The 110,125-nt window shown below is 70.7% G+C and carries 114 protein-coding genes (2 of these 114 only partly in view); 50 read left to right on the top strand and 64 right to left on the bottom strand.

The window, feature by feature from the left end:
- Window positions 1-1,605, bottom strand: partial view of an MFS transporter gene (locus tag MUY22_RS07480; RefSeq protein WP_247058456.1) — the 5' portion only. The gene continues 447 nt to the left of window position 1, outside the view; only the first 1,605 of its 2,052 coding nucleotides appear in the window; the start codon lies at window positions 1,603-1,605; its stop codon lies off the left edge, out of view.
- A gap of 38 nt (window positions 1,606-1,643) precedes the next feature.
- On the bottom strand, window positions 1,644-2,414 hold the full coding sequence (locus tag MUY22_RS07475; RefSeq protein ID WP_247058454.1) for a glutaminyl-peptide cyclotransferase: 771 nt from the start codon (window positions 2,412-2,414) through the stop codon (window positions 1,644-1,646).
- Between the two features lie 51 nt (window positions 2,415-2,465).
- Here MUY22_RS07475 and MUY22_RS49720 point away from each other — a divergent pair, with 51 nt between their 5' ends.
- Together MUY22_RS49720 and MUY22_RS07460 are read left to right on the top strand one after the other, a co-directional pair.
- Window positions 2,466-5,129 carry a DUF3027 domain-containing protein gene (locus MUY22_RS49720; RefSeq protein WP_371827590.1) on the top strand — a complete coding sequence of 888 codons (2,664 nt, stop codon included), beginning with the start codon at window positions 2,466-2,468 and terminating at the stop codon, window positions 5,127-5,129.
- Window positions 5,126-7,945 carry a sacsin N-terminal ATP-binding-like domain-containing protein gene (locus tag MUY22_RS07460; RefSeq protein WP_371827589.1) on the top strand — a complete coding sequence of 940 codons (2,820 nt, stop codon included), beginning with the start codon at window positions 5,126-5,128 and terminating at the stop codon, window positions 7,943-7,945. The genes MUY22_RS49720 and MUY22_RS07460 overlap by 4 nt, the downstream gene beginning before the upstream one ends.
- A gap of 12 nt (window positions 7,946-7,957) precedes the next feature.
- Here MUY22_RS07460 and MUY22_RS07455 read toward each other — a convergent pair whose 3' ends face one another.
- The gene (locus MUY22_RS07455; protein ID WP_247063724.1) at window positions 7,958-8,185 is read right to left on the bottom strand and encodes a DUF2530 domain-containing protein; all 228 of its coding nucleotides are present in this window, start codon (window positions 8,183-8,185) and stop codon (window positions 7,958-7,960) included.
- Between the two features lie 82 nt (window positions 8,186-8,267).
- On the opposite strand from MUY22_RS07455, the gene MUY22_RS07450 reads away from it, so the two are divergent.
- On the top strand, window positions 8,268-9,761 hold the full coding sequence (locus tag MUY22_RS07450) for an NCS2 family permease (protein WP_247063722.1): 1,494 nt from the start codon (window positions 8,268-8,270) through the stop codon (window positions 9,759-9,761).
- Here the strand turns inward: MUY22_RS07450 and MUY22_RS07445 are convergent.
- Window positions 9,754-10,287 carry a hypothetical protein gene (locus MUY22_RS07445; protein WP_247058448.1) on the bottom strand — a complete coding sequence of 178 codons (534 nt, stop codon included), beginning with the start codon at window positions 10,285-10,287 and terminating at the stop codon, window positions 9,754-9,756. The genes MUY22_RS07450 and MUY22_RS07445 overlap by 8 nt on opposite strands.
- Window positions 10,288-10,393: 106 nt before the next feature.
- Here MUY22_RS07445 and MUY22_RS07440 point away from each other — a divergent pair, with 106 nt between their 5' ends.
- Window positions 10,394-10,825: a MarR family winged helix-turn-helix transcriptional regulator gene (locus MUY22_RS07440; RefSeq protein ID WP_247058446.1), complete on the top strand. Its 432-nt coding sequence runs from the start codon at window positions 10,394-10,396 to the stop codon at window positions 10,823-10,825.
- Window positions 10,826-10,947: 122 nt separating this feature from the next.
- Window positions 10,948-12,204, top strand: a complete 1,257-nt coding sequence (locus MUY22_RS07435; protein WP_247063719.1) for an MFS transporter — start codon at window positions 10,948-10,950, stop codon at window positions 12,202-12,204.
- A gap of 169 nt (window positions 12,205-12,373) precedes the next feature.
- Here MUY22_RS07435 and MUY22_RS07430 read toward each other — a convergent pair whose 3' ends face one another.
- From MUY22_RS07430 to MUY22_RS07405, 6 genes are all read right to left on the bottom strand, one after another.
- Window positions 12,374-12,898, bottom strand: a complete 525-nt coding sequence (locus MUY22_RS07430; protein WP_247058444.1) for a hypothetical protein — start codon at window positions 12,896-12,898, stop codon at window positions 12,374-12,376.
- 295 nt (window positions 12,899-13,193) lie between these two features.
- Complete coding sequence (locus tag MUY22_RS07425; RefSeq protein WP_247058442.1) at window positions 13,194-13,997, bottom strand: arylamine N-acetyltransferase; 804 nt, start codon at window positions 13,995-13,997, stop codon at window positions 13,194-13,196.
- A gap of 103 nt (window positions 13,998-14,100) precedes the next feature.
- Window positions 14,101-14,724 (bottom strand): superoxide dismutase, encoded by a 624-nt coding sequence (locus MUY22_RS07420; protein WP_247058440.1) that lies wholly within the window; start codon window positions 14,722-14,724, stop codon window positions 14,101-14,103.
- 194 nt (window positions 14,725-14,918) lie between these two features.
- Entirely contained in the window at window positions 14,919-15,587 is a 669-nt protein-coding gene (locus MUY22_RS07415; RefSeq protein WP_247058438.1) for a heme oxygenase (biliverdin-producing), read from the bottom strand.
- Between the two features lie 72 nt (window positions 15,588-15,659).
- Window positions 15,660-16,259 (bottom strand): TetR/AcrR family transcriptional regulator, encoded by a 600-nt coding sequence (locus MUY22_RS07410; RefSeq protein ID WP_247058436.1) that lies wholly within the window; start codon window positions 16,257-16,259, stop codon window positions 15,660-15,662.
- A gap of 9 nt (window positions 16,260-16,268) precedes the next feature.
- On the bottom strand, window positions 16,269-17,768 hold the full coding sequence (locus MUY22_RS07405; RefSeq protein WP_247058435.1) for a glutamate-cysteine ligase family protein: 1,500 nt from the start codon (window positions 17,766-17,768) through the stop codon (window positions 16,269-16,271).
- A gap of 212 nt (window positions 17,769-17,980) precedes the next feature.
- Here MUY22_RS07405 and MUY22_RS07400 point away from each other — a divergent pair, with 212 nt between their 5' ends.
- Genes MUY22_RS07400 through MUY22_RS07390 form a run of 3 tightly spaced genes read left to right on the top strand, consistent with a single transcriptional unit; the run spans window position 17,981 to window position 19,832 of the window.
- The gene (locus MUY22_RS07400) at window positions 17,981-18,787 is read left to right on the top strand and encodes an RNA methyltransferase (RefSeq protein WP_247058433.1); all 807 of its coding nucleotides are present in this window, start codon (window positions 17,981-17,983) and stop codon (window positions 18,785-18,787) included.
- Between the two features lie 51 nt (window positions 18,788-18,838).
- Window positions 18,839-19,459: a DUF2537 domain-containing protein gene (locus MUY22_RS07395; RefSeq protein WP_247058431.1), complete on the top strand. Its 621-nt coding sequence runs from the start codon at window positions 18,839-18,841 to the stop codon at window positions 19,457-19,459.
- A gap of 19 nt (window positions 19,460-19,478) precedes the next feature.
- Window positions 19,479-19,832, top strand: coding sequence for an MmcQ/YjbR family DNA-binding protein (locus tag MUY22_RS07390; RefSeq protein WP_247058429.1), 354 nt, complete (start codon window positions 19,479-19,481; stop codon window positions 19,830-19,832).
- Between the two features lie 3 nt (window positions 19,833-19,835).
- Here the strand turns inward: MUY22_RS07390 and sepH are convergent, their stop codons facing one another.
- The 3 genes from sepH to MUY22_RS07375 form a co-directional block, all read right to left on the bottom strand.
- Window positions 19,836-20,687, bottom strand: a complete 852-nt coding sequence (gene sepH, locus MUY22_RS07385) for a septation protein SepH (protein ID WP_247058426.1) — start codon at window positions 20,685-20,687, stop codon at window positions 19,836-19,838.
- A 301-nt stretch (window positions 20,688-20,988) separates the two neighbouring features.
- Window positions 20,989-22,140, bottom strand: a complete 1,152-nt coding sequence (locus MUY22_RS07380) for a HAMP domain-containing sensor histidine kinase (protein WP_247058424.1) — start codon at window positions 22,138-22,140, stop codon at window positions 20,989-20,991.
- Complete coding sequence (locus MUY22_RS07375; RefSeq protein ID WP_247058422.1) at window positions 22,137-22,799, bottom strand: response regulator transcription factor; 663 nt, start codon at window positions 22,797-22,799, stop codon at window positions 22,137-22,139. Before MUY22_RS07375 ends, MUY22_RS07380 begins: the two co-directional genes overlap by 4 nt.
- A 112-nt stretch (window positions 22,800-22,911) precedes the next feature.
- On the opposite strand from MUY22_RS07375, the gene MUY22_RS07370 reads away from it, so the two are divergent.
- From MUY22_RS07370 to MUY22_RS07345, 6 genes are all read left to right on the top strand, one after another.
- Window positions 22,912-23,454 carry a hypothetical protein gene (locus tag MUY22_RS07370; protein ID WP_247058420.1) on the top strand — a complete coding sequence of 181 codons (543 nt, stop codon included), beginning with the start codon at window positions 22,912-22,914 and terminating at the stop codon, window positions 23,452-23,454.
- Between the two features lie 5 nt (window positions 23,455-23,459).
- The gene (locus tag MUY22_RS07365; protein ID WP_371827588.1) at window positions 23,460-24,545 is read left to right on the top strand and encodes a peptidoglycan-binding protein; all 1,086 of its coding nucleotides are present in this window, start codon (window positions 23,460-23,462) and stop codon (window positions 24,543-24,545) included.
- Window positions 24,542-25,228 carry an ABC transporter ATP-binding protein gene (locus MUY22_RS07360; protein ID WP_247058415.1) on the top strand — a complete coding sequence of 229 codons (687 nt, stop codon included), beginning with the start codon at window positions 24,542-24,544 and terminating at the stop codon, window positions 25,226-25,228. Before MUY22_RS07365 ends, MUY22_RS07360 begins: the two co-directional genes overlap by 4 nt.
- Before the next feature lie 77 nt (window positions 25,229-25,305).
- Complete coding sequence (locus MUY22_RS07355; protein ID WP_247063717.1) at window positions 25,306-26,439, top strand: ABC transporter permease; 1,134 nt, start codon at window positions 25,306-25,308, stop codon at window positions 26,437-26,439.
- Between the two features lie 172 nt (window positions 26,440-26,611).
- Window positions 26,612-28,138, top strand: a complete 1,527-nt coding sequence (locus MUY22_RS07350; protein WP_247058413.1) for an amidohydrolase family protein — start codon at window positions 26,612-26,614, stop codon at window positions 28,136-28,138.
- Between the two features lie 46 nt (window positions 28,139-28,184).
- Window positions 28,185-29,429, top strand: a complete 1,245-nt coding sequence (locus tag MUY22_RS07345; protein ID WP_247058412.1) for a glycosyltransferase 87 family protein — start codon at window positions 28,185-28,187, stop codon at window positions 29,427-29,429.
- A 1-nt stretch (window position 29,430) separates the two neighbouring features.
- Here the strand turns inward: MUY22_RS07345 and serC are convergent, their stop codons facing one another.
- Window positions 29,431-30,558, bottom strand: a complete 1,128-nt coding sequence (gene serC / locus MUY22_RS07340; RefSeq protein WP_247058410.1) for a phosphoserine transaminase — start codon at window positions 30,556-30,558, stop codon at window positions 29,431-29,433.
- A gap of 153 nt (window positions 30,559-30,711) precedes the next feature.
- Here serC and MUY22_RS07335 point away from each other — a divergent pair, with 153 nt between their 5' ends.
- Window positions 30,712-31,029, top strand: coding sequence for a hypothetical protein (locus tag MUY22_RS07335; protein WP_247058408.1), 318 nt, complete (start codon window positions 30,712-30,714; stop codon window positions 31,027-31,029).
- 42 nt (window positions 31,030-31,071) lie between these two features.
- Here MUY22_RS07335 and MUY22_RS07330 read toward each other — a convergent pair whose 3' ends face one another.
- The 5 genes from MUY22_RS07330 to MUY22_RS07310 are packed head-to-tail and all read right to left on the bottom strand — an operon-like array spanning window position 31,072 to window position 35,858.
- Entirely contained in the window at window positions 31,072-32,409 is a 1,338-nt protein-coding gene (locus MUY22_RS07330) for a serine hydrolase (RefSeq protein WP_247058406.1), read from the bottom strand.
- Between the two features lie 23 nt (window positions 32,410-32,432).
- Window positions 32,433-33,053 carry a response regulator transcription factor gene (locus MUY22_RS07325; protein ID WP_247058404.1) on the bottom strand — a complete coding sequence of 207 codons (621 nt, stop codon included), beginning with the start codon at window positions 33,051-33,053 and terminating at the stop codon, window positions 32,433-32,435.
- A complete protein-coding gene (locus MUY22_RS07320; protein ID WP_247058401.1) occupies window positions 33,050-34,207 on the bottom strand; it encodes a sensor histidine kinase in 1,158 nt (385 codons plus the stop codon). The genes MUY22_RS07325 and MUY22_RS07320 overlap by 4 nt, the downstream gene beginning before the upstream one ends.
- Window positions 34,204-35,022, bottom strand: coding sequence for an ABC transporter permease (locus tag MUY22_RS07315; protein WP_247058399.1), 819 nt, complete (start codon window positions 35,020-35,022; stop codon window positions 34,204-34,206). The genes MUY22_RS07320 and MUY22_RS07315 overlap by 4 nt, the downstream gene beginning before the upstream one ends.
- Window positions 35,019-35,858: an ABC transporter ATP-binding protein gene (locus MUY22_RS07310; protein ID WP_247058397.1), complete on the bottom strand. Its 840-nt coding sequence runs from the start codon at window positions 35,856-35,858 to the stop codon at window positions 35,019-35,021. Before MUY22_RS07310 ends, MUY22_RS07315 begins: the two co-directional genes overlap by 4 nt.
- A 1,121-nt stretch (window positions 35,859-36,979) precedes the next feature.
- Between MUY22_RS07310 and MUY22_RS07305 the strand changes: the two genes are divergently transcribed.
- The gene (locus MUY22_RS07305) at window positions 36,980-38,686 is read left to right on the top strand and encodes an SDR family oxidoreductase (RefSeq protein ID WP_247063715.1); all 1,707 of its coding nucleotides are present in this window, start codon (window positions 36,980-36,982) and stop codon (window positions 38,684-38,686) included.
- Window positions 38,687-38,706: 20 nt separating this feature from the next.
- Window positions 38,707-39,291 (top strand): TetR/AcrR family transcriptional regulator, encoded by a 585-nt coding sequence (locus MUY22_RS07300; RefSeq protein WP_247063713.1) that lies wholly within the window; start codon window positions 38,707-38,709, stop codon window positions 39,289-39,291.
- Between the two features lie 83 nt (window positions 39,292-39,374).
- Here MUY22_RS07300 and MUY22_RS07295 read toward each other — a convergent pair whose 3' ends face one another.
- Window positions 39,375-40,523 carry a citrate synthase 2 gene (locus MUY22_RS07295; protein WP_247058395.1) on the bottom strand — a complete coding sequence of 383 codons (1,149 nt, stop codon included), beginning with the start codon at window positions 40,521-40,523 and terminating at the stop codon, window positions 39,375-39,377.
- Window positions 40,524-40,802: 279 nt separating this feature from the next.
- Here MUY22_RS07295 and MUY22_RS07290 point away from each other — a divergent pair, with 279 nt between their 5' ends.
- The 7 genes from MUY22_RS07290 to MUY22_RS07260 all read left to right on the top strand — a co-directional run bounded on the left by MUY22_RS07290 (window position 40,803) and on the right by MUY22_RS07260 (window position 46,685).
- Window positions 40,803-41,105, top strand: coding sequence for an urease subunit gamma (locus MUY22_RS07290; RefSeq protein ID WP_247058393.1), 303 nt, complete (start codon window positions 40,803-40,805; stop codon window positions 41,103-41,105).
- A gap of 11 nt (window positions 41,106-41,116) precedes the next feature.
- Window positions 41,117-41,422, top strand: a complete 306-nt coding sequence (locus tag MUY22_RS07285) for an urease subunit beta (RefSeq protein WP_247058391.1) — start codon at window positions 41,117-41,119, stop codon at window positions 41,420-41,422.
- Entirely contained in the window at window positions 41,422-43,137 is a 1,716-nt protein-coding gene (locus MUY22_RS07280; RefSeq protein ID WP_247058389.1) for an urease subunit alpha, read from the top strand. Before MUY22_RS07285 ends, MUY22_RS07280 begins: the two co-directional genes overlap by 1 nt.
- Window positions 43,137-43,817: an urease accessory protein UreF gene (locus MUY22_RS07275; RefSeq protein WP_247058387.1), complete on the top strand. Its 681-nt coding sequence runs from the start codon at window positions 43,137-43,139 to the stop codon at window positions 43,815-43,817. The genes MUY22_RS07280 and MUY22_RS07275 overlap by 1 nt, the downstream gene beginning before the upstream one ends.
- Window positions 43,807-44,511, top strand: coding sequence for an urease accessory protein UreG (gene ureG, locus MUY22_RS07270; protein ID WP_247058385.1), 705 nt, complete (start codon window positions 43,807-43,809; stop codon window positions 44,509-44,511). The genes MUY22_RS07275 and ureG overlap by 11 nt, the downstream gene beginning before the upstream one ends.
- Window positions 44,508-45,203, top strand: coding sequence for an urease accessory protein UreD (locus MUY22_RS07265; RefSeq protein WP_247058383.1), 696 nt, complete (start codon window positions 44,508-44,510; stop codon window positions 45,201-45,203). Before ureG ends, MUY22_RS07265 begins: the two co-directional genes overlap by 4 nt.
- Window positions 45,204-45,974: 771 nt before the next feature.
- Window positions 45,975-46,685 (top strand): TetR/AcrR family transcriptional regulator, encoded by a 711-nt coding sequence (locus MUY22_RS07260; RefSeq protein WP_247058381.1) that lies wholly within the window; start codon window positions 45,975-45,977, stop codon window positions 46,683-46,685.
- Window positions 46,686-46,731: 46 nt separating this feature from the next.
- Here the strand turns inward: MUY22_RS07260 and MUY22_RS07255 are convergent, their stop codons facing one another.
- Complete coding sequence (locus MUY22_RS07255; protein ID WP_247058379.1) at window positions 46,732-48,405, bottom strand: cytosine permease; 1,674 nt, start codon at window positions 48,403-48,405, stop codon at window positions 46,732-46,734.
- A gap of 228 nt (window positions 48,406-48,633) precedes the next feature.
- Between MUY22_RS07255 and pdxH the strand changes: the two genes are divergently transcribed.
- From pdxH to MUY22_RS07240, 3 genes are all read left to right on the top strand, one after another.
- A complete protein-coding gene (pdxH, locus tag MUY22_RS07250) occupies window positions 48,634-49,311 on the top strand; it encodes a pyridoxamine 5'-phosphate oxidase (RefSeq protein WP_247058377.1) in 678 nt (225 codons plus the stop codon).
- A gap of 291 nt (window positions 49,312-49,602) precedes the next feature.
- On the top strand, window positions 49,603-50,868 hold the full coding sequence (locus MUY22_RS07245) for an MFS transporter (RefSeq protein WP_371827660.1): 1,266 nt from the start codon (window positions 49,603-49,605) through the stop codon (window positions 50,866-50,868).
- A gap of 25 nt (window positions 50,869-50,893) precedes the next feature.
- Window positions 50,894-51,436, top strand: a complete 543-nt coding sequence (locus tag MUY22_RS07240; protein ID WP_247058372.1) for a DUF3558 family protein — start codon at window positions 50,894-50,896, stop codon at window positions 51,434-51,436.
- An 8-nt stretch (window positions 51,437-51,444) separates the two neighbouring features.
- Here MUY22_RS07240 and MUY22_RS07235 read toward each other — a convergent pair whose 3' ends face one another.
- From MUY22_RS07235 to MUY22_RS07220, 4 genes are all read right to left on the bottom strand, one after another.
- Window positions 51,445-52,398 (bottom strand): hypothetical protein, encoded by a 954-nt coding sequence (locus MUY22_RS07235; protein WP_247058370.1) that lies wholly within the window; start codon window positions 52,396-52,398, stop codon window positions 51,445-51,447.
- Window positions 52,399-52,486: 88 nt separating this feature from the next.
- Window positions 52,487-53,317, bottom strand: a complete 831-nt coding sequence (locus tag MUY22_RS07230; RefSeq protein ID WP_247058369.1) for an MBL fold metallo-hydrolase — start codon at window positions 53,315-53,317, stop codon at window positions 52,487-52,489.
- Window positions 53,314-54,150, bottom strand: a complete 837-nt coding sequence (locus MUY22_RS07225) for an MBL fold metallo-hydrolase (RefSeq protein ID WP_247058367.1) — start codon at window positions 54,148-54,150, stop codon at window positions 53,314-53,316. Before MUY22_RS07225 ends, MUY22_RS07230 begins: the two co-directional genes overlap by 4 nt.
- Window positions 54,150-54,728, bottom strand: coding sequence for a TetR/AcrR family transcriptional regulator (locus tag MUY22_RS07220; RefSeq protein ID WP_247058364.1), 579 nt, complete (start codon window positions 54,726-54,728; stop codon window positions 54,150-54,152). Before MUY22_RS07220 ends, MUY22_RS07225 begins: the two co-directional genes overlap by 1 nt.
- Window positions 54,729-54,849: 121 nt before the next feature.
- Here MUY22_RS07220 and MUY22_RS07215 point away from each other — a divergent pair, with 121 nt between their 5' ends.
- From MUY22_RS07215 to MUY22_RS07200, 4 genes are all read left to right on the top strand, one after another.
- On the top strand, window positions 54,850-55,404 hold the full coding sequence (locus MUY22_RS07215; protein ID WP_247058362.1) for a hypothetical protein: 555 nt from the start codon (window positions 54,850-54,852) through the stop codon (window positions 55,402-55,404).
- Window positions 55,405-55,414: 10 nt separating this feature from the next.
- The gene (locus tag MUY22_RS07210) at window positions 55,415-56,320 is read left to right on the top strand and encodes an aldose 1-epimerase family protein (protein ID WP_247058361.1); all 906 of its coding nucleotides are present in this window, start codon (window positions 55,415-55,417) and stop codon (window positions 56,318-56,320) included.
- Window positions 56,287-56,775: a GNAT family N-acetyltransferase gene (locus MUY22_RS07205; RefSeq protein ID WP_247058359.1), complete on the top strand. Its 489-nt coding sequence runs from the start codon at window positions 56,287-56,289 to the stop codon at window positions 56,773-56,775. The genes MUY22_RS07210 and MUY22_RS07205 overlap by 34 nt, the downstream gene beginning before the upstream one ends.
- A gap of 155 nt (window positions 56,776-56,930) precedes the next feature.
- A complete protein-coding gene (locus MUY22_RS07200) occupies window positions 56,931-58,148 on the top strand; it encodes an amidohydrolase (protein ID WP_247058357.1) in 1,218 nt (405 codons plus the stop codon).
- 69 nt (window positions 58,149-58,217) lie between these two features.
- Here MUY22_RS07200 and MUY22_RS07195 read toward each other — a convergent pair whose 3' ends face one another.
- The 3 genes from MUY22_RS07195 to MUY22_RS07185 all read right to left on the bottom strand — a co-directional run bounded on the left by MUY22_RS07195 (window position 58,218) and on the right by MUY22_RS07185 (window position 60,827).
- Window positions 58,218-58,823 (bottom strand): Uma2 family endonuclease, encoded by a 606-nt coding sequence (locus MUY22_RS07195; RefSeq protein ID WP_247058355.1) that lies wholly within the window; start codon window positions 58,821-58,823, stop codon window positions 58,218-58,220.
- A 104-nt stretch (window positions 58,824-58,927) separates the two neighbouring features.
- The gene (locus MUY22_RS07190; RefSeq protein WP_247058353.1) at window positions 58,928-59,467 is read right to left on the bottom strand and encodes a Uma2 family endonuclease; all 540 of its coding nucleotides are present in this window, start codon (window positions 59,465-59,467) and stop codon (window positions 58,928-58,930) included.
- Window positions 59,468-59,690: 223 nt separating this feature from the next.
- Window positions 59,691-60,827 (bottom strand): acyl-CoA dehydrogenase family protein, encoded by a 1,137-nt coding sequence (locus MUY22_RS07185; RefSeq protein WP_247058351.1) that lies wholly within the window; start codon window positions 60,825-60,827, stop codon window positions 59,691-59,693.
- 104 nt (window positions 60,828-60,931) lie between these two features.
- On the opposite strand from MUY22_RS07185, the gene MUY22_RS07180 reads away from it, so the two are divergent.
- From MUY22_RS07180 to MUY22_RS07165, 4 genes are all read left to right on the top strand, one after another.
- Window positions 60,932-61,507 (top strand): TetR/AcrR family transcriptional regulator, encoded by a 576-nt coding sequence (locus MUY22_RS07180; RefSeq protein ID WP_247058349.1) that lies wholly within the window; start codon window positions 60,932-60,934, stop codon window positions 61,505-61,507.
- Between the two features lie 41 nt (window positions 61,508-61,548).
- Window positions 61,549-62,490 (top strand): carbohydrate kinase, encoded by a 942-nt coding sequence (locus MUY22_RS07175; protein WP_247058347.1) that lies wholly within the window; start codon window positions 61,549-61,551, stop codon window positions 62,488-62,490.
- 197 nt (window positions 62,491-62,687) lie between these two features.
- Window positions 62,688-64,004: a citrate synthase gene (locus MUY22_RS07170; RefSeq protein WP_247058345.1), complete on the top strand. Its 1,317-nt coding sequence runs from the start codon at window positions 62,688-62,690 to the stop codon at window positions 64,002-64,004.
- A gap of 65 nt (window positions 64,005-64,069) precedes the next feature.
- A complete protein-coding gene (locus MUY22_RS07165; protein WP_247058344.1) occupies window positions 64,070-65,416 on the top strand; it encodes a deoxyribodipyrimidine photo-lyase in 1,347 nt (448 codons plus the stop codon).
- A gap of 4 nt (window positions 65,417-65,420) precedes the next feature.
- Here MUY22_RS07165 and MUY22_RS07160 read toward each other — a convergent pair whose 3' ends face one another.
- From MUY22_RS07160 to MUY22_RS07135, 6 genes are all read right to left on the bottom strand, one after another.
- On the bottom strand, window positions 65,421-66,611 hold the full coding sequence (locus MUY22_RS07160; RefSeq protein ID WP_247058341.1) for an ABC transporter permease: 1,191 nt from the start codon (window positions 66,609-66,611) through the stop codon (window positions 65,421-65,423).
- Window positions 66,608-67,537 (bottom strand): ABC transporter ATP-binding protein, encoded by a 930-nt coding sequence (locus MUY22_RS07155; RefSeq protein ID WP_247058339.1) that lies wholly within the window; start codon window positions 67,535-67,537, stop codon window positions 66,608-66,610. The genes MUY22_RS07160 and MUY22_RS07155 overlap by 4 nt, the downstream gene beginning before the upstream one ends.
- Window positions 67,530-68,084 (bottom strand): hypothetical protein, encoded by a 555-nt coding sequence (locus MUY22_RS07150; RefSeq protein ID WP_371827587.1) that lies wholly within the window; start codon window positions 68,082-68,084, stop codon window positions 67,530-67,532. The genes MUY22_RS07155 and MUY22_RS07150 overlap by 8 nt, the downstream gene beginning before the upstream one ends.
- The gene (locus MUY22_RS07145; protein ID WP_247058337.1) at window positions 68,081-68,350 is read right to left on the bottom strand and encodes a helix-turn-helix transcriptional regulator; all 270 of its coding nucleotides are present in this window, start codon (window positions 68,348-68,350) and stop codon (window positions 68,081-68,083) included. The genes MUY22_RS07150 and MUY22_RS07145 overlap by 4 nt, the downstream gene beginning before the upstream one ends.
- A 176-nt stretch (window positions 68,351-68,526) precedes the next feature.
- Window positions 68,527-70,068 carry a glycerol-3-phosphate dehydrogenase/oxidase gene (locus tag MUY22_RS07140; RefSeq protein ID WP_247058334.1) on the bottom strand — a complete coding sequence of 514 codons (1,542 nt, stop codon included), beginning with the start codon at window positions 70,066-70,068 and terminating at the stop codon, window positions 68,527-68,529.
- Entirely contained in the window at window positions 70,065-70,628 is a 564-nt protein-coding gene (locus MUY22_RS07135) for a TetR/AcrR family transcriptional regulator (protein ID WP_247063704.1), read from the bottom strand. The genes MUY22_RS07140 and MUY22_RS07135 overlap by 4 nt, the downstream gene beginning before the upstream one ends.
- Window positions 70,629-70,725: 97 nt before the next feature.
- Here MUY22_RS07135 and MUY22_RS07130 point away from each other — a divergent pair, with 97 nt between their 5' ends.
- The gene (locus MUY22_RS07130; RefSeq protein ID WP_247058332.1) at window positions 70,726-72,345 is read left to right on the top strand and encodes an FAD-binding oxidoreductase; all 1,620 of its coding nucleotides are present in this window, start codon (window positions 70,726-70,728) and stop codon (window positions 72,343-72,345) included.
- Here MUY22_RS07130 and MUY22_RS07125 read toward each other — a convergent pair.
- From MUY22_RS07125 to MUY22_RS07115, 3 genes are all read right to left on the bottom strand, one after another.
- On the bottom strand, window positions 72,342-72,905 hold the full coding sequence (locus MUY22_RS07125; RefSeq protein ID WP_247058330.1) for a gamma-glutamylcyclotransferase family protein: 564 nt from the start codon (window positions 72,903-72,905) through the stop codon (window positions 72,342-72,344). The two genes, MUY22_RS07130 and MUY22_RS07125, sit on opposite strands and share 4 nt — an antisense overlap.
- A gap of 65 nt (window positions 72,906-72,970) precedes the next feature.
- Entirely contained in the window at window positions 72,971-74,068 is a 1,098-nt protein-coding gene (locus MUY22_RS07120; protein WP_247058328.1) for an S-(hydroxymethyl)mycothiol dehydrogenase, read from the bottom strand.
- Between the two features lie 113 nt (window positions 74,069-74,181).
- Window positions 74,182-74,655, bottom strand: a complete 474-nt coding sequence (locus MUY22_RS07115) for an HAD domain-containing protein (RefSeq protein WP_247058327.1) — start codon at window positions 74,653-74,655, stop codon at window positions 74,182-74,184.
- 60 nt (window positions 74,656-74,715) lie between these two features.
- Here MUY22_RS07115 and fdxA point away from each other — a divergent pair, with 60 nt between their 5' ends.
- Entirely contained in the window at window positions 74,716-75,135 is a 420-nt protein-coding gene (gene fdxA, locus MUY22_RS07110; protein WP_305879359.1) for a ferredoxin, read from the top strand.
- Between the two features lie 76 nt (window positions 75,136-75,211).
- On the opposite strand, the gene MUY22_RS07105 is transcribed toward fdxA, so the two are convergent.
- From MUY22_RS07105 to MUY22_RS07070, 8 genes are all read right to left on the bottom strand, one after another.
- Window positions 75,212-76,474 (bottom strand): peptidase C39 family protein, encoded by a 1,263-nt coding sequence (locus MUY22_RS07105; RefSeq protein WP_247058324.1) that lies wholly within the window; start codon window positions 76,472-76,474, stop codon window positions 75,212-75,214.
- Between the two features lie 71 nt (window positions 76,475-76,545).
- Window positions 76,546-76,947 carry a PaaI family thioesterase gene (locus MUY22_RS07100; RefSeq protein ID WP_247058322.1) on the bottom strand — a complete coding sequence of 134 codons (402 nt, stop codon included), beginning with the start codon at window positions 76,945-76,947 and terminating at the stop codon, window positions 76,546-76,548.
- 56 nt (window positions 76,948-77,003) lie between these two features.
- Complete coding sequence (locus MUY22_RS07095; RefSeq protein ID WP_247058321.1) at window positions 77,004-78,728, bottom strand: TIGR03767 family metallophosphoesterase; 1,725 nt, start codon at window positions 78,726-78,728, stop codon at window positions 77,004-77,006.
- Window positions 78,729-78,897: 169 nt separating this feature from the next.
- Entirely contained in the window at window positions 78,898-79,395 is a 498-nt protein-coding gene (locus tag MUY22_RS07090) for a DUF4190 domain-containing protein (protein WP_247058320.1), read from the bottom strand.
- 55 nt (window positions 79,396-79,450) lie between these two features.
- Window positions 79,451-80,266 (bottom strand): carbohydrate ABC transporter permease, encoded by an 816-nt coding sequence (locus MUY22_RS07085; protein WP_247058318.1) that lies wholly within the window; start codon window positions 80,264-80,266, stop codon window positions 79,451-79,453.
- Complete coding sequence (locus MUY22_RS07080) at window positions 80,263-81,159, bottom strand: carbohydrate ABC transporter permease (RefSeq protein WP_247058316.1); 897 nt, start codon at window positions 81,157-81,159, stop codon at window positions 80,263-80,265. Before MUY22_RS07080 ends, MUY22_RS07085 begins: the two co-directional genes overlap by 4 nt.
- Window positions 81,156-82,442, bottom strand: a complete 1,287-nt coding sequence (locus MUY22_RS07075; RefSeq protein ID WP_247058314.1) for an ABC transporter substrate-binding protein — start codon at window positions 82,440-82,442, stop codon at window positions 81,156-81,158. The genes MUY22_RS07080 and MUY22_RS07075 overlap by 4 nt, the downstream gene beginning before the upstream one ends.
- A 102-nt stretch (window positions 82,443-82,544) precedes the next feature.
- Window positions 82,545-84,173 (bottom strand): long-chain fatty acid--CoA ligase, encoded by a 1,629-nt coding sequence (locus tag MUY22_RS07070; RefSeq protein ID WP_247058312.1) that lies wholly within the window; start codon window positions 84,171-84,173, stop codon window positions 82,545-82,547.
- 445 nt (window positions 84,174-84,618) lie between these two features.
- Between MUY22_RS07070 and mihF the strand changes: the two genes are divergently transcribed.
- Window positions 84,619-84,930, top strand: coding sequence for an integration host factor, actinobacterial type (gene mihF / locus MUY22_RS07065; RefSeq protein ID WP_026468624.1), 312 nt, complete (start codon window positions 84,619-84,621; stop codon window positions 84,928-84,930).
- 80 nt (window positions 84,931-85,010) lie between these two features.
- On the top strand, window positions 85,011-86,156 hold the full coding sequence (locus tag MUY22_RS07060; protein WP_247058310.1) for an isochorismate synthase: 1,146 nt from the start codon (window positions 85,011-85,013) through the stop codon (window positions 86,154-86,156).
- Here MUY22_RS07060 and MUY22_RS07055 read toward each other — a convergent pair.
- From MUY22_RS07055 to MUY22_RS07045, 3 genes are read right to left on the bottom strand one after another with little or no spacing between them, the layout of a single operon-like run.
- On the bottom strand, window positions 86,149-86,406 hold the full coding sequence (locus MUY22_RS07055; RefSeq protein ID WP_247058308.1) for a hypothetical protein: 258 nt from the start codon (window positions 86,404-86,406) through the stop codon (window positions 86,149-86,151). The two genes, MUY22_RS07060 and MUY22_RS07055, sit on opposite strands and share 8 nt — an antisense overlap.
- Window positions 86,406-86,729 (bottom strand): DUF6247 family protein, encoded by a 324-nt coding sequence (locus MUY22_RS07050; protein ID WP_247058306.1) that lies wholly within the window; start codon window positions 86,727-86,729, stop codon window positions 86,406-86,408. The genes MUY22_RS07055 and MUY22_RS07050 overlap by 1 nt, the downstream gene beginning before the upstream one ends.
- A 41-nt stretch (window positions 86,730-86,770) precedes the next feature.
- Window positions 86,771-87,457, bottom strand: a complete 687-nt coding sequence (locus tag MUY22_RS07045) for a 4'-phosphopantetheinyl transferase superfamily protein (RefSeq protein WP_247058304.1) — start codon at window positions 87,455-87,457, stop codon at window positions 86,771-86,773.
- 130 nt (window positions 87,458-87,587) lie between these two features.
- On the opposite strand from MUY22_RS07045, the gene MUY22_RS07040 reads away from it, so the two are divergent.
- A complete protein-coding gene (locus MUY22_RS07040) occupies window positions 87,588-88,757 on the top strand; it encodes an acyl-CoA dehydrogenase family protein (protein ID WP_247058302.1) in 1,170 nt (389 codons plus the stop codon).
- A gap of 67 nt (window positions 88,758-88,824) precedes the next feature.
- Here the strand turns inward: MUY22_RS07040 and MUY22_RS07035 are convergent, their stop codons facing one another.
- From MUY22_RS07035 to MUY22_RS07020, 4 genes are read right to left on the bottom strand one after another with little or no spacing between them, the layout of a single operon-like run.
- Window positions 88,825-89,145 (bottom strand): hypothetical protein, encoded by a 321-nt coding sequence (locus tag MUY22_RS07035; protein WP_247058300.1) that lies wholly within the window; start codon window positions 89,143-89,145, stop codon window positions 88,825-88,827.
- A gap of 58 nt (window positions 89,146-89,203) precedes the next feature.
- Entirely contained in the window at window positions 89,204-89,839 is a 636-nt protein-coding gene (locus tag MUY22_RS07030) for a TetR/AcrR family transcriptional regulator (protein WP_328448452.1), read from the bottom strand.
- On the bottom strand, window positions 89,836-91,377 hold the full coding sequence (locus tag MUY22_RS07025) for an ATP-dependent acyl-CoA ligase (protein WP_247058296.1): 1,542 nt from the start codon (window positions 91,375-91,377) through the stop codon (window positions 89,836-89,838). The genes MUY22_RS07030 and MUY22_RS07025 overlap by 4 nt, the downstream gene beginning before the upstream one ends.
- Entirely contained in the window at window positions 91,374-92,111 is a 738-nt protein-coding gene (locus tag MUY22_RS07020) for an enoyl-CoA hydratase/isomerase family protein (protein WP_247058294.1), read from the bottom strand. The genes MUY22_RS07025 and MUY22_RS07020 overlap by 4 nt, the downstream gene beginning before the upstream one ends.
- 47 nt (window positions 92,112-92,158) lie before the next feature.
- Between MUY22_RS07020 and MUY22_RS07015 the strand changes: the two genes are divergently transcribed.
- Window positions 92,159-93,742 carry an amidohydrolase gene (locus MUY22_RS07015; protein WP_247058292.1) on the top strand — a complete coding sequence of 528 codons (1,584 nt, stop codon included), beginning with the start codon at window positions 92,159-92,161 and terminating at the stop codon, window positions 93,740-93,742.
- Window positions 93,743-93,746: 4 nt separating this feature from the next.
- Here MUY22_RS07015 and MUY22_RS07010 read toward each other — a convergent pair whose 3' ends face one another.
- The gene (locus MUY22_RS07010) at window positions 93,747-94,067 is read right to left on the bottom strand and encodes a TfoX/Sxy family protein (protein WP_247058290.1); all 321 of its coding nucleotides are present in this window, start codon (window positions 94,065-94,067) and stop codon (window positions 93,747-93,749) included.
- A gap of 58 nt (window positions 94,068-94,125) precedes the next feature.
- Here MUY22_RS07010 and MUY22_RS07005 point away from each other — a divergent pair, with 58 nt between their 5' ends.
- Window positions 94,126-94,566, top strand: a complete 441-nt coding sequence (locus MUY22_RS07005) for a GNAT family N-acetyltransferase (protein ID WP_247058288.1) — start codon at window positions 94,126-94,128, stop codon at window positions 94,564-94,566.
- A gap of 39 nt (window positions 94,567-94,605) precedes the next feature.
- Entirely contained in the window at window positions 94,606-95,289 is a 684-nt protein-coding gene (locus tag MUY22_RS07000; protein ID WP_247058286.1) for a metal-dependent transcriptional regulator, read from the top strand.
- Here the strand turns inward: MUY22_RS07000 and MUY22_RS06995 are convergent.
- Window positions 95,286-95,807, bottom strand: a complete 522-nt coding sequence (locus MUY22_RS06995; protein WP_247058284.1) for a hypothetical protein — start codon at window positions 95,805-95,807, stop codon at window positions 95,286-95,288. The genes MUY22_RS07000 and MUY22_RS06995 overlap by 4 nt on opposite strands.
- 157 nt (window positions 95,808-95,964) lie before the next feature.
- Here MUY22_RS06995 and MUY22_RS06990 point away from each other — a divergent pair, with 157 nt between their 5' ends.
- The 4 genes from MUY22_RS06990 (at window position 95,965) to MUY22_RS06975 (ending at window position 99,006) form a co-directional block, all read left to right on the top strand.
- The gene (locus tag MUY22_RS06990; RefSeq protein ID WP_247058282.1) at window positions 95,965-96,798 is read left to right on the top strand and encodes an LLM class flavin-dependent oxidoreductase; all 834 of its coding nucleotides are present in this window, start codon (window positions 95,965-95,967) and stop codon (window positions 96,796-96,798) included.
- A gap of 72 nt (window positions 96,799-96,870) precedes the next feature.
- The gene (locus tag MUY22_RS06985; RefSeq protein ID WP_247058280.1) at window positions 96,871-97,215 is read left to right on the top strand and encodes a transcriptional regulator; all 345 of its coding nucleotides are present in this window, start codon (window positions 96,871-96,873) and stop codon (window positions 97,213-97,215) included.
- A gap of 51 nt (window positions 97,216-97,266) precedes the next feature.
- A complete protein-coding gene (locus MUY22_RS06980) occupies window positions 97,267-98,325 on the top strand; it encodes a zinc-binding dehydrogenase (protein ID WP_247058278.1) in 1,059 nt (352 codons plus the stop codon).
- Between the two features lie 54 nt (window positions 98,326-98,379).
- Entirely contained in the window at window positions 98,380-99,006 is a 627-nt protein-coding gene (locus MUY22_RS06975; RefSeq protein ID WP_247058276.1) for an alpha-ketoglutarate-dependent dioxygenase AlkB, read from the top strand.
- On the opposite strand, the gene MUY22_RS06970 is transcribed toward MUY22_RS06975, so the two are convergent.
- Window positions 99,003-99,575, bottom strand: coding sequence for a transcriptional regulator (locus MUY22_RS06970; RefSeq protein ID WP_247058273.1), 573 nt, complete (start codon window positions 99,573-99,575; stop codon window positions 99,003-99,005). The two genes, MUY22_RS06975 and MUY22_RS06970, sit on opposite strands and share 4 nt — an antisense overlap.
- An 88-nt stretch (window positions 99,576-99,663) precedes the next feature.
- Here MUY22_RS06970 and MUY22_RS06965 point away from each other — a divergent pair, with 88 nt between their 5' ends.
- Window positions 99,664-100,020 carry a hypothetical protein gene (locus MUY22_RS06965; RefSeq protein ID WP_247058271.1) on the top strand — a complete coding sequence of 119 codons (357 nt, stop codon included), beginning with the start codon at window positions 99,664-99,666 and terminating at the stop codon, window positions 100,018-100,020.
- Window positions 100,013-100,207, top strand: coding sequence for a hypothetical protein (locus tag MUY22_RS06960; RefSeq protein WP_247058269.1), 195 nt, complete (start codon window positions 100,013-100,015; stop codon window positions 100,205-100,207). The genes MUY22_RS06965 and MUY22_RS06960 overlap by 8 nt, the downstream gene beginning before the upstream one ends.
- Here the strand turns inward: MUY22_RS06960 and MUY22_RS06955 are convergent.
- From MUY22_RS06955 to MUY22_RS06935, 5 genes are read right to left on the bottom strand one after another with little or no spacing between them, the layout of a single operon-like run.
- Window positions 100,160-101,029 (bottom strand): biotin-dependent carboxyltransferase family protein, encoded by an 870-nt coding sequence (locus MUY22_RS06955; protein WP_247058267.1) that lies wholly within the window; start codon window positions 101,027-101,029, stop codon window positions 100,160-100,162. The two genes, MUY22_RS06960 and MUY22_RS06955, sit on opposite strands and share 48 nt — an antisense overlap.
- The gene (locus tag MUY22_RS06950) at window positions 101,026-101,634 is read right to left on the bottom strand and encodes an allophanate hydrolase subunit 1 (RefSeq protein ID WP_247058265.1); all 609 of its coding nucleotides are present in this window, start codon (window positions 101,632-101,634) and stop codon (window positions 101,026-101,028) included. Before MUY22_RS06950 ends, MUY22_RS06955 begins: the two co-directional genes overlap by 4 nt.
- Window positions 101,631-102,383, bottom strand: a complete 753-nt coding sequence (locus tag MUY22_RS06945) for a LamB/YcsF family protein (protein ID WP_247058263.1) — start codon at window positions 102,381-102,383, stop codon at window positions 101,631-101,633. The genes MUY22_RS06950 and MUY22_RS06945 overlap by 4 nt, the downstream gene beginning before the upstream one ends.
- Window position 102,384: 1 nt before the next feature.
- Window positions 102,385-103,179, bottom strand: a complete 795-nt coding sequence (locus MUY22_RS06940) for a putative hydro-lyase (RefSeq protein WP_247058261.1) — start codon at window positions 103,177-103,179, stop codon at window positions 102,385-102,387.
- Window positions 103,180-103,189: 10 nt separating this feature from the next.
- On the bottom strand, window positions 103,190-104,431 hold the full coding sequence (locus tag MUY22_RS06935) for an MFS transporter (protein ID WP_247058259.1): 1,242 nt from the start codon (window positions 104,429-104,431) through the stop codon (window positions 103,190-103,192).
- 117 nt (window positions 104,432-104,548) lie between these two features.
- Between MUY22_RS06935 and MUY22_RS06930 the strand changes: the two genes are divergently transcribed.
- Entirely contained in the window at window positions 104,549-105,280 is a 732-nt protein-coding gene (locus tag MUY22_RS06930; protein ID WP_247063703.1) for a GntR family transcriptional regulator, read from the top strand.
- A gap of 279 nt (window positions 105,281-105,559) precedes the next feature.
- Here MUY22_RS06930 and MUY22_RS06925 read toward each other — a convergent pair whose 3' ends face one another.
- From MUY22_RS06925 to MUY22_RS06905, 4 genes are all read right to left on the bottom strand, one after another.
- On the bottom strand, window positions 105,560-106,924 hold the full coding sequence (locus MUY22_RS06925) for a chitinase (RefSeq protein WP_247058257.1): 1,365 nt from the start codon (window positions 106,922-106,924) through the stop codon (window positions 105,560-105,562).
- A complete protein-coding gene (locus MUY22_RS06920; RefSeq protein ID WP_247058255.1) occupies window positions 106,921-108,786 on the bottom strand; it encodes a ricin-type beta-trefoil lectin domain protein in 1,866 nt (621 codons plus the stop codon). Before MUY22_RS06920 ends, MUY22_RS06925 begins: the two co-directional genes overlap by 4 nt.
- Complete coding sequence (locus tag MUY22_RS49450; protein WP_256475643.1) at window positions 108,783-109,826, bottom strand: ricin-type beta-trefoil lectin domain protein; 1,044 nt, start codon at window positions 109,824-109,826, stop codon at window positions 108,783-108,785. The genes MUY22_RS06920 and MUY22_RS49450 overlap by 4 nt, the downstream gene beginning before the upstream one ends.
- A gap of 104 nt (window positions 109,827-109,930) precedes the next feature.
- A protein-coding gene (locus MUY22_RS06905) for a glycoside hydrolase family 16 protein (protein ID WP_247058253.1) crosses the window boundary here: on the bottom strand, window positions 109,931-110,125 show its 3' portion. Its footprint extends 1,038 nt past the window's final position; the window shows 195 of its 1,233 coding nt (coding positions 1,039-1,233); its start codon lies off the right edge, out of view; it ends in the stop codon at window positions 109,931-109,933.

Raw genomic sequence — 110,125 nt, 5'->3', positions numbered from 1 at the left:
GAAGCTCAGCCGCGAGCCCAGCGCGTTGCCGAGGAACCCGCCGGCCCCGGCCGCGACGCCGATCACGCCCAGCAGCAGCAGCTGCATGAACGGGGTGTGCCCGGTGCCCTCGGTCTGGGCCTTCACCGCGAACGCGGCGAACATCATCAGGAAGCCGGTGAGCACGCGCACCGAGCCGTTGCCCCACAGCGCGACGACGATGTGGCGGCCCAGCGGCTGACGTCGTTTCTTCTCGGTCGGGTGCGCCGAAAGCGACGTCGGGACCTCGCCCTCGGTCGCCTCGACCCAGGCCGGGATCCGCATCGACTGCACGGCCGCGGCGACGCAGATCAGCGCCGTGAACCACAGCGCGCCCGCCGAGCCGGTGATGGCGTTGATGCCGCTGGCCAGGGCGCCGAACGTGCCCGCGGCGATCAGGCCGAACGTGGTCAGCCGGGCGTTCGTCTTGGACAGCGTGATCTCGGACGGCAGCACCCGCGGCGTCACCGCGGCCTTGAGCACGGTGAACGACTTCGAGAGCACCATCATCCCGAGCGCGGCCGGGTAGAGCAGCCAGTCGTCGAAGTGCAGCGCCATCACGACGGCCATCAGGCCCTGGCCGACCGACGACGCGCACATCGCCAGCCGACGGCCGCGCTGCACCTTGTCGAGCGCGGGCCCGATCACCGGCGCGACCAGCGCGAACGGCGCGATCGTGATGAGCAGGTAGAGCGCCACCTTGCCCTTGCTCTCGCCGCTGGTCGCGGCGAAGAACAGGGTGTTGGCCAGCGCGATCGCCATCGCCGCGTCGCTGGCGTAGTTCAGCATCACGGCGTAGGTCAGCGAGGTGAGGCCGGACTTCTCGGCGCCGTCGGCCTTCGTCGCGCGCTGGAAGGCGCCGACGGCCTGGCCGGTCAGCTGCCGCCCGCGCATCGCCGCCACGCGCGTGACGGTGATCTTCTTCGGCAGCTTCGGCGTGCCGCCGGGAGTGCGCGGCTCTTCCCGGGGCACCGGTTCGGGCTCGGGCGGGCGCGGCTCGCCCGCGTAACCACCGGTGTCGTAGTGCTCGTACTCGCCGCTGCCCGGGTGGTATTCGCCCTGGTAGAAGCTGCCCGGCGGGGCCGGCTCGCGGCGGACCTGCTCGGTGCGGTTCGGGTCGGCGCGGTTCGGGTCGTGAGCCGGGTACGGCCGGGCGCCACGCGGCGGTGGCGGTGGCCGGTGCCCGGTCGGCGCGGCGGCGGTCGGGGCCTCGTTCGCGTCCGGGACGCGGGGTGCCTGGTCGTAGTACCCACCCGGCGGCTCGCGCCGGGGCGGCGCCTGGCGGGGTGGCTCTTGCCGGGGCGGCTGGGGTCGTTCCGCGTACTGGGGATCGACGCGGGCCGGGTTCGCGGGCGGCGCCGCGGGGCGGTCGACGCGAGTGGGGTTCGCGGGCGGGGCCGCGGCGCGGTCGACCCGGGTGGGGTTGGCGGCCGGGCGGTCGGCGCGTGTCGGCGCGGCGTCCCGCCAGGAGCGGGCCTGGGCCGCGCCCGGTTCCGGCGTCCAGCGTCGCTTGCTCTTCCGGCCGCGCTGACCCGACCGGCCGGTGCGTGCGCCGTCGGAGCCGGAGCGGGAGCCGAAGAGTGCCACGCCTCAATCCTGCCTTACCCGAGGCCGGTTCCGCCTGCTCATCCGTGCGTTGGCGGGACGAACCTCACCCGGAACGTGACCGGCCACTGCTTGCCGGCCAGCAGGAACTCGTCGGTCCCCGGGACGGCGGCGATCCCGTTGAGCACGGCTTCCGGGTCGGTCACCTTCGCCTGCGCACGCAGCTGACCTGCGTCGATCGTCGCGGTGACGTGCCCGGTGGCGGCGTCGATCCGCAGGATGGTGTCGGTGTGCCAAACGTTTGCGTAGACGTCGTCGCCGACGCACTCCAGTTCGTTGAGCTGGTCGCGGCCGACGTCGACAGTGCCGGTCACGGCGAAGGTCTTCGGGTCGCGGAAGGTCAGCCACGAGGAGCCGTTGCTCATCACCAGCCGGCCGTTGTCCTGGTGGCACAGCCCCCAGCCCTCGCCCTGGAACGGCACCCGCCGCAGCTCGGCGAGGGTCTTCGTGTCGCGTTCGATCGCGAAGCCGTCCTGCCAGGTGAGCTGCCAGAGCGTCGGGCCGAGGATCGTGACGCCCTCGCCGAACAGCGGCGACGGCAGGTTGGCTCGCTGGTTGGCGGGTCCGCCGGCGGGTCCGGCGGTCAGCTGCGACCGGCCGGCGAGGCCGGTGCTTTCGTAGAGCGTGCTGCCCGCGAACTCGAGGCCTTCGGTGAACGCGGCGGGGTCGTGCGGCAGCGTCGAGACCACCTGGACCGTGAGTTGTTCCGGGCCGGACGGCGTGGCGGGAGTGCCCGCGCAGCCGCCGAGCGCGGCGGCCAGCAGCAGCGTGGTGAGGATCGGCGTGCGCACGTAGAACAGCCTGGCACGGGCGCCGCGGGTGCGTGCGGCACAATTGGCCGCATGACTCTGCTGCTGACCCTGGACGACGGCTCCGTGCAGCGCAAACTCGCCGATGCGGTGGAGTTCGCGCGTGTCGCGGTGCTGGCGGAAGCGCCCGAGGAGCAGATCGGTGCCCACGTCGGCGCCGGCCGGGAGGATGCGGTCTCGGCGAGTCACCTGTTCGAGGCGCAGGTGCCCGGCTACCGCGGCTGGCGCTGGTGCGTGACGATCGCCTTGGCGGGCGACGACGAGCCGGTGACGGTCAGCGAGGTCGTCCTGGTGCCCGGCCCCGAGGCGCGCATCGCGCCGGCGTGGGTGCCGTGGGAGCGCCGGGTCCGCGCGGGTGACCTGGGCGTCGGCGACATCTTCCCGACGGACGACAACGACCCCCGCCTCGCTCCGGCGTACCTCCAGTCGGACGACCCGGCGGTGGAGGAGGTGGCCCGCGAGACGGGCTTGGGCCGCATCCACGTCCTGTCCCGCTTCGGCCGCGAAGACGCGGCAACCCGCTGGCACGGCGGCGAGTTCGGCCCCCGCTCGGACATGGCCCGATCGGCGCCGGGGGTGTGCGGAACGTGCGGTTTCTTCGTCCCGCTGGCGGGCTCGCTGCGAGGCGGCTTCGGAGCATGCACGAACGACATAGCCCCAGCGGACGGCCACGTGGTCGACGTCGAGTACGGCTGCGGAGCGCACTCTGAGGTAGAGGTCGAGGTGACATCGTCGATCCCGGTGGCGGAACTGGTCTACGACGACTCACTGCTGGAGTACGACACGCCTGCTGCTGAGCCTTCGGAAGCTCCGGCGGCTGCGGATGTTTCGGTTGTTTCGCCGCCCGCGGACCGAGCCGAGGGAACGATCACGGACCCGACGGTGGCCGAGGTCGAGGCGGTAGCGGTGGTCGAGGCCACGGAGGCGATCGAGTCCCCGGCAGCGGAGACCGAAACCGCGGTGACGGAGTCTGACCTGTCACCGGCGGAGGTGGAGCCGGAGGTAGCGGAGGCCGAGGCAGCAGCAACGGCGACGACGGCCGAGCCGCTGGCGACCGAGGCGACTCAGTCTGAGGTGACGACGGAAGCCGAGCCGGCCAAGGTCGACCCGGTGACGGCTGGGATCGAGCCGGTCGTGGTTGACCCGGTGGTGGCTGGGGCTGAGTCGGTTGAGCCGGTGACCGCTGGGACCGAGTCGGTTGCGGCTGACTCGGTGGTGGCTGGGGCTGAGTCGGTTGAGCCGGTGGCGGCCGGGACCGAGTCGGCTGTGGCTGAGCCGGTGGTGGCTGGGACTGAGTCGGTTGAGCTGGTGACTGCCGGGACCGAGTCGGCTGTGGCTGAGCCGGTGGTGGCTGGGACTGAGTCGGTTGAGCTGGTGACTGCCGGGACCGAGTCGGCTGTGGCTGAGCCGGTGGTGGCTGGGACTGAGTCGGTTGAGCTGGTGACTGCCGGGACCGAGTCGGCTGCGGCTGAGCCTGCGGCCGCCGGGACCGAGTCGGCTGAGGTTGACCAGGCGACTGCCGGGACCGAGTCGGTGGCGGCTGAAGCCGCGCCGGGAGCTGAGGTTTCGGCGCTGACCCAGGTCGAAGTGACTGCCGAGCCGCAGTCGGTTGTGCCTGAGGCCGAGCCGGTTACGGCGGCGGCCGAAGCGGTAGCGGCGGAGCCGCTGACCGCCGAGACGGAGTCCGCCGCGGCCAAGCCGTTGACGGCGGAAGCCGAGCCGGCTGCTGCTGTGTCGACGGAGACCGAGTCAGCGGAGGCCGAGCCCATTGCGGCGGAGACCAAGCCTGCGGAGGCCGATGTTCCGGAGCCGGCCCAGGCCGAGGTGACTGTCGGGCTGCAGTCGGTCGTGCCGGAGGCTGAGCCGCTGGCGGCTGAGGCGCCGGAGTCGACTCAGGTCGGTGCCGAGTCGCAGGTGGTCGAAGCCGAAGGTGTTGCGGTCGACGAGCAGTCGGCTGAGCCGGTTGCGGCGGCCGAGCAGGTTGAGGCGTCGGAGCCGGTCCAGGCTGCGGAGCCTCAGGAGGTTGAGCAGGCCGCGGGTGCTGGCTCTGAAGCCGAAGCGGCTTCCGAGCAGGAGCCGGGCCGGGTTGATGTTGCCGAGTTGCCGGACGCTACGCCCGAGGCTCAGGAAACTGCGGTGGGCGAGACCGGCGCGGCTGACGTGCCGGAATCGGCCCAGGGCGATGTGGCTGCTGAGCCGCAGGTGGTCGAGGCTGATGATGCCGCGGTCGCCGAGCTGTCCGTGGTGGTCGGCGAGCCGGTTGCGGCCGAGGCCGAGGTGACCGACACCGCTGTCGGGCCGTTGGCGGACGGTGCCGAGGTCGAGCTGCCGGAAGCCGTGCTGACCGACTCGGTTGTCACCGAGACCGCCGAGCCGCAGAAGACTCAGCCTGCTCAGACCGAAGTGACCTACGCGGTTGTCGCCGAGCCGACTCAGGCCGAGGGCGCCGAAGCGGGGAGCGCGGGCACCGAGGCAGCAGCTGACGCCACGGAAACCGAAGCCGCGCACCACGACGGCACCGGGACCGAGGCTGCGCAGCATGACGCCAACGGGACCGAAGCCGCGGAAACCGAAGCCGCGCACCACGACGGCACCGGGACCGAGGCTGCGCAGCATGACGCCAACGGGACCGGAGCCACGGAAACCGAAGCCAAGCACCACGACGGCACCGAGACCGATCACCGCAGCGAACGGTGACCGGGCCTGCGGCTGAGCCGGCCGGTTCCGATCCCTTCGGTACCTCGCGGCTTCGGGATGCGACCTTGCGCGCCTGGCGGGACTCGCCCACTCGGCTTATCGAGGACACCAACGTCGAGCGGGATCTGCGCGTTGGGGCCTATCGGGATCGGCTCTTTGTCGAGCTTGCGCAGAACGCTGCCGATGCCGCCATGGCCGCCGGTGCGCCGGGGCGCGTCAAAGTGTCGCTTGTGGACGGTCAGCTGAGGTTCGCCAACACCGGTGCGCCGCTCGACGCCCGGGGGGTGGCCTCGCTCGCGTCGCTGCGGGCTTCCGGCAAGACCGGGGACACCGTCGGGCGCTTTGGGGTCGGTTTTGCCGCCGTCCGGACCGTTTCCGATGAGCCGCAGGTGCTCAGCACCGCCGGTGGGGTCGTCTTCTCCGCCGAACGTACCCGCGACGCCGCCGGGATCGAGGGTGACGTTCCCGTTCTGCGGCTGCCGTGGCCGGTCGAAGCCAAACCGTCCGCCGGCTTTGATACCGAAGTCCGGCTGCCGCTGCGTGGCGATGTTGATGGGCAGGCTCTTCTCGACGAGCTGGGTCACGACATCGGTGACCTTCTGCTTGCCCTGCCCTGGCTGGCTGAGGTCGATGTGGACGGTCGCGTTTGGACTCGTGATGCCGACCAAGACATCGTCGAGATTCGGGGGCCTGGGAAGAAAACCCGGTGGCTGACCCATCGCGGTGACGTCGTCTGGGCGGTTCCGGTCGACGACCGCGGGACTCCGGTTCCGCTCGTAGAAGACGTTCTGCACGCGCCGACGCCGACCGACGACGGGCTTTCGCTGCCCGCTCGGCTGCTCGCGCCCGTGCCGGTCGAGCCGTCGCGACGGCGGGCGCTTCCCGGTGAAGAACTCAAGCGGGCGCTCGAAAAGGCCGCGAAAGAGTACGTCGAGCTGGTGCGGCTGCTGCCGCCGGAACACCGGTTCGCGCTCGTGCCCGTGCCCGGGTTTCCGAAGTCCACTGTGGACGCGCAGCTGCGAGACGACGTGCTGGCGCAGCTCGCCACCGAGCCGTGGTTGTCCACTCAGGACGGTCGCGAGGTCTCCGGGCGCCAGGCGCGCGTGATCGACGTCGACGTGCCCGGGTTGCCCGCGTTGCTGACCGACGTCGTTCCCGATCTGCTCGCCGAAGCGCCGCCCGCCAGTGCGCTCAAAGCGGTTTCTGTGCAAGTGATCAGCATCGAAGAAGTGCTGGAAACGCTTACCGGCGCCACGCGGGAGCCTTCCTGGTGGCACGACGTCTACAAAGCACTGAACATCGCCGTCGAATCCCACGCGCTCGCCGCGGCGAGGCTCGACGGGCTGCCCGTGCCGCTCTCCGACGGCCGTACGCTGCCCGGTGCGCGGGGCAGCCTGCTCGTCGACGGCTCGGCCGAGCTCCTCGACCTGCTGTCCGATGTGGACATTCCGGGACTGCGGCTGGTGCACCCCGCGGCGTCGCACCCGCTGCTGGAACGGCTGGGCGCCAAGCACGCCGACGCGCGTGAGCTGCTCAACGCCGACCAGCTGCGTGACGCCGTCGAGCGCAGTGTCGAGGACGTCCGGTCCGGTTTGGACGGCACGACGCTCGCCGGTGCGGTCCTCCGGCTGATCGCCGACTGCGGGGACGACGCTCCACGGTGGACCAGTGCGCTCGCGTTGCCCGCCACCGACACCTGGCGCCGCGCCGACGAACTCGTGCTCCCGGCGTCGCCGCTCATCGACATCTTCGACGAAGAGGTCTTCGAGGAGGACGGCACGCTCGACGTCCTCGACGACGACTTCGCCGAAGACTGGCCGGACGGGACGCTGAAAGCCGTCGGCGTGCTCGACTCGTTCGCGCTGGTGACCGACGACGAGCCGCACGAACCCGACCACGACCTGCCGGACGAGGAAGCCTGGTGGGACGCGCGCCCCGAGCCGCCGTCGACGCTCGTCGCGATCCGGGACCTCGACCTCGTCGCCGACGACTCCTGGCCCGCGGCGCTGCGCCTGCTCGCGGCGCGGCCCGAGACGTGGCACGCGCTGCGCACGCCCGGCGGGCACGCCGCCTGGTGGATCGCGCAGTACGCCGTGCTCGGCGGCCTGGCGCCGAACGAGTGGCGGCTGCCGGACGCCGACCTCGCCGGGCTCTACGACGAGGTCCCCGACGTCGGCCTGACCGAAGACCTGCTCCGGATCGCCGGAGTGCGCAAGGATCTCACATTGTCCACAGTGGACGAGGCGGCGGACGTCCTGCGCCGGCTCGGCGACCCGGACCGCACGATCTCGGCCGGCCTGACCACGCGGGCCTACGACGCCGTCGTCGAGTCCGGGTTCGATCCCGGCGCGCCGGACGCCGTCCGGGCCGCGGACGGGTCCGTTGTCGAAGACGCGCTGGTCCTGGACGTGCCGTGGGTCGCCGGGGCGCTCGAGCCGGACCAGTACGTCGTCGCGCCCGACGAGCCGGAACGGCTGGCGGACCTGCTCGACCTCCCGCCGGCGAGCACCACCCCCGCCGAGATCATCAGCGAGGGCGAGTACGCGCCGTGGGCCGAGCTGCCCGCGCTCAAGCTCGTCGCCGAGCAGCTCGGGATCCGGCTGCCCGACGGTGGCGTGCTGGTGCACGACCCGCTGACCGTGTCGATCCAGCTCACCGAGCACGACGTCCAGTGGTGGTCCGACGGCCGGCTGCACGCGGCCGACACGTCGGAGGGCCTGGCCCGCGCGTTCGCCTGGGCGACCGGGCGCTGGCCGGACCGGCACCTGATCACGGCGCTGCTCGACGACCCGTCGCCGCGGACGCTGCTGGCGTAAAGGAGTAAAGGACTAGACCCGCTGCGCGGAACGAGAGCCGCGGCGGGCGGCGGCGCGCTGCCACAGGATGATCGCCATCCCGATGAAGCCGAGCACGAAACCGGCCAGCGCCGTCTGCACCCACAGCCCCGAAGTCGTGAAGAAGAGCACCACCAGCGCGACGGTCCAGATCGTGGTGCCTACGATCACCACCGGTGTCAGGTCGGTCAGCCTCTTGGGCAGTTCCGGCGTGTGCCGCAACGAGCCCGTAACCTCCGGTGGATTGCTCGGATCACTCACGAGGTGCAGGGTACTCCGCAGCAGCGAGAGAATGGGCAGGCGAATGGCGGAGCAGGAGACGACCCCCACCGGGACGCCGGAGGCGGCCGGCACCGGGACGTCCACACTGGACCGGTTCTTCAAGATCACCGAGCGCGGGTCGAGCGTGCCGCGCGAACTGCGCGGCGGCCTGGTCACGTTCGTCACGATGGCCTACATCGTGGTGCTGAACCCGCTGATCATCGGAAGTTTCGCGCCGGACGACGCGGCCGCGCACAAGGACCTGCTCGGCGGGATCCTGCCGGTGCCGCAGGTCGCCGCCGTCACCGCGCTGGTCGCCGGGGTCATGACGATCCTGATGGGCCTGGTCGCGAACTACCCGTTCGCCATCGCCACCGGCCTGGGCATCAACAGCCTGGTCGCGGTCACCATCGCCCCGCAGATGACCTGGCCCGAAGCGATGGGCCTGGTCGTCATCGAGGGCGTCATCATCGTGGCGCTCGTGCTCACCGGCTTCCGCACGGCGGTGTTCAAGGCGGTGCCGGCGTCGCTGAAGTCCGCGATCGCCGTCGGCATCGGCGTCTTCATCTGCCTGATCGGCCTGGTCGACGCCGGGTTCGTCCGGCGGCTGCCGGACGACGCGCACACCACCGTCCCGGTCGGCCTCGGCATCAACGGCTCGATCGCGTCCTGGCCGACCGCGGTGTTCGTCGTCGGCCTGCTCATCACCGGCATCCTGGTGGTGCGCAAGGTCAAGGGCGCGATCCTGATCGGCGTGCTGTCCTCGACGGTGCTGGCCATCGTGGTGGAGGCGATCGTCAAGGCCGGGCCGTCGAAGGGCACGAACCCGAAGGGCTGGAACCTCGGCTACCCGGCGCTGCCGGACCAGGTGCTCGGCCTGCCGAACCTCTCGCTCGTCGGCGACGTCTCGTTCGGCGCGTGGACGCGGCTGCCGATCATCACCGTCTGCCTGCTGGTGTTCACGCTGGTGCTGGCCGACTTCTTCGACGCCATGGGCACCATGACCGGCCTGGGCAAGGAAGCCGGGCTGATCACGAAGGACGGCCAGCTCCCCAACGTCGGCAAGGCGCTGTTCGTCGAGGGCCTCGCGGGTGCGGCCGGTGGTTTCGGCTCGGCCAGCTCGAACACGGTGTTCGTCGAATCGGCGGCCGGCATCGCCGAAGGCGCCCGGACGGGCCTGGCGAACGTCGTCACCGGCGTGCTGTTCATCGCCGCGATGTTCCTGACGCCGCTCTACCAGGTGGTGCCGGTCGAAGCGGCCGCGCCGGCGCTGGTCGTGGTCGGCGCGATGCTGATGGCGCAGGTGCGCGACATCGACTTCACCGACTACGCGATCGCGCTGCCCGCGTTCCTGACCATCGTCGTCATGCCGTTCACGTACTCGATCGCGAACGGCATCGGCGCCGGCTTCGTCAGCTACGTCGTGATCCGCGCGGCGACCGGCAAGGCCCGCCAGGTGCACCCGCTGATGTGGGTGATCGCGGTGGCGTTCGTCGCGTACTTCGCGGTCGGCCCGATCCAGGCGGCGTTCAGCTGATCTTCAGGGCTTTGTCGAAGACGCTCCGGTCGCGCTCGAAATCCGCGGCCGGGGCGTCGAACCGGATCGTCACCAACGCGTCGCCGGCGCCGAGGCCGATCACGGTCACCCGGCGGGGTACGCCGCCGCGCTCGTAGGTGAAGTCCCATTCCGCGGCGTCGCGTTCGGCGATCGGGGCGTGGTCGACGACCGTGCCGCCTTGCCGGCCGACCGTCGCTTGGAGCCCGCTCAACGCGTCTTCCTGCGTGATCGGCACCCGGTCGGTCTCGAGCAGGAGGTCGCCCTGCTGGAAGCTCGCCCGCTCGTGGTCGCGGGTCACGGCCCAGCCCGAAGGCACCGGGATCTCGATCGCCGAGTCGGGGGCGTCCCGGTAGACCTCGAGTGCGCCATGGACGGTCGACGGTGGCGGCGTAGACGGCGGCGGTGCGGCCGCGGGCGCTTCGTCGGTGCCGCCCCAGACCAGCGCCGCCGCGACGACCAGGATCGCCGCGCCGACCACGGCCGCGCCTACCAGTTTCTTGTTCATCCGCCCCCCAGGTTCCTCCGTCGGGAAGGACGCGCGGCCGTCTTCCGGGTTGCGGGTTGACGGAGATCACCTGAAGGGAGGAAGTTTCGTAAGGTATGCTAACTATATGTCCGGCGACACGCACGAACGCTCCTTGGCGAGCCGTCTGCGTCTCGCGGTGGTCCGGCTCAACCGCCGGCTGCGGGCACAGCGCGTCGGGGACGATCTGACGTTGACGCAGGTCGCCGCGCTGTCCACCTTGCACAAGTGCGGCGCGCTGACCCCGGGTCAGCTCGCCGCGAAGGAAGGCGTCCAGCCGCCCTCGATGACGAGGGTGATCGCCGCGCTCGAGGAGATGAAGTTCGTCGAGCGGCGGCCGCACCCGACCGACGGCCGGCAGGCCATCGTCGAGTTGTCCGAGAGCGGGCTGGCCTACGTTCAGCGGGCCATCTCCGTCCGGGAGGCGTGGCTGGACAGGCAACTGGCCGATCTCGGTGACGAAGAGCGTGAAGTGCTCTCGAAAGCCGCCGAAATCATCGACAGGATGGCGGGGAACTAACCACGGTGACCACCACGGGTAGCGAAACAGAACGACAGATCGAGACCACTGCTACCCGGGACACGGCACCACCGCCGTCTTCGTCACCGCCGTCCGAATCCGTGCCCCAGCGCCGCGGCAGCATGTTCGCCTCCCTGCGGGTCCGCAACTACCGGCTGTTCTTCACCGGCCAGGTCATCTCGAACATCGGCACCTGGATGCAGCGCATCGCCCAGGACTGGCTGGTGTTCACCCTCAGCGGCAACAACCCGATCGCCCTCGGCATCGCGGTCGCGCTGCAGTTCACGCCGACGCTGTTCCTCTCGCTCTGGGCCGGGGTCCTCGCCGACCGCGTCGACAAGCGGCGGCTGCTGACCTGGATCCAGGCCGCGGCGTGTTCGCAGGCCGTCGTGCTGGGTGTGCTCGACCTGACCGGGCTCGTGGCGCTGTGGCAGGTCTACGTCCTGTGCTTCACGCTCGGCATCACGGCGGCGCTCGAAGTGCCGACGCGGCAGTCGTTCGTCGCCGAGATGGTCGGGCGGGACCAGATCGCGAACGCCGTCGCGCTGAACTCGTCGATCTTCAACATGGCCCGGATCGTCGGCCCGGCGATCGCCGGCTTCGCGATCACCTGGATCGGCACCGGCTGGCTGTTCATCGCCAACGCGGCCAGCACGGTCGCGGTCATCACCGGGCTGATCCTGATGAACCCGGACAAGCTGTTCCGCGTCGCGGCCATGCCGCGCGAAAAGGGCCAGCTGGCCGAGGGCCTGCGGTACGTCCGCCGCCGGTCGGACCTGATGACGGTGATGGTGCTGGTGCTGTTCGTCAGCACGTTCGGCATCACGTACTTCAGCTCGCTCCCGATCGTCGCGGCGAACGTCTTCCACACCGCGGCCGACGGTTACGGCCTCCTTTCGACCCTGGTCGCGGTCGGCACCTTCACCGGCGCGATCATGTCCGCCCGCCGCGGCACGAAGGGCAGGCCACGGGTGCGGCTGATGCTGATCTCGGCGTTCTTCCTGGGCGTGTTCGAGCTGATCACGGCGTTCATGCCGAACTACCTGACGTTCGGTCTCGGCCTGATCCCGCTCGGCTTCGCCACCATGACGTTCCTCAACACGGCCAACGCGCTGGTGCAGACCTCGGTCAGCCCGGAGATGCGCGGCCGCGTGATGGGCCTGTACGTGCTGGTCCTGATCGGCGGCAACCCGATCGGCGGCCCGATGGTCGGCTGGATGGCGCAGGCGTTCGGTGGGCGGTCTCCCTTCTACATCGGCGGCGCGGTCTCGGCGCTGGCCGCAGTGGTCTGCGCGATCGTGCTGATCCGGCGAGGCGGGGTCTCCTGGCCGGTGCAGCGGGGGTTCGGGCTGCGGGTGCTGAAGCGGACGAAGGTCTAGCGGCCGAGCAGCGGTGGATCGGCTTCTCGGCGAGCTGGCACGGCCGGCGGTCGATCTTCGTCTGGGCGGTAGTTGGGGTATGCTTGGTTTGCACCCGTCATTAGACGGGCGAAGTGAACCCGGCAGCCTTCCGGACGGTGGGTGGGCCGGGTTTCGCGTATCCGGGGGCCTACACGATCCGCACGTCCCGGACGAAGTCCCGCGCTCTCACCTTCCATTGCCCGCCGCGTTGCCAGCACCAGGCGATCGCGTCCGGAATGGAAAGCAGCGGCTCTTCATGGGCGCGATGGTGGCGATATTCAAGGGTTTCGTGACACCCGTGCTGCCGGGACGAGCGATAGAAGATCCGCCGGTCGAGATCGAGCACCGATTCGTCGGTCTCGATGACGAGCATGCGAGTTCCCTCAGCCGCCAGGTCCGCGACGAGGCCGTCCAGACATGCTTCGCGCTGCTGTCGGCGGGGATGCGCGGAACCATCGTAGATCGTGACCGCGGGCGCGAGTTCGGCGACGACGTCGAGGATTCGCTTGCGACGACCATCGCTTTCATGGGTGAAGTGCAGGCGTCGCTGGCCCGGCAACACGAGGCCGCGCATGCTTTGTCGCGCTCGGCCGAGATCGCCAGGAAGCACGGCGGCTGCCGTGATCAGGTAGCCGCCTTGCTTGGTCTCGTCGACGAACACGTGCGCGGTCATCGAGGCATTGTGCTGCATGGCCGTCGACGGTGAGTAAGTGCCCCGACTCGCTGGGTAGTCCAGTCGCTGGGTGTGTACCGATGGAAACCGTCGGTTTCGTGCGCCGGACGTCACCCGTACGAGTGAGATCCGAGTCTCCCCGGAAGACCTCTTGCCTCGCGAGATGAGGTTAGGCTAACCTCATACACGTCCGCTTCGTGGTGGGAGCGGCAGTCAGTTCGGGAACGGACGGAGCCCCGGCCCTGGGAACCCCAGGCCGGGGCTCCGTTCATTGACAGCGCTGTTCACGTGCGGGTCACGGCAGTGTCGGGCTGAGCGAAGGGCTCGTCAAGGGGTTCTCACCCGGCAGCGTGGGCAGGCGCTGCAACGCCATCCCGAAGTACACCCGGTAGGCCGCGCGGATCGCGTCGTCGCCGGTCAGGGGGACCTCGTGGCGGACGCCGTCCACCGTCTCGATCAGCTTGGCGCCCGAGAGCGTCACGCGGCCCTGGGACGTCGGGCGGGAGCACGTCAGCGAACGCGTGAAGTGCGACTCCGGGGACGTCGACTGCCACCACGCCATCGGTACGAAGTCCGCGAGCGGGCGCGGACGGCGTTCCAGGCGGTACTGCGGCTTCCCGTCCATGAGCACGTCCACGTCGCCGTGCGGCGCGTCCAGCAGCAGGAAGTCGCCTTCGGGGTCGCTCTGCGCATCCACTCCGGACAGGCGCAGCGGGTGCCGGGAGAACCGGCCGAAGCCGACGTCGAGCAGCCACGGCTCGTCGAGCTCGACGACGACCGCCGCGTGGTCCAGGGGCGGGCCTAGCGAGCCGTCCGGGCGGAAGACCTGGGCCGCGCGCAGGGAAGCGTCGTAGCCGAGCTCGCGCAGCAGGGCGGCGAACAGGCCGTTGAGCTCGTAGCAGAACCCGCCGCGGCGCCGCTCCACGATCTTGGTGAACAGCGCCTCTTCGGTGAGCTCGATCGGCTCGCCGAGGTGGACGCTCAGGTTTTCGAAGGGGACCGCCGCCAGGTGGCGTTCCTGCAGGGTGCGCAGGGTCGCGAGGTCGGCCGCCGCGGGCCATGCGACGCCCAGCCGGGCCAGATACGCGTCAACGTCCATGCCCCAAGCCAAACACCTCGACCGCACTCGAGGTCAAGTTAATTCACCCGGAACGGAAAACGGGGCCCTCCACAGTGGAGGACCCCGCTCGCGAACCGCGTGCTCAGCCGAGCAGCAGGCCGTTGCCGCCGGCGACGGCGTTGTCGAAGCGCTTGCTGATCTCGGCCCAGTTGAAGATGTTCCACAGGGCCTCGACGTACTTCGGCTTCACGTTCTTGTAGTCGAGGTAGAACGCGTGCTCCCAGACGTCGACCAGCAGGATCGGCACCGTCGGCAGGATCAGGTTGTTGTGGTGGTCGCGCAGCTGCTGGGTGATCAGCGTCTTGCCGATCGGGTCCCAGGAGAGCGCGCCCCAGCCGTTGCCCTGGATCGTCGTCGACACGGCGGTGAACTGCGCCTTGAACTTGTCGAAGGAGCCGAAGGCCTCGTCGATCGCGGCGGCCAGCTCGCCGGTCGGCTTGTCGCCGCCTTCCGGCGACAGGATCTTCCACCACACGACGTGGTTGGCGTGGCCGGCCAGGTTGAAGGCCAGCGTCGTCTCGAGACCGACGATGCCACCGAAGTCCCCGGCGTCGCGGGCTTCCGCGATCTTGTCGAGGGTGTCGTTCGCGCCCTTGACGTAGGTCGCGTGGTGCTTGCTGTGGTGCAGCTCGTTGATCTCGCCGGAGATGTGGGGCGCCAGGGCGCTGTAGTCGTAGTCGAGATCGGGGAGCTCGTAGCGGGCCATTGGCCCTCCTTCTGTCTTCGACAAGTTTCCGGTACCGAACCTAGTAGCACACGGCCGCTCGCGGCGAGCGGGGGCGGCTCGTCGTCACTGCGTGGGACGACGGTTCGACAGTGGCGTACCCGGGGGCGCACCACCCGAAACCGAGCCTGCAACCTGGACTTAAGTCGAGGTCAAGGTGCTGTGACGACGGTCATTCAGGCCGTGCGGAACTCGGTCAGCCGCTGGGCCAGCTCGTCGAACACCGCGACGTTGCACTCGAACGCCACCAGCGTCTCGTCGATCACCCGGGCGCGCTCGGCGTCGGTCCAGGGCGCGTTGTCCAGCTTCGCGCGGTAGCCGTCGCGGAACTTAGGGGCGCTGCCGATGCCCTCGAAGTGGTAGAAGAGCGTGCCCGCGTCGGCGACGTCGTACGTCTTCTCCAGCAGGCGGCGGATGGCCTGGCCGCCCGCGATGTCGCCCAGGTAGCGCGTGTAGTGGTGGGCGACGTAGCCGCCGGCCCACGCGGACGCCTCTTCGACGCGCGCGACGTACGCCCGGGTCGACGCCAGCGGCGTGATCGTCGAGCGCCAGTCCGGGCCGACGAGGTGCGCCAGGTCGCGCTCCAGGCTCGGCAGCCGGCGGAGCGCGTCGAAGACGAACTCGCCGCCGACCGGGTCGCCGGTCATCCGGTCGCTGGCGGCTTCGATCGCGCTGTAGATGAAGTAGTACTGGATCGCCAGCTGGGTGTAGCCGTCCTGGGACAGCTCGCCGCCCAGCAGCGCGCGCATGTACGTCGAGTAGTTCGCCTTCTCGTGCACCTGCAGCGTCGAGGCGCGCAGGGTCGCCGAGAACGGACGGGTGTCGAGGTCCGTGGTCACCGACATGGAAGGCCTCCCGGCGATCGATCTGACACACTGTCAGAAAGAGCCTAAGCCATAACCAGCGGTAAGGCTACCCTAAATTTTCGCCGTCCCGACCGCGCGCAGCACGAACCGGACGGCGGCTTCGACGACGTCGTCGCGCTGCTCCGGCGGCCCCTCGACCAGCGCCCGGTTGCCGAGCGCGGCGGTGATCATGGCGATCAGGACGTCCGGGTCCTCGGCCGGCCAGCGCCCCAGGTCGACGCCGCCGGCGAGGATCGCGCGCAGCCGGTCGGTGATCGGGTCGGCGTGCGCGCTGATCCGCCGGTACGCCGCGGGGGCCAGCGCCGACGCGAGCGCCGTGCCCGGCGGCATGTGGTACTCGGCCAGCACCCGCAGCTGGAGCCGGACGAACGTGGCGAGCTGGTCCACCGGGTCGGCCTGGGCCTCGACGGCGTCGGTCAGCCGGGTGACGTACCGGGCGGCCTCGTCCTCGACGAAGGCGACGAGCAGGCTCTCCTTGTCGGGGAAGTGGTTGTACAGCGCGCTCCGGCCGACGCCGGCGGCCGCGGCGACGCCGGTGAGCGAGATCGCGTCGAAGCCGCGTTCGTACAGCTGGGCGCGCAGGACGTCGAAGACGCGCGCGCGGACCTCACGGCGATGCGCCTCCAGTGACCCACCGAGAATCTTCGGCATCGGCCCAGGCTAATCGGCCACGGGCCACGTGTGCACGGGCTCGCCCGCTTCCGAGAGCTCCAGGTAGCGCCCGAGCATCCGGGTCAGCGCCGCCTCCCGGTCGAGCCCGTGCTCCTGCGCGTGCACGACGAAGTCGCGCTGCCAAGTCGCCCCGGTCCGCCGCGCGAGGCACCGCTGCTCGATGATCCCGAGGTAGCGCTCGCGAGCCTCGTCGGAGACGTCGGAAGCGCGCAGCCCCTCGTGGGCCAGCGGGAGCAGCACGCGCAGCGCGAGCTCGTCCGGCGGGATCCAGCCGATGCCCGGCCAGTACAGCTGCGCCTCGAAGCCGCGGCGCGCGCCCGCGTACAGGTTCTCCTCCGCCGCCTGGAACGACATCTGGCTCCACACCGGGCGTTCCGCCTCGGCGAGCGCGCGCTGGGCGCCGTAGAAGAACGCCGCGTTCGCCACGGTGTCGACGACCGTCGGCCCGGCGGGCAGGATGCGGTTCTCGATGCGCAGGTGCGGCAGGCCGTCGACGACGTCGTACACCGGCCGGTTCCAGCGCCAGATGGTGCCGTTGTGCATCCGCAGCTCGGTGAGCTTCGGCGCCTGACCGGCGTCGAGCGCCTCGATCGGGTCCTCGGCGTCGGTTTCCGGGAGCAGACCGGGGAAGTAGCGGACGTTCTCCTCGAACAGGTCGAAGATCGACGTGATCCAGCGCTCGCCGAACCACACCCGCGGCCGGACGCCCTGGTTCTTCAGCTCTTCCGGGCGGGTGTCGGTCGCCTGCAGGAACAGCGGGATGCGCGTCTCCTGCCAGAGCGCCTTGCCCAGCAGGAACGGCGAGTTCGTGGCGAGCGCGATCTGCAGCCCGGCCAGGCACTGCGCGGCGTTCCAGTGGGCGGCGAACTCCTCCGGCGCCACCTGCAAGTGCAGCTGCACGCTCGTGCACGCGGCTTCCGGAAGAATGGATTCCGCATAGCTGCGCAGGCGTTCCGGTTGCTGGCCCGGCAGCGGCGCGCCCTCCATCGCCAGCACGGTCCGTTCGCCGCGCGCCGCGAAGATCTGGTCGTTCAGCGTGACGTACCGCGATTTGTTGGTGAGCCATTTCTGGTCGAAGTGCTCGTGCTTCAACGTCGGCAGGATGCCGATCATGGCCAGCGCCGACCCGTTGTCCCCGGCTTTCGCCGACGCCGTGCTCAGGTACGCGCGGAGGTCGTCTTCCAATTGGAGCGCGGAATCGCCGGCCAGCGGCCGCGGCGGCACGTTCAGCTCCAGGTTGTGCTGCCCCAGCTCGGTGGTGAACGACGGGTCGTCCAGCGCTTCCAGCACCGCGGTGTTCGTCATCGACGGCCGTAGCTCGCGGTCGACCAGGTTCAGCTCCACCTCGAGCCCGATGTTCTTGCGGGGGAAGGAAAAACTGCCGTCGGTGAGCATCCGGGCCAAGGTGTCGAGACAGCGCTGCACCTTGCGGCGGTACCGTCCTCGGTCGAGCGTGTTGAACGGTTGAGCCGCCAGGTCCATCCCCATGACCATCCCTGCTTCGCGTCGGCGTGGAACTAGTACGTGTTTCAGGTTCCCGGCGGATAACCGTTTCACAGCGGTTGAATCCGTGCTAGCGGCCAAACTGGTGCTCTCCGTCACCGGGAGTTGACCGACAGCAAATTGAACCCGTTCGTACCAGAGTGGCGTGGACGTTCGGACCAGTGAGCGACCCGGCAAGCGGATGACAGACTGGGCGGATGGCCGTGATCCACACCGATGACCGGGATGACCCGCGACTCGACGACTTCCGCGACCTGTCCACTGCGGACCGGCGTCCGGACCGCCCTGGTGGCAAGGGACTCGTGATCGCCGAGGGCACCGTCGTGGTGTCGCGGCTGCTGGCGTCCCGGTACCCCGTGCGCGCGCTTCTGGGCGTCGAACGGCGGTTCGCCGAGCTGGCGGACGACCTGGCCGGGACGGACGCGCCCCAGTACGTCACTTCGGCGGAGGTGATGGCCGACGTCGTCGGCTTCCACCTCAACCGCGGCATCCTCGCGATCGCCGACCGGCCGGCGTCGCTGCCGGTATCCGACGTCGTGGCCGGGGCCGGCGCGATCGCCGTGCTGGAAGGCGTGGGGGACCACGAAAACCTCGGCGCGCTCTTCCGCAACGCGGCCGCGCTCGGCGTCGACGGCGTGCTGCTCGGTCCCGGCTGCTCCGACCCGCTGTACCGGCGCAGCGTGCGCGTGTCCATGGGACACGTCCTGCGCGTCCCCTTCGGGTACCTGACGGACTGGCCGGGCGGGCTCCACGACCTGCGGGCGCGCGGGTTCGCCGTCGCCGCGTTCACCCCGCGGTCGGGCTCGGTCCCGCTGCGCGAGCTGCGCGAGCGCGTGCCGGGTCCGGTGGCTCTGCTGTTCGGCGCGGAAGGGCCCGGACTGACCGAGACGGCGCTCGCGGCTGCTGATCACGCGGTCCGGATACCCATGCCCGCCGGAGTCGACTCCCTCAATATCGCGACGGCCGCCGCCGTGGCGTTCTACGAACTGGTCCCGGGTGACTAAGGTGACGGCGATCTCTGTTCTCGGCTGACCCCGCCGGCGCGAAAGGACCCCATGGAGCTGCGGATCCGCGGTGAGCGCGCGGTGCTGGCCGGACCCGGTGGCGACCAGGCGCGCGAGGTGGATCCGTACAAGCTCGCGATCGGCGGGGACCTGGCGCAGGCCCTGCACGAGTGGGCGCGGGTGGCCTCCGCCGTGTCCGCCGACCCCGGTGCGGAGGCGGCCTCCGTCGTCTCGCAGCGCGGCCGTCAGCTGGCCGGCCGGCTGGCCGCGGTGATGGGCACGGCCGTGCGGTTCGTGGACCCGGTGACCGGCGCCGACACCGTCGTCGAGCCGCCGCCGCGCCAGCCCGAAACCGGCCGGAAGCTGGTCCGGACGGTGCTCGGCCCGCCGGGGCCGCCTGGCGAGCCCACCCCGTGGGTCACCGGGCTGATCGTCTCCGCGTTCATCGCGGCCGTGGTCGTGGTGGCGATGCTGGCGCTGGCGACGACGCTCGCGCGCGAGACCAGCAGCTGGCTGGCCCTGGTGGCGTCGGTGGTGGTGACGGCCGGGATCGCGCCGTCGCTGTGGCTGATCCGCCGCACCCCGATCCTGCGCTGGGCCGCCTACGGCGCGGCGGGCGGCGTGCTGATCGCGTGGATCGGCGTGCTGGTCATCGTCTTCAGCGGCGCCTGACGCAGGGGATACTGGCGCGATGGAGCAGCTGGACGCGTTGCGGAAGTTGTGTCTCGCGCTGCCGGAGGCGAGCGAGCGGGACAGCCACGGCGAGCCGACGTGGTTCGTGCGGGGCAAGAAGACCTTCGTCAGCTTCGCGAACCACCACCACGACGACGGCCGGCTCGCCTTCTGGTGCCCGGCGGCGGCCGGGGTGCAGGAGGAGCTGGTGCGCACCGAGCCGGAGCGGTTCTTCCGGCCGCCCTACGTCGGGCACCGCGGGTGGCTGGGGGTGCGGCTGGACGTCGACGTCGACTGGGCCGAGGTCGACCGGATCGTGCGCGACGCCTACCGCCTGGTCGCACCGAAGTCGCTCGCCGCGCTGGTCGAGTAGGGCCTAACCGCGCTGCGAGCGGACCCCGAGCAGCACGTCCTCCCAGGACGGCACGATCGGGTGGTTCTTTTTGGCCTTCGGGCGCACGGGCTCCTCCGCGGTGGCCGTCTCCTCTTCGGGGTCGGCCGGGACGCGGGGGATCTCGCGGGTGTCGTCGTCCGGGTCCGGCTCGGCGGCCGGCAGCTCGGCGTGGTCCGGCGGCACCGAGTCCAGCGTCGGCTGGAACTCCGCGTCGCGGGCCGGGTTGAGCGCGCGGACCGTCCGGGGCGGGCGGTAGGCGTTGGGGTCGAGCAGGACCTCGGCGTTCTCGTCGAGCGCCGTCACCGTGCCGCCGTGCGCTCCCGGGGCGAACGCCCAGTGCGCGCGGTTGTCCGAGCGGCCGGCCTTCCAGCGCAGCACGACGACCCAGCGGCCGTCGTCGCCCTTCCAGGAGTCCCAGGTGGCCTGGGAGTAGTCGTGCCCGCGCACGCCGAAGCCGTACGCGACGACCTCGCCGAGCGTCTGGACGTCCGGGCCGTCTTCGCGGACCGGGTGCGCGCTCTGCGCGAGATCGGCCGTGCGCGACCGCTCGAGCAGGACGGGGTAGGCGTAGCGCTCGACGCGCTGCTCCGAGATCCCGGCGCCGCTCGCGACCTGTTCGACTGACTCGCCGGCGCGGATTCGCGCCTGGATCTCGCGTGGCCGCATCTGGCTCTCCAACTCGATTTCGATCTGGCCGAGGCGGGTGATGTCACCCCGCGCCGCCGCGCGCAGTCTCTCATCGGCCGGGAGGAGGAATTGCGTACGGCTCGCCGGGTCTTCGCACACGATGGACTTACCGTCCTCGTGCAACCCGACCACTCGCAGCGTGCGCATTGTTCGCCTTCCCCGATGCTTCACCGTTGTGGGTGCCCACGTTAGAACGGCGCGTCGGCTTGACGTGCGAGGCGCGCCGAGTCATCACCCAAAGGACCACTGTTCATCTTGTGACTCTCGCATCATCCGTGCCCAGGTCAGCGGCGATCGTGTGACACGCCGACCACGCAAAGTCACGATCGAGTGGATCGCTTCGGCGTGTTCCGGCAAAATCTCCTCCGACTGGCCCAGTCCGCTGGGCCCTGTGGTTTCTGGGACTGGTGTGACTAGTGGGACGCGTGGGACGTCGTGAGGTTCCCGCTCAGGACGGCAGCCGGACGGTCACGGTGAGCCCGCCGCGCTTGCCCGGCTGGGCCTCGGCGGTGCCGCCGTGGGCGTGGGCGACCGAACGGACGATCGAGAGCCCGAGCCCGGCGTTGCGCGTGTCGCCGGTCCGCTCGGCGCCGGCCACCCTGCGGAACGGCTCGAAGAGCGTCGGCACGGCTTCCGGCGGGACCACCGCGCCCGAGTTGCGGACCTCCAGGGCCGGGTCGCGGCGGACTTCGACGTAGACCCAGCCGCCGCTGGTGTTGTACGTGATCGCGTTGACCACCAGGTTCGTCACCAGCCGCTCCAGCAGCACCGGGTCGCCCGCCACCGTGCGCGGCCGGAAGCGGGTCTCCACCTTGACGCCCGCCGACTCCGCCTGGGCCGCGGTGGCCCGGACGACCGCCGCGACGACCTGGTCGAGGCGGACCGGCGTGCGCGCGGTCAGGCCGCGGTCGCTGCGGGCCAGGATCAGCAGGCCCTCGATCATCCGCTCGCTGCGCTCGTTGGTGTGGAGCAGGTGCGTGCCGAGCTTCCGCAGGTCGGGCGCGACGTCGGGGTCGGCCATCGCGACCTCGATCAACGTCCGCTGCACGGCCAGCGGCGTCCGCAGCTCGTGGGAGGCGTTCGCGACGAACCGCTTCTGGCTGTCGAACGACTCCGCGAGCCGGTCGAGCATGCCGTCGAAGGTGTCGGCCAGCTCCTTCAGCTCGTCGGGTGGGCCTTCGAGGTTGATCCGCCGGTCGAGCTTGCCCGCTTCGAGCCGGCGCGCGGCCGAGGTGATGTCGTGCAGCGGCCGCAGCGCCCGCCCGGCCATCAGCCAGCCGAACAGGACGGCGAGCGCGGCCGTCGCCACGAGCGCGATCGCCGAGTTGACGACCAGGGTGGACAGCGTCGAGGAGCGGTATTCGTCCAGCGAGCCGCTGACCAGGCGCACGGCCATCCCGGCGGGCGCCTGGACCGTGTTGTCCGGGACGCCGTACACCGTGTCGGCGGCCGAGCCGAGCGACGCCGTCGCGAACCGGGCCGGATCGGGCAGCGTGCCCTGCACCAGCAGGTAGTCGATGACGACCAGGACCAGCCCGGCCAGCAGGAACAGCCCGCCGTACCAGGCGGTCAGCTTGGTCCGGACGGACAGCGCGTTCACGGGGTGCCGAACCGGTAGCCGGCGCCGGGCAGCGTCTCGATCACCGGCGGGTCGCCGAGCTTGCGGCGCAACGTCATCACCGCGACGCGCACCGCGTTGGTGAACGGGTCCGCGTGCTCGTCCCACGCCTTGTCCAGCAGATCCTCGGCGCTCACCACCGTGCCCTCGGCCCGCATCAGCACTTCCAGCACGGCGAACTCCTTCGGCGAGAGCTGCAGGAACCGGCCGTCGCGCGCGGCCTGGTGGCGCGGCAGGTCCAGCACGACGCCGTCGCGCTGCAGCACCGGCGGCAACGCGGGCCGCGCGCGCCGCGACAGCGCCTGCACCCGGGCGACCAGCTCGGCGAACGCGAACGGCTTGGTCAGGTAGTCGTCGGCGCCCAGGCCCAGCCCGGCGACCCGGTCGGTGACGTCGGCGGCGGCCGTCAGCATCAGCACCCGCGCCTCCCCGCCCGCCGCGACGACCGCGGCGCACACCTGGTCACCGTGCACCTTGGGCAGGTCGCGGTCGAGGACGACGACGTCGTAGCCGTGCACCCCGACCCGTTCGAGGGCCTGTTCGCCGTCGTAACAGACGTCGACGGCCATCGCGAAGCGGCGAAGCCCCTCCGCGACCGAGTCGGCGAGCAGCCGCTCGTCCTCCACCACCAGCACACGCACCCGCCCAGTCTGCCCAGGCGGGCCATAAGCCCCGCATAAGCGACTTCGCTTAGCGCGCCGGAATCCCCCGATCCGTAGACCTGACGACCGAACCGGAGGAAAGGAGCGAGCGATGCGAACACGCCTGACGGTCATCGCGGCGATCGGCGCCGCGGTGCTGCTCGCGGGGTGCGGGGCCAAGCCGGACGACGGGTCGAAGGTGGCCTCGATCTCGGGGCCGTCCTCGTCGGCCCCGGCCAAGGCCGCGGACAACAAGAGCGACGAAGACAAGATGCGCGACTTCGCCAAGTGCATGCGCGAGCACGGCGTCGACATGCCCGACCCCAAGCCGGCCGGCGACGGTGGGATGGCGGTGGCGCTCGGGGGCGACGCCAAGGACGCGGGGAAGTTCGAAGCGGCGCAGAGCGCCTGCAAGAGCCTCATGCCCAACGGCGGCGAGATGAAGCCGCCGAGCCCCGAACAGCTGGACAAGATGCGCAAGGACGCGAAGTGCATGCGGGACCACGGCATCGACATGCCCGACCCCGATCCGGCGGGCAAGGGCACGACCCGGCTGGGTGGCCCGGGCGACGACCCGTCGAAGTTCGAGGCCGCCGCGAAGGCGTGCGGGCTCGGCATGTCCACGCACGCGGAACGGGGGGCACCCGCCCAATGACCGAGATGACCGAATCCCGGCCGCGACGCCGGGGCCGGGCGCGCTGGTTCATCGCCGCGGCGGTGCTCGTCGTGGTGGTGGGCACCGGTTCCGCCGTGATCCTCACCCGCGTCTCCTCCGCCACCTCGGTGCAGGAGGCCGCCCCGCCGTCCGTCGAGACGGCGGAGGTGGCCAAGACCGACCTCAGCGAAGAGGAGGAGGCCGACGGCACCCTCGGCTACGGCGAGGAGTCCTCGGTGGCCGGCCGCAAGCCCGGCACCGTCACGTCGCTGCCCGACGCCGGCGCGACCCTCACCCGCTGCAAGGCGGTGTACGGCGTCGACGCCAAGCCGGTGCCGCTGTTCTACGGCACGCTGCCGTTCTACCGCGACCTCGCCGCGGGCGCGGCCGACGGCGCCGACGTCAAGCAGCTCGAGGAGAACCTCAAGGCCTGCGGGTACGGCGGGTTCGGCACGCCGGACAAGAAGTTCACGTCGGCGACGGCGGCCGCGCTGAAGAAGTGGCAGAAGGCGCTGGGGCTGGACCAGACCGGCGCGTTCGGCCAGGGCGACGTCGTCCTCGCGGCGGGGGAGCTGCGCGTGTCGGCGGTGTCGGCCAAGCTCGGCTCGCCGGCCCAGGGCGAGGTGCTCAAGACCAGCGGCACCGTCCGCTCGGTGCAGGTCAAGCTCGACGCGGCCAAGCAGGACCTCGCCCAGCAGGGCGCGAAGGCGTCCGTGACGATCAACGGGAAGACGTCGACGGGCACGATCACCGACGTCGGGAAGTCCGCGGTCGAGGGCAAGGACGGCGCGGGCCAGGACGACGGCAAGCCCAAGATCACCGTGACCGTCCAGCTCGACGACCCGGCCGTGGCCGGCACGCTCGACTCGGCCCCGGCGACCGTCCGGTTCACCAAGGACGTCCACTCCGGCGTGCTCGCGGTGCCGGTCGGCGCGCTGCTCGCGCTCGCCGAAGGCGGTTACGCCGTCGAGGTCGACGAGAACGGCAAGCGCCGGCTCGTCGCCGTCCGAACGGGACTGTTCAGCGGCGGCAAGGTCGAGGTCAGCGGCAACGGCCTGACCGCGGGCATGCGGGTGGTGACGACGTCGTGACACCCGTCCTGCGCGTGCACGAGGTCACGCGCGCCTACCCCGGCGGCGTCGCCGCGCTCGACGGCGTCTCGCTGAGCCTGGAAGACGGCGAGATGGTGGCGATCGTCGGGCCGTCCGGGTCCGGGAAGTCCACGCTGCTGCACCTGATGGGCACGCTCGACCGGCCGTCCACCGGCCGCGTCGAGCTGCGCGGCCACGACGTCGCCGTGCTGTCCGACCGGAAGGTCTCGGCGCTGCGGTCGCGCTGGATCGGGTTCGTGTTCCAGCAGTTCTTCCTCGACGAAGGGATGAGTGCGGTGGACAACGTGTGCACCGGCCTGCTCTACGCCGGGGTGCCGCGGCGGCAGCGGCGCACGCGGGCCCGGGAGGCGCTCGACCGCGTCGGGCTGGGGCACCGGGCGTGGCACCGGCCCGGCGAGCTGTCCGGCGGGGAACGCCAGCGCGTCGTGATCGCCAGGGCCGTCGTCAACGACCCGGCGATCCTGCTGGCCGACGAGCCGACCGGCAACCTCGACACCGGCACCGGCGCGGCCGTGCTCGCGCTGCTCGGCGAGCTGTCCGCCGACGGCACGACGATCGTGGTGATCACCCACGACCGGGAGATCGCCGCGGGCATGCCGCGCCGGATCGAGCTGCTCGACGGGCACCTGCGGCTCGACACCGGTCTGGTGGGTGCGCGGTGATCGCCCCACCCGAGGTCCAGCTGCCCGAGCCGGCCCGGCTCAAGCCACCGGACGTCGTCGCGCTCGGCGCCCACGGCATGCGGACGCGCCCGGTGCGTGCCGTGCTTTCCGCGCTGGGCATCGCGATCGGCGTCGCGGCGATGGTGGCGGTGCTCGCGATCCCGGCGTCCGGCGCGCAGGCCCTGCACGACCGGCTGGCCGCGCTCGGCACCAACCTGCTCACCGCCGGGCCGGGCCAGACGTTGTTCGGGGACAACGCGACCCTGCCGGACGACGCCGTCGCGATGGCCAAGCGGATCGCGCCGGTGACCGCCGCGACCGGCACCGGGACGACGTCGGCCAGCGTGCGGCGCAGCGACAAGATCCCGGTCGACGAGACGTCCGGGCTCGGCGTCTTCGCGGCGCGACCGGACCTGCTCGGGGTGCTGGGCGGGAAGGTCCGATCGGGGGCGTTCCTGGCCCCGGGCAACCGGAACTACCCGGTGACGGTGCTCGGGTCGCAGGCCGCCGCGCGGCTCGGCATCGACCACGTCGACCCGGTGCGGCCACCGCAGGTGCTGATCGGCACGCAGTGGTTCACCGTCGTCGGGATCCTCGGGCCGATGCCGCTGGCGCCGGAGATCGAGCGGTCGGCGCTGGTCGGCTGGGACGTCGCGGAGCGGCTCCTCGGCTTCGACGGCCACCCGTCCACGGTGTACGTCCGCGCGAACGAGTCCGAAGTGGACGGTGTGCGGTCGGTGCTGGGCGCGACGCTGAACCCGCAGGCGCCCAACGAGGTCGAGGTCCGCCGCCCGTCGGACGCGCTCGCCGCGCAGAAGCTCACCGACAACACCTACAGCGCGCTGTTCCTCGGCCTCGGCGGGGTCGCGCTGCTCGTCGGCGGCGTCGGGGTGGCGAACACGATGGTCATCTCGGTGCTGGAACGGCGGCGCGAGATCGGCCTGCGCCGCGCGCTGGGGGCCACGAAACGCCAGGTGCGCGGGCAGTTCCTGGCCGAATCGGTGCTGCTGTCCGGGCTCGGCGGGCTGGCCGGGGTCGTGACCGGGGTGCTGGTGACCGCGGGGTACGCGCTGAGCCAGGGCTGGCCGGCCGTGCTGCCGGTCGGCGCGCTGGCCGGCGGGGTCGGCGTCGCGGCACTGGTCGGGGCGGTCGCCGGGGCCTACCCGGCGGTCCGCGCGGCGCGGCTCGCCCCGACGCGGGCGCTCGCCTGAGCCGCCACTTTCGTACCAAAAGTGCCTTCGGGTCACTTTTGGTACGAAAGTGGCGCTTCGGCCGCACCTTCGGGTGTGCCCTGCACCGGAATTGAGCACCGTGGAAGATTCCCCGACTGTGGCTCGCGGCGTTGAATATCGATCAAATCCGTTGATCGAAGGGGCGGCTGCCGTGGTGCGCGTCGAGGCGAACAGACGTGATTTCCTCCGCTGGCTGGCGACGGCCGGCGCGGGCCTCGCCGCCGCGGGTGTCGCGCCCGCGCTCTTCGCCCAGGAAGCCGCCGCGGCCGGCACGGACGTCGTCGTCGTGCTCGGCGCCACCGTCGTCGACGGCACCGACGCCCCGGCCCGGCCGAACTCCGCGGTCGTGCTGGTCGGGGACCGGATCGCCTGGGTCGGCCCGGCGGCCGAGCTGCCGCACCACGCGGGCGCCCGGATCGTCGACGGCCGCGGCCGGTACCTGATCCCCGGCCTCTGGGACATGCACGCCCACGGCATCGACTACGAAAAGCTGTGGCCGCCGCTGTTCCTGGCCAACGGTGTCACCGGCATCCGCGAGATGCAGGGCTACGACGAGAACCGCGCCACCCGCGACAAGATCGTGCGCGGCGAGCTGCTCGGCCCCCGGGTGGTGCTCGCCAGCTCGATCCTCGACGGCCCGGTCAGCCTGCTCGGCCCGCCGATCACGCAGGTGGCGACCCCCGAAGAGGGGCGCGCGGCCGTCCGGACCGCCGTCGAGCAGGGCTCCGACTTCGTCAAGGTCTACTTCTACCTGCCGAAGGACGTGTTCCTGGCGATCGCCGACGAGTGCCGCCGCGTCGGCCTGTCGTTCGCCGGGCACTGGCCGTACCGGCTGCGCCAGGTCGAGGCCGCGAGGGCCGGGCAGCGCACCTTCGAGCACCTCTTCGGCCTGTCCATCGCCACGTCCCGGCGCCGGGACGAGTTCCTGGCCCGCCTCGACGCGACGCCGTTCGACCCGGACGCGAAGCGCGACTTCTTCAACCTCGCCCGTGATCTCGACCGGCAGGCGGCCCAGACCTACGACCCGGCCACCGCGGAGCGCCACTTCGCCCAGCTCAAGGCGCTGGACAACTGGGTGAGCCCGACGTTCACCGTCAACCGCGTGATGTCGAGCCCGGTCGAAACCTACGCGCACGACCCGCGGCTCAAGTACGTCTCGCAGGACATCGTCGACTACTGGACCGACCGGCTCCCGATGTTCACGCCGGCCACGGCCGAGCAGGTCGACCAGCAGAACGCGTACTTCGAGGCGCAGCTGCGGCTCGTCGGCGCCGCGCACCGGGCCGGGCTGGGGGTCCTCGGCGGCACCGACTGCCTGAACCCGTACGTCTTCCCGGGCTTCAGCCTGCACGACGAGCTCGGCTACCTGGTCCAGGCCGGGCTGTCGCCGCGGCAGGCGCTGCAGACGGTGACGCGCGACGCCGCGCGGTTCCTCGGCCGGTCGGCCACCGCGGGCACGATCACCCCCGGCAAGGTCGCCGACGTGGTGCTGCTCGACGCGAACCCGCTCACCGACATCCGCGCGGTCCGCCGGATCGACACCGTCGTCACCGCGGGCCGCGTGCTCGACCGGGCCCGCCTGACCCGGATGCTGGCGGACGCCGAGACGGCGGCGAAGCAGCCGCTGGCGAGCGCGAACAGCAGGTCAGTGGGCTTGCCGGTGCGTGGCTGCTGCTGAGCGCCCGGTAATCTCGGCCGGTCGGAGACCGGCTCGAGGGGGATGCGTGTCACAGTGGTCCGGGCGGAAGCTGGCGGGGGCGCTCGCCGTGCTCGAGATCGCCGCCGTGGTGCTGGTCCTCGTGCTGAAGCGGTTCGACGGCCTCGACCTGGAGGTCTACCTGGGCGGCGCGAAGGCGCTGGCCCAGCAGGGCTCGCCCTACGACGCCTGGGTGCCGACGACGCACCAGATCCTGCTGCCGTTCACCTACACGCCGTTCGCGGCGGCGGTGTTCCTGCCGGGCACGCTGCTGCCGTTCGCGGCGACGATGAAGCTCGTCAGCATCGCCTCGATCCTCGCGACCGGCGTCGTCGCCTACCTCTACGTCGCGACGCTCAACGGCTCGCTGACCGACGCCTCGAAGGTCCACGGCCGCGCGGTGGCGGCGCTCGTCGCGATCGTCGCGCAGCTGGCCGGCGCGCTGCTCGAGCCGGTGCGCTCGACGCTGGGCTTCGGGCAGATCAACGCGCTGCTCATGGTCCTGGTGGTGCTCGACGTCCTGCTGCCCGGCAAGCGCGGGCGGACGAAGGGCCTGCTGATCGGCGTGGCCGCGGCGATCAAGCTGACGCCGGCGGTGTTCGTCGTCTACTTCCTGTTCCGCCGCGACTTCAAGTCGGCCGCGCGGGTGGTCGCCGGGTTCGTGGCGGCGGGCGCGCTGCTGTGGCTGGTCCGGCCGTCGGCGTCCTTCACGTACTGGACGAAGCTCGTCTTCGACGCGGGCCGCATCGGCGGTGTCGACTACGTCGGCAACCAGTCGTTGAAGGGCCTGGTGACACGGCTGGGCCTGCCGGAAACCGCCGGGAACGTCGTGTGGCTGCTGGCCGCGCTCGCCGTGATGGCGGTGGTCGCGGTGGTGATCGTCCGGGCGGCCGAGCCGGTGCTCGGGCTGACCGCGTGCGCGCTCGGCGGGCTGCTGGTGTCGCCGATCTCGTGGACCCACCACTGGACGTGGTGCGTGCCGATCCTGGTGCTGGCCGGGTACTACGGCGTCCGGTCCTGGCGCACCGACCGCGTGGTGACGTGGTGGGCCGGCGCGGTCGTCGTGGCCGGCCTGACGCTGTTCATCTGGGGGCCGATGTGGTTCGCCCCGCGCCCGGCCCCCTCGGTGGGCTGGTGGCTGGCGACGGAGTCCTACGAACTCTTCGGCCTCGCCCTGCTGGTCCTCGCGGCTTTCGCCGCCCCTCGCCTGAAAGCCGTGAAGGCCTCCTTACCGGCCGTAAGAGCCGGTAAGGAGGCCTTCACGGACGTCTAGGTCAGCTGCCCAGGCGTTCGACGACGTATTCGATGCTTTGGGTGAGCTTCGTGATGTCGTCCGGGTCGATGGCCGGGAACAGGCCGACGCGCAGCTGGTTGCGGCCCAGCTTGCGGTACGGCTCGGTGTCGACGATCCCGTTGGCGCGCAGCACCTTCGCCACCGCGGCGGCGTCGACCTCGTCGGCGAAGTCCACCGTGCCGACGACCTGCGAGCGCAGGTCCGGGTCCTTCACGAACGGCGTCGTGTAGCTGGTCTTCTCGGCCCACTCGTAGAGCCGCGACGACGAGTCCTTCGTGCGCGCGGTCGTCCACTCGAGGCCGCCCTGGCCGTTCATCCACTCGATCTGCTCGGCGAGCAGGAAGAGCGTGGCCACGGCCGGGGTGTTGTACGTCTGGTCCTTGCGGGAGTTGTCCAGCGCGGTGGTCAGCGACAGGAACTCCGGGATCCAGCGGTCGCCGCCGCCGATCTCGCCGATCCGCTCGACCGCGGCGGGCGAGGCCAGCGCGATCCACAGGCCGCCGTCCGCGGCGAACGACTTCTGCGGCGCGAAGTAGTAGACGTCGAAGTCCTCGGCCTTGACGGGCAGGCCGCCGGCGCCGGAGGTCGCGTCGATCGCGACGAGCGCGCCGTCGCTGCCCTCGGGACGGCGAACCGGCACGGCGACACCGGTCGACGTCTCGTTGTGCGCCCAGCCGACCAGGTCGGCCCCGGCCTCGTAGGCGATCTCGGGCGCGCTGCCCGCTTCGGCCTTGACGACGATCGGGTCGGCCAGGAACGGCGCGCCCTTGGTGACGGAGGCGAACTTCGAGGAGAACTCGCCGTAGGTGAAGTGCTGCGAGCGCTCGCGCACCAGGCCGAACGCGGCCGCGTCCCAGAACGCCGTGGTGCCGCCGTTGCCGAGGATCACCTCGTAGCCCTCGGGGAGCGAGAACAGCTCGGACAGCCCGGCCCGGACGCGCCCGACGAGCGACTTGACCGGCTTCTGCCGGTGTGACGTACCGAGGTAGGTGGAGCCGGACTCCGCCAGGGCGCTCAGCTGCTCGGCGCGGACCTTCGACGGTCCGCAGCCGAAGCGGCCGTCGGCCGGCTTGAGATCTGCGGGGATGGTCAACTCAGCGTCGGTCATGTGGCCAGTCTCTCAGGTCGGGACGGAGCAGGTCGAAGCGGTGCTGAAACGTCCGGAATGTGGAATCGGCGCTGTTCCGGGCAGTGGGACGCGCCGCCGTGACCGTAAAAACACGGTTACCGGACGCCCTGACGAGGGATACCTTGCCGCGTCATGACGACTGTGCAGCACAGCTTCCCCGCGCCGCCCGAGGTGCTGTGGAACGCACTCCCCGCCGGCGTCGCCGCCGTCGGCGGCCAGGGCCCGTACTACGAGGGCCAGCGCGGATTCGTGTCCTTCCGCACCGGGATGACCCTCTTCAGCTGGGGCCAGGAGGTCACCGCGACGGTCACGCCGGCCGCGGGCGGGTCGACGCTCACCGTCCTGACCAACCTGAAGTTCGGCCTGTTCGACTGGGGCGAGGGCAAGCGCATCGCCACCCGGTTCGCGACCGCCGTCGCGTTCTCCGCGGGGACGGTCGCGCTGGCCTGAAGGCCCCGCTCACCCGGCTGGGGGTGTGAGCGGGGCCTCTGGTCAGCGCCAGCCGTCGACGCCGCCCGGCACCGGCGCGGCCGGGTCGTACGGCGTGCGCGTGAAGACGAACGTCGCGAGGTCGAGGTGGGTCGCGACGCCTTCGCCGTCCCGGTCCACCTTCAGCGTCTCGCCGGAGTAGTAGCCGTCGAGGCCGACGTACGTGTCGTCGCCGGTCGGCCGGAAGCGCGAGCCGCGCCCGGCTCCCTCGACCGGGGCCAGCAGGAGCAGCTCACCCTGGATCCGCAGGTGGTACGGCGTCGGGCCCCAGTGCCAGAGCCCGGTCAGCGCCAGCAGCGCCGGGTCCACAGTGGACGGCTGCCACTCCGCGGGCAGGTGCGGTTCCAGCTCTTCGGTCGTGGTGATCAGGTCCAGCGCGAGCTGGGTGATGCCGACGCCGGACGTCGAATTCGTGAGCGCCAGCGCGCCGGTCCGGGTGGCCGGGTCGACCAGCGTGACGGCGAGGAAGCCGGGCATCGAGCCGGTGTGCCCGGCCAGCCGGCGGCCGCGGTGGCGCACGAGCATCAGGCCGAGCCCGAAGCCGGTCGTCCAGACGTCGGAGTCGTCGACGGTGACCATCGTGCGCATCTGCTCGAGGGTGTCCGGGCTGAGCACACCGCCGTCGTCACCGCCGAGGAACGCCGTCCAGCGGCCGAGGTCGGTGACCGTCGACCACAGCTGCCCGGCCGGGGCCATCGCGCCGGCGTCCGGGTGCGGCTCGGGCAGCAGGACGTCGGCGAAGGGGTGCACGGCGAAGCCGTCGGCGTGCGCGCCGACCGGGTGCGGGGTGGTGCGGGTCATCCCGAGCGGGCCGAGGATCTCCTCGTCGAGCACGGACAGCCAGTCCTTGCCGCGGAGGCGGGAGATGAGCTCGCCGAGCACGCCGTACCCGACGTTCGAGTAGTGGAACTTCGCGCCGGGCCGGTGTTTGGTGGCGCCCTCGGCGAGGCTGCCGACGAGCGCGTCCCAGTCGGCGCCGGGCGTGCGTTCCCACCACTGGCCGGGCGACTCGGACGTCAGGCCGGAGGTGTGGGAGAGCAGCTGGGCCACGGTCGCGGCGCCGAACGGCGTGCCCGGGACGTGTTTCTCGAGGGGGTCGTTGAGGTCCAGCAAGCCTTCGTCGCGCAGCCGCATGACGGCGGTGGCGACGAGGGTCTTGGTGATCGAGCCCAGCCGGTACTGGGTATCGGTGCCGGGGACCGCGTCCCCGACGCGCCCCCGCCCGCCGGACCAGACGATCTCCCCGTCGCGCACCACGGCGGCGACCAGCGACGGAGCCCGGCAGGCCGCCTGCTCGTGGGCGATCCGGCGGAGCAGTGCGTGTTCGGTCGACTCAAGCATGCTGGCATTCTGCCGCGCGCCGCTCAGGTGAGCAGGTTCCGGGCCATCGCCGTGGTCACCGCGGCCGTGCGGTCCGAGACGCCGAGCTTGCCGAACGTCCGCAGCAGGTGCGTCTTCACCGTCGCCTCGCTGATGTGGAGCGCGCGGCCGATGTCGGCGTTCGTGCCGCCCTTCGCGACCAGGCGCAGCACCTCCACCTCGCGCGCCGACAGCGACTGGGGCCCCGGGTTGCGGACCCGGTTGACCAGCTTGCCCGCCACCGACGGCGCCAGCACCGTCTCGCCGCGCGACGCCGCGCGGATGGCGTTCGCCAGCTCCGTGCGGGACGCGTCCTTCAGCAGGTAACCGGACGCGCCGGCCTCGACCGCGCGCAGGATGTCCGCGTCCGTCTCGTACGTCGTCAGCACGACGATCCGGCGGCCGGGCTGCTCGCGCAGGATCCGTTTGGTCGCGCCGACGCCGTCCAGCCCGGGCATCCGCAGGTCCATCAGCACGACGTCCGGCCGCGCGACGCGGTCGAGCGCGACCGCCTCGTCACCGGAGCCGGCCTCGCCGACGACCGTCAGGTCCGGCTCGGCTTCGAGCATGCCGCGCAGCCCTTCCCGGACGACGGGGTGGTCGTCGACAAGCATGATGCGGATCACGCGGGGACCTCCAGGGTCAGTTCGGTGCCGTCGGCGCCACTGCGGACGCTCAGCGTGCCACCCACCTGTTCCGCGCGGGACCGCATGCCCCGCAACCCGAACCCGGCGGCGCGGTCCGGGTCGAAGCCGGCGCCGTCGTCCCGGACGTCCAGCCGGACGGCGTCGTCCACAAGGGACAGTCGGACGAGCACCGCGGCCGCCGTCGCGTGCCGCCGGACGTTGTTCAGCGCCTCCTGCGCCCCGCGCAGCAGGACCACCTCCGCGGCCATGGCCAGCGCGGGCAGGTCACTGTCCACTTCGTACTGGACGGCCAGCCCGGTCTCGTCGCCGAGCCGGTCGGTCAGCCGGCGAACGGCGTCGACGAGGGAGCCCGACGTCAGGTCGTCCGGCGCGAGCGCGGCGACCATCGTGCGAGCTTCGGCGAGGTTCTCCCGCGCCGTGCGGGCGGCCAGCTCGGCGTGCCGCCGCGCCGCCGCCGGGTCGGCGTCCACTTCGGACTCGATGGCCTGGGCGAGGGTGACGATGCTGGTGAAGCCCTGCGCGAGGGTGTCGTGGATCTCCCGGGCCAGCCGCTCGCGCTCGGCCGCCGTCGCCGCTGCCCGGGACAGCCGCACGACTTCCGCCTGGCTCTCCTCGAGCTTGGCGATCAGGTCGGCCCGCGCCCGGCTCTCCTCGATGACGTGCAGGATGAACTTGCCGGCCAGCACGCCGAACACGATGAGGATCGCGGTCATCGGCAGCAGGATGTGCAGCTCCGGGCCCTGCAGCCCGTTGTCGGCGATCGCCGACGCGGGGCTCAGCAGGATCGCCGCCGTGGTGAGCACCGCGGCCGGCCGGAACTCGAGCGTCATGAACAGCAACGGGCACGCCATGAACAGGACGAAGCTGGCGGTCGTGTTGGCGAGCACCGCGGTCGCGACCAGGGCCAGGACCACGACCGCGAACGCCCACCGCTGCCGCGCGTGCTCGTCGTTCCGGACGATCCCGCGGCCCCAGAGCAGGTACGTCAGCGCGAGCGCGGTGAGCGCCCCGACGGCGACGGTGCCGCGGACCGGGTCGGTCTCGTCCAGCAGCACCAGGACCGTCGTGGCGACGTAGGTGACCGCGAAGAGGATCTCCCAGAGCCAGTTGAACCGGTCCCAGGCGTCGTTCACTTCCCGTCGGTCCACCGGAAGCTCAGCCGCGCCAGCACCAGGCCCGCCACGCACCAGATCCCCAGCACCAGCGCCACCCGAGGCAGTTCCCATGAGCCGGCCATCTCCATTCCCACCGCGCCGTCCGGCAGGAACACCGACCGGAAGCCCTGGCAGATCCATTTGAGCGGGAAGAACGACGCGATGTCCACCATGATCTTCGGCAGGTTCGTGATCGGCGTGACGAACACGCCGGAGATGAACTGCAGCACCAGGTACAGCATCTGCACCACGGCCACCGCGCCGGTGGTCGACTTCGCGAGCGAGCTGAGCGCGATCCCGAGCAGCGTGCAGGACACGATGCCGAGCACGAACACCCACAGCAGCGTCAGCCACTTCGCCGGATCGGTCGGCAGCTTCAGCCCGAACAGCAGCGTGCTGACGGCGACCATCAGCACGGTCTGGGCCAGGCTGGACACCGCGACCAGCACCATCTTGCCGATGAAGTAGGACGCCGAGGGCATCGGCGTGCCGCGCAGCCGCTTGAGCGCCCCGGTCTCGCGGTCGGCGGAGACGCCGGTGGCGATGCTGTTGAACGACGTCGAGACGATGCCGGACCCGATCATCCCGGCGGCGAGCAGCTGCCCCGACGTGACGCCGGCCAGCGCGGTCGGGCCGTCCAGGATGGAGCCGAGCAGGATCATCAGCACCGCGGGCAGGGAAAAGGTGAAGACCACCTGTTCCTTGTGCCGGAAGAACTGCCGCAGCTCGGTGCCGCCGCGGGCCAGGCCCAGCGCGAGCGGGCCGGGGAGGGTTCGGGGGCTCGCGGTGGTCATGCTTTGTCTCCGATCAGGTCCAGGTAGATGTCCTCCAGGCTGGGCCTGGTCACGGTGAGGTTCCCCAGCTCGCGCCCGCCCGCGGAGAGCTGGTTGACGAGCTTGGTCGGGTACGCCGTGCGTTCGGTGTGCTCACCGCGTTCGTCGGTCCACCGCACGGTGGCCTCGGCGCTGGCCCGGCCGCCGAGGTTCTGCGGCGTGTCCTGGGCGACGATCTCCCCACGCGCGATCACCGCGACACGATCGGCGAGCGCCTCGGCCTCGTCGAGGTAGTGGGTGGTGAGCAGGATCGTCGTACCCTCGCCGGCGAGATCGCTGATCAGCGCCCAGAACTGCCGCCGAGCTTCGGGGTCGAACCCGGTGGTGGGCTCGTCGAGGAAGAGCAGCTCAGGCCGCCCGACGATCCCGAGCGCGACGTCGACGCGCCGCCGTTGCCCGCCGGAGAGCGCCTTGACCCGCGACTTGGCCTTCTCGGTGAGCCCGACCTTCTCGATCACCTCGTCGGGATCGCGCGGGTTCGGGTAGTACTTCGCGAAGTGGCGGACGGTCTCGGCAACACTCAGCTCGGCGGCATCGTTCGCGGTCTGCAGCACGATGCCGATCTTGGAGCGCCATTCCCGGCCGGCTTTGCCGGGATCCTCACCGAGCACGGTCACCTCGCCACCGGTCCGCTGCCGGTGACCTTCGAGAATCTCGACGGTGGTGGTCTTCCCGGCACCGTTGGGCCCGAGCAGGGAGAAAACCTCACCTTGGGCGATGTCCAGATCCAGCCCGGCCACCGCGAGGTGGCCGGGGTACTGCTTGCGCAGGCCGCGCACGCTCACTGCTGTGGTCATGGGTCCAGCTTGGTGGTCGGGGGCGAGGATTCCGCCCAACGCGCGACTGAATCCGGCTGTCCACCGATCGGTGGACAGAGTCGTCGGCCGGGGTGTGTCTTGGTCCTCTGACCTGGGCTTGGGCTGCACCTGGGCCGAGGTGTGGTGCCGGTGGGCCGTTCGCGCTTCAACCAGCGCGAGTGGCCCTTTCGCGCCGCCTCGGTCCCGGCGCGAGTGGCCCGCTCGTGCCACCTCGATCCCGGCGCGAGCGGTCCTTTCGTGCCGCTCCGGTCCCGGCGCGAGTGGTCCTTTCGTGCCGCTCCGGTCGTGGTGCGAGCGGTCCGTTCGCGCCTCGCCGGGCACGAGTAGGTCCGTTCGCGCCCGACTCGGCACGAGCGGCCCTTTCGTGTCCACCGGCTCCGGCGCGAATGGCCCGTTCGTGCCGCTCCGACCTTGGGACGGGTGGTCCTTGTGCGGTGCAGTCCCGGCACGAGTAGCTCTTGCGGGCTGCCGCCGGTCCCGGTGCGAGTGGCCCGTTCATGCCGTGCTGCGCGCGAGTGGCCCGCTGGTGCCGTGTTGGGCACGAGCGGCCCTTTGGTGCCCTCCGACCCGGCGCGAGTGGCCCGTTGGTGTCGTGTTGCGCGCGAATGGCCCGTTCGTGCCGCTCCAGTCCTGGTGCGAGCGGTCCGTTCGCACCTCGCCGGGCACGAGCGGTCCATTCGTGCTCGACTCGGTGCGAGTGGCCCGTTCGGTGCTGCGTTGCGCGCGAGTGGCCCGCTGGTGCCGTGTTGGGCACGAGCGTCCCTTTCATGCCCTCCGACCCGGCGCGAGTGGCCCGTTCGGTGCCGCGTTGCGCGCGAGTGGCCCTTTCGCGCCCCTCCCGGAGCGAACCCCAACCCCGGCACGCCGCCTCGGCACTGCCTCCGACCCCAGAGGCAAGCCCGCAGCATCACCGATCCGTGGGCCGCGTCGTCGGCGCGGCGGCTTGCGAGATCGTGCAAGGTTTCCCGTGGAACCACAAAAACGCTGTCATACAAGGGAAATGCACGAACGGCGCCCATTCGGTAGCCCCCGCAAGGGTGAATGATCAGTCGCGCGCTTGTTGACAAGTTGTCTAACATGACGGAATGCCTCACAAGTGGGTGACCGCCAGCGACGGTGTCCGCCTCTCGGTCGACATCGACGGCCGTGATGACGGGCCGACGGTCGTGCTCGTGCACGGCTATCCCGACAACAGCTCGATGTGGGACCCCGTCAAGGCCGAGTTGCGCGGCAAGCACCGCGTCGTCACCTACGACGTGCGTGGTGCCGGGCGGTCGGACAAGCCGTCGGGACGCTCGTCCTATCGGCTGGACCAGCTGGCCGATGACCTCAAGGTCGTCGTCGACGCCGTCCAGCCGGGCGGCAAGGTGCACCTGCTCGCCCACGACTGGGGCTCCATCCAGACCTGGCACGCCGTCACCGGCGACGGACTGCGCGGGCGCGTCGCGTCCTTCACCTCGGTCTCCGGGCCGAGCCTCGACCACGCCGGCGCGTGGTTTCGCGCGCAGCTGACCCGCCCGTCGCCGAAAAGGATCAAGAACGCGCTCGCCCAGTTCCTGCACTCCTGGTACATCCTCGCGTTCCAGCTCCCGTTCCTCCCGCCGCTGCTCTGGCGCACCGGCATCATGCCCGCGCAGATCGCCCGGATGGACCCCGGCGCCGCGAAGCCGAGCACGAAAGACGGCGTCAACGGCCTCGAGCTGTACCGCGCGAACATGTTCACCCGGTTGAGCCGTCCAACCCCCCGCGAGGCCGACGTTCCGGTTCAGGTGCTGGCCCCGACCGGCGACGCCTTCGTCACGACGCCGTTGCAGACCGAGATCGCCGAGTGGGTGCCTGACCTGCGGGTTCGCCGGATCGTCGGGACGCACTGGGTGACCCGCGCCAAGCCGAAGGTCATCGCCGACGCGGCTGCCGAACTGATCGAGTACACCGAAAACGGCGCCGAGAGCCGCGCGCTCCGCAAGGCGAAAGTCGGACCGAAGCATGGCAGGTTCGCCCACCAGCTGGTCGTCGTCACCGGCGCGGGCAGTGGCATCGGCCGCGCCACCGCGCTCGCGTTCGCCGACGAAGGTGCCGACGTCGTCATCACCGACATCGATCCGAACGCCGCCGCGGAGACCGTGAAACTCCTGCAGGACAAGGGGGTCGACGCGGCCGAGTACACAGTGGACTCCAGTGACGGCCCCGCTGTGCACCGGTTCGCCGCGCAGGTCAAGGCCGAGCACGGGGTGCCGGACATCGTGGTCAACAACGCCGGAATCGGCATGTCCGGGCCGTTCCTCGACACGTCCGTCGAGGACTGGGAACGCGTCATCGACGTCAACCTCTGGGGTGTCATCCACGGCTGCCGCGCGTTCGCGCCGATGCTCGCCGAGCGCGCCGAGGGCGGGCAGATCGTCAACCTGGCGTCGGCCGCGGCTTACCTGCCGTCGAAGATCCTTTCCGCTTACGCCACCACGAAATCCGCCGTGCTGACGCTCAGCGTCTGCCTGCGCGCCGAGCTGGCCGAGCACCACATCGGCGTCACGGCCGTCTGCCCGGGCATCGTCAAGACGAACATCACCAGCACCACGCGGTTCGTCGGAGTGTCCGACGAGGAGCAGCAGCGGCGGCAGAAGGAAAGCTCAAAACTGTACGCGCGGCGCGGGTTCGGCCCGGAAGGCGTGGCGAAGGACATCCTGCGGGCGGTGGAAAAGGACACCGCCATCGCACCGTCCACTCCGGAGTCGAAGGTCGCGCTGGTCCTTTCGCGACTGACGCCGGGGCTGCTGCGAGCGGCGGCGAAACTGGACGTCACCCCTTGACCGAACGCCGGCCGCGGCGGATGTCGCCGCAGGCGCGCCGCGACGACCTGATCCGGGTCGCGCTCGACCTGTTCGGGTCACGGCCGCCGGAACTGGTCACGGTGGACGACATCGTCGCGGCGGCCGAGGTGTCGCGGCCGCTGTTCTACCGGTACTTCCCCAACCTGCGCGAGCTGCAGGTGGAGGCGCTGCGCACGGTCACCGACGGGCTGATCGACGGCCTCGCGGGGCTCGAGGAGGGGCCGCCGGAGGGGCGGCTGCGCGCGGCCGTCCGCGGCCTGATCGACGTCGCGGACAACTACCGCGCGGGCTACATCGCGTTGCTGCGCAGCGGATCCGTGATCGCGACGTCGGAGACGAACGCGGCCGTCGACGCGGTCCGCAACCGCGCGGTCGCCCTGATCCTCGACGCGCTCGGCGTCACGACCCCGTCGCCCCTGGTGCTGCTGACCCTGCGCTGCTGGACGGCGGTCGTCGAAGGCGCCCTGCTGAGCTGGCTCCAGGAACGCACCGTGCCCCGGGAATCCCTGGACGCCTGGCTCGTCGACCAGCTCACCGCGATGCTCGCCGCCACCGCCGCCCACGAGGTCACCGCAAAGCCGTGAAGGACTCCTTACCGGCCATAAGAGCCGGTAAGGAGTCCTTCACGGACAACGGCAACGGTGACGACGGCGACGGCGGCGGGTGGTCAGCGCTGGGTGACCAGGTCCCAGCCTTCGACGTCCTGCGGGGTGCGCGGCGCCGGGCCGATGTACTTGGCCGACGGCCGCACCAGGCGCCCGGTCCGCTTCTGCTCCAGGATGTGCGCGGCCCAGCCGGCGGTGCGCGCCGAGCTGAACATCGACGGCATCATGTGCGGCGGGACCTGCGCGAAGTCCAGGATCACGGCGGCCCAGAACTCGACGTTCGTCTCGATCGGGTGATCCGGACGGCGCTCGCGCAGCTCCTTCAGCGCGGCCTGCTCCAGCGCCGCGGCGACCTCGTAGCGCTCGGCGCCCAGCTCCTGGCAGGTGCGCCGCAGCACGCGGGCCCGCGGGTCCTCCGCGCGGTAGACGCGGTGGCCGAAGCCCATCAGCCGTTCCTTGCGGTCGAGGATGCCCTTGACCAGGCCGGCGGCGTCACCGGTCCGTTCGACTTCTTCGATCATCGGCAGCACGCGGGCCGGGGCGCCGCCGTGCAGCGGGCCGGACATCGCGCCGATCGCGCCGGACATGGCCGCCGCGACGTCGGCGCCGGTCGAGGCGATGACGCGGGCGGTGAAGGTGGACGCGTTGAGGCCGTGCTCGGCGGCCGACACCCAGTAGGCGTCGAGGGCCTTGACGTGGGCCGGGTCCGGCTCGCCGCGCCAGCGGATCAGGAAGCGTTCGGTGATCGAGTGGGCCTCGTCGACGCGGGTCTGCGGGACGGCCGGCTGGCCGATGCCGCGGGCCGACTGCGCGACGTAGGACAGCGCCATCACCGAGGCGCGGGCCAGCTGTTCACGGGCCTCTTCGTCGGTGATGTCGAGCAGCGGGCGGTAACCCCAGATCGGGGCGAGCATGGCCAGCGCGGCCTGGACGTCCACCCGGACGTCGCCGGTGTGCACCGGCAGCGGGAACGGCTCGGCGGGCGGGAGGCCGTGGCCGAAGCGGCCGTCCACGAGAAGGCCCCACACGTCGCCGAAGGTCACCTTCCCGGCGAGGTCTTCGATGTCGACGCCGCGGTAACGCAGGGCACCGCCGTCCCGGTCGGGTTCGGCGATCTCGGTGTGGAAGGCGACGACGCCTTCCAGACCCGGTCGGAAGCCGTCGTCGGGTTGGCCGGACGGCTGTGGCTTGCTGATCGTGGAGGTAGTCACTGTTTCGCGAAACCTTTCGGTGCGCTTTCTTCCCCGGCTGGTCGCGCTGACGGGATACGCACGGAAAGCGCGCACCATCGCACGGATGGATAGACCTTGCTCCCTCGATCGCCGGGGGGCAATCGAAAGATGTGGTGCTTTCGGTCACGATTACGAGAACGATTCAGTCACCCAGGCCGTCCGGCCGGAGAATTTTTCGCCACGGACTGTGACGAACCCCAGGTAAATCCTGTGTTTCCGAACCGGGCGCGGCTGTGGTCCGGGTGATAGACCTGACTGATGCACCTCAGCCCCCAGGAGCGCGACAAGCTGCTGATCCACGTGGCGGCGGACGTCGCGCGGAAGCGGCTGGACCGCGGGGTCCGGCTCAACTACCCGGAGTCGGTCGCGCTGATCACCGACCACGTCCTCGAAGGCGCCCGCGACGGCCGCACGGTCAGCGAGCTGGTCGCCAGCGGCCGGACCGTGCTCGGCCGGGCCCAGGTCCTCGACGGCGTGCCGGAGATGGTCGACTCCGTGCAGGTCGAGGCCACTTTCCCGGACGGCACGAAGCTCGTCACCGTGCACGACCCGATCGTTTGAGGGGGACCTCGATGCGTCCAGGCGAGATCATCCCCGGCGACGAGCCGGTGGAGCTGAACCCGGGCCGCGCGCGCGTCCGGCTGCTCGTGCGCAACCTCGGCGACCGGCCCGTGCAGGTCGGCTCGCACTACCACTTCGCGGCCGTGAACCCGGGCCTCGAGTTCGACCGAGACGCCGCCCGCGGGCACCGGCTCGACGTCCCGGCCGGCACGTCGGTGCGGTTCGAGCCCGGCGTCGAACGCGAAGTCGATCTCGTCCCGCTCGCCGGCGCGCGCCGGGTTCCGGGGCTGCGGTCCGAATTCTCGGGGGAGTTCTGATGCCGCAGATCGACCGCGAGCGCTACGCGGAACTGTTCGGCCCGACCACCGGCGACCGGATCCGGCTCGCCGACACCGACCTCCTGATCGAGGTCACCGAGGACCGCTCGATGGGCCCCGGCGGTTCCGGCGACGAGGTCCTCTTCGGCGGCGGCAAGGTGATCCGCGAGTCGATGGGCCAGGGCACGGCGACGCGCGCCGAGGGCGCGCCGGACCTGATCATCACCGGGGCCGTCATCCTCGACCACTGGGGCATCGTCAAGGCCGACGTCGGCGTCCGCGACGGCCGGATCGTCGGGATCGGCAAGGCGGGCAACCCGGACACGATGGACGGCGTCGATCCGGCGCTGGTCATCGGCCCGTCGACGGAAGTGCTGTCCGGCAACGGGAAGATCCTCACCGCGGGCGGCATCGACTGCCACGTCCACTTCATCTGCCCGCAGCTCGTCGACACCGCGCTGGCCGCGGGACTGACCACTTTGGTCGGTGGCGGCACCGGGCCGAACGAGGGCACGAAGGCCACCACCGTGACACCCGGCGCGTGGAACCTCGGCCGGATGCTGTCCGCTATGGACGGTTACCCGGTCAACGTCCTGTTGCTGGGCAAGGGGAACACCGTCCGGCACGAGGCGCTGCGCGAGCAGCTGGCGGCCGGCGCGGGCGGGTTCAAGCTGCACGAGGACTGGGGCACGACGCCCGCCGCGATCGACGCCTGCCTCACCGTGGCCGACGAGTCCGGTGTCCAGGTGGCCATCCACACGGACACGTTGAACGAGGCCGGCTTCCTGGAGTCCACTGTGGACGCCATCGGCGGGCGCTCGATCAACGCGTACCACACCGAAGGCGCCGGCGGCGGGCACGCGCCGGACATCATCCAGGTCGTCTCGCTGCCGAACGTGCTGCCGTCGTCGACCAACCCGACCCGGCCGCACACCGCGAACACCCTCGACGAGCACCTCGACATGCTGGTCGTCTGCCACCACCTCAACCCGTCGGTGCCCGAGGACCTCGCCTTCGCCGAGAGCCGGATCCGGCCGACGACCATCGCGGCCGAGGACGTCCTGCACGACCTGGGCGCGATCTCGATGATGAGCTCGGACTCGCAGGCGATGGGCCGGATCGGCGAGGTGATCATCCGGACCTGGCAGACCGCGCACGTGATGAAACGCCGTCGCGGCGCGCTGCCCGGCGACGGCGCGGCCGACAACCTGCGCGCGCGCCGTTATGTCGCCAAGTACACGATCAACCCGGCCATCGCGCACGGCATGGAGACCGAGATCGGCTCGGTCGAGGTCGGCAAGCTCGCCGACCTGGTGCTGTGGGAGCCGAAGTTCTTCGGCGTCCGGCCGCACGTGGTCCTGAAGGGCGGGTTCCCGGCGTGGGCGGCGATGGGCGACGCGAACGCGTCCATCCCGACGCCGCAGCCGGTGATGGCGCGCCCGATGTTCGGCGCCACCATCGGCGCGGCGCTGAGCCTGCACTTCGTCGCGCCGGAAGCCCTCGACAGCAACCTGCGGGAGACGTTCCGGATCACGCGGCCACTGGTCGCCGTGTCGAACATGCGCGCGCGGACCAAGGCGGACATGGTGCTCAACGACGCCACGCCGGACGTCCGGGTCGAGCCGGACAGCTTCGCGGTGCACGTCGACGGCGAGCTGATCGAGCCGCAGCCGGTGACCGAACTGCCGATGGCGCAAAGGTACTTTCTTTTCTGATGGACCTTTCGGCACTCATCCTCGCGGACTCGCGCTTTCCCGGCGGCGGGCACGTCCACAGCGGCGGGCTCGAAGAAGCCGTCGCGCGCAAGCTGATCAAGTCCGAAAGGGACCTTCCCGGATTCCTTTCCGGACGGTTGCGGACGGCCGGTTCCCTGGCGGCGGTGTTCGCGGCGGCGTCGGCCCACGCGGCCGCGCGATCCGTCGCGAGTGGACACTGGTCCCGGCTGGACGCCGAGCTGGACGCGCGGACGCCGTCGCTCGCGCAGCGCGAGGCGTCACGGGCGCAGGGGCGGGGGACCGCGCGGGCCGGGCGGATCTCCTGGCCGTCACCGGTGCTCGTCGCCCTGCTGGAGGAAACTCCGCGGCCGCACCACCCGATCGTGCTGGGCGCGCTGGTCGGCGTCGCGGGCGGTGCGCCGTACGACGCCGCGATGGCCGTGGCCTACCTGGCCGTGAGCGGGCCCGCCAGTGCCGCGGTGCGGTTGCTGGGGCTGGACCCGTTCGCGGTCAACGCGGTCGTCGCGCGGCTCGACCTGCGGTCGGTGTGCGAGACCGCGGCCGCGGTCGCGGGCGACGACCCGGCGTCGCTGCCGGCCCCCGGATCACCCGGGTTGGATTTGTTCGCCGAGGCGCACGCCCGGCATCACCAGGAAGAGGTGCGTCTCTTTGCCAGCTGAAGGCCACGGTCACGGGCATTTCCACGAGGTCAACTTCGACCCGACGGCCGCCGAACCCGACCACTACGACCCCGCGCCGACGGCCGGGCGCGCGTACCGGATCGGCATCGGCGGGCCGGTCGGCTCGGGCAAGACGGCGCTGACCGCGGCGCTGTGCCGGGCGCTGGGTGACGAGGTGAACCTCGCCGTCGTCACCAACGACATCTACACGACCGAGGACGCGGACTTCCTGCGCCGCGCGGGCGTGTTGGACCCGGAGCGGATCGAGGCGGTGCAGACCGGCGCGTGCCCGCACACGGCGATCCGCGACGACATCACCGCGAACCTCGACGCCGTCGAGCGCCTGGAGGAGAAGTTCGCCGGGCTGGACCTGGTGATCATCGAGAGCGGCGGCGACAACCTGACCGCGGTGTTCAGCCGCGGGCTGGCCGACAGCCAGGTGTTCGTGGTCGACGTCGCGGGCGGCGACAAGGTGCCGCGCAAGGGCGGCCCCGGCGTCACGACGGCGGATCTGCTGGTGATCAACAAGATCGACCTCGCGCACCTGGTCGGCGCGGACATGGACGTGATGACGTCGGACGCGCACCGGATGCGCGGCGAGCTGCCGGTCATCACGCAGTCCCTTGTGGACACCCCGGACGCGCCGGCGGTGGCGGACTGGGTCCGGTCGCTGCTCCCGGTCCGCGCCGGGTGAAGGCCCACGCCCGGCTGACGGCGTGCTTCGACGGCTCGCGCACGATCCTGCGCGAGCTGCGCTCGATGGCGCCGCTGACGCTGTTCCCGCGCCGCGGCGGCGGCCGGACGGCGGTGGTCCACCTGGTCAACTCGGCGACGTCCCCGTTGGGCGGCGACGACCTCCGGCTGACCATCCACGTCGGCCCGGGCGCGTTCCTGCGGCTCTCCGGCGTCGCGGCGACCTTGGCGCTGCCCGGCCTGCACGGCGAGGGTTCACTGTCCACAGTGGATGTCTCGGTGGCCGAAGGCGGCCGGCTGGAGTACCTGCCGGAGCCGACGGTCATCACGGCCCGGGCCCGGCACACCGCCGTGTTCCGGGCCTCGCTGGCCGACGACGCCTACCTGCACACGCGCGAGGTGCTGGTGCTGGGCCGGGCGAACGAGAAGCCGGGTACGCTCACGACGTCACAGCAGGTCACGCGGGGTGTGACGCCGGTGCTGCGCCAGACGCTGACGATCGGCGACTCCACTTTGGACGCGAGCCTGGCCCACCTGGCGGGCCGCCGGGTCCTGGCCACCGACCTGGAAGTGGGCGGCGAGGAACTCCCGGCGGCCTCCGGCGAGTGGTGGTCGCGCACGCCGCTGGCCGCGGGTGGCACCCTCACGACCTCGCTCGCGCCGGACGCTGTCACGGCGCTGGCGCCGTTCTGAGCAACCCCCGATTCCACGCTGGTGTCGCGCGTCGCAAGTCCCCTGACGGCCAGGAGGCCAGTCCAGGGTCGCCATTGAAACTCACTTTCCCGGCCGGGCCGCGATGTTTCCGGGAGCGTCCCGGCCTTAAACGCCCCAATGTGGCGTTGGGTGCGTCCAACGCACCCAATGTGGCGTTCGGTGCGTCCAACGCACCCAACGCCACATTGGGGCGCATCGCCCGGACCCGTCAACGAACCTCAGACGCGCGACACTAGCGGAGGGGGCCGACAGTTCCGGGTGCCGCCGCTCGCCGGATCACTGGTGGTGGCCGCAGGCCCACTTCCAGGTGGCGGCGCCGTACGCGGTCGCCGCCGTGTCGGGGTCCTTCCCGGGAGCCGACATGGCGATCGCGTCGGCTTGTGCGGGGTCCAGCGCAACGGTGGTTCCCCTCGAAAGGTGATCGACATCGTGATGTCGTCGACACGCCGGGGCTCGTTACCGGCCGCCGTGCGGCACTTTCGCGTGAACGTGCCGCCGCTCGCCGGGGAAGACCCCCTGCGCCGTCCCCGGCGAGCGGAAGTTGTCGAATGCCGGATCGGCCGGGGAGTACCGGTGCCGGCTTCACGAAAGCGTTTGCGCGAGCGGGATGCGCTCGTTCTCGATACCGTGCGCGCGCAGGCTCGGTGTCGTACGCGGCGACCGAATCCGCAGGTCCTCTGGTAACGAAGATTTTCACAATTTACTCACCCGGGTAGGATCTGGCAATCCCTCGGAAGGAGGAGAGAATCGGTGGCTCGCACGTACGGCGGGGTCGCGCCCGAGCAACGTCGTGCCGATCGCCGTCAACGGCTGCTCGTGGCCGGGCTCGAGCTGTTCACCTCCACCGGTTTCCGGCACACCAAGATCACCGAGGTGTGCGCGCGGGCCGGTGTGTCGACGCGGAACTTCTACGAGGAGTTCACGAGCAAGGAGGACGTGCTCCGCACCCTCCACGACCAGATCAACAGCCTGGCGCTCGCGCACGTCACCGCGGAGCTCGACAAGGTCGCCGACGCCGACGCGCTCACCCGCATCTCGAAGCTGCTGGACGTCTTCATCGCGACGGTCACCGTGGATCCCCGGATGCCGCGCCTCAACTACGTCGAGGCGGTCGGCGTCAGCGCCGAGCTGGAGGCGCAGCACCAGGTGTGGGTCGACCGCTGGGCGAACTTCATCGCCGCCGAGGCGAACCGCGCCGCGGAGCACGGCGTCGTGCCCGTGCGGGACTACCGGCTGACGGCGATCGCGCTGGTCGGGGCGGGCACCGGGCTGCTGCGCGAATGGCAGGCGCACGACCCGCCGCTGCCGGTCGAGCAGATCGGCGCGGAGTTCCGCGCGATGATGCTGTCGGCCATCATGCGGCCGGAAAAGATCTTGGACATCGAGGGCAACCGCGGTGCCGCGGCCGACGTGGAACAGTCGAGCCGGGAGGGGGATCCGGGGGGAACCCGGCCAACGTGAAGGCCCGTTACCGGCGGCGGACGCCGGTAACGGGCCTTCACGGACGTTACGCCTGGCGCGCGGTGGGAATGCCCAGCGAAACCGGACCCGTCGTCTGGCACAGGTCGTGGCAGCTGTTGTCGAGCGTGCAGCACAGCGAGCAGATCGGCCCGCTCTGCTTCGCGCAGTCGGCGACGTCCGGCAGCTCGTACGGATCACCGCAGACCGAGCAGGTGTAGGTCGCCCGCAGGTCGACGTCCTGGTCGGGCCCGGCGACCGTGTTCGGCCGGGCCAGGTAGTACTTCCCGCGCGTCACGACCGCCAGCGTCGGCACCAGCACGATCGCGATGACCAGCGCCAGCAGCGGACTGAACGCGGCCAGGAACGGCCCGAAGGCCCCGAAGTACGCCGCGATCGACACCGTCGAGGCGACGAGCATCGAGCCGAACCCGACCGGGTTGATCTTGTGCAGGTAGGCCCGCTTGAACTCGATGTACTTCGGCGAGAGCCCGAGCGGCTTCGCGATCACGAGGTCCGCGCACACCGCGCCGATCCAGGCGATCGCGACGTTCGAGTAGAAGCCCAGGATCTTGTTCAGGAACCCGAACGCGCCGAACTCCATCAGCGCCAGCGCGATCCCGCAGTTCACCAGCACGTACCAGACGCGGCCCGGGTGCTTGTGCAGCACGCGGGAGAAGAAGTTCGCGAACGACAGCGAGCCCGAGTACGCGTTGGTCGTGTTGATCTTGATCTGCGAGACGACGACGAACAGCGCGGCGAACGTCAGCGCGACCGGCCCGAGAGCCGGCTTCACCGCCTCGACGTACGGCGCGATCGGTTCGAGCGCGGCCGTCTCGCCGACGACGCCGAGCGCGAGGAACGCCAGCAGCGCACCCCCGATCTGCTTCGCGGCCCCGAGGATCACCCAGCCGGGCCCGGCGGCGAGCACCGCGGTCCACCAGGCCCGCTTGTTCTCCGCCGTCTTCTCCGGCATGAACCGCAGGTAGTCGGCCTGCTCGCCGATCTGCCCGATCAGCGACAGGGCGACACCCATGCCGAAGCCGAACCCGATCGCGGAGAACCCGGACCCGGCGCCGTCCGTGCCGCCGAAGGCCGCGAAGTCGGCGAAGCGCCCCGGCTCGCGGACCAGCACGACGATGAACGGCAGCACCAGGCCGGCCAGCCACAGCGGCTGCGTCCAGGTCTGCATCTTCGCCACCGCGCCCATGCCGTAGAGCGCGAACGGCAGGACGATCAGCGTGGCCAAGAGGTAACCGACCGCCAGCGGGATGCCGAGGGCGAGCTCGAAGGCCTGGCCCATGATCGAGCCTTCGAGCGAGAAGAAGATGACCGTGAAGCTCGCGTAGACGAGCGAAGTGAGCGTCGACCCGAAGTAGCCGAAGCCGGCTCCGCGGGTCAGGAGGTCCATGTCCACTCCGGACTTCGCGCAGGCGGCCGCGATGGGCACGCCGGTCGTGAAGATGACGACGGCGGCGGCGAGGATCGCCAGCACCCCGGAGGTGAAGCCGTAGGAGAGCACGATGCTGGCGCCGATCGCGAAGTCGGCGAGGTAGGCGATGCCGCCCAGCGCCGTCGTCGCGACCACGAACGGTGACCATTTCCGGAACGAATGAGCGGCGAAGCGCAGTGAGTAGTCCTCGCGGTTCTCATTCGCCGCGAGTGGTGCGTACTGGCGTTTCGGTGGGGCCGTTTCTTCAGCGTTCGACAGGATCTCGGTCATGCCTGCCTCCGGGGTGGTGGGGAACGGGCCGAAAGGTAGACGCGTCCTTTATCGATCCCGGTCCGGGAGGTAACGCGGGCGTAAATGCTTGCTGACGGGCGGTTACGGGTAGATGGCGGCGAAGTCGTGTCGGGAGTCACCGTTCAGTGGGTTCCGCTGCAGCTCGCGAGGCCCTAACGTCACCTGGACCCAAGTGTCAGGGCCCCGACCGGGTACGGAGGTTTGGCGATGATGCCGGAGATCGAGGACAAGGTGGAAGACGCCGTGGTACGCCTGCCCGGGATGCGCGTCGCCTATGACGGCGCGGCGTTCGACGAGTCGGCGCTGGCGGCCACGTGGACCGACCAGTTGCAGGGCTGGCTGAACCAGGCCGTCGCCGCCGGGATCGCCGAACCCAACGCGATGGTGCTGGCGACCGCGGACGCCGAAGGCCGCCCGTCGTCCCGCACCGTGCTGTGCAAGGGCCTCGACGAACGGGGTGTCGTGTTCTACACGAACTACACCTCGTCGAAGAGCCACGACCTGACCGCGACGCGCTACGCGTCGGTGACGTTCCCCTGGTACCCGCTGCACCGCCAGGTCCACGTCCGCGGCGAGGTCGAGAAGGTCGGCGTCAAGGAGACGGCGGAGTACTGGGCGCAGCGGCCGCGCGGTTCGCAGCTCGGCGCCTGGGCGTCCCCGCAGTCCCGCGTCGTCGACGGGCGCCGCGCCCTGGAGACCGCGCTGCACGGCATCGAGCGGCGCTTCGCCGACGTCGAGCGGATCCCGGCCCCGCCGCACTGGGGCGGCTGGCGGATCCGGCCGGACCTCGTCGAGTTCTGGCAGGGCCGCGAGGACCGCATGCACGACCGCCTCCGCTACATGCGCCACGAGGACGGCTGGAACATCGAGCGCGTCGCGCCGTAGTTCTTTCTTTCTAAGGGGCCCTCGCCACGGCGGGGGCCCCTTCGGCGTTCCGGCTCCGGCGTCGACGCCGGCCGTCGCGGGCCGGTTGTCCCCACCCCGGCCGTGATGTGGACAACCGGGCGCCGGAGACGGCTTTTCCGGCGTCCCGTCGGAGGGTGCCGATACGCTGGAAGCGGGGCCGGTCCCCCGGAGAGGGCGGGGGGTGCTCGCAGGCCGCGGCGATGAAAATCACGCGACCGGGGATAGTTAGCCGAGCTAAGCTCGTTGGTTGTGAGTGATCAACGGGGGACCTTGCCGCCCCGCACGGGCATCCGCGGGCTCCTCGGTCGCATCGTCGTCGACACCCGGCCGCTGAAGATCCCGGCCTTCCGCCGGCTCTGGCTGTCCACTGTGGTCACCGCCGTCGGCACCCAGCTGACCGCCGTCGCCGTGCCCAAGCAGGTCTTCGACCTCACCGGCTCGTCGGCGTACGTCGGTCTCTCCGGGCTCGTCGCGCTCGTCCCGCTGCTGGTCTTCGGGCTCTGGGGCGGCGCCATCGCCGACGCCGTCGACCGGCGGAAACTCCTGTTCGTCACGAACGTCGGGGTCGCGATCACGTCCGCGCTGCTCTGGCTGCAGGCGTTCCTGAACTTCGGCTCGGTGTGGCTGGTGCTCGCCCTGCTGGCCGTCAACCAGGCGTTCTTCGCGATCAACATGCCGACGCGCGGCGCGGTCGTCGCCCGCCTCGTCCCGCCCGAGCTGCTGCCGTCGGCGAACGCGCTGAGCAGCACGATGTCGACGTTCGGTGCCGTGTTCGGCCCGCTGATGGCCGGCGCGCTGATCCCCGTCCTCGGCCTCTCGACGCTCTACCTGATCGACGTCGTCGCCCTGACGATCACGCTCTTCGCGGTCTGGCGGCTCCCGTCGATCCCGCCGCTGAACGGGCCGTCGCGCCGCGCCGGCGTCCGCGACGTCGTCGACGGCTTCCGGTACCTCGCCGGGCAGAAGATCCTGCTGGCCTCGTTCGTCGCCGACATCATCGCGATGGTCTTCGGCATGCCGCGCGCGCTGATCCCGGAGATGGCCGAACGCACCTTCGGCGACCCGCCCGGCGGCGGCCCGGCGCTCGGCTGGCTCTACGCCGCGCTGCCCGCGGGCGCGATGCTGATCGGGCTGTTCTCCGGCTGGCTGACCCGCATCCACCGCCAGGGCGTCGCGGTCGTCATCTCGATCTGCGCGTGGGGCGCGGCGGTCGCCGGGTTCGGGCTCGCGCACTCGCTGTGGCTCGCGGTCCTCTTCATGGCGGCGGCCGGCGCCGCGGACATGGTCAGCGCGGTCTACCGGATGGCGATCCTGCAGACCGCGACCACCGACGAGATGCGCGGCCGGCTCCAGGGCGTGTTCACCGTCGTCGTCGCCGGTGGCCCGCGGATCGCCGACCTCACCCACGGCTGGGGCGCCGCCGCGTTCGGCACCGAGGTCACGGCGACCGTCGGCGGACTGCTGGTGATCGTGCTGGTCCTGGCCGCGATGCTGGTGCTCCCGGCGTTCTGGCGGTACCGGGCGCCGACGGCTTAGGGCGCTTCCGGCTACTGTGCAAAGTATGCGTATCGCAGTCGCTTTGGTCGCTTTTGCCGCTTTGACCGCCTGCTCCGCCGAGGACAAGCCGGCGCCCAGCTCGTCGTCACCCGCGCCCAAGCCGAGCACGAACGCCGTCGCGGCGTCGCTAGACCCGTGCGCGCTGCTGCCGGCCGCGGCCGTGTCGAAGGCGCTGTTCCTGGACAATCTCACGGCGGTGCCGGGACCGGTGCAGGACAACGCGACCAGCGGCGGCAAGGCCCGCACCTGCGAGTACAAGCTCGACGACAAGGCCGCGGGCGCGCTCGCGGTGACGCGGTACGACGGCCGCCAGGCCAAGCCCGCCGACATGGTCGCCTCGATCAAGAAGGCCAAGCCGGGTGCCCAGGACGTCGCCGGGTTCCCGGACGGCGCCGTCTACTACGTCGACGAGCAGAAGACGGCCACCCTCGCCGCGGCCGAGCTGGTGTCCGGGACGCCGGTGCTGATCAACTACACCGGCCCGGCGAAGATGACGCCGGAGCAGCTCGCGCCGCTGGTCAAGGCCGCCCTCGCGGCGAGCAGATAAGGATTGGTTCAGGCCCAGCCGACGAGCTGCCGCTGCCCGGCCGCCGGCAGCTGCTTCAACGCGGGCCGCGTGATCGCGCCCGGCGTGGTGGGCGAGTCGAACCACTCGCCCTGTGTCGTCTGGTAGAGCACGGTGGCCCGGTCCGGCGCGGCGGCCGCCTTGCCGATCCGCGGTTCCGCGCGGTCGACGAGCTTGGTGACCTGCGGGACCCCGTCGTCGAGCTTCAGCCGGGCGAGCACGCCGTGCGCGTCGGTGCCGCCGACGGCGTACAGCAGCACGGTGACGGCGTCGAGCGCGGTGACGAAGTAGTAGCGCGTGCCCGCGTCGTCGTAGGTTGCGTAGCCGATCGCACCCGACGAGTCGGTCAGGTAGGCCAGGCCGCCGGCGCGCCGGACGTCCTTCCACGTCAGCACCGTGCCCTGCGCGTCGGGCCACCAGGCCTGGACGCGCGGGTCGAGCGGGTCGTCCGGCGGCACGAGGCCGGCTTCCTCGGTGATCTGGCCGGGCCGCGTGTAGTCGGTGGAGTAGACGGCTTTGCCGTCGTCGAAGTAGAGCTTCGTGCCCATCGGGCCGAACCGCGGGTTCCGGAAGCCCGCCACGGCGCCGGTGCGTTCGTAGCGCCGCCCGCGGCGGTCGAGCTTGAAGACGTCGACGCCGCCGCCGGATTCGAGGGTGGCGTACTGCCCGTCGGGGGAGACGAGGTCGAGCTTGCCGGCCGGCCCGTCGAACCGGGTCGGCGAGGTGTCGCGCCCGGGCAGCGGCAGGGTGGTCTTCACGACGCCGGTGGCGGGATCGGCGAAGACGACGTCGTCGTGGCCGGGGTTGCGCTGGAGCAGCACCACCCCGGAGAGATCGAGCGGCGCCGGCACCGGTGCGACGGCGGGAGCGGGCGGCGGGCCGCTCCCGCAGGCCGTCACCAGCAGGGCGAGCAGCACCACGCCCCACCGACGCTTCCCCACCATCGAGCCTCCCGAAGTCCACGGCTCAGATGCGGCGGGCGATCGTCCGGTTCCCGGTAGTTTGTGAGAAACAGTGTTCTGACACTGTTTCTCACTCACGACGGCGCAGGGCGGCCAGCTCCACCGGGCTGTGGGCCGAGAACACCGTCACCTCGTCCTGGTGGGTCTTCACCAGCTCCTGCAGCCGAGCCAAGTTGGCCAGGCGGGCGTCGCGCTTCGTCTGGACGAGGTTCTGGAACGCCGTCATGCCCGGCGGGCAGTGCGGGGCGACCGGGTCGAGCTGGCCGTGGAAGAAGTACGCGTCGCCCGCGTGCAGGAGCCAGCCGTTGCCCGTGTCGATCGCGACGCCGCTGTGGCCGAGCGTGTGGCCCGTCAGCGGGACCAGCAGGATCTCCTCCGGCAGGCCCTTCAACGACCGGACGGCCTCGAAGCCGAACCAGGGCTCGCCCGTCTCGTCGTAGGTGCTCCACAGTGGACGGTGGGCGAACTGGGCCGCGCGGTAGCGGTTCTTCTCCGCCGCGTTCGACGGGGCCGTCGCCGCGCGCTGCTCCTCGGTGCGGACGTGCACCACCGCGTTCGGGAAGTCCGCCAGCCCGCCGGCGTGGTCGACGTCGAGGTGGGTCGGCACGATGTGGCGGACGTCGGCCGGGTCGAGGCCGAGCGCCTCGATCTGCGCGACCGCCGTCTCGGCCGCTTCGAGCCGGGCGCCGACCATCGCCGTGAACGGCCGGCCCAGCCACTTGCCGGGCTGGGCGACACCCTGGGTGCCGAACCCGGTGTCGACCAGCACCAGGCCGTCGCCGGTCTCGATCAGCAGGCAGTGGGCGACGAGCTCCGCCCGCCGCAGCAGCCCGGGCTCGCCGTCGAGCAGCTTGCCGCCCGCCGGGCGCATCGTGCCGCAGTTGAAGTGGTGCACCTTCATACGCTGCTCCTGGTGCTCAGCCGGAGGAACTGGGTCTCGTCGTGCGCGGCGAAGACGGTCACCTCGTCGCCGTGCTCCTGAACAAGCTGTCGCAGGCGGGCGTGATTGTCCAGCCGGGCACCCTTCACCGTCTCCATCCGGCCCTCGAACCACTTCAGGCCCGGCGGGCAGTGCGGCGCGGCCGGGTCGACCTGGCCGTGGAAGAAGTGCGAGTCGCCCGCGTTGAGCAGCCAGCCGCTGCCGGTGTCGACGGCGACGCCGGCGTGCCCGCGCGTGTGGCCGCCGAGCGGGATCAGCAGGACCTCGTCGGGCAGGCCGGTCAGCTGCCGGACGGCGTCGAAGCCGAACCACGGTTCGCCGGTGTCCGGATAGGACGTCCACTGTGGACCGTGACTGAACTGGATCTTCCGGTACCGCCCGCGTTCCGCGGCGTCACGCGGCGACTGCAGGGCGCGCAGCTCCTCGGCGTAGACGTGCACCCGCGCCCACGGGAAGTCGATGAGCCCGCCGGCGTGGTCGAGATCGAGGTGGGTCAGCACGATGTCCCGGACGTCCGCCGGGTCGAAGCCGAGCGCCCGGATCTGCGCGATCGCGGGCAACGCCGGGTCCGCGACCGGGTTCGACTGCCGGACGAACCCGGCGCCGAGCCAGGCCTCGCGGTCGACGGCGGCCGGCGTGCCGGTGCCGGTCTCGACCAGCACCAGCCCGGTGGCCGTCTCCAGCAGCAGGCAGTGGCAGACCATGGTGGCGCGGCGGAACAGGCCCGGCCGGCCGTCGACCAGCCGGCCGCCGGGCGGGCGCATGGTCCCGCAGTTCAGGTGGTGGACGCGCATCAGGAGAACTCCCGTTCGAGGGTGGCGTGCAGGTGGGCGGCGACGGCCCGCAGCGGGGCGACGTCGCGGCGGGTGCGGGCCAGCAGCAGCCCGCCTTCGACGGCGGCGAGCACGATGGTGCCCAGCTCGTCCGCGCGCTCTTGCCCGAGTCCCCGGGAGGCCAGGTACGCGGTGAGGATGTCGTGCCAGTCCGAGTAGCCGTCCGCGCAGGCTTCGCGGATCGGCTCGCTCTCGGCGGCGGCGTCCAACGCGACTGTCGCGAGTGGACAGCCGCGCTGGAAGTCGGACTCCGTGAGGAAGTTCGCGAGCGCGTCGACGACCCGGTCGATCGCGGTCACGACGTCCGGGGCGTCGGCCACGACGGCACGGAGCAGTGCGCCGGTGCGTTCGCTCGACAGCCGGACGGCTTCGGCGGCCAATTGTTCTTTGCCGCCGGGGAAGTGGAAGTAGAGCGACCCCTTCGGCGCGCCCCCGGCCGTCGTCAGCTGGGTGAGGCCGGTGGCGTGGTAGCCCTGCGAGTGGAACAGGTCGGCGGCGGTGTCGAGCATCCGCTGCCGCGTGTCGGTGCGGCGAACCATGGGACGACCGTAACCCAAACTATGACGACCGGTCTAGTGAGTAACGCTGAAAAGTTCGGCTACGGCCATCCGGGTGAGGTCGCTGGTCTGACCGGGCACCGGCGGAGCAGCATCACTAAGCGTGAGCGAATCCGAGTTCGTCGCACTGCCGGGTGGTGTCCGCCGAGCGCTGCCCCGGGCCGTTGCCGGCTCGCGGCGGCGCGTCACCGTGACGCTGGTGCTGCGTCGGCGTTCGTCAATCCCTGACCAGCTCACCACGGGTCCGGGCACTCTCGGACGAGACCTGTTCGCCGAGCGGTACGGCGCCGATCCGGTTGACATCGAGATCATCCGCGCCGCCTTGGCCGACCTCGGGCTGGAGGTCGGGGAGAGCGATCTGGGGACACGGAGTGTAGTCGTTTCGGCTCAGATCAGGACACTCGTCCGGGTCCTCGGGCCCCGTCTGTGGATCCCCGCTGAACTCGACGGCATCGTCCTCGCGGTGCTCGGCCCCGACGACGGGCCCGGCGAGTTCCTGGCCGCACTGGCCGCGGCGGTGCACGCCGAGCCGACTCCACCGGTGCTCGACGTCGACGTGGCCGAGCAGGACTGGACCGAGCGGGAACGCGCGGTGCTGGCCGAACTGCTGGCGGACGCGGCGGCGCTGGGCATCAAGGTCGTCCCGCAGCCTCGGTAAGGTCGTCCGCATGGGCAACCCGACCGGTCAGCAGTTCGAGATCACCCGCGGCAACGCGCGCGCCGTCGTCACCGAGATCGGTGCGGGCCTGCGCGCGTTCGAAGTCGGCGGAGTGCCGTACGTCGAGGAGTTCGCCGAAGACGCGAAGCCGCCGAAGGGCGCCGGGCAGGTGCTGCTGCCCTGGCCGAACCGGACCAAGGCCGGCCAGTGGACGTTCCAGGGCGAGAAGCAGCAGCTCGAGATCACCGAGGAGGCGCGCGGCAACGCCATCCACGGCCTGACCCGCCACCTCGAGTGGGAGCTGCTGGAGCACGCCGAGTCGTCGATCACCCTGGCCGTCGACGTCGAGGTGCAGCCGGGCTGGCCGGTGCCGCTGCGCGCGACGATCACCTACGACCTGGCGCCGCGCGAGCTGACCATCACGCACGAGATCCGCAACGAGGGCGAGCAGCCGATCGGCGTCGGCGTCGGCACGCACCCGTACTTCCGGATCGGCGACGTCCCGACCGACGAGCTGACCCTCACCCTGCCCGCGAGCCGCGTCCGGCCCTACCTCGGCGACGAGCAGATGCCGTACGCGCCGGAGCAGGACGTCGAGGGCACCGAGTTCGACTTCCGTGGCGGGCGCGTCCTCGCAGGCGTCGACCTGGACACGGCGTTCGGCGGTCTCACGACGGCCGACGACGGGCTGCACCACTTCGTCCTCGCGCACGGCGACCAGCAGCTGCTGGTCTGGACCGGCCCGGACTTCCACTGGGCGCAGGTGTTCACGCCGGACGACCTGGTCGGCCGCGGCCGCGCCGTCGCGATCGAGCCGATGACCTGCCCGGCCGACGCGCTCAACACCGGCACCGACCTGGTCGAGCTGGAGCCGGCGGCGTCGTGGTCGGGCAGCTGGGGCATCCGCGTCAAGTGAAGCCGCTTCGCCTGGGCGTCGCCGACGCGGGCGAAGTGCTGACGCTGCAACGCGCCGCGTACGTCACCGAAGCCCGCGCGCACGACGACTTCGACCTGCCGCCGCTGCTGGAGACCCTTGCGGAGGCGCGGACGGCGTTGGAGTCGTGCCTCTCGTGGGGTTTCCGCGAGCACGGCCGGCTGCTCGCGTCGGTGCGGCTGACGGTGACCGGGCACGTGGGTCTGGTGACCCGGCTGGTCGTCGCGCCGGATCGGCAGGGTGCCGGCCTGGGCGGCGGGCTGCTGCTCGCGGCCGAGGCGGCGGCCCCACCGGAGGTGACGGTGTTCCGGCTGTTCACCGGGTCGAAGAGCGTCGGGCCGCTGGGGATGTACGCGAAGCACGGCTACCGCGAGACGCACCGGACGCCCGAGAACAACCACGAATTGGTGCACCTGGAGAAGCCGCGGGTTCCGTAGGTTGCTCCGGAGCAGTTTCGAGGGGCGGCCCGCGGCCCGACCGGTCGCTGCGCGTCATCGGCGTCTTGCTGGTCGTCGCGGGATTCGGGTTCGATCTGCCGGCGAGCTGAGCCCGGCTCGCGGCCACCCGGGTCAGTTCGTTAGCGTGGCGAACTATGGCGAAGGCAATTGTCGGGGGCTACGTCGTCCCCATCGACGGTGATCCCATCGACAACGGCACGGTCCTGATCGACGACGGCAAGATCGTCGCGGTCGGCACGGAGGCCGACGTCGACATCCCGGAGGACGCCGAACTGGTCGACGCGGCCGGCACCTGGGTGCTGCCCGGCTTCATCGACGCCCACGCGCACCTCGGCGTCCACGAGGACGGCGAGGGCTGGTCCGGCAACGACACCAACGAGATGACCGACCCGAACGGCGCCCGGTTCCGCGCCGTCGACGGCATCGACCCGTACGAGCCCGGCTTCGACGACGCGCTGGCCGGCGGCGTCACGAGCGTCGTCATCAAGCCCGGGTCGGGCAACCCGATCGGTGGCCAGACCATCGGCGTCAAGACCTGGGGCCGCAGCATCCTCGACATGGTCTTCGCGGAGCACGTCAGCGTGAAGAGCGCGCTCGGCGAGAACCCGAAGCGCGTGTACGGCGAGAAGAAGCAGACGCCGTCGACCCGGCTGGGCGTCGCCGCGATCCTGCGCGAGGCGTTCACCAAGGCCCGCAACTACCAGGCGAAGCGCGACCACGCGGCCGCCGAGGGCAAGCCGCACGAGGTCGACCTGACCCAGGAGGTCCTGGCCAAGGTCCTCGACGGCGAGCTGTACTGGGACCAGCACGTCCACCGCGCGGACGACATGGTCACGGCGATCCGCCTCGCCGACGAGTTCGGCTACAAGCTCGTGATCAACCACGGCACCGAAGGCCACCTGATCGCGGACCTGCTCGCCGAGCGCGACGTCCCGGTCATCCTCGGGCCGCTGTTCACCACGAAGTCCAAGGTCGAGCTGCGCAACCGCACGCTGCGATCCGCGGGCATCCTGGCCCGCGCCGGCGTCAAGATCGCGATCACCACGGACCACCCGGTGATCCCGATCAACTTCCTGGTCTACCAGGCGGCGCTCGCGGTCAAGGACGGCCTCGACCCGCACACAGCCCTGAAGTCGCTGACCGTCAACCCAGCTGAGATGCTGGGGCTGGACAGTCAGATCGGCTCCCTGAAGCCGGGCCTGGACGCGGACGTCGTCCTCTGGTCCGGTGACCCGCTGGACGTGATGAACCGCGCCCTGCGGGTCTTCGTCCGCGGCGCCGAGGTGTACCACTTCGACGAGCAGCTGGGCGAAGGCGTATCGGCGGACCGCCGGTACCGCGAGTCCCGCTGACCGTCCCCAGAGCGGACGGACGACACGCCGGTTACCGGGCGGTTCCAGCGTGTCGTCCGTCTATTCACATCACGACAGCAGGGCGTCGAGGTCGAGCTTGACCGGGAACGGGACGTCGGTCGCGAAGGTCCCGGTGACCGCGGCGGCGTCCATGTAGCCGAATTCGCCGGCCTGGTGACAAGCGACGAGCGAGACCGGCTCGGTGATGTCGACGATCCAGTAGTGCGGGATGCCGGCATCGGCGTACTCATCGTGCTTCACCTGGTAGTCAGTGCGTCTCGAACCCGGCGACACGATTTCGACGACGACGGCCACCTCTTCGGCCCGGAGCATGCCCCTCATCTTTCGGACGCGGATAAGCGCGGTTCTTTCGACAACCATCAGGTCAGGCCGTCGAGAATGGCCCGGTCTGCCCCTGGGAGCCAGACCGAGATCCACGTCGGTGTCGAGGAGAACCTTGAGGTGGTCCGGCAGCTGTGGAATGACCTGTTGCGCAAGTTCGAGCAACGCGTCGTTGTGGTCGGGAATGGGACTGGGGGACATCACGACGCGGCCTTCCACGAGTTCGGTGAAACCTGAGTCGGTTTCACCGAGCGCCGCGTACTCCTCGATCGTCAGCAGGTGATCGGGGATCCCCCACCGGCGAGCAGGCTCCGGCTGGGAAAGTGCAATCACAGCATCTCCTCACGTTGCCGGAATTGTCTCACGGCTCAAGTGCAACCATGAGTAACCGTATCTGTACTTTGAGTGAGACACCTTTCCCTCGATCGAGTCATCGTTCACGACAGCAGGGCGTCGAGGTCGAGCTTGACCGGGAACGGGACGTCGGTCGCGAAGGTCCCGGTGACCGCCGGCGCGTCCTGGTACCCGCGGCAGGCGGCGAGCGAGACCGGCTCGCCGAGGTCGACGATCCAGTAGTGCGGGATCCCCGCGTCGGCGTACTCGTCGTGCTTCACCCGGTAGTCGGTGCGTCGGGAGCCCGGCGACACGATCTCGATGACCACGGCCACCTCGTCGGCGCGGATCAGGTCGCCGGCGCGGGCGACCGCGGCCCGGTCGAAGACCAGCAGGTCCGGGCGGCGGGAGAAGCCGGGCTCGCCGTGCGGTGCCAGCTGCAGGTCCAGGTCGGTGCCGAGGGCGAAGGCGAGATCGCGCGGCAACTGCCGTTCGAGCTGTCCGGCCAGCCGGCACGCGGCCATGTTGTGCCTCCGGCCGGAGCCGGGCGACGGCACCACCCGGCCTTCCACCAGTTCGGTGAAACCGCGGTCGGTTTCCCCGAGCGCTCGGTACTCCTCGACGGACAGCAGACGGCCGGACATGCGGTAACGGTATCCGTGCCGGCCGTGCGACAGCCTTCGCTGGACCGGGTTACAAGACCCCCGGCCGACAACCCGTAACTCGCGTGACTGGGGCCGTGACTCACGTGATTGAGGCCGGAACTCGCGTGATTGGGGCCGGAACCGCGAGTTCCGGCTTCAATCACGCCGGATACGGCTCTGATCACGCGAGTTACGGTTCGGATCACGCGAGTTCGGTGTCGGGCTAAGAGGCCTTCAGTTCGCGGGCGATGACCATGCGCTGGATCTGGTTCGTACCTTCGAAGATCTGCGGCACCTTCGCCTCCCGCATGTACCGCTCCACCGGGAAGTCGCGCGTGTAACCTGCCCCGCCGAGGACCTGGACGGCGTCCGTCGTCACCTTCATCGCGCCGTCCGTCGCGACCAGCTTCGCGATCGACGCCTGGCGCTGGAACGGCATCCCGCGGTCGCGTCGCCGGGCCGCGTCGAGGTACGTCGCGCGGGACGACTCGACCGTGGCCGCCATGTCGGCCAGCAGGAACTCGACGCCCTGGAAGTCGATGATCGGGCGGCCGAACTGCGAGCGGCCCTTCGCGTAGGTGACCGCCTCGTCCAGCGCCGCCTGCGCCAGGCCCACCGCGCACGCCGCGATGCCCAGGCGTCCCGAACTCAAGGACGACAAGGCGATCCGTAGCCCCTGCCCTTCCGCGCCGATGAGCCGCGAAGCGGGCACCACGGCGTTGTCGAAGTTCAGCTGCGCCGTCGGGGAGCCCGTGAGGCCCATCTTCCGTTCGCGCGCCGCCGCCGAGAGGCCGGGCGTCGAGCCGTCGACCAGCAGGCAGGAGATGTCCTGCTCGCTCGTGCGGACCATCGTCGTGTAGAAGTCCGCGACGCCGGCGTGGGTGATCCACGCCTTCGTGCCGTTGACGACGTAGTCCGGGCCGTCGAGCCGCGCTCGCGTCGTCAACGCGGCCGCGTCCGAGCCCGCCTGCGTCTCCGACAATGCGTACGCGCCGAGCAGACCCCCTTCGAGCATGTCCGGCAGCCACTCGTCGCGCTGCTCGTCCGTGCCCCAGTTGGCCAGGCCGTAGCAGGACATCGTGTGCACCGAGAGTCCGACGCCGACCGTCATCCACGCGGCCGCGATCTCCTCCAGGACCTGCAGGTACACCTCGTACGGCACGTCGCCGCCGCCCCAGCGCTCCGCGTACGGCAGCCCCAGCAGGCCGGACTTGCCGAGCAGCCGGAACTGCTCGCGCGGGAACCGCTCGGCCTCCTCGGCCTCGGCCGCGCGGGGTGCCAGCTCGTCGCGGGCGATCTCGGTCGCCAGCGCGACCAGGTCTTCGGCGTCCGAATCGGGCAGCAGGCGTTCGGCAGGCATGGTCGTCCTCCCAGACAACGGTACTGAAAACAGTACTGTGGGTCTGCTGAGAGTACAGTACGACGAGCCTGGGGCGGCCGTGAGACGTAGGAGATAGTGGTCCGATGGAAGCCAGTCGCCGGCCCACCGCGAGGCAGCGCGCCCTGCTCGCCGACCTCGAGGCCCTCTTCCTCGCGGAGGGTTTCGCCGCCTTCACCCTGGACGACATCGCCGCCCGCCTGCGCTGCTCGAAGTCGACGCTCTACGCGCTCGCGCCCAGCAAGGAGCAGCTCGCCGTCAAGGTCGTCGCCCAGTTCTTCCGCGGCGCCGCGGCGCGCATCGAGGAGCGGATCGCCGGGATCGACGACGCGCCCAAGCTCATCGGCGAGTACCTGGCCGGCGTCGCCGAGCACCTGAACCGCGCGTCGGCGACCTTCATGCGCGACATCGCCGAGTTCGCCCCCGCGCGCGAGACCTACCAGGTCAACAGCCGGTTCGCGGCGCAGCGGATCCACGCGTTCATCGACAAGGGCGTCGCCGACGGCGTCTTCCGCGACGTCCACGCCCGGCTCATCGCCGAGATGACCGGGCTGATCGTCGAGGGCATCCAGACCGGCGTGCTCGCCCAGCGCACCGAGGTGTCGGACGCCGAAGCGTTCACCGCACTGGGTGAGCTGTTGCTCGGCGGGCTGAACAAATAGCGGACAGGAATTGTCAGCTGAATCTCCTCTAAACTCGCCGCGTGATCGTCGTAGGCGGAGAAGCTCTCGTAGACCTCGTCCCGGGTGACCCCTTGGACTCCACTGTGGACGGTGGGCTGCGCGCGCTGCTGCCGCGCCTGGGCGGCGGGCCGTACAACGTCGCGCTGGCCGCGGGCCGGCTCGGCGTGCCGACGGCGTTCCTGTCGCGGGTGTCCACCGACCGCTTCGGCGAGGCGATGGTCGAGCGGCTGCACGCGTCCGATGTCGACACGTCGCTGCTGCAACGCGGCGACGAGCCGACGACGCTGGCCGTCGTCGCGCTCGACGCGAAGGGCGCCGCGCACTACACGTTCTACGTCGAGGGCACGGCGGATCGGCTCGTCGCCGACCCCGGCGCGCTGCCGGAGCGGGTCACCGCGCTTTCGCTCGGCACGCTCGGCATGGTCCTCGAGCCCGGCGCGTCGGCGTACGAGGCGATGCTGCGGCGCGAGGCCGCCCGTGGGGTGCTGACCGTGCTCGACCCGAACATCCGCGAAGCGCTGATCACCGATCCGGCCGCCTACCGCGCCCGGTTCGCGTCGTGGCTGCCGGACGTCCGGTTGCTGAAGATCTCCGACGACGACACCGCGTGGCTCACCGAAGGCGCCGACCCGGTCGCCGCCGCGAAGACGTGGGTCGAGTCCGGTGTGGACGCGGTCGTGCTCACCCGGGGCGCCGACGGCGTCGCGGTGATCACCGCCGCAGGTGAGGTGGCCCACGTGCCGTCGCGCAAGGTCACGGTGGTCGACACCATCGGCGCCGGCGACACCGTCCAGGGGGCGCTGCTGGCCTGGCTGACCACCCGCGAGGTCTCGGACCTGGCCTCCCTCGACGCGGACGCGTGGCGCGAAGCGCTCACCTTCGCCGCGAAAGCCGCCTCGATCACCGTGTCGCGCAGTGGCGCGGAGCCGCCCACATCGGCCGATATGGCATCCACCGTGTGAACCTGGTCCCAAAGCGGGTACCAGGGGCAACGTCACCGCTGCGCGGTGCCGGGGTTCTCGACTAGCGTAGAGGGGCATTCTTCATACCCCAGCGGGGCGGTGTGCAGCGAGGCGCCAGTGTTTCCTCGCGTGAACACGTGGCTACCTGTGGAACCTACAGGCGCCGCCGTCCCGTGCCCAACGTGAGAGGGACTTGCATGTCCGACGCGACGACTGCGGGGCAGTCCGGCGGCGAAACCGCGAAGCTGAGCCTTCCGAGTGGCGAGCACGAATTCAAGATCGTCCACCCGGTCGAGGGCGCGCCCGGGATCGAACTGGGGAAGCTGCTGGCGCAGACGGGGTACATCACCTACGACCCCGGTTTCGTCAACACCGGCGCCGCGTCGTCGGCCATCGCCTACATCGACGGCGACGCCGGCATCCTCCGCTACCGGGGTTACCCGATCGAGCAGCTGGCCGAGAAGTCGACCTTCGTCGAGGTCTCCTACCTGCTGATCTACGGCGAGCTGCCGACCGAGGCCCAGCTGGCCGACTTCACCCAGAAGATACAGCGCCACACGCTGCTGCACGAAGACCTCAAGGCGTTCTTCAGCGGCTTCCCGCGCGACGCGCACCCGATGCCCGTGCTGTCCAGCGCGGTGTCCGCCCTGTCGACGTTCTACCAGGACTCGCTCGACCCGTTCGACGAACCGAACGTCGAGCTGTCCACCATCCGCTTGCTCGCCAAGGTCCCGACCCTGGCCGCGTACGCGTACAAGAAGTCCGTGGGCCAGCCGCTGCTGTACCCGGACAACTCGCTCGGCCTGGTCGAGAACTTCCTCCGCATGACGTTCGGCTTCCCGGCCGAGCCGTACGAGGTCGACCCGGACGTCGCGAAGGCGCTCGACCTGCTGTTCATCCTGCACGCCGACCACGAGCAGAACTGCTCGACCTCGACCGTGCGCCTGGTCGGCTCGTCCGAGGCGAACCTGTTCGCCTCGATCTCGGCCGGCATCAACGCGCTGTTCGGCCCGCTGCACGGCGGTGCGAACGCCGCGGTGCTCGACATGCTCGAGGGCATCAAGAACGACGGCGGCGACGTCGCCAAGTTCGTCGAGCGGGTGAAGAACAAGGAAAAGGGCGTGAAGCTGATGGGCTTCGGGCACCGGGTCTACAAGAACTACGACCCGCGCGCGAAGATCATCAAGAACACCGCCGACGAGATCCTCGGCAAGCTGAAGGGCGGCGACCAGCTGCTCGACATCGCCAAGAAGCTCGAGGAAACCGCGCTTTCGGACGATTACTTCGTTTCGCGCAAGCTGTACCCGAACGTGGACTTCTACACCGGCCTGATCTACCGGGCGCTGGGCTTCCCGACGAAGTTCTTCACGGTGCTGTTCGCGCTCGGCCGCCTGCCGGGCTGGATCGCGCACTGGCGCGAGATGATCAACGACCCGGCCACCAAGATCGGCCGCCCGCGGCAGATCTACACCGGCCACGCGTCGCGGGACTACACCCCGATGTCGGAGCGCTGAGCGTTTTAACCCGGATAACCGCCCCGTCGTGCACTGGCACGGCGGGGCGCTTATCGTTGTCCGGCGTGACCAAAGAAGCGCCGGTTGTCCTGTGGTTCCGCCGCGACCTGCGGCTGGGCGACCACGCCGCCCTGCTGGAAGCGTCGAAGCACAGCAAGCACGTCCTCGCGCTGTACGTCCTCGACGAGGCGCTGCTGAAGCCGTCCGGCGATGTGCGGACGGCGTTCCTCTACGGCTGCCTGGAGAAGCTCGACGAGCAGCTCGGCGGTCGGCTGATGCTGGTGCGCGGTGACCCGGCGGCCGAGGTCGTGAAAGCCGCGAAGAAGGTCGGCGCGTCCGCGGTGCACGTCAGCGCCGACACCGGCCCGTACGGCCGGCGCCGGGACGCCGAGGTCGCGAAGGCCTTGGCGGAGAACAACATCGACTGGGTGGAGACGGGCTCGCCGTACGCGGTGGCGCCCGGGCGCGTCACCAAGCCGGACGGCGACCCGTACCGCGTCTTCACGCCGTTCTTCCGCGCCTGGACCGCGCACGGCTGGCGCGCGCCCGCGGACACCGGGCCGTCCCTTGTGGACTGGGTCGAGCCGCCGAAGTCGTTGAAGATCCCCAAGCCGCCGCGCGTTTCCGCGGTGCTGCCCGAGCCGGGGGAGCAGGCCGCGCTGGACGTCTGGCACGCCTTCCTCGACGGCGGCGTCGACACCTACGACGAGGACCGCGACCGGCCGGATCGTGAGGGCACCACGCGGATTTCGCCGTACCTGCGCTGGGGGTGCGTCCACCCGCGGACGCTGCTGGCGGACCTCGCCGGTGATGACCGCGTCGGCGCGAAGTCGCTGCGCAGCGAGCTGTGCTGGCGCGAGTTCCACGCCGACGTCCTGTGGCACCGGCCGGAAACCGCGCGCAAGAACTACGACAAGCGCTTCGACAAGATGAGCCACGACGACGACCGCGAGGCCTTCGAGCGGTGGTGCGCCGGGAAGACGGGCTACCCGATCGTCGACGCCGGGATGCGGCAGCTGCTGGCCGAGGGCTGGATGCACAACCGCGTCCGGATGGTCGTCGCGAGCTTCCTGGTGAAGGACCTGCACCTGCCGTGGTGGCAGGGCGCGCGGCACTTCATGAACCACCTCGTGGACGGCGATCTCGCGTCGAACCAGCTGAACTGGCAGTGGGTGGCGGGCAGCGGCACCGACGCGGCGCCGTACTTCCGGATCTTCAACCCGACGACGCAGGGGGAGAAGTTCGACCCGAACGGCGACTACGTCCGCAAGTACGTGCCGGAACTGCGTCCGGTGCAGGGGAAAGCGGTCCACAAGCTGAAGGACCGCCCCAAGGACTACCCGGAGCCGATGGTCGACCACGCCCACGAGCGCCAGGTGTCCTTGGAGCGGTACGGCCAGATCACGTCGTGATGGCTCAGCCGCGCAGGGCCTCCGACAGCTTGATGCGGCTACCGATGCGCAGCACGCTGTTGCCGTAGATCTTGCCGCCCAGCCAGGTGAGCAGCGCGACCAGCGCGACGGTCAGCCCGAGCGACAGCCCGATCTCCCAGCCGGTCGCGGCGCCGGTCGCGATCCGGGCCGGCATCAGGATCGGCGAGAGCAGCGGGATCAGCGAGACGACCTTGGTCGCCGTGCCGTCCGGGTCCTGCAGGAGCAGGTTGAACCCGGAGACGAACCCGATGATCAGCACGATGTTGATCGGCCCGACCACGGACTGCGTGTCCTCCTGCCGCGACACGAGCGAGCCGAGCGCGCCGTAGATCGTGGCGTACAAGAGGAACCCGAGCAGGTACCAGAGCAGGCCCCACAGCAACGCGCCGGTCGCGAAGCCGGTCAGGGACAGCACCCCGGTCGCCGTCGCCGCGACGAGCCCGGCCGCGGCGAGGATGACCAGCTGCGTCAGGCCGACCAGGCCGAGCCCGATCACCTTGCCCAGCAACAGCTGCCACGGCCGCACGCTGGCGAGCAGGATCTCCACGACCCGGCTCGACTTCTCCTCGACGACGCCCTGGGCGACCATCATGCCGTAGGTGATGATGCTGATGTAGAGCAGGAACGCGACGATCACGCCGAGGATGAGCCGTTCCGTGTGGTCGGCGGGCTCCGGCGACAGCGCGTCGTCCTGCACGTGGGTGCCGTTGACCTGCGCCATCACGTCGGCGGGTTCGAGCTGCGCGGCCGAGAGGACGCCGTCGAGCACCTGCTGCTGCGCGACCTGGTCGAGCACCGTGCGCAGGCTGTTGTCCAAAGAGGACTTATAGGTGGCGGTCAGCTTCGCCGCGCTGCCCGAGACGAGCGCGTCGAAGTCGCCGTCCTCGACCTTCTGCTTGCCCTCGGCGGGGTCGGTGACGATGACCGTCGAGATCTGCTGGCCCGACTGCGCCGCCTTGGTCTGCAGCTGCTGGGCGATCCCGATGGCCTGCCCGGTCAGCCCGACCGTGCGCTTGTCCGCCGCCCCGGCCAGCGCCGTCTGGAACCCGACGTAACCCAGCAGCAGCACCAGCATCACGACGGTGCCGATCACGAACGAGCGGGTGCGCAGCCGCGTGTTCAGCTCGCGTTTCATCACGAGCCAGACAGCTCGCCGGCCATTCAGCGTCCTCATCGTGGCTCCCCCTTGTCCGCTGTGTCGTTCTGGGAGACGGCATCGCGGAACAGCTCCGTCAGTGTGCGGCGGCGGTGGCTGAACTCGGTGACCGGCCCGGTCGACAGCGCGGCGGCGAGCACGGCCTGGTCGTCGGCGCTCGGTTCGAGGCCGAGCACGGTGGTCGTGTCGCGTTCCTCCAGCACGCGCACGCCGGGCAGGCTCGCGGCCCAGCCGGGACGCGCACCCGGCGCCGTCACCACGAGCTTGCTGCCGGCTTCGGCGGTCAGCTCGCCGACGGTGCCGACGGCGACCATCCGGCCGTTGCGGATGATCCCGACGCGGTCGCAGAGCCGTTCGACGAGGTCGAGCTGGTGGCTGGAGAACACGACCGGCACGCCGGCCGCGGCCTTCTCGCGCAGCACCGCGCTCATCACGTCGACGGCCAGCGGGTCGAGGCCGGAGAACGGCTCGTCGAGCACCAGCACGGCCGGGTCGTGCACCAGCGCCGCGGCCAGCTGGACGCGCTGCTGGTTGCCGAGGCTGAGCTTCTGCACCTCGTCCTTGCGGCGCTCGGCCAGCCCGAGCCGGGTGATCCAGGCTTCGGCGTTGCGGTGGGCTTCGTTCGTGGTCAGGCCGTGCAGCTCGGCGAGGTAGACGAGCTGGTCCAGCACCTTCATCTTCGGGTACAGCCCGCGTTCCTCCGGCATGTAGCCGATGTGCGTGCGGGTTTCGTGCGTGATCGGCTTGCCGTCGAAGCGGACCTCGCCGCCGTCCGCGGCCAGCACCCCCAGTGCGATCCGTATCGTCGTGGTCTTGCCCGCGCCGTTGCTGCCGACGAAGCCGAACAGCTCGCCGGCGCGGACGTCGAACGTGACGCCGTCGAGCGCCACTTTCGCGCCGTAGCGCTTGGAGATCGCGTCGATCTCCAGGTTCCCCTCACCCATGTGCGTCCCCCTCTTCGAAGTCCTCGGGGTCGTCGTCCGGCAGCGACCAGCCCAGCACGACGGGCGGGACGGTGGTGCCGGTGACCAGCAGCGCGGACATCATCATCACGCCGCGGAACGCGCCCTCGGCCTGCCCGGCGACGACCAGGGTGTAGAACATCGCGACCAGCATCAGCGCGACGAGCGCCAGGTAGCCGATGTAGGTGACGCGGTGGCGCCACTCGCGTTCGCGCTCGTCCAGCAGCCGGGAGAAGCTCCCGCTCATCCGGCCGGTCAGGATCTTCAGCAGCGTGAAGGCGGCTCCGCCGGCGAGCAGCGAGCCCATCCAGAGGCCGAAGTACAGCCACGGCGAGACCAAGGTGAAGACGGCCGCGCTGCCGACGAGCACCAGGTCGGCGCCGGCCAGCACTCCGGCCAGCGCGCGCCGGTGCCGCCGGTCGCGCCAGCCCGGCAGCCGCTGGGCGTGCCGCAGTTCGCGTTCGTCCATCTTGTCGAGCTGACGTTCCCAGTAGGCCGCCAGCCGACCCTGCTGTTCGATCATGGTCATGCTCCCCCCTCGCGGTAAACCTGGGTGGACAGTGGCAGGAACGGCTCGCGGCTGAACACCGCTTCGACCGGCAGGTCGAACACCGCGCAGATCCGGAAGGCCAGGTCCAGGCTCGGATAGTGGTCGCCGCGCTCGAGCGCCCCGATGGTCTGCGGGTTCACTTCGACGGCATTCGCCAGCGCGGCCCGGCTCATCCCGCGTTCGGCTCTCAACACGGGCAGCCGGTTGTGGATCGGCAGCTCCTTGCCGCGTCTGACCGGACTCATAAAACGTACTGTTGCAAAAACCCAACGACTCGTCAACTTAAGAGAACATCAAGCCTCAGTTTTCGCGCGCGCCGAAGCGCCCCAATGTGGCGTTGGGTGCATCTGACGCACCCAATGTGGCGTTCGGTGCGTCCAGCGCACCCAACGCCACATTGGGGCGTATGAGAGCCTCGGGATCAGGCCAGGCCGGCCAGGGCTTTGTCGACCAGCTCCGCCACGCGCGGGGTCGCCGCGGCGGCGTCGGACGGGATGAGGGACAGGCGGGTGCGGCGCTCCAGGACGTCCTCGACGTCCAGGGCGCCCTCGTTGCGGACCGCCCAGACGATCTCCGCCGCGGTGATCTCCGTGCCGTCGGACACCGGGGCCGCGAACTCCGCGTCCAGCTCGCCCAGTGCCGCGACCCGTGGGGCCTCCGTGCCGTACTTGGCTACCAAGCGGGGTTGAGCGTCCACAAGGGACAGATCCTCGCGGCGGGCCGCGCCCAGCAGGGGGAGCCGGGCCGTTCGGCAAGGCGAAGCCGGCAGTCCGGCCAGCCGGACCGCGGCGTCGACCGCGTCTTCCGCCATGCGCCGGTAGGTCGTGAGCTTGCCGCCCACCACCGTCAGCAGGCCGTCGGAACCCGCCAGCACCGCGTGTTTGCGGGACAGGTCCGCCGATCGGCCGCCCGTGCCCTCGATCAGCGGGCGCAGGCCGGCGTACGAGCCCGCGATGTCGTCGCGGGTCAGCGGGCGTGACAGGACCGACGACGCCAGTGACAGCAGGAAGTCCACATCGGACTCGGGAACCGTTGGTACGTCCGGCAATGGGCCCGAAACCGGCTCGTCCGTCAGTCCCAAGTAGACGCGGCCGTCCGGCTGGGGGAGCAGGAACACGAAGCGGTTGGTCTCGCCCGGCACGCCGATGTTGATCGACGTCGTGCCCATCGGGACCGTTCCCGGCGCCAGCACCAGGTGCGAACCGCGCGACGGGCGCAGGCGGACCGAGCCGGTCAGCGTGCCGGCCCAGACGCCCGTCGCGTTGATCACCTGGCGGGCGACCAGGTCCAGCTCGTCGCCCGAAACGCCGTCGCGGACGCGGACGCGGTCGGCCGTCACCGAGAGCGCCGACAGCCGGGTCAGGATGCGGGCGCCGAACGTCGCGGCCGTGCGCGCCAGGGTGATGACCAGGCGGGCGTCGTCGACAAGAGCGCCGTCGTAGGCCAGCAACGCGCCGCGCAAGCCGTAAGGGGACAACCCGGGTGCCAGCGCCAGGGCTTCGGCGGCCGGGATCGTGCGCGGGCGCGGCAGCACCGACGACGGCGTGCGCGCGGCTCGGCGGAGGCCGTCGCCCGCGCGCAAGCCCGCCGACACCAGCGCCTGCTGCGTCCGGGATGTGCTGGGGTACAACGGGAACAGCTGCGGCATCGCGCGCGTGAGGTGCGGTGCCGTGCGCGTCATCATGATGCCGCGCTCGACCGCGCTCTCGTGCGCCAAGCCCAGTTCGCCGTGCGCCAGGTACCGCAGTCCGCCGTGGACGAGCTTCGACGACCAGCGTGACGTCCCGAAGGCGAGGTCGTGCGCCTCGACGAGCGCCACCGACAGGCCGCGGGACGCCGCGTCGAGCGCGATCCCGGCGCCGGTGACGCCGCCGCCGACCACGATGACGTCGACGCGCTCGCCCGACGCCAGTTCCGCGAGCTCGCGTTCGCGGCGCTGCGCGTTGAGCGAACCGGACGTCATGGTTTCAAGGCCGCGTCGAGCACGTGGGTGAACTCCGCCATCAGCGCCGCCGGGTCGAGGTCCATCGTGGCCGGCCGCAGCGAGAACGCGAAGGACTGGACCAGCAGCAGCACCGACCGGGCCTGCGCCGCGACCGGCGCGCGCCGGACCGAGCCGTCCTGGTGGCCGGCTTCGAGCAGCTGGTGCAGCACCTGCTCGGCGAACCGCTGGGTCGCGCCGAGCCGCTCCACGATGTACGGCAGCACCAGTTCGGGGTCGACGTCGAGCAGTGTGCGGAACAGCGGGTCGTTCGACAGCGCGCGGATGCCGGCCGAGGCGATGAGCACGAGCCGCTCACGGCTGTCCGCCGCCTCGGCGCCGCGTTCGCTCGCCGTGCGGAGCAGGCCGCTGAACTCGCGCGTCATCAACGCGGCGAGCACGCTGCGCACGTCCGGGAACCGGCGGTAGACGGTCATCCGGCTGACGCGGGCGGTGCGGGCGATTTCGGCGAGTGTGGTGCGGCGCACACCGACGGCCAGCACGCAGGTGCGCGCGGCGTCGAGCAGCACGTCATCGGCCACTCGCGTCGCCGTCTGCCGGTTACGGGTGTCCGCGAGCGCGGAAGATCCCGCGGTCTGCGTGGTGTGACGTTTCACGTCCATATGTCACACTGTAGTCGTGAACGAGCTGATTGACCACCGTCTCCGTCAGTCCTGGACCGCGGAAGCCGCCGACGCCGCCCAGCTGCCCGCGCGGGCGGCGAAGTGGCTTGAACAGCGTATAGGCCAGGTGGCTCCCGGCGCTGCACAGGTGGCCGAATTGACGGTGAAAATACCGTCGTCAAGTTTGGTCGAGTCTGCAGTGGAAGCGCTGTCCGAGGTCGTCGGAACCGCGAACGTGCTGGTCGACGACGCGGCGCGGCTCGCGCGGGCCACCGGGCTGTCCTACCTGGATCTCCTGCGCCGTCGGTCGTCCGCGGCGGACTTCCCGGTGCCGGACGCGGTCGTGCTGCCCGCCGGGCCGGACGAGGTCCAGGCGGTGCTCGACGTCTGCGTGCGCCACGATGTCGGAGTTGTCCCGTTCGGCGGCGGGACCTCTGTGGTCGGTGGGGTCGCGGCGCTCAGCGGCGGGAAGACGTCCGTGATCGCGCTCGACCTCGTCCGGCTCGACGCGCTGGTGTCGGTCGACACCGAATCGCGCATCGCCGTGCTGCAGGCCGGCGTCCGCGGGCCGGAAGCCGAGCGGCTGCTCGGCGAGCGCGGCCTGACCCTCGGGCACATCCCGCAGTCGTTCGAACGCGCCACGATCGGCGGCTTCGCGGCGACGCGCTCGGCCGGCCAGGCGTCGTCGGGCTACGGCCGGTTCGAGGACATGGTCACGGGCGTCCGGCTGGCTACCCCGCGCGGCGAGTGGAAGCTCGGCGTTGCCCCGGCGTCCGCGGCCGGCCCCGACCTGCGCCAGCTCGCCGTCGGCAGCGAAGGCACGCTCGGCGTCATCACGGAGGTCTCGCTGCGCGTCCGGCCGGCGCCGCCGGTCAAGCGGTACGAGGGTTACGCGCTGCCCGGCTGGGAAGCCGGCGCGGCGGCGGTCCGCGACCTCGCCCAGAACCACGTGCTCGCCGACGTCACCCGGCTGTCCGATGTGGACGAGACCGAGGTCTCGCTCGCGCTGAACGCCGGGCTCAAGACGACGGCGCTGCGCAGGTACCTGGCCGCGCGCGGGGTGCGGCGGCCGTGTTTCCTCATCGTCGGCTGGGAAGGCACCGCGCACGACGTCGCGGTCCGACGCCGCGAGACCACGCGCCGGCTGAAAGCGCTCGGCGCGGTGCGCGTCGGCAAGGCGCTCGGCGAGTCCTGGCGGCACGGCCGGTTCGGCGGCCCGCGCCAGCGCGACGCCCTGATGGACCGCGGCGTGTGCGTCGAGACGCTGGAGACCGCGACGTACTGGTCCACTGTGGACGAACTGCGCGACGACGTCCGCGCGGCGCTCACGGCGTCGCTGGGCCGCGCGATCGTCATGTGCCACATCTCGCACGCGTACGAGACGGGCGCGTCGCTGTACTTCACGGTGCTGACCGCGCGTGACCAGGCCGACCCGGTCGGGCAGTGGCAGCGCGCGAAGGCCGCGGCGTGCGAGGCGATCAGCGGCCTGGGCACGATTTCGCACCACCACGCCGTCGGCGTCGACCACGCGCCGTACCTGAGCGCGGAGATCGGCAAGCTCGGCGTCGAGGTGCTGCGCGCGGCGAAGTCCGCTGTGGACCCGACCGGGATCCTGAACCCCGGGAAGCTGGTCTAGGGGAAGGTGCGCCCGTCCGGCGGCTCGACGACCTCGCACGCGACGCCCGGACCGGGCGCTTCCTCGCCCCGCAGCTCGATCGCCTGCGCCTGTGGGACGTCGGCGGTGCGCACCGGCTTGCCGTCGACCAGCAACGGGAAGCGGATCGGCATCGCGCCGATGTAGGCCAGGACGTCGGTGACCTTGCTGCCGTCTTCGAGCGTGATGTCCGGGTCGGTCAGCCGGACCAGGTGGTAGCGGTTGCCGCGGCCCTCGCAGACGTCCAGCACCGCGAGCTGGTCCGGCGTCACGAACCAGACGGCGTGCTCCTCGACGCCCGGCAGCGCGGTGAGCGTCGCCGGGCGCTGGCCGTCGCGGTAGCGCAGGCCGGACGCCCAGACCGCGGCGAGGCCGTCGCACCGGGCGTGCGCGACGACGACCGGGCCCCGCAGGCCCAGCTCGGCGCGCATCCAGCTGATCTTCGACGGGTTCGCGTTGGAGCCGTACGCCAGCACGGCCTGGCGTTCGCGCCAGCCGTCCGGCGCCGTGTCCAGGGGATAGCCGGCGCCGTCGGTGTGCACGAAGGAGAAACCCGGCCGGGTCCCCGGGTAGGGGTCGGCCGGGTAGTCCTCGTCGACGAAGAGCGTCAGAACGTCACCACGCTACGCAGGACGTCGCCGTGGTGCATGCGCTCGAAGGCCTGCTCCACGCCGTCGACGCCGATCCGCTCGGTGACGAACTTGTCCAGCGGCAGCCGGCCCTGCAGGTAGAGGTCGACCAGCATCGGGAAGTCCCGGCTCGGCAGGCAGTCGCCGTACCAGGACGACTTGAGTGAGCCGCCGCGCGAGAAGAAGTCGATCAGCGGGAGGTCGTTCAGCCGCATCTCCGGCGTCGGCACGCCGACGAGCACGACGGTCCCGGCCAGGTCGCGGCCGTAGAACGCCTGGCGCCAGGTCTCCGGCCGGCCGACGGCGTCGATCACGACGTCCGGGCCGAAGCTGTTGGTGGCGTCCTGCATGGCCTCGACGACGGCTTCTTCGCTCAGCCCGCGGCTGTTGACGGTGTGGGTGGCGCCGAAGTCCTTGGCCCACTCCAGCTTCCGGTCGTCCATGTCGATCGCGACGATCGTGGTGGCCCCGGCCAGCTTCGCGCCCGCGATGGCCGCGTCGCCGACGCCGCCGCAGCCGATGACCGCGACCGAGTCACCGCGGGTGACGGCGCCGGTGTTGATCGCCGCGCCGAGCCCGGCCATCACCCCGCAGCCGAGCAGCCCGGCGACGGCCGGTTCGGCGTCGCGGCTGACCTTCGTGCACTGTCCGCTGTGGACGAGCGTCTTCTCGAGGAACGCGCCGACGCCGAGCGCGGCCGACAGCTTGGTGCCGTCGGCGAGCGTCATCGGCTGGGTGGCGTTGAACGTCGAGAAGCAGTACCACGGCTTGCCGCGCTTGCACGCCCGGCAGGTGCCGCAGACCGCGCGCCAGTTGAGGATGACGTAGTCGCCGGGTTCGATGTCGGTGACGCCGTCCCCGACGGCCTCGACGACGCCCGCGGCCTCGTGGCCGAGCAGGAACGGGAAGTCGTCGTTGATCCCGCCTTCGCGGTAGTGCAGGTCGGTGTGGCAGACCCCGCAGGCCTGCACGTTGACGACGGCCTCGCCGGGCCCGGGATCGGGCACCAGAACCGTCTCCAGCGAGACCGGCTCGCCCTTCGCCCGCGAAACGACCCCCTGGACCTCGTACGGCATGTATCCACCTTCCGGCTGCACTGCTGGTTCGTCCGCAGCTTGCCACGGATGACGCGCAGATGGCGACATCCGCATGAGTGAGAGTCGGTGATGATGGCGCAACAGGTTGCGCTTCACGCAACTTGGGCCAGCCATTCGGCGATGACACCGAGGTCACCGGTCGTGAGACCGACGCTCGGTGCGACGGTGTGGAGCAGCGCCGGTCCGGGGTGGTGTTCGCCCACCCAGGCGCGGTCCACGTCGGTGGTTTCGTCGTCGATCCAGACGAAGGTGCGGCCCGCGGCCCGCTCGACGATCCTCCGGGTCTTCCAGTGCGGGCCGGTGGCGTCGTCGTCGGGGAAGTCGAGCACCGGGAGCGGTGGCAGGCCCGCCAGCGGAGCCACGCAGTCGTTGGCGTCTTCCATCCAGGTGGTGGCCCAGACGAGGTCGCACCCGAGGGCGAGCAGCCGCGGGCCGAGCCCCGGGTCGATCCGGGACAGCAGCGGATTGCCCACATCGGCGTCGGTGAACGTCCGGTACTCGCCGGAAGTCCGCCCGAACGGGATCAGCGGACCGTCGACGTCGAGGAACAACAGTGGGCGCTGCATGGCTCCGAAAGTCTGGCACGAGATCTATCCGGACAGAGCGGATGTGGCTAGGTTTCACGCATGGCGTTTGTGATCGGCCTTGCCTGCGTCGACTTCAAGGACCGCGCGTGCGTCGACGAATGTCCCCTGGACTGCATCTACGAGGGCTACCGGAGCCTCTACATCCATCCGACCGAGTGCTTCGAGTGCGGCGCCTGTGAGGCGGTCTGCCCGGTGGGGGCGGTCTCGTACGTGGAAGACCCCTTGTCCGCCCTCGACGAGCACGCCCGGGACAACGGCCGGTTCTTCACCGAGATCCTTCCCGGGCGCGACGCGCCACTCGGTTCGCCGAACGGCGCGGACCGGATCGGCCCGCTGTACGCGGACACGATGATGGTCACGGCGCTGCCGCCGCAGAGCCCGCCTGAGCGACGGCTGCCGACGCCCCGGGAGGGTGGCGGCTGCGGTTGTCCCGACGAGGGGCCGCGCGACCCGAGCTGAAGCGGGGCCAGACCTGGTGAAAGTCCGTGAATGTCGCATTGAGGGACTCCGAGTCCCTCAATGCGACATTCACGGCTTAGGCCGGCGTGATGATGTACGCGATCCCGCCCGGGCCGCCCGCTACGGTTCCGTCCGCGCGGTAGCGCTGCGTGCGCTGCCAGATCTTCTCGAACTGGTCCCGCTTGTAGACGTTGCGCACCCGGTCGTTGCTGCTGGACGCCGGGTCGTTGACGATCACGTCGCCGTCCTTGGTGAAGCCGACCACCACCATGATGTGGCCCGCCGTGCCGTAGCCCGCGCCGTCGAGCTCGTCGGCCAGGAACGACTGGGACGTGATCACCGGGATGCCGCGGACGATGTAGTTCTCCAGCTCGTTCAGCGAGTGCAGCCGGGTGATGTGCCCGCGCAGCCCGCGTGACGCCGCGTAAGCCGTGTTGAACGGCCAGTTGCCCGTGCCGTCGTAGGCGTGGTCGTAGGTGTAGCGCGCCGCGAACGCCACCGACGGGTCGACGTAGTCCGACGGGATCCACGACATCTCCGCCGCCGACGGCTTCTTGCCCCAGTACTCGGCCACCATCTCCGTCGACGTCGGGCTGCACCACGCCTCGCCGCCCCCGCCGTACTGCGGGAACTGTCCCTTGTGGAGGTTCTGCGCGTAGGCCGGCACCTTCAGCTCGATCCCGCTCGCGCGGCCCGGCTTCGTCGGCTGGACGTCGAAGCGGCTCGGCACCGCCGAGGTCATCGCGCCCAGCGACGTCACCGACGGTGTCGCGTGCGAGCCCGCCTCGCGGTAGAGGCTGATCCGCAGCTTGTATGACTTGAGCGTGACCCCGGCCTTCGTGACCAGCGTGTCGACGTCGACCAGGGCGTTCGCGTCGTCCTGGCCGTCGACGCTGGTGCGCAGGACGTCGGCGTCGCCGCTGGCCCAGCGGCCCATCACGTACCAGCCGGTTTCCGCGCCCGCCGCCGTCCTGCCCTGCGCCTCGACCTGCAGCCAGGTCTTCGCCGGCGTCTGCGCGTTCCACGACGACACCAGCTGCGTCGCGCCGAAGCCCTGGCGGTACGACGGGGACGTCCACTGGCCGTATTCGTACGTCTTCGTCGTGCCCAGCTCGGGCTCGGTGTGCTCGACCGTGCCGATCGGGCGGGTGATGCGCAGGCCGTCGCGGGTCAGTGCGAGCCCGGCGAAGCTGCCCTCGTGCAGGCGGCCGCCGGCCCACTCGTGGTAGTCGATCGACTCGTCGTCGCCCGGCCGGCCGGGCGCGGCCTCGGCGACCTGCGCCGTCACCGCCGTCAGCATCACAACGGACAATAGGGAGAACAAACTGCGTACCCGCATCCCGGCTCCTCGCTCGACCCACCCAGTAGCCAGGGATTTTCGCCGGTCCGGCCGGGTATGTAAACAGGTACCTAGAGGACGGCTTGGGTCTGTGTCACTTTCGCGACCAACTTGCCGTCGTCGTCGTGGATCTCCGTCTCCACCACGACGAACTTGCGGCCCGCGTGCAGTGGTCTGGACGACGCAGTGGCGTAGCCCGAACGCACCGCGCGCAGGAAGTTCGTCTTCGACTCGACGGTCGTCGTGCCCTGCGCGCCCTCGGGCAGGTTGAGGAACGCGCACACGGCGCCGGTCGAGTCGGCCAGCGCCATGAGCGCGCCGCCGTGCAGCGCGCCGCCGAGCGTGCAGAGGCTCTCGTCCCACTTCAGCCGGCTGCGCACGAGCGCGGGCCCGTGCTCGCACACCTCGACGCCGAGGCGTTCGGAGAACGGCATGGAGCGGTGGAAGAGCTGCGTGCCCTCGGGATCGGTCATGCCGCGCAGCTTGCCGGACGCCGGCGCCGCGGGTCGATTACCTCCGGGGTAACGCGTCAGCTCAGCGGGTTGACGAGCAGCAGTTCCGTGTTGTGGTCCGCGTCCGAGCCGACGCGGCCCAGGTCGACGTGGATGTCGTTGTACGACAGCTCGCGGTAGAGGGACGCAAGCGCTTGCGGGGTCCGGGCGTCGTAATCCACGGCGTACGGTGCCTCCGCCTCGATCAGCGTTGTGAACAGCGACAACGTGCCGTCCGCGTTGTCCGCTACCTCGACGATGCGGGCCTGCTGCGGGAAGTCGACGTGTGACGCGGTGTTGATCTCCCAGAAGCTCTGCTTCGGCGTGCCGCCGGCGTGGGCGGTGATCTGGTTGCGGTGCGTGTGGCCGTTGACCCAGGCCAGCACGTTCGGGAAGCGCTTGAGCAGCGCGACGAACGCGTTGCCGTCGAGGCGCGGGTCGAGCAGGTGGCGCGAGTCCGGCAGCAGGTTGCCCATCGAGCCGCTGGTGTGGTGGCTGAACAGCAGGAACAGCTCGTCGGTGACGCTGTGGGTGACCCTGCGGCCGAAGAAGTCGTAGTACGCCGAGCTGCCGCGCTTGAGCGTCGACTCGACCCAGCTGTACTGCGCGAGGCCGATCGAGCCGTCGGCGAACCCGGCGTCGGTCGTCGTGTCGAGGCTGATGCCCGTGATGCCCGGCGCGATCCGGAACGTGTAGTAAACGGCCTTGCCGTCGGCGTTGTCGGCGCCGAAGCCGTGCCCGACCGGGCCGGGGCCGGTGTTGGCCGTGTCCAGGTGTGCGCGGACGAACTCGCCGGTGCTGAACGGGCGGCGACGCGCGTCCGGCGTGATCTCGCGGATCGTGCCCCCGCCGCCGAACAGCTCGGCGACCGGCACGCTCGAGCCCGGCTTCTTGATGGCCGCGGCGAGCTTCTTCGCGGTGCTCTCGTCCTTGCCGATCACCTTGTACTTGCTGGTGTACCAGGCGTCGATGCCGGGGATCTGGGCCGGCAGCGACCCGACGATGCTGTCGTCGTGGTTGCCGAAGGTGCAGAACCACGGGACGTCGAGGCCCGGCGCGGTGAACGTCCCGATGCCCGCTTCGAGCAGGCCGGGCAGCTGCGGGAAACCCTTGGCGGAGTAGGCGTCGGCGCCTGGGGTGGCCGGGTTCCAGAACGTGCTGTTGCCGGAGTTCTGGACGCCCTCGTACGCGCTCGCGTCGCCGGAGTTCGGCGTGATGCTGCCGCCGTTGAGCAGCTTGAGGAACCAGTCGAGCTCGATCAGCTCGTGGTTGTCGGTGTTGTCGCCGGTGGTGACCATGAGGTCGAACGGCCGTCCGGTGAACGGGCCCTGCCGCACGCTGTTGACGCGTTCGACGAGCGCGCTGGTCGCGACGGTCCCCAGCGCTTCCTGCGGCCGGTGCGCGGAGCCGATGTAGGGGTGCAGGTACTCGAAGCGCGCGGGGCTCTCGGTGTCGGTGATGTGCAGGTCGGTGAACTGCACGAACGCGCTGAGCGCGCGGCGCCGGTCGTCGCGCCCGGCCTGCGGGGCGGCGAGATCGCCGCGGACGACGAGCGGCCAGCCGGGGCCGGCGCTCAGCCGGGAGTAGGTCGCGGTGCCGCCGCCGGTCGCGACCTGCTCGAGGGTCGTCCCGGCGGTGCTGACGGAGCGGGTGGCGGTGAGCCGCAGCGCGCGGTCGAGCGCGTTCGCGGTGGGCGTGCAGAGCAGCAGCCCGAGACCGGCGGCGCCGGCGGTGGCGAAGGTGCGCCGCGTGAGTTCGGCCATGGTGTCTCGCTCCCCAGGTATCTCGGTTGCCCAGCACCGTGCCGGACGACGTTGACCACACGGTGAACATGAAAAACATTCACCGTGACACTTGGGTTCACCATGTCACGACGGCTGGGTGGGGTGTACCGCCGAAGGTCGTGGTCATTTCCGCCGCTGGCGCTGCCGCTCAGCAGGCGATGCCGCACGCGCCGGCGGCGGCGAACAGGCCGAAGAAGAACAGCATCACGATCAGCGCCGGGATCACGCCGATGATTCCGCAGATCAGGCCCGCGATCGCCATGCCCTTGCCGGTGTAGCCGGGCCGGCCGCCCTGGACGATGCCGGCCCACGACAGGCCGATCGCCAGGAAACCGAGCAGCAGGTCCGCGAACGGGACCCAGAAGGCGATCAGCGCCAGGATGCCGATGACCATGCCCGCCACCGCCATGCCGCTCGTGCGCAGCATCGGGTACGCCGCCATCGCGTAGGGCTGAGCGAGGTAGGGCTGGGCTGGGTAGGGCTGCGACAGGTAGGCCTGCGCCGCGTAGGGCTGGACCGGGTACGGCTGCGTCCCGTAGTAAGGCTGCATCGCCGCAGGCGGGGCCGGTGTCGGCATGGACGGCGGGTACTGCTGCCACGCCGGCTCGGCCGGGCCGGGCTGCTGGTAGGAGTCGAAATCGGTCACGCCGCACCCACTTCTGTCAGTAACCCGAAGTCGTTCAGGTGACCCCGGTCGTTACTCAGCCCTTCAAGCCCGACTCCGTCACCCCCTGCACCAGGTACCGCTGCAGGAACGCGAACAGCAGCACGATCGGCAGGATCGACACCGCCGCCGCCAGGAACAGCAGGTTCAGCTGGGGGTTCTGCGCCGTCAGCAGGCCCGACAGTGCCACCTGGACCGTCCACGAATCCGGCGACTGGGCGATGATCAGCGGCCACAGGAACGCGTTCCAGCTGCCGATCACCGTGATCACCGCGATCGCCGCGAAGAAGCCGCGTGAATTCGGGACCACGATGCGCCAGAACACGCCCCAGCGGGTGAGGCCGTCCACCCGGCCCGCCTCCTCCAGTTCGCGGGGGAAGTCCAGGAAGTACTGCCGGAACAGGAAGACGCTGAACGCGCTGAACAAGCCCGGGATCACCAGGCCGCGGAAGTCCGACAGCCAGCCGAGCGTCGAGACCACCACGAAGCTCGGCACGAACGTCACCGACGTCGGGATCATCAGCGTCCCCAGCACCGCGTAGAACACGATCCCGGAATGCCGGTACGGGATGCGTGCCAGGCCGTAGCCCGCCAGGGAACACAGCACCAGCAGGCCGGCCGTCTGCAGGACCGCCACGATCGCCGAGTTCAGCAAGCTCCTCGCGAAGGGGACGTCGTCCGAAGCGAAGAGCTTCGAGAAGTTCTCCCAGTGCACTGTGGACGGGAAGAACGTCCACTGTGGAGCGGTGATCTCCGCGCGCGAGGCCAGGCCGTTGCGCAGCAGCAGGTAGAACGGCAGCAGGAACAGCACGGCCGCGATGATCAGCGCCGTCCAGCGGAGGAACGCCCTCATGTCGCACGTCCGAACCGCAGGACGCGGCCCTGCAGCAGCGTCACCAGAGCGATGATCAGCGCCAGGATCACCGCGCCCGCGCTGCCGCGGCCCAGGTCCTGGCCGCCCGAGCCCAGGGACGTGTAGTACAGGTAGACCAACGGTGGCCGCGCGAACGGCGGGTAGCCGCGGGCGTCGCCCATGATGTTGTAGAACTCGTCGAACGCCTGGTACGCGTTGATCAGGTTCAGCAGCAGCACCGCCACGGCCGTCGCGCGCAGCTGGGGCAGCGTGACGTACCGGAACACCTGCCAGCCCGGCTTCGCGCCGTCGAGCCACGCCGCTTCGTACAGGTGGACCGGGATCCGCTGCAGCGCCGCGATGAACAGGATCATGTAGAACCCGAGCTGCAGCCACAGCCGCGCCGTCACCAGCACGATCCAGTACAACGGCGGGTGGACCGTGCCCGTCCAGGCCACCGGGTCGGCGCCGAACAACGACAGCACCGTGTTCGCCAGGCCGTACCGGACGCCGGAGAACAGCGACGTCTTCCAGATCAGCGACGCCACGACGTACGAGCACGCGAACGGCAGGAAGAACACCGACCGGAAGAACGCGCGCGCGAACCGCAACTGGTTGACGCCGAGCGCGAGCGCCAGCGACAGGACGAACGTCAGCGGCACGATGAACAGCGCGAACACGCTGAACGTGCCGAGGCTGGACAGGAACGGCTCGTCGGTGAGCATGTGCCCGTAGTTGTCCAGCCCGACGAACCGCGTCGGCGTGACGGTGTTGCGCGCGTCGAAGAACGAGAGGTACGCGCTCCAGCCGATCGGCAGGTACGCGAACACCGCCAGCCCCAGCAGGAACGGCCCGACGAACAGCCAGAACGCGCGCGCATCGCGCCGCTTCATCCGAACAGGCGCTTGAGTTCGGCCTGCGCGACCCCGACGGCCGTCTTGACCTGCGCGGCGGGGTCCGCTCCCTCCTTCGCGATCTTCGCGGCCGCGTCGGACAGCGCCGTGTTCGCCTGCTGTGTCCACACCGGACCGCCGACCAGGTGACTGTTCTCCTTGACGAAGCGAGCGGCGTCGGCGGCCGGACCGGACTTGAGGCTGTCCGCGCGGTCGATCAGGCTCTGGCGCGCCGGGACGTGGAAGCCGAACTTCGTCGCGAACTCCAGCTGGTCCTGCGTCTGGTCGACCCACAGCCACTTGACGAACGCCTTCGCCTCGGCGACGTGCGCGCTCTTGGCGTTGACCATCGCGCCGTACGCGCCGACCGGCACCGACGGCGCGCCGCTGCCGTCGAGCTTGGGGAACGGCAGCACGCCGAAGTCGTCGTCGAACGCGTCGCGGATCTTCGGTACGTTCCACAGCCCGGTCCACTGCATCGCGGTCAGCCCGTCGATGAACGCGCCCGGGTCCGACCAGTCGGCGGGCGCGCCGAGCAGCAGCGAGCCGTTGGTGTTGAGCGTGTGCAGCTTGGCCAGCGCGGTCGCGGCACGCGGGTCGTCGAAGCCGACCTCGCGGTTGCCGTTCTTCAGGTAGTCGAGGCCAGCCGACCACAGCAGCGGGCCGGTGAGCACGCCGACGCCGCCGTCGTTGCCCGCGAAGAAGCCCTTCACGCCGTCCTTCGTGAGCTTCGACGCCGCGTCGATCAGCTCGTCGACGGTCTGCGGCGGCTGCACGCCGGCGGCCTGCAGGAGGCTCTTGCGGTAGAAGAGCACCTGCGTGTCGGTGGCCTGCGGGATGCCGTAGACCTTGCCCTCGACGGTCTGCGCGGCCAGCACGGCCGGGCTGAAGTCGCCCTTCACCGGCCCGATGACGTCGTCGAGCGCGACGACCTGGTTCTGCCGCACCCAGTCGATCTTCACCTGCGCCTCGAAGACGTCCGGCACCTTGCTGTTCTGCAGTGCGGTGACGATCTTCGAGTCGTAGTCGCCGGGGTTCCACTGCACCGTGACGGCGGCGCCGGGGTAGCTCGCGGCGTACCGCTTGACGGCTTCCTGGACGCCGTCCTCGCCGTACGCGTGGTACCACTGCTGCAGGCCGACCTTCGGGGCGTCGGACGGCGGCGGTCCCGCCGAGTACGCCGTCGACGCGGGCGGGTCGCCCTGCCGCCCGGTGTTGGACCCGCACGCCGCGACGAGCGCTCCGACCCCCGCGAGCGCGAGAAAACTACGTCTGTTCCGCATCCCCAGTACTCCTCCGCGTACGTCCGTGAATGCCACATCGAGGGACACAGAGTCCCTCAACGTGGCATTCACGGAACTGAAGCCACGCCGGAGATTTACCCGTTAGAGCTGTGAGATGTCGAGCTTTCCCTCGGAGTAGGACGCGCGGATCCGCTTCTTGTCGAACTTGCCGACGCTCGTCTTGGGCACTTCGTCCACGAAGGTCCAGTTTTCCGGCAGCTGCCACTTCGCGACCTTGTCGCTGAGGAACTCGCGCAGCTCCTCGGGCGTGGCGGTCTGGCCTTCCTTGAGCACGACGGCGACCAGCGGCCGCTCGTCCCACTTCTCGTCCGGGATGCCGACGACCGCGGCCTCGGCCACCGCCGGGTGGCCCATGACCTGGTTCTCCAGGTCGACCGACGAGATCCACTCGCCGCCGGACTTGATGACGTCCTTGGCGCGGTCGGTCAGCGTCAGGAAGCCGTCCGAGCTCACCTTGCCGACGTCACCCGTGCGCAGCCAGCCGTCGTGGAACTTGTCGGGGTCGATGTCCTGCCCGCCGTAGTACTGCCCGGCGATCCACGGGCCCTGGACCTCCAGCTCGCCGACGGCCTCGTTGTCCCAGGGCAGCACCTCGCCCGAGTCGCCGATGAGCCGGGCGCGCACGGACGCCGGGAAGCGGCCCTGCGTGTAGCGGTAGCGCCAGGCCTCGTCGCCGGTCGCCGACGCCGGCGGCCGCGCGACGCTGCCCAGCGGCGACGTCTCGGTCATGCCCCAGGCGTGCAGGATCGGCACGTTGTGGCGCTCCTGGAACGCGTGCATCAGCGACGGCGGCACGGCCGAGCCGCCGACCACGACCTCACGCAGGTGCGAGATGTCCTGGGGGTGCGCTTCGAGGTGGGCGAGCAGGCCTTGCCAGACGGTCGGGACCGCGCCGGCGAACGTGGGCTTGACCTCGGCCAGCAGCGCGGCGATCGGGGCGGGCTGGAGGAACCGGTCCGGCATGACGAGCGTCGCGCCGACCATCAGCGCCGCGTAGGGCAGGCCCCACGCCATCGCGTGGAACATCGGCACGATGGCCAGCGCCTTGTCGTGCTGGGCGAGGTTCATGCTGTCGCTCATGCAGACCTGCATCGAGTGCAGCCAGATCGACCGGTGCGAGTAGACGACGCCCTTGGGGTCACCCGTGGTGCCCGACGTGTAACACATCGCGGCCGCGGAGCGCTCGTCGATCTCCGGCCAGTCGAAGGTGTCCGGCTGTGCGGCCAGCAGGTCGGCGTAGGAGTGCACCTCGACGCCGGCCGGGGCTTCGAGCGCCGACGCGTCGCCGTTGGCCACGATGACGTGCCGGACGGTCTTGAACTCCGGCAGCTGCTTGGCCAGCAGCGGCACCAGCGTGCCGTCGACGATGACGACCTGGTCCTCGGCGTGGTTGGCCACGAAGACCAGCTGCTCGGGGAACAGGCGGATGTTCAGGGTGTGCAGCACGGCGCCCATGGCCGGGACGGCCAGGTAGGCGGCCAGGTGCTCGGCGTTGTTCCACATGAACGTGCCGACGCGCTGGTCGCCGGTGATGCCGAGGCTCCGGAGCGCGTTCGCGAGGCGGGCGGCGTTGCGGCCCAGCTCGCCGTAGGTCTCGCGCCGGGCTTCTGAACCGGTCCAGGTGACGACTTCGCTCGCCGAGTGCACCGACGTGCCGTGGCGGAGCAGGTTCGCCAGCGACAGCTGGCCGTCCTGCATGGTGCTCAACATGGTCACTCCCGGGGGGTGTTCGCCGGTGAACTGGGGTTGAGCCGACTCTAGTGCGGATCGGGTGAAGCGGGCATGGTCAACAATGGCTCCGTTCGGTCACGGTCGTCGCCCGATCGCGGGACGACCGAACGGTGATCATGATCATCGGATCTTGCCCTTTTCCTTGTATGTAAGGAAATAAGCGCGAATTCGGGGCGTAGCGGAGGCTTCACTTCCGGGTGAGTCAGGCCACTCGGAACGCGGATTGGGAGCGTTTCCGCAGGCCGGAGCGGGTTGCCCGGCATCACCTCCAGGGGTAATAAGTGCGTGTCGGTTGCACGGCCGCGATCCCGGTGGCGTTTACTGGGGCCGTGGTAAGGGACGGCTGGCCAGCGCTTGCAGCAGCAAGCACAGCAAAAAGCCGTCGGCCGCGAAAGCGGAGACCTGAGAGGAAAGGACTACTACGTTGGCTCTGCCTACGTTGACTCCGGAGCAGCGCGCCGATGCACTCGCCAAGGCGGCCGAGGCTCGCAAGGCGCGTTCGGAGCTGCTCGCGTCGATCAAGTCCGGCAAGGAGAGCATCGAAAAGGTGCTCAAGCAGGCCAAGGAGAACAAGACGATCGGGAAGACGAAGGTCACCCAGCTGCTGAAGGCCGTTCCCGGCCTCGGCGCGGTGAAGGTCGCCGCCCTGCTCGAGCAGGCCGGCATCGACCCGGACCGGCGCGCCGCCGGCCTGGGCGAGCGCCAGCGCGAGGCGCTCATCGACGCGCTCAAGTAGCCGTCACCAGGAGCTGACCGCGGGGGGAGTGTCGCTCGTGACACTTCCCTCGCGGATCTCTCGGATCCTGGGACTCTGGAGTGGTGGACGAACTCCCAGCCGTTGATACAGCCGCCCGCTACCAGCGCGGCGACTTCCTGTTCACGACCGCCCGGCGCGCACTCCTGGCGCAGGGCACCCTCCGGACCGTCACCGAGACGGACCCCCGGCGGCTCGCCGCGGTGCTTCCCGGCGTCCTCGCCGAGACCGGCGCCCCGCTGGCGGTAGGCGTCCTGCCGTTCGACACCGGCCCCGACACGAAGGTGCCGGGTCACCTGGTCGTGCCGCGGACCGTCCACCGGTCCGAAGGCGCTCCTTCATTGCCCCGTGAGGTCCTGTCGGCGCCGTCGCGCGTGCGTGCGGTGCCCTCACCCGAGCAGCACATGGCTTCGGTGCGCGCCGCCGTCGACGCACTTCGTGAGCGTGACCTGCGGAAAGCCGTCCTGGCCCGCGCGCTCGACCTCGAGTTCGCCGCCCCCTTGGTCGCCGAGAGCATCGTGCGCAACCTGGCGGTCGGCAACCCCCGGCACTTCACCTACGCGGCCGAGCTGCCCGGCGGCCGGACGCTCGTCGGCGCGACGCCCGAGCTGCTGCTGCGCCGCACCGGGTCGACGGTCTTCTCCAGCCCGCACGCCGGCTCGATGCCGCGCTCGGCCGACCCGGCGACCGACCGGGCCAACGGCGAGGCGCTGCGGACGTCCCGCAAGGACCAGCTCGAGCACGCCGTGGTCATCGACTACGTCGTCGAGGCGCTGCGGCCGTTCTGCCGGACGCTGGAGGTCCCGGCCGAGCCGGAGCTGGTGACGACGCCGGCCATCTGGCACCTGCGCACGCCGATCACCGGCGAGCTGGCCGACCCGGACGTCACGGCTCTCGACCTCGCGGCGGCCCTGCACCCGACCCCGGCGATCTGCGGCACCCCGACCGAGGGTGCCCGCGACCTGGTCCAGGAGCTGGAGCCGTTCGACCGCGACTACTACGCGGGCGCGGTCGGCTGGGTCGACGCCACGGGCGACGGCGAGTGGGCGGTGGCGATCCGCTGCGCCGAGATCGCGTCGACGTCGATGCGGCTGTACGCGGGCGGCGGCATCGTCCCGGCATCGGACCCGCGAGCGGAACTGGACGAGACGACGGCGAAGTTCCGGACCCTGCTGACGGCGATGGGCCTGGAGGACTCGCTCACGTAGTCCAGAGCACGCGAAGCAGGTCGACCCGGTTCTGGTCTTCGAGGACCAGGTAGGTCAACAGCCCTTCGCCATGCGTGCCGAACACCAGGTTGCGCATGGCGCCGTCCGGGTTCGCTCGGTGGTACGGGTCGCCTTTGTCCGGCACGATTTCGAGCACGGCGATCGCTTCGGCCAAGGCCGGAAGAGCATGCCGTGGCAGTGCTCGAATCTGGTCCTGGACTTCGGGGTAGACCTCGATGTCGTAGGCCACTACTGCAGGCCGAGCTCCGTCTTGAAGGTGCTCCACGACCGGCTGCCGGCCGGTGCTTGCCCGGTTTGGAGGGTCTTGTCCGCGGCCTGGAGCATCCGCCGGTGCGCGGCCGGGTCGGCCTGCGTGCTGCGAGCCACCCGGCTCCACGAAGCGAGGGTCTCGACCAGGTCGGTCAGGCTCAGCTGCTCGCGAGCGACGTCGAGCGCGTGCTCGTAGTCGCGATCGAACTCGGCCACGTCCTCCGGCAACAGGGCCGACCGGATGGCGGACGGCGACGTGCTCGCACCGAAATCCGGTTCCGGTTCTATGGCTGCCGTGGACATAGGGCCACTATAGCGGTGGGCGGTGCTACTCCGCGTACCGCTCAGGGGACCCAGTGTTCCTCGGTCACCGACAGCTCTTCGGTGGTCAGGACGGCGATCGCCGCGCGGTAGCCGTCTGCGGCCTTCAGGTCCGACAGGCTGGTGCGGGCCGGGTCCAGGGCCGGGTCGCCCGAGACGAGCAGGCGGGCCGGCTCGTCGTAGCGAGAGAACGTGATGCTCTGCAGCGGGATCTTCAGGCCCTTGCCCGTGGCCTTCATCACCGCCTCCTTGCGCGTCCAGTAGACGAAGAACGCGCGCGCCTTCTCTTCGCCCGACAGTCCGGTCAGGTGCTGGGCCTCGGCGGGGCTCAGCGCGTACTCGATGAGGCCCTCGTCGGCCTTGCGCGTCGCCGTCTCGACGTCGAGGCCGACCGGGACCGCCGGGGTGGCGGCGAGGCCGATCAGGTCGCCCGAGTGTGAGATGGACAACGTCAGGTCCGCGCCCGGGATGCGTGGCCTGCCGTGCGGCTTGCCGCAGTCGTCGCAGGTCGCGTCGAACTTCACCGACTCCAGCGGGATGCCCAGGCGCTCGGCCGTGACCGTCTTCGCCAGGACGCGGCCGGTGAGGAACCGGCGTTTGTCCGCGTCCTGCCGGTACGCCCCGAACCTGTCCTGCTCGACGTCGTCCAGCAGGCGCAGGAAGCGCGGCTCGGCGGGCAACGGCGCTGACCAGCGGACCACGATCTCCATCACACCCCCGATCCTTCCCGGTGCCGCGCCGGTTGTCACGAATTCGGGTGCAGGACTGGGGTAATGCCACACTCAGCGGGTACTCTTGACTAAGCAAGCGCTTAGCCAGTGTCGGAGGAGCAGCTCACCCATGGACTTTTCTCTCAGCACCGAAGAACGGGAAGTGCGCGACTGGGTCCGCACGTTCGTCCAGCGCGAGCTGGTTCCGCTCGAGCAGGAGGTCCTGCGGCGCGAGCGCGCGCACCAGCCCGGCCTCACCGGCGAGGAGCTGAAGGACCTCCAGCTGAAGGCCAAGGAGTCCGGCTTCTGGGGCATCCTGACGCCGGAGGAGTACGGCGGCATGGGCATGTCCGCCGTGATGGCCGCGCTGCTCGAAGCCGAGCTCGGCCGCACCTTCGTGCCGTTCCGCTTCGGTGGCGCCGCGGACAACATCCTGTTCCACGCCAACGAGGAGCAGAAGCAGGCCTACCTGCTGCCGACCATCTCGGGCGAGCGCAAGTCCTGCTTCGCGATCACCGAGCCGGGCGCCGGATCCGACGCGAAGGCCATCCGGGCGACCGCCCGCAAGGACGGCACGGACTGGGTCATCAACGGCGAGAAGACCTTCATCACCGGCGGCAACGAAGCCGACTTCACCATGGTCTTCGCCATCACCGACCCCGAAAAGGGCGCGAACGGCGGTGTCACGTGCTTCCTGGTCGACCGCGAGGCCGGCTGGAAGTCCGAGTACATCGACACCATGGGCGAGTGGGGCCCGGCGTCGCTCATCTTCCAGGACGTCCGCGTCCCCGAAACGCAGATCCTCGGTGAGGAAGGCCGCGGCTTCGAGCTCGCCATGCAGTGGATCGGCCAGGGCCGCTACCTGCTGCCGGCGCGCGCGATCGGTTCGTGCGAGCGGCTGATCTCGATGGCCATCGATTACGCCAACACCCGGGAGACGTTCGGGCAGAAGATCGCCGAGCGGCAGGCCATCCAGTGGATGATCGCCGACTCCGGCGTCGAGCTGGAAGCCCTGCGCTGGCTGGTGCTCAGCGCCGCCTGGCAGGTCGACCAGGGCGTCGACTCGCGGCACGCGCAGTCGATGGCGAAGCTGTACGGCGGCCAGAAGGCCAACGAAATCGTCGACCGCGTCATGCAGATCCACGGCGGCATGGGTTACACGCGGGAACTGCCCGTCGAGCGCTGGTACCGCGAGCTGCGGCTGCTGCGCATCTACGAGGGCACGGACGAGATCCAGCGCCGCACGATCGCGCGCAACCTGCTCAAGGGGCACGTGAAGGTCGGCGGCGTCCTCGGCTGAGGACTCTCGGAACGCGGTCAAGGCCACTTCCCGAGCCTCCGGGAAGTGGCCTTGACGGCGGTTGGAGCTACTTCTTGTTGCGGATGGCGATCGGTACGCCGGCCAGGTCCTCTTCGTTGCACAGCAGCTTCACGTCGTAGTACGGCGAACCCTGGCGGTCGTCGTAGTCGAGGTGGATGGCCAGGACGTCGAGGGGCTCGCCCAGCCACTCCTGCGCCTGCCGTAGCCACTTGGAGCACCGCTCCAGGGCGGTGGGGAGATCGTCATCGCGGAACTCGACCGGGCGGTAGGGCACGTCCTGCACCTGATCGCGGGGGTTTGCCGGCGTCGGGAGGCCCGGCGCGAGACCCGAGTCGTCCAGTTCCAGTTGGATCGTTTCCTCAGTCACCCTTCGAGCGTCCCCCACGCGCGCCGTCTGAGCAAGGCGTACTCAGGTAAAACCGGCGCTAAACGGACAGCCCCCACTCTTTGGCGATGATTTCGCGGCACCGGGCCAGGTTGCTCACGCCGGGAGCCGACGTGCAGCCCAGCGCCCGCGACGCCAGCTCCGCGTAGTGCTCCGCGAGCTGGTCCAGCGCGAGCGGGCCACGCGGCGAATACCACCGCGCGACACCACTGCACATCTCCAGCAGGGCCAGCCGGGTCACCGCCGGGTGTTCGGTGTGGAACACCCCGGCGGCGACGCCTTCGTCGATGGCCGCGGCCCAAAGCCGCTCGTAACCGTCGCGCAGGGCCACGACCGGCTCGCGCGCCGCCGGGGACAGGACGTCGACTTCGTTGTCCACCACCCGGGTTTCCGCCGGGCCGACCGCGTGCGCGAGCACGTGCAAGGCCACCAGCGTGCGCAGCCGGTGCACCGGGTCGGGGCTGCCGGCGGTCGCTTCGCGGGCGGCGTCGAGGAGGCGGTTCAGCGCGGTGTGCATGATTTCCGCGAGCAGATCCTCCTTGGTGCCCATGTAGTGGTACAGGCTCGCCGACGAAAGTTCCGCCTCCTGGGCCAGATCCCGGATGCCGGTGCCGTGGAAACCCTTGGTGGCGAACAGTTTCACGGCCGCCGCGCGCACCCGGTCGCGACTGCTCACAGCCATCTCTCCACCTTCGTGTCCCAGGCGCCGGCGCGCAGGTCGGCCACCTTCCGCAGCTCGCCCTTGGCGACGCGCTCCGACGGCGTCAGCGGCAGCTCGTCGGCGAACGCCCAGAACCGGGGAACCTTGAAGTAGGCCAGCTTTTCCGCGCAGAACGCCGTCAGCGCGGCCGGTCCGGGACGCTCGCCGTCGCACACGACGTACGCCTTGATCTCCTCGCCGCGCAGCTCGTCCGGCACCGCGATGACGGCCGCCACACGCACGGCCGGGTGCAGCAGCAGCGCGCGTTCGACCTCGTCGGCGGAGACGTTCTCGCCGCTGCGGCGGATCATGTCCTTCGTGCGGCCGACGTAGTAGACGCGGCCCGCGTCGTCCATCCGGGCGAGGTCGCCGGTGTGGAACCAGCCGTTCTCGAACGCCTTCGCCGTCGCCACCGGGTCCGCGTGGTAGCCGTGCATCAGGCCGATCCCGCGGATCAGCAGCTGCCCGGTTTCCCCGCGCGGCAACGGTTCCCCGCCGGGCCCGGCGATCATCACCTCGCGGTCGCGGCTCGGCCGGCCGATGCAGCCGGTGCCGACGGTCTCGTCGTGGTCGGCGGCGCCCACCCGGATGTCGCCGCCCGTCTCGGTCATCCCGAACGCCTCGAACCACGACACACCCCACCGCTGCTCCAGCTCGGCGTGCAGGTCGAGCGGGATCGCGGACGCGCAGATCGCGCGGACCCGGTGGTCGCGATCGGCGTCGGATGGTTCCTGACGCAGCAGCAGCGCCGGCATCAGGCCCAGGCAGTAGAACCACGTGACGCCGTGTTCGCGGACTTTCGCCCAGAACGTGCTGGGGTGGAACCGGTCCAGCACGACGAGCGTGGCGCCGCCCGCGAGGCCCAGTGCGACGTTCCACTGTGGATCGATGTAGTGGAACGGTTGCGCGGTCAGGATGACGTCGTCCGCGCCGACGGCCGGGAAGTCCGTGGCGAGGCTGACGGCCAGGGTGGTCCAGTACCGGTTCGGCAGCACGCAGCCCTTGGGGGCGCCGGTCGTGCCCGAGGTGTACTGGAGGTTCACCGGCGTTTCCGGCACCGGCGTGAAAGCGGCACTTTCACGGGAAAGTGCCGCTTGGAGAGCGTCCGGGGTGACGACTTCGGCGAGGCTGGTTTCCGGGGCGATGCGCGTGAGCAGGTCCACGAACTCCTCGGCGGCGATCGCGAGCCGGGCGCCGGAGTGGCGGAGCACGTGGGCGCCGTCGAACTCGCGGTAGTTCGTGTTGATCGGCACCAGCAGCGCGCCGATCTTGGCCAGGCCGAGCCAGATCAGCGGGAACGCGGGCACGTTGCGCAGCATCACGGCGACCCGGTCGCCCGGGCCGACGCCGCGTTCGGTCAGCGCGGCGGCGATGCGCGACGTTTCGGCGTCGACCTCGGCGAAGGTGAAGCGCTGGTCGCCTTGGTCGAAGATCCACGCCGTGCGCTCCGGCCACAGTTCGGCGGCCCGCGTGACGAGCTGGGCGAGGGTCCCGATCTCGGCCAGGGGCGTCACGTCCGGCTCCGGAAGGCCTCCGTGGACGCGGCGACCGCGGCCGAGTGCTCGGTGATCAGCGCGTGGCTGACTTCCAGCTCCAGCGCGGGCTCGACGTCGATCGGGGTGTCGAGGACGCGCTTCGCCATCGCGGCGGCGGCCGGCGGGTGCTCGGAGATCCGCTTCGCCCAGCTGCGCGCCTCGGCCTGGAGCTGCTCGGCGGGGACGGCCGCGTTGACCATGCCCAGCTCCGCGGCCTTCCGGCCGTCGAAGCGCTCGCCGAGCAGCAGCAGCTCCTTCGCCTTGAGCGGGCCGACGAGCAGCGGCAGCAGCCGCGACGCCGCGCCGGTGACGCTCAGGCCCAGCGAGACCTCGGGGAACGCGAACACCGCGTCCTCGGCCGCCAGGATCAGGTCGCAGCCGAGCGCGAACTCGGCGCCCGCGCCGATCGCGTAGCCGTGCACCGCGGCGATCACCGGCTGGCGCAGCGAGCGCAGCCGCCGGGTCACGTCCTGGAGCCGGTCCAGGCGCGCCCGCGAATCCCCCTCGGGGTTGGGCTCCTTGAGGTCGTGGCCGGCGCAGAAGGCCCGGCCGTTGCCGGACAGCACGACGACGCGCGCGTCACTGCGGGCGGCGGCGTCGAGGGCGGCGAGGAAGTCGTCGACCAGCACGGCGGCGACCGCGTTCAGCCGCTCGGGCCGGTTGAGCCGGATGTGCGCGATGCCGTCCTCGACGGCGAAGTCCACGGTGGGCATGAGGCCGATGCTAGACGTTCGATCGATCGATCGATAGCCTCTGAAAGATGCGGGTCGATGTGGTCTACGAAAACGCCCTGGTGTGGACGGGCACGGGCTTGACCAGCGCACTCGCTGTGCTGCACGGCCGGGTCGTCGCGCTGGGGGAGGACGCTCTCGGGGTGTCCGCGCGCCGCCGCGTCGACCTCGGCGGCGGGTTCGTCGTGCCCGGGTTCCACGACGCGCACAACCACATGGCCTGGTTCGGGATGGCCCTCGACGACGTCCCGCTCGGCGGCTGCCGCAGCGTCGAGGAGGTCTACGACGCCGTCGCCGCGCGGGCCGCGACGCTGCCGCCCGGCAGCTGGGTGATCGGGAGTGGGTACGACCAGAACAAGCTCGCCGGCGGGCACCCGGACCGGCACGGGCTCGACCGCGCGGCGCCCGGGATGCTCGTGCGGCTCAAGCACACGTCCGGGCACATGACGGTGGTCAACTCGGCCGTGCTGGACCAGCTGGACCTGGCGCACGTGCCGGTCGGCGGCGACGTCGTGCACGCCGAGGGCTCACCGACCGGGCTGCTGCGCGAGCAGGCCCAGCTGCTGCTGCGGCCGCTGACCTACCCGACGCCGGTGGAGCAGGTCGTCCGCGGCCTCGACCGGGCGTCGGAGCGGTACCTGTCCGAGGGCATCACGAGCGTCCAAGAGGCCGGGATCGGCGGCGGGCTGGTCGGCGAGACGCCCGCCGAACTGGCCGCCTACCAGGTCGCGCGCGACCGCGGAGTGTTGCGCGTGCGCAGCACGGTGATGGTCGCCGCGAGCGTGCTGCACGACCTGCCCGACGGCGCCGGGTTCGGCCTCGACCTCGGCCTGCGCACCGGCCTCGGCGACGAGTGGCTGCGCGTCGGCCCGATGAAGCTGTTCGCCGACGGTTCCCTGGTCGGGCGCACCTGCGCGATGCACGAACCCTTCGATGGCGAGCCGGACAACCGCGGCTACTTCCAGGTGCCCGAGGACGAGATCGCCCGCACGATCCGGAAGGCGCACGACGCCGGTTGGCAGATCGCGACGCACGCGATCGGCGACCGCGCGATCACCGTCGTCCTCGACGCGTACGAAGCCGCGTTGGCCGCTTCACCGCGCGCGGACCACCGGCACCGCATCGAGCACTGCGCGGTGCTTCAGCCCGCGGAGCTGACCCGGCTCGCCTCGCTGGGGCTGCTCGCTTCGCCGCAGGGCCGGTTCGTCAACGAGCTCGGCGACGGGATGCGCGCCGCGCTCGGCGAGGCCCGCGTGCCGTGGTGCTACCGCCTGCGCAGCGTCCTCGACGCGGGCTGCGTGCTCCCGGCGTCGTCGGACCGCCCGGTGGTCGACGGCGCGCCCCTGCTCGCCCTGGCGGACATGGTGCGCCGGCGGACGGCGTCCGGCGCGCCCTTCGCACCCGAAGAGGCGCTGACGCCGGAGCAGGCACTGCGCGCGTACACGTACGGCTCGGCCTACGCGAGTTTCGCCGAGCAGGACCTGGGCACGCTGGAGCCCGGGAAGCTCGCCGACTTCGCCGTGCTCTCCGGCTCGCCGCTGGACGAGTCCGCTTTGGACGACCTGGGCGTGCTGGCCACCGCCGTCGGCGGCGAACTGCGTTACCAGGCCTGATGTCTCACATGCCTCCCACGAACTCGAGTGCCTCCTTCGCCAGGGCGGGCCACGGCTGCGGCGAGTCCGACGCCAGGGCCAGCCATTCCTTCATCGGGGTGCCCTTGTTCGCGTCGAACCGGACGCCGTGGCCACCCTCTACCAGCTCGTCCACCCGCGCTTCCGGCAGCTTCAGCACCAGCTGCCCGCGGACGAACATCACGAAGATCCGGCCATCGACGCGCAGGGCGCCACGCCCGAACCCGCCGGTCGCTCCGGGTGGCGTGATGCCCGGTTGTCCGGTGAACTCGTCGACCAGGTCCTCGTACTTCTCCTCCGGTGCCATCGACCACCTCCTCCGCGCTCGACCCTAACGACCACCACCGACAGAAACGGGAGGCGAAATGCCCGTCCGCGACGCCGTCGTCGAAGACATCGAGGAGATCTGCGCGCTCATCGAGGAGCACGCCGTCTACGAGGACAAGCACGACCTCAAGCTGGACCGCGCCGAGATGGGCGGTCACCTGTTCGGGCCGGCGCCGAAGGCCTGGGTGCTGATCGCGACCCCGCCCGGCGAGCCCGGCACGGTTGCCGGCTTCGCCTTCTGCAGCTGGAACTTCTCCACCTGGGAAGCCAGGCCGGGGATCTGGCTGGACGACCTGTTCGTGCGCCCCGCGCAGCGGCGCCACGGCCTCGGCGGCGCGCTGCTCGCCGAGCTGGCCGCCCGCACCGACGGGCGCGTCGAGTGGGACATGCAGGCGGGCAACGAGAAAGGCGAGGCGTTCTACGCCCAGCTCGGCGCGGAACCGGTCCCCGGCTGGATCCGCTACCGCTGGCGGCCGTGAGGCGCACGGCGAAAGTACGCGGCCCGTATCGTATGCGGCATGGGAGATGGTTCGGTCCGGAGATCCTCGTCGGTCGAGGACTACGTCCGGGTGATCTACGGCCTGGTCGAGCGCGGTGAGCCCGTCACCAACACCTCGCTCGCCGGCCGGCTGGAGGTCAGCCCGTCCTCGGCGTCGGGGATGGTCACGAAGCTGTCCCAGCTCGGCCTGGTCACCCACGTGCCCTACCGCGGCATCGAGCTCACGGCCGACGGCCGGCTGCTCGCGCGGTCGGTGCTGCGCCGGCACCGGCTGATCGAGACGTACCTGGTCTCCGAGCTCGGCTACACCTGGGACGAGGTCCACGCGGAGGCCGACGCGCTGGAGCACGCGGTGTCGGACCGGCTGGTCGAGCGCATCGCGGCCAAGCTCGGCAACCCGGTCCGCGACCCCCACGGCGACCCGATCCCGGCCGCGGACGGCAGCGTCGAGGAGCTGTCGGTCCGCATCCTGGACGACCTGGAGCCGGGCGCGGTCGGCGAGATCGTCCGGGTCTGGGACACCGACCCGGAGCTGCTGCGCTACCTGACCGAACACGCGATCAACCTGGGCGAACGCATCGAGGTGGTGGAACGCCAGCCGTTCGGCGGGCCGATGGTGGTCAAGGTGGGGTCACCGCCGGAGGTGGCCACCCACGCGATCGGCAAGGAGATCGCGCAGGCCCTGTCGGTCACGCTGCGCTAGCCACCGATGGTGAGGCTGAAGCCGTCGCGCTCGGTCTCCTCAGCGCTCTTCCACAGGGTGCCGCGGTTGTTGTTGCCGAGGTGCACGCCGTAGCGGTCGGCGCTCGGCACGTCGGTGAACGTGAAGGTGAACGTGCGTACCCACATGCCTTCGACGATCTTCGTTTCTTCGCCGGGGGTGCGGCGCAGCTCGGTGGTGGCCACGACCTGCCCGGTCTCGTCCACGAGCGTGACTTGCGAGCCGTTGCTCAGGTCCCCGTAACCGTCGTAACCGTCGTAACCGTCAGCTGCGGCTTTGGTGCATTTCATGTCGCACAGCAGAGAGAGTGTGCCGTTGACGGACGAGGGGCCGGAGGTCGTGAAGACGATGATCAGGATGGTGGCGATCACGGCGACGACCGCAGCACCCGCGACGATGAAGAGGGGTTTGTGGCTGCGGCGCGCGGGCGGCGAAACCGTTTCGGCTTGCGAGACGGGCTCTGACGGCGGCGGTTGACAGGTGTTCGGGTCGGCGGTCATTTGTCTGTCTCGCTCTCTGTGACTTGTGCAGAGAGACGTAGTGATCACCGCGGGTGTTACGGACGGTGATCGAGCTGTGGTGACGTCGGGGCGCGTACGTCCGGGTGACGTCCTGGAGCGGATGCGGTGACACCGCCGCGCCGCCGATCATGGCCGCATGACCACTCCGTTCCGCTTCGGCATCGTCGCCGGTTATGCCCCTGACCTCGGTGCCTGGACCGCTCAGGCGCGGCGGGCCGAGGCACTCGGCTTCGACACCCTGCTCGCCACCGATCCCGTCTCCGGAGGTGACCCGTTCGTGCTGCTCGGGGCCGCCGCCGCGGTCACCGAGCGGATCACCCTCGGTACCTTCGTGCTTGCCGATCCCTTCCGGGGCGCGCGGGCGCTCGACTGGCAGGCGCACACCCTCCACCAGCAGACCGGCGGCCGGTTCGAGCTCGGGCTGGGCGCCGGGCGGCCTGGTGCCGACGCGCACGCCGCGGTGCTCGGGCGGGCGTTCGGCTCGCCGGGTGAGCGCGTCACACGGATGGCCGAAACGATCGCGCTCCTCAAGCGATCGATCGACCGGCCGCGGCTGCTGCTCGCCGCAAGCGGGCCGAAAATGCTGGCGCTCGCCGCGCAAGAAGCCGACATCGTCACCTTCTCGTGGGCGCCCACAACCACGGAAGACCAGGCCCAGTCCATTGTGGATCGATTCCGAACGCTCGCCGGGCCGCGGCTGCCGGAGATCGAGCTCGGGCTGAACCTGATCGCCGTCGGTGACGAGCCGTCCCAGCAGGTGGTCCGCTTCGCCGGGGTCGACCTGCCCGAGCTGGCGGCGATGGGTGCGGTCACCGTGCTGCCGTCGGATCCGGGCCGTGCCACGGAAAACCTCCGCCGGTGGCGGGACCGGTGGGGGATTTCCTACGTCACGGTCAACTCCGGCCACATGGCACCCTTCGCCGCGATCGCGGACCACGTCAGGACTTCCGGGGCGTTCGCAGGTGGGTGAGTGGTCTTCCGATCTCGCCGAAGCAGGCCTACGCTCCAATTTTCGGTTTCGGGAGTGCTTCGGAGCGATGTGATGACCGGTCAGCGAACACACACGATCGACCGGGGGGAACAGGCGGAACTCGACCGGCTGCTGGCCGTTGGGCCCTTCGCCGTGGCACTGCGGACGGCGATCCGGCATCGCGGCCTCGGCCTCGACCGGATCCGCTATCGCTTGCGCGGCAGGGGAACCACGGTCAGCCTGGCCACCCTCAGCCACTGGCAGTCCGGGCGGTGCCGGCCCGAACGGGCGGAATCGTTGGAGGCGCTGAGAAACCTCGAGGACATTCTCAACGTGCCCGATGGTTCGCTCAGCAAACTGCTCGGGCCACCGCGGCCGCGGACCCGCTTCCAGCCGCAGCCGCCGCCGCTCAACTGAGCGACGGCAACGGAAACCCGCTCACCTGAGCGGCTCGGTTAGGCTCGCGATATGCGAGCTGTGGTGATGGAAGATTTCGGCGTCCTGCCCCTGGTCCGGGACGTGCCGGAACCGGTCGCGCCGCCCGGCGGGGCCGTCATCGAGGTCGACGCCACCGGCGTGTGCCGCAGCGACTGGCACACGTGGCAGGGACATGACAGCGCGGTGACACTGCCGCACGTCGCCGGCCACGAGCTCGCCGGCCGCGTCGTCGCGCTCGGCGACGGCGTGCGCGGCTGGGCGCTCGGCGCGCGCGTCACCGTGCCGTTCGTCTGCGCCTGCGGCACGTGCGCCCAGTGCGCCCGCGGCGACCAGCAGATCTGCGACCGCGAGTTCCAGCCGGGCGCGACGCACTGGGGGTCGTTCGCCGAGCGCGTCGCGATCGGGCACGCCGAGGTCAACCTGGTGGCGCTGCCGGACTCGCTCGGCGCGGCCGAGGCGGCGGCGCTGGGCTGCCGGTTCGGCACGGCGTTCCGCGGGGTGCTGCGGCAGGGCCGGGTCACCGCCGGGCAGTGGGTGTCGGTGTACGGCTGCGGCGGCGTCGGGATCTCCGCCGTGCTGCTCGCCGTCGCGGCCGGGGCGAAGGTGGTCGCGGTCGACGTCTCGCCGGCCGCGCTCGAGCTGGCGGCGAAGTCGGGGGCGGCGCTGACGGTCGACGCGTCGGCGTTCGACGGCCACGAAGCCGTCGCCGCGCACGTGCGCGAGCTGACCGGCGGCGGCACGCACGTCTCGCTCGACTGCCTCGGCTCGCCGTCGACCTGCGCGGCGTCGGTGGGCAGCCTTCGCAAGCGCGGGCGGCACGTCCAGGCCGGGCTGATGCCGCCGGCGCAGGGCGTCGCGCCGATCCCGATGCACCGGGTCATCGGCGGCGAGCTGGAGCTGGTCGGGATCCACGGCCTGCAGGCCCACGAGTACCCGGAGCTGCTGCGCGTCGTCGAGACGTCGGGCATCGACCTGGCCGCGCTGATCGGCCGCCGGATCGGGCTCGACGACGTCCCGGCCGCGCTGGCCGAGATGAACGACCCGGTGCCGGCGCGAGCGGGCGTCACCGTGGTGACGTTCGGTGCGTGATCCACGGCACGTTGCCGGACGTCGGCGGCGGGCGTCGCTGGCACAATCGAAGTAGTGGACGCTCTTCTGCCGAGACCCCGCGCCGAACTGGCGCCGGGCGCGGTGCACCTGCCCGACTGGCTCGATTTCGACGCGCAGCGCGACCTCGTCGCCGCCTGCCGCGGCTGGCCCGGCTACCGCAACACGACCTACCCCAACGGCGGCGTGATGTCGGTCAAGACCGTCTGCCTCGGCTGGCACTGGTACCCGTACGGCTACTCGCGCACGACCGACGACGGCCGGCCGGTGCTGCCGTTCCCGGACTGGCTCGGCGACCTCGGCCGCCGCGCGCTGGCGGACGCGTACGGCGAACCGGCCGAGGACTACGAGCCCGACACCGCCTTGGTCAACTTCTACGCCGCGAAGACGAAGATGGGGCAGCACCAGGACAAGGACGAGCAGAGCGCGGCCCCGGTGGTCTCACTCAGCCTCGGCGACACGTGCGTCTTCCGCTTCGGCAACACGGAGTCGCGCAACAGGCCGTACACCGACGTCGAGCTGCACTCGGGCGACTTGTTCGTCTTCGGCGGGGCGTCCCGGTTCGCCTACCACGGCGTCCCGCGGACGTTGCCGGGCACGGCGGACCCGGCGCTCGGCCTGACCGGCCGGCTGAACATCACGCTGCGGGTGTCCGGGTTCTAGGCGGTCTCGGTCTCCGGGACCATGACGAGCCGGACGGCCAGTGCGCGGGACCCTTCGGGGTGCTCGCCCGGTGCGGTGACGTACTTCCAGATCAGGTTCTGGTACTCCTCGACGAACGACGCGATCTGGTCCTTCGTCAGGCGCAGCCCGGAGCGGTGGATCTGGTTCCAGCCCTCGGCACTGTCGTACCCCGCGTACGCCCGCGTGACCAGGCCGATGTCGTGGCTCATCTTGAGCGCGCCCAGCTTCAGTGCGGCTTCGCGCTCGTCCGGCGACATCTCCAGGCCGGGTGGCGTGAAGATGTCCTTCGACAGCGCTTTCCACCAGCGCTCGCGGCCGGTGGAGCGCTCCTCGATCTCCGCGATCAGGTCCAGGTCGGCGAGCTTGCGGAGGTGGTAGCTGGTCGTCCCGGTGCTTTCGCCGAGGGCCTTCGCGACGCTCGTCGAGTTCGCTTCGCCGTGTTCGCCCAGGTAGGACAGGATGTCGCGGCGCACGGGGTTGGCCAGGGCCTTGTAGAAGGCCTTGAGATCCGCGCCGGTGAGGACCCGCCGCTCGGGACGTTCGACCATGCCCGGAGCGTACTACAGAGACTGTTTGCAAAGAATCTCTGCATTCGGCTACCTTGGGTTTCAGGGGTACGAGACTTCGGGGGTTTCGATGCGGAAGGTCTTCTGGGCGGCGGGACTGTGCCTGCTGCCGTGGATCGCGGTACTGGGGATGACACTGCCGGACGTCTATCCGGCGCAGCACTGGAGCCTGGCGTGGACGGGCTTCGACGCAGCGGAGGCGGTCGGCCTGCTCGCGACGGCCTGGCTGCTCGGCCGCGGCGACGCGCGGATGCCGTTCGCCGCGATCGGCACGGCCACGCTGCTGCTGACCGACGCCTGGTTCGACGTCGTCACGGCCGGCGACGACGTCGTGTTCTCACTGCTCATGGCCGGGCTGGCGGTGCCGCTGGCCTTCGCGTGCCTGTCGGTGGCCCTGCCGCGGCCGGCGGTCACGGCCCATGTCTGAGCTGAGCCCGCGGCTGCGCGACGAGATCGACGACCAGGTCGCGGAGGCCTTCGACGCCTACCTGGCCGAGCGTCTCGCCGAGCCGGGTCCGCTGCGCACCGCGGTCCGTGCGCGGTGGTGGGTGCCGGCGGTCGCGGCGCTACTGGGGGTCGCCGCGACCCTGCTGGTCTGCCGCGGCTGGTCGTGAGAAGCGCAGCGTCTGGCCGGGGCGCAGCTGGGCGGCGACGTCCAGGTCCTCCTCGTCGACGACGGCGATCACCGGGTAGCCGCCCGTCGTGGGGTGGTCGGCGTGGAACAGGATCGGCTGGCCCGAAGGTGGCACCTGCAGTGACCCGGGCACGCACGGCTCCGACGGCAACTCGTCGTGGCGGGTGCGGGAAAGGGGTGGTCCGACCAGGCGGATGCCGACGCGGTCCGAGTCCGGCGAGACCGTGTACACAGTGGACAGAAGCCGCGCCGGGTCGGTGAACCAGTCGCGACGCGGGCCCGGCGTTACGCGCAGAACGGGGTCGGAAAGAAGGGCCGCGCGCGGCGCGAGATCGACCGTGGGGAACCCGGGCGGCGGAGACCCGATCGGCAGCAGCATTCCCGCGGCGAGCGGTGGCGGGCCCAGCTTGCCGAGGGTGTCCGTCGACCGCGAGCCCAGCACCGGCGGGACGTCGATGCCGCCGCGGACCGCGACGTAACAGCGCAGTCCGGTCGACGCCATGCCGAGCGCCAGTTCCTCGCCCGGCCAGAGTGTGATCGGCCCGTTCAAGCCGCCCTTCGACAGCGGGCAGTCCGCGCCGGTTACGGCGATCGTCGTCAACGCCGTCGCGCGCAGCACCAGGCCGCCGAGCGTGACCTCCAGGCCCGCGGCCCCCGACGGGTTGCCGACGAGCCGGTTGGCCAGCCGGAACGAGCCGCGGTCGGCGGCGCCCGAACGGCCGACGCCGAGGGCCGCGTGGCCGGGGCGGCCGAGGTCCTGCACGGTCGTGGCGAACCCGGGCCGGCGGATCTCGAGCTTCACGAAACCTCCCGGAAGCGCACGCGCGTCCCCGGCGGCAGCAGGTTCGGCGGGTCGCGCTCGACGTCCCACACCGGCGCGTCGGTGCGTCCGAGCAGCCGCCAGCCGCCCGGCGACGCGCTCGGGTACACCGCGCTGTACTCGCCCGCGATCGCCACCGAACCGGCCGGGATGCGCGTCCGCGGCGACGATCGGCGGGCCACGTGCAGCACCGGGTCCGCGCCGGACAGGTAGGCGAACCCGGGCGCGAACCCGCAGAACGCCGAGACGTACGACCCCGCGCTGTGCCGGGTCACGACCTCTGCGACCGAAAGCCCGGTCTCGGCCGCGACCTCCGTCAGGTCCTCGCCGTCGTACACCACCGGGATGACCACCTCGTGCGCGTCGGCAGGCTGACTGTCCACAGGGGACACTTGACGCAGCAGGGCGCCCAGCCGGTCAGCGGAGGTCACCGCCGGGTCGAAGCGGACCAGCAGCGTGCGCGCGGCCGGAACCAGCTCTTCGACACCGAGAGGCGGGGCCTGCGTCAATGCCGCTTGGTAACCGAGGACGTCGTCGACCTCCACGAGCACTGCCCGCCGCCCGCACGGCAGCAGCCGGACGGTCATCCGGTGAACGCGGTGAGCGGCACACCCGCGTCGGTCAGTCCGTCGCGGATCCGCCGGGCCAGCTCCACCGCGCCCGGCGTGTCCCCGTGCACGCACAGGGAGTCCGGGCGCAGGTCGAGCTGGGCGCCGTCGGCCGTGACGACCCCGCCGCCGGTCGCCATGGCCACCGCGCGCTCGGCGACGGCGCCGGGTTCGTGCAGCACGGCGCCGGGCTGCTTGCGCGACACCAGCCGGCCTTCCGCGGTGTAGGCCCGGTCGGCGAACGCCTCGGCGTACGCCACGACCCCGGCCTTTTCCGCCTCCCGCTGCATTTCCGAGTCCGGCAGACAGAGCAGCGCGAGCGCCGGGTCGTACCGGCGCAGGCCCTCGACGATCGCCGCGGCCTGCTCCGGGTCGGCCGCCGCGGTGTTGTACAACGCGCCGTGCGGCTTCACGTACGTCACGCGGCTGCCGGCCGCGCGGGCGAACGCGTCGAGCGCGCCGATCTGGTAGAGCACCTCGTTGGCCAGGTCCTCCGGGGCGATGTCGAGCGCGCGCCTGCCGAACCCGGCCAGGTCGTGGTAGCCGACGTGCGCGCCGATCGCGACGTCGCGATCGGCCGCCAGCTCGCACACGTGCCGCATCACCGACGGGTCGCCGGCGTGGAAGCCGCAGGCGACGTTCGCGCTGGTCACGATGTCGAGGACGGCTTCGTCGTCGCCCATCTTCCAGGCGCCGAAACCCTCGCCGAGGTCGCTGTTCAGGTCCATTTCAGCCCACCCGGTATTCGCTGTCGTGGCGGTCGGTGATGAACATGTACCCCGGCGCGTGGGTGATCGCGTACGGCGGCCGCGACGCCATCAGCGCCGCCTGCGGGGTGACCCCGCAGGCCCAGAACACCGGGACGTCACCGTGGGCCGCGTCCACCGGATCACCGAAGTCCGGCCGCGAAAGATCTTCGACGCCCAGCGTACGCGGGTCGCCGATGTGCACCGGCGCGCCGTGGACGGCCGGCATCGCGCGGGTGATCCGGATGGCGTCGTCGACGCGGTCCTCGGGGAGGTACCGCATCGACACGACCATCGGGCCGAAGAGCCGCCCGGCGGGTTCGCACGGCCGGTTCGTCAGGTACATCGAGACGTTGCGGCCCTGCTCGACGTGCCGCAGCGGGATGCCCTCGGCGGCCAGCGCCGTCTCGAACGTGAAGCTGCAGCCGATCGAGAAGGCGACCATGTCGCTGCGCCACAGCCCTGTCGCGTCCGAGACCTCGCCGGCGAGCACGCCGTTCTGCCAGATCCGGTAGCGCGGCAGGTCGGTGCGCAGGTCCGCGCCGCCGGCCAGCTTGGTGCCCGGGTCGCCGGGGTCGGTGACGTCGAGCAGCGGGCACGCCTGCGGGTTGCGGGTGCAGAACAGCAGGACGTCGTAGGCCCAGTCCTGCGGCACGGCGATCAGGTTGGTCTGGGTGAAGCCGCCGGCCCAGCCGGTGGTGGGGCGGGCCGTGCCACGGCGGAACGCTTGGCGGGCTTGCTCCGGCGTGAACGTGGCGGGTTGGTCGAAGGTCGTCATGAGTTCCCCCTCAGTCAACGAGTTCGATCCCTCGGGTCTCGGGCAAGCCCAGCAGGGCGAGCGCGGCGATGGCGTAGCCGATGGCGCCGAACACGATCGCGCCGCCCGCGCCGAGGAAGCCCACGACGGTCGGGAAGATCGCGCCGACCGCGCGGCCGAAGTTGTACGTGAAGCCCTGGCCGGTGCCGCGCACCGTCGTCGGGTACAGCTCGGCGAGGTACGCGCCGAAGCCGCTGAAGATCGCGGACATCGAGAAGCCGAGCGGGAAGCCGAGCACCAGCACGAGCCCGTTGGCGCCCTTGGGGATCTGGGTGTACGCGACGATCAGCCCGGCCGACAGGATCGCGAAGGTCAGGAAGGTTTTCTTGCGCCCCATCAGGTCCGTGAGGTAGCCGCCGCAGACGTACCCGACGAAGGCGCCGGTGATCAGGAAGGCGAGGTAGCCGCCGGTGCCGATCACGGTCAGTTCGCGCGTCTTCTTCAGGTACGACGGCAGCCACGTCGAGATCGTGTAGTACCCGCCCTGGACGCCGGTCGCGAGCAGCGCGGCGAAGAACGTCGTGCGCAGGAGGTCGCGGTGGAAGATCTTGACCAGCGTGCCCTTGACGCGCTCGCCCTTGAGACGTTCCTCCGCGCGGGGCGCGTCCTTGACGCTCTTGCGGACCCAGAGCACGAGCAGCGCCGGGATGACGCCGGTCCAGAACATGATGCGCCAGGCCAGGTCGGGGCTCGCGAGGCTGAACACGACGGTGTAGACGATCACCGACAGGCCCCAGCCGACCGCCCACGCGCTCTGCACGAACGCCACGGTCCGGCCGCGGTAGCGCGCCGAGGAGTACTCCGCGACCAGCGCCGCGCCGGCCGCCCACTCGCCGCCGAAGCCCAGGCCCTGCAGCGCGCGGAAGATCAGCAGCGTCTCGAAGTTGGGTGCGAACCCGCAGAGCACGGTGAACACCGTGTACATCGCGATGGTGATCTGGAGCGTGCGGACGCGGCCGATGCGGTCGGCCAGCATGCCGGCGCCGATGCCGCCGACGGCCGACACGACCAGCGTCGTCGTGCCGAGCAGGCCGGCTTCGCCGCTCGAAATGCCGAAGTACGCGGTGATCGCGGCGAGCCCGAGGGGCAGGGTCTGGTAGTCGAACGAGTCCAGGCCGTACCCGCCGAACGCGCCGGCGAAGGCGAGCCGGCCGCGTTTCCCCAGTGTGCGGAACCAGTCGAACGGCCGGGCCTCGGTTGCTGTGGCAGTCATGTCGGGCACCTCCAGGCCAGTGTCTCATCGTGGCGTGCCTCACACAGTAAGGATTGTTCAACAATTCCACAAGAGTGCAATTCGATCGTCCCCTGTGTGACGGGTACCATCGTCGCCGTGGTCATCGAAGACAGCGTGGTCCCGGACCTTCCCGGCCTGGAGGCCGATCGCGGCCTGGTCAGCCGCAAGAGCACCGCCGAGCGGGTGGCGGGCGTCCTCCGCAAGCGCATCGCGGAGGGCTTCTTCCTGCCCGGCGGGCGGCTGTCGGAGCAGGACATCGGCAACGCGCTCGGCGTCTCGCGCAACACGCTGCGGGAGGCGTTCCGGCTGCTCACGCACGAGCGGCTGCTCGCCCACGAGCTCAACCGCGGGGTGTTCGTGCGGATCCCGAGCATCGAGGACGTCGTCGACATCTACCGCGTGCGCAAGATCATCGAGTGCGCCGCGGTCCGGGGCGTGACGGCGAAGCCGGCGTCGTTCCCGCGGATCAAGGAGAAGGTCGACATCGGCGACGAGGCCGCCCGCAACGGGAACTGGAAGGACCTCGGCACCGCGAACGTCTGGTTCCACCAGGAGCTGGCCGCGCTGTCGGGCAGCGAGCGCGTCAACGAGCTGGTCGGCCGGCTGACCGCCGAGCTGCGGCTGGTGTTCCACATCATGGCCGAGCCGCGCCGCTTCCACGAGCGCTACCTGCCGCGCAACCACGAGATCCTGGACCGCGTCGAGGCGGGCGACGGCCCGGGCGCGGAGCAGCTGCTGATGAAGTACCTGGAGGACGCGGAGGAGCAGCTGGTCGAGGCGTACGCCGACCGCGCGGCCGCCGCCCGGGCGGCGATCGCCGTCGAGTAGTGCGTCTTCGGGCACGCTTGCGGTCCGGACGGGCCGAGCCCGGCGTTCCCGGGCCGCGGACTGGATAACCTCAGCGCGGTTTCGCCGCCGGATACCCCCAGCGGCCCGCGAAACCCGGCTGCCGGGGCGTGACTACCCCCAGGGTCACCCCCGGCAGTCCCGAAACGGCACGCGGCACCCCTGAACGCCGAAGTCCGTGAACGCCGAAGTCCGTGAATGCCACATTGACGGACACTATGTCCCTCAATGTGGCATTCACGGACTCTCAGGGGTGGTGCGTCAGCCGGCGTAGCGGGCGAAGATCCTCGTGAAGTCCCACGCCTGCTGGGAAACGCCCGAACACGTGTCGTCGTTCGGGTACGCCCCGGGGCAGGGGCGGTCGCGGTTCGCGGACCAGAACGTCAGCCGGGCCAGGTGGTGCGTGTTCGCGTAGGCCAGGATAGTGGTGAAGTCGGCCAGGGTGACCGTCTCGCTGTTGTCCGTGATGCCGTTCATCGACGAGATGCCCGAGTGCCGGTAGGCCGTGTCGTCGTCGTAGCCGTAAGCCGACTTGACGACGTTCTTGAGGCCCTCCGCCGCGCGCTGCGTGAGCGTGCCCATGTTCTGGCCGGCGCCGCCGAAGTCGAACGGCATGATGACCCAGCCGTCGACCGTGAGCCCGGACTGGGCCGCGCGGTTCACCAGGCTGTTGTCCGGCCCCGACTGCCCGGTGCCGAACGTGACGTACAGCTTGATGCCCGCGTTGTTCGCCCGGATCGTCTTCAGCGCGTCGACCGTGCGCTGCTGCACGGTCGGGTTGCTGTAGGCGTCGGCCTCGATGTCGATGTCGATCGCCTTGAGGCCGTAGGCGCTGATCACCTTCTGGTACGCCGCCGCCAGCTCACCCGCGCTGCCGCACGACGACTCCAGCTTGTTGCCGGAGTAGCCGCCGAACGACGGGATGACGTCGCCGCCGCCCGCCCGCACGGTGTTGATGGTGTTCTGGTCGACGCCGCCGGTCAGCGCGCGGCCGCCGTCCCACTGCGGGTTGCAGTAGCCGTTGGACAGCACGAACGCCAGCGTGAACCACTTGACGCCGGTGGCGTTCTGGATCGTCGCCGGGCTCGGCGGGTTGCCCCAGCCGTTGTAGAGGTACGGCGCGACGGCCATCACGCCCGGCCCGGTCGGCGGCGGGGTCGTGCCGCCGCTCGGGAGCGTCCACTGCTGGTTGGCGCTGCTCGCGCACGTCCAGATCTGCAGGCGGGTGCCGTTCGCCGAGCTGTTGCCGGTGGCGTCGAGGCACTTGCCCGACCCGGTGTTGACGAGGTTCTTCGCCGCGTTGGCCGTCCACTTCTGGGCGTTGGAGCCGTTGCAGTCCCAGAGCTGGATCAACGCGCCGTTCGCCGTGCCCGCGCTGGTCACGTCGAGGCACTTGCCCAGCGCCTGCAGGGATCCGTCGGATCCGACCGTCCATTGTTGAGCGTTCGAGCCGTTGCAGTCGTAGAGCTGGATCGCCGTACCGTTGGCGGTGCTCGCCGCGTTGACGTCGACGCACTTCCCGGCGATGCCGGTGATCGGCCCGGTCGCCGCCTGCGCGACGCCCGGGGCGAGCACCAACGCCGACGTCGCTGCTATCAGGGCGCCGAATGCTGCCAGTTTCTTCATGCGGGCACGTTCCACTTCTGGTTGGCGGCGCCGGTGCAGGTCCAGATCTGCAGCCGGGTGCCGTTCGCACTCGAATTGCCGGTCACGTCAACGCACTTGCTCGACGCCGCCCCGACGAGGTCCTTGGCCGCCGTCGCCGCCCATCTCTGGTTGGCCGTCCCGCCGCAGTCCCACAGCTGCAGCTGCGCACCGTCCGCTGTGGACTGTCCGGTCACGTCGAGGCACTTGCCCAGCGCGCGGAGCGTGCCGTCGGTGCCGACCGTCCACTGCTGCGCGGCCGAGCCGTTGCAGTCGTAGAGCTGCACGGCCGCGCCGTTCGCGCTGCTGCCGCTCGCGACGTCCAGGCACTTGCCGCCGAGGCCGGTGATCGGCCCGGTCTTGCCGGTGCCACCCCCGCCGCCGGTGCCCTGGTTGCCCGCCCAGGTGAACGTCGCCGACGTGTGGCCGGGCAGGTTGTAGGTGAACGACGAGCCGCCCCAGTTCACCCGGACGCTCTGGTTGCCGGTGCTGGTGTTGTACGCGATCAGCGCCTTCGAGCCGTCCGGGTTCTTCCAGGCGACGTTGCGGACGGTCGCGTTGTCGTTCGAGTCGATCCGGACCGCGCCGGGCTTCACGAACTTCGTCAGGTGACCCATCGTGTAGTACTCGACGGTGTAGTCGACCTGGCCGTTGCGGCCGTCTCCATTGTGGACGGTCACGAGGCCGGTGCAGGTGTCACAGCCGCCGTTGTGCGGGTTGTGCGCCTGGTCCATCGCCAGGCTCCACTTGGTGACCGTGCGGCTCCAGTTGCGCGTGTAGTCGACGATGTTCGTCATGTCCTCGGCCTGCTGGTTCGACACCCAGGTGCCGCCCGAGTGCTCGGTCGAGTACGCGTTGACGCTCGGGTACTGGTTGTGCACGGTCGTCTGCTGCGAGACGTTGCCGCCGTAACCGTGCCACGCCATGCCGCCGAAGTTCGGGTCGTTGCGGATGGCGGCGTCGTCCATCGTGGGCGCCGCGAAGGACTGGTACTGGTCCCAGTTCCAGTCCAGCGCGAGGACCTTTGTGGACAGTCCGGCGCTGTGCAGCGCGGGCAGCAGGTTGGTCTTGGTGAAGTACGCCAGGCCCGCGCCGTTCCAGTTGGTCGACGGGTAGCTCGCGCAGCACGTCGGTTCATTTTGGACGGTCAGGTAGTTGATCGGCACACCGGCGGCTTGGTAGGCCTGGACGTACTTGACGAAGTACTGCGCGTAGGCCGGGTAGAACTGCGACTCGACCCAGCCGAGCAGGTAGCTGTCGTTGTCCTTCATCCACGGCGGCGCGCTCCACGGCGAGGCCATGACCTTGATCTGCGGGTTGAGCTGCAGCGCCTGCTTGGTCAGCGGCAGCACGTCCGCCTGGTCGTGCGCGATGGAGAACTTCGCCAGGTTCGGGTCGGTCTGCCCGGCGGGCACGTCGTCGAACGTGTAGCTGTTGCGCGCGATGTCCGACGCGCCGATCGGGTTGCGCAGGAAGCTGATGCCGATGCCCGCGTTGGGGTCGAAGAGCTTCTGCATCACCGAGTTGCGCGTGCTGGCGCTGAGCAGGTTGCTCGAGTTGAGCAGCCACGCGGCGGAGTCGGTGAACGACGCGCCGGCGCCCTCGAACTGCTGGTAGGTGGTGTTTTCGTTGACGTTGATGGTCTGGCCGCCGGTGCCGGTGCCCGCGGTGAAGCTGATCGGCGTCTGCTGCTGCAGGCCACGGGTGACGTTGACGCCCTTGGCGTCGTCGGTCGTGGTGAGCCAGACGTTCACGGCTTCGCCCGCGGCCTGCGCGGGCACGGCGAAGGCGGCCGCGGCGAGCGCGGTCACGCCCAGCAGGGAAAGGAGAGAGCGTTTTCTCATGGGAGCGTCCACTTCTGGTTCGCGCCGGACCCGCAGGTCCAGATCTGGAGCCGGGTGCCGTTGGCGGAGCTGTTGCCGGTGGCGTCGAGACACTTGCCGGAGCCCGCGTTGACGAGGTTCTGCGAGCCGTTCGCCGACCACTTCTGGGCGTTGCTGCCGTTGCAGTCCCACAACTGGACGGTGGTGCCGTTGGCCGTGCCCGCGCTGGTGACGTCGAGGCACTTGCCGAGCGCGCGGATCGTGCCGTCGGAACCGACCGTCCACTGTTGCGCGGTGGTGCCGTTGCAGTCGTAGAGCTGGACGGCGGCGCCGTTGGCGCTGCTCGCCGCGTTGACGTCGACGCACTTGCCGCCGACGCCGGTGATCTGCCCGCCACCGGCGGGCGGCGGGGTGGTGGTGCCGCCGGCGAACTGCGTCGCGACCTGCTCGCCGAGGCTGGTGGCGTTGTTGTGGTTTTCGATCGGGTTGACGTGCGTGTTCGGGAACACGATGTACGTCACCGGACCTTCGGTGCCGCCGTTGGACGGGTCGGGGTTGATGCCGAGGTTGACGGCGGTGGCGTAGGAGGCCTCACCGATGATGCTCGTCGGCCCGGTGTCGCCGACCACGGCGTAGGTGACCTGGTTGTTGTAGATCACCGCCACGACCGAACCGCCGTCGATGCCGTAGTTGCGGTAGTCCCATGTGGACGTCGGCTGCGGCAGGACGATGTAGGGCAGCTGGGCCGCGTTGAGCGGCTGGTCGGTCGAGGTGTGGAACGCGGTGTCCGGGTAGAAGCAGCAGTCGGTCTGCTCGTTGCACTGGGAAGTGCGGACGCCGTCGCAGTCGATGTCCATGTCGGCCTTGAAGAACACCGCACCGTTGGCCTGGCAGACGGGCACGGTCGCCGCGCCGCCTTCGTCGAAGGAGTACTTGCCGTTCGAGATCTGCTGGCAGGACGTCGTCTTCGCGAGCAGCTGGCTCGCGGACGGACCCGCCTCGACCGCCGCTTGCGCGGAGGTGGACGTCAGGAAAGAAAGCGCTAACAGGGCACACCCCATTAGCGCGACGAGAAATCGCCGCACTTGGATTCTCCTGTGGGGTAAGGGGTCGTGAGTGGTAATTCGGGTTCTAACCCGAATTACCACTCACGAGGGGGACCGGGTCAGGGCGTGGTCCACTTCTGGTTCGCGCCACCGCCGCAGGTCCAGATCTGCAAGCGGGTGCCGTTCGCACTCGAATTGCCGGTGGCGTCGAGGCACTTGTTCGCTTGGGGGTTCACGATGTCCTTGGCCCCGCTGATCGCCCACTTCTGGGCGGCGGTGCCGTTGCAGTCGTAGAGCTGGACCGCTGTCCCGTC

Source organism: Amycolatopsis sp. WQ 127309, assembly GCF_023023025.1.
Lineage (GTDB): Bacteria > Actinomycetota > Actinomycetes > Mycobacteriales > Pseudonocardiaceae > Amycolatopsis.
The sequence above is the reverse complement of the archived record's forward strand: the minus strand, read 5'-3'. Positions and strand labels throughout refer to the sequence as shown.

Excerpts from the sequence above, each read along its gene's own strand:
- MUY22_RS07095 (WP_247058321.1), bottom strand. The coding sequence starts at position 78,728 with ATGGCCGAACTCACGCGGCGCACCTTCGCCACCGCCGGCGCCGCCGGT.
- MUY22_RS07355 (WP_247063717.1), top strand. The coding sequence starts at position 25,306 with ATGCGGACGCGCCCGGTGCGTGCCGTGCTTTCCGCGCTGGGCATCGCG.
- MUY22_RS06935 (WP_247058259.1), bottom strand. The coding sequence starts at position 104,431 with ATGACTGCCACAGCAACCGAGGCCCGGCCGTTCGACTGGTTCCGCACA.
- MUY22_RS07210 (WP_247058361.1), top strand. The coding sequence starts at position 55,415 with ATGGGCAACCCGACCGGTCAGCAGTTCGAGATCACCCGCGGCAACGCG.
- fdxA (WP_305879359.1), top strand. The coding sequence starts at position 74,716 with ATGGCGTTTGTGATCGGCCTTGCCTGCGTCGACTTCAAGGACCGCGCG.
- MUY22_RS07290 (WP_247058393.1), top strand. The coding sequence starts at position 40,803 with ATGCACCTCAGCCCCCAGGAGCGCGACAAGCTGCTGATCCACGTGGCG.
- MUY22_RS06950 (WP_247058265.1), bottom strand. The coding sequence starts at position 101,634 with ATGACCGTCCGGCTGCTGCCGTGCGGGCGGCGGGCAGTGCTCGTGGAG.
- MUY22_RS07015 (WP_247058292.1), top strand. The coding sequence starts at position 92,159 with ATGCGGGTCGATGTGGTCTACGAAAACGCCCTGGTGTGGACGGGCACG.
- MUY22_RS07395 (WP_247058431.1), top strand. The coding sequence starts at position 18,839 with ATGGAGCTGCGGATCCGCGGTGAGCGCGCGGTGCTGGCCGGACCCGGT.
- MUY22_RS06960 (WP_247058269.1), top strand. The coding sequence starts at position 100,013 with ATGTCTGAGCTGAGCCCGCGGCTGCGCGACGAGATCGACGACCAGGTC.
- MUY22_RS07100 (WP_247058322.1), bottom strand. The coding sequence starts at position 76,947 with ATGACCGATCCCGAGGGCACGCAGCTCTTCCACCGCTCCATGCCGTTC.
- MUY22_RS07285 (WP_247058391.1), top strand. The coding sequence starts at position 41,117 with ATGCGTCCAGGCGAGATCATCCCCGGCGACGAGCCGGTGGAGCTGAAC.
- MUY22_RS07435 (WP_247063719.1), top strand. The coding sequence starts at position 10,948 with ATGTTCGCCTCCCTGCGGGTCCGCAACTACCGGCTGTTCTTCACCGGC.
- MUY22_RS07220 (WP_247058364.1), bottom strand. The coding sequence starts at position 54,728 with ATGGTTCGCCGCACCGACACGCGGCAGCGGATGCTCGACACCGCCGCC.
- MUY22_RS07070 (WP_247058312.1), bottom strand. The coding sequence starts at position 84,173 with ATGTTGAGCACCATGCAGGACGGCCAGCTGTCGCTGGCGAACCTGCTC.
- MUY22_RS49450 (WP_256475643.1), bottom strand. The coding sequence starts at position 109,826 with ATGGGGTGTGCCCTGTTAGCGCTTTCTTTCCTGACGTCCACCTCCGCG.
- MUY22_RS06995 (WP_247058284.1), bottom strand. The coding sequence starts at position 95,807 with ATGACCGCCGACCCGAACACCTGTCAACCGCCGCCGTCAGAGCCCGTC.
- MUY22_RS07155 (WP_247058339.1), bottom strand. The coding sequence starts at position 67,537 with ATGGGTGAGGGGAACCTGGAGATCGACGCGATCTCCAAGCGCTACGGC.
- MUY22_RS07150 (WP_371827587.1), bottom strand. The coding sequence starts at position 68,084 with ATGACCATGATCGAACAGCAGGGTCGGCTGGCGGCCTACTGGGAACGT.
- MUY22_RS06940 (WP_247058261.1), bottom strand. The coding sequence starts at position 103,179 with ATGACGACCTTCGACCAACCCGCCACGTTCACGCCGGAGCAAGCCCGC.
- MUY22_RS07185 (WP_247058351.1), bottom strand. The coding sequence starts at position 60,827 with ATGCCTGCCGAACGCCTGCTGCCCGATTCGGACGCCGAAGACCTGGTC.
- MUY22_RS07335 (WP_247058408.1), top strand. The coding sequence starts at position 30,712 with ATGACGACTGTGCAGCACAGCTTCCCCGCGCCGCCCGAGGTGCTGTGG.
- MUY22_RS06970 (WP_247058273.1), bottom strand. The coding sequence starts at position 99,575 with ATGGTCGAACGTCCCGAGCGGCGGGTCCTCACCGGCGCGGATCTCAAG.
- MUY22_RS07425 (WP_247058442.1), bottom strand. The coding sequence starts at position 13,997 with ATGGACGTTGACGCGTATCTGGCCCGGCTGGGCGTCGCATGGCCCGCG.
- MUY22_RS07120 (WP_247058328.1), bottom strand. The coding sequence starts at position 74,068 with ATGCCGTACGAGGTCCAGGGGGTCGTTTCGCGGGCGAAGGGCGAGCCG.
- MUY22_RS07230 (WP_247058369.1), bottom strand. The coding sequence starts at position 53,317 with ATGAAGGTGCACCACTTCAACTGCGGCACGATGCGCCCGGCGGGCGGC.
- MUY22_RS07000 (WP_247058286.1), top strand. The coding sequence starts at position 94,606 with ATGGGAGATGGTTCGGTCCGGAGATCCTCGTCGGTCGAGGACTACGTC.
- MUY22_RS07275 (WP_247058387.1), top strand. The coding sequence starts at position 43,137 with ATGGACCTTTCGGCACTCATCCTCGCGGACTCGCGCTTTCCCGGCGGC.
- MUY22_RS07405 (WP_247058435.1), bottom strand. The coding sequence starts at position 17,768 with ATGGGGATGGACCTGGCGGCTCAACCGTTCAACACGCTCGACCGAGGA.
- MUY22_RS07010 (WP_247058290.1), bottom strand. The coding sequence starts at position 94,067 with ATGGCACCGGAGGAGAAGTACGAGGACCTGGTCGACGAGTTCACCGGA.
- MUY22_RS07300 (WP_247063713.1), top strand. The coding sequence starts at position 38,707 with ATGTCGCCGCAGGCGCGCCGCGACGACCTGATCCGGGTCGCGCTCGAC.
- MUY22_RS49720 (WP_371827590.1), top strand. The coding sequence starts at position 2,466 with ATGACTCTGCTGCTGACCCTGGACGACGGCTCCGTGCAGCGCAAACTC.
- MUY22_RS07050 (WP_247058306.1), bottom strand. The coding sequence starts at position 86,729 with ATGTCCACGGCAGCCATAGAACCGGAACCGGATTTCGGTGCGAGCACG.
- MUY22_RS07115 (WP_247058327.1), bottom strand. The coding sequence starts at position 74,655 with ATGCAGCGCCCACTGTTGTTCCTCGACGTCGACGGTCCGCTGATCCCG.
- MUY22_RS07040 (WP_247058302.1), top strand. The coding sequence starts at position 87,588 with ATGGACTTTTCTCTCAGCACCGAAGAACGGGAAGTGCGCGACTGGGTC.
- MUY22_RS07280 (WP_247058389.1), top strand. The coding sequence starts at position 41,422 with ATGCCGCAGATCGACCGCGAGCGCTACGCGGAACTGTTCGGCCCGACC.
- MUY22_RS07160 (WP_247058341.1), bottom strand. The coding sequence starts at position 66,611 with ATGAGGACGCTGAATGGCCGGCGAGCTGTCTGGCTCGTGATGAAACGC.
- pdxH (WP_247058377.1), top strand. The coding sequence starts at position 48,634 with ATGATGCCGGAGATCGAGGACAAGGTGGAAGACGCCGTGGTACGCCTG.
- MUY22_RS06920 (WP_247058255.1), bottom strand. The coding sequence starts at position 108,786 with ATGAGAAAACGCTCTCTCCTTTCCCTGCTGGGCGTGACCGCGCTCGCC.
- MUY22_RS07420 (WP_247058440.1), bottom strand. The coding sequence starts at position 14,724 with ATGGCCCGCTACGAGCTCCCCGATCTCGACTACGACTACAGCGCCCTG.
- MUY22_RS07315 (WP_247058399.1), bottom strand. The coding sequence starts at position 35,022 with ATGACCACCGCGAGCCCCCGAACCCTCCCCGGCCCGCTCGCGCTGGGC.
- MUY22_RS07365 (WP_371827588.1), top strand. The coding sequence starts at position 23,460 with ATGACCGAATCCCGGCCGCGACGCCGGGGCCGGGCGCGCTGGTTCATC.
- MUY22_RS07145 (WP_247058337.1), bottom strand. The coding sequence starts at position 68,350 with ATGAGTCCGGTCAGACGCGGCAAGGAGCTGCCGATCCACAACCGGCTG.
- MUY22_RS07105 (WP_247058324.1), bottom strand. The coding sequence starts at position 76,474 with ATGCGGGTACGCAGTTTGTTCTCCCTATTGTCCGTTGTGATGCTGACG.
- MUY22_RS07430 (WP_247058444.1), bottom strand. The coding sequence starts at position 12,898 with ATGACCGCGCACGTGTTCGTCGACGAGACCAAGCAAGGCGGCTACCTG.
- MUY22_RS07450 (WP_247063722.1), top strand. The coding sequence starts at position 8,268 with ATGGCGGAGCAGGAGACGACCCCCACCGGGACGCCGGAGGCGGCCGGC.
- MUY22_RS07080 (WP_247058316.1), bottom strand. The coding sequence starts at position 81,159 with ATGAAGCGGCGCGATGCGCGCGCGTTCTGGCTGTTCGTCGGGCCGTTC.
- MUY22_RS07310 (WP_247058397.1), bottom strand. The coding sequence starts at position 35,858 with ATGACCACAGCAGTGAGCGTGCGCGGCCTGCGCAAGCAGTACCCCGGC.
- serC (WP_247058410.1), bottom strand. The coding sequence starts at position 30,558 with ATGACCGACGCTGAGTTGACCATCCCCGCAGATCTCAAGCCGGCCGAC.
- MUY22_RS07225 (WP_247058367.1), bottom strand. The coding sequence starts at position 54,150 with ATGCGCGTCCACCACCTGAACTGCGGGACCATGCGCCCGCCCGGCGGC.
- MUY22_RS06990 (WP_247058282.1), top strand. The coding sequence starts at position 95,965 with ATGACCACTCCGTTCCGCTTCGGCATCGTCGCCGGTTATGCCCCTGAC.
- MUY22_RS06980 (WP_247058278.1), top strand. The coding sequence starts at position 97,267 with ATGCGAGCTGTGGTGATGGAAGATTTCGGCGTCCTGCCCCTGGTCCGG.
- MUY22_RS07005 (WP_247058288.1), top strand. The coding sequence starts at position 94,126 with ATGCCCGTCCGCGACGCCGTCGTCGAAGACATCGAGGAGATCTGCGCG.
- MUY22_RS07140 (WP_247058334.1), bottom strand. The coding sequence starts at position 70,068 with ATGACGTCCGGTTCGCTCAACGCGCAGCGCCGCGAACGCGAGCTCGCG.
- MUY22_RS07170 (WP_247058345.1), top strand. The coding sequence starts at position 62,688 with ATGTCCGACGCGACGACTGCGGGGCAGTCCGGCGGCGAAACCGCGAAG.
- MUY22_RS06965 (WP_247058271.1), top strand. The coding sequence starts at position 99,664 with ATGCGGAAGGTCTTCTGGGCGGCGGGACTGTGCCTGCTGCCGTGGATC.
- sepH (WP_247058426.1), bottom strand. The coding sequence starts at position 20,687 with ATGCGCACGCTGCGAGTGGTCGGGTTGCACGAGGACGGTAAGTCCATC.
- MUY22_RS07200 (WP_247058357.1), top strand. The coding sequence starts at position 56,931 with ATGGCGAAGGCAATTGTCGGGGGCTACGTCGTCCCCATCGACGGTGAT.
- MUY22_RS06925 (WP_247058257.1), bottom strand. The coding sequence starts at position 106,924 with ATGAAGAAACTGGCAGCATTCGGCGCCCTGATAGCAGCGACGTCGGCG.
- MUY22_RS07415 (WP_247058438.1), bottom strand. The coding sequence starts at position 15,587 with ATGTCGGTGACCACGGACCTCGACACCCGTCCGTTCTCGGCGACCCTG.
- MUY22_RS07255 (WP_247058379.1), bottom strand. The coding sequence starts at position 48,405 with ATGACCGAGATCCTGTCGAACGCTGAAGAAACGGCCCCACCGAAACGC.
- MUY22_RS07180 (WP_247058349.1), top strand. The coding sequence starts at position 60,932 with ATGGAAGCCAGTCGCCGGCCCACCGCGAGGCAGCGCGCCCTGCTCGCC.
- MUY22_RS07410 (WP_247058436.1), bottom strand. The coding sequence starts at position 16,259 with ATGCCGAAGATTCTCGGTGGGTCACTGGAGGCGCATCGCCGTGAGGTC.
- MUY22_RS07190 (WP_247058353.1), bottom strand. The coding sequence starts at position 59,467 with ATGTCCGGCCGTCTGCTGTCCGTCGAGGAGTACCGAGCGCTCGGGGAA.
- MUY22_RS07445 (WP_247058448.1), bottom strand. The coding sequence starts at position 10,287 with ATGAACAAGAAACTGGTAGGCGCGGCCGTGGTCGGCGCGGCGATCCTG.
- MUY22_RS07235 (WP_247058370.1), bottom strand. The coding sequence starts at position 52,398 with ATGGTGGGGAAGCGTCGGTGGGGCGTGGTGCTGCTCGCCCTGCTGGTG.
- MUY22_RS07045 (WP_247058304.1), bottom strand. The coding sequence starts at position 87,457 with ATGGAGATCGTGGTCCGCTGGTCAGCGCCGTTGCCCGCCGAGCCGCGC.
- MUY22_RS07400 (WP_247058433.1), top strand. The coding sequence starts at position 17,981 with ATGGCCGTGATCCACACCGATGACCGGGATGACCCGCGACTCGACGAC.
- MUY22_RS07240 (WP_247058372.1), top strand. The coding sequence starts at position 50,894 with ATGCGTATCGCAGTCGCTTTGGTCGCTTTTGCCGCTTTGACCGCCTGC.
- MUY22_RS07020 (WP_247058294.1), bottom strand. The coding sequence starts at position 92,111 with ATGCCCACCGTGGACTTCGCCGTCGAGGACGGCATCGCGCACATCCGG.
- MUY22_RS07440 (WP_247058446.1), top strand. The coding sequence starts at position 10,394 with ATGTCCGGCGACACGCACGAACGCTCCTTGGCGAGCCGTCTGCGTCTC.
- MUY22_RS07330 (WP_247058406.1), bottom strand. The coding sequence starts at position 32,409 with ATGCTTGAGTCGACCGAACACGCACTGCTCCGCCGGATCGCCCACGAG.
- MUY22_RS06945 (WP_247058263.1), bottom strand. The coding sequence starts at position 102,383 with ATGGACCTGAACAGCGACCTCGGCGAGGGTTTCGGCGCCTGGAAGATG.
- MUY22_RS07085 (WP_247058318.1), bottom strand. The coding sequence starts at position 80,266 with ATGAGGGCGTTCCTCCGCTGGACGGCGCTGATCATCGCGGCCGTGCTG.
- MUY22_RS07390 (WP_247058429.1), top strand. The coding sequence starts at position 19,479 with ATGGAGCAGCTGGACGCGTTGCGGAAGTTGTGTCTCGCGCTGCCGGAG.
- MUY22_RS07370 (WP_247058420.1), top strand. The coding sequence starts at position 22,912 with ATGCGAACACGCCTGACGGTCATCGCGGCGATCGGCGCCGCGGTGCTG.
- MUY22_RS06985 (WP_247058280.1), top strand. The coding sequence starts at position 96,871 with ATGACCGGTCAGCGAACACACACGATCGACCGGGGGGAACAGGCGGAA.
- MUY22_RS07075 (WP_247058314.1), bottom strand. The coding sequence starts at position 82,442 with ATGCGGAACAGACGTAGTTTTCTCGCGCTCGCGGGGGTCGGAGCGCTC.